Source organism: Paracoccus sp. 22332 (assembly GCF_052045125.1).
In the GTDB taxonomy this organism is placed as follows: Bacteria; Pseudomonadota; Alphaproteobacteria; order Rhodobacterales; family Rhodobacteraceae; genus Paracoccus; species Paracoccus haematequi_A.
In genome coordinates this window covers 138,321-228,001 of the sequence record NZ_JBQEOI010000006.1, presented here as the reverse complement: position 1 = coordinate 228,001, position 89,681 = coordinate 138,321, and the positions used below count along the sequence as shown (strand labels likewise).

Annotated in this window: 77 protein-coding genes, 2 tRNA genes, 2 pseudogenes and 1 riboswitch; of the genes and pseudogenes, 35 read left to right on the top strand and 46 right to left on the bottom strand. The window is 66.8% G+C overall.

Annotation, left to right across the window (positions count from 1 at the left end; genetic code table 11):
- A partial coding sequence (gene acs / locus ACTJI6_RS09810) for an acetate--CoA ligase (RefSeq protein WP_440798663.1) occupies positions 1-1,954 on the bottom strand: 1,954 nt, incomplete at its 3' end.
- A 226-nt stretch (positions 1,955-2,180) separates the two neighbouring features.
- Here acs and ACTJI6_RS09805 point away from each other — a divergent pair.
- Positions 2,181-2,657: a HugZ family protein gene (locus ACTJI6_RS09805; protein ID WP_440800208.1), complete on the top strand. Its 477-nt coding sequence runs from the start codon at positions 2,181-2,183 to the stop codon at positions 2,655-2,657.
- Positions 2,658-2,693: 36 nt separating this feature from the next.
- On the opposite strand, the gene ACTJI6_RS09800 is transcribed toward ACTJI6_RS09805, so the two are convergent.
- From ACTJI6_RS09800 to queA, 4 genes are all read right to left on the bottom strand, one after another.
- Positions 2,694-4,988 (bottom strand): glycosyl hydrolase family 28-related protein, encoded by a 2,295-nt coding sequence (locus ACTJI6_RS09800; RefSeq protein ID WP_440800206.1) that lies wholly within the window; start codon positions 4,986-4,988, stop codon positions 2,694-2,696.
- Positions 4,989-5,098: 110 nt separating this feature from the next.
- The gene (lpdA, locus tag ACTJI6_RS09795) at positions 5,099-6,490 is read right to left on the bottom strand and encodes a dihydrolipoyl dehydrogenase (protein WP_440800204.1); all 1,392 of its coding nucleotides are present in this window, start codon (positions 6,488-6,490) and stop codon (positions 5,099-5,101) included.
- Positions 6,491-6,557: 67 nt separating this feature from the next.
- Entirely contained in the window at positions 6,558-7,796 is a 1,239-nt protein-coding gene (locus ACTJI6_RS09790; RefSeq protein ID WP_126155504.1) for an MFS transporter, read from the bottom strand.
- A gap of 76 nt (positions 7,797-7,872) precedes the next feature.
- Positions 7,873-8,919, bottom strand: a complete 1,047-nt coding sequence (gene queA, locus ACTJI6_RS09785) for a tRNA preQ1(34) S-adenosylmethionine ribosyltransferase-isomerase QueA (protein ID WP_440800202.1) — start codon at positions 8,917-8,919, stop codon at positions 7,873-7,875.
- A gap of 114 nt (positions 8,920-9,033) precedes the next feature.
- Here queA and ACTJI6_RS09780 point away from each other — a divergent pair, with 114 nt between their 5' ends.
- Together ACTJI6_RS09780 and bfr are read left to right on the top strand one after the other, a co-directional pair.
- A complete protein-coding gene (locus ACTJI6_RS09780; RefSeq protein ID WP_126155502.1) occupies positions 9,034-9,327 on the top strand; it encodes a (2Fe-2S)-binding protein in 294 nt (97 codons plus the stop codon).
- Entirely contained in the window at positions 9,275-9,760 is a 486-nt protein-coding gene (gene bfr / locus ACTJI6_RS09775; RefSeq protein WP_126155501.1) for a bacterioferritin, read from the top strand. The genes ACTJI6_RS09780 and bfr overlap by 53 nt, the downstream gene beginning before the upstream one ends.
- A gap of 31 nt (positions 9,761-9,791) precedes the next feature.
- Here bfr and ACTJI6_RS09770 read toward each other — a convergent pair whose 3' ends face one another.
- Positions 9,792-10,355, bottom strand: coding sequence for a hypothetical protein (locus ACTJI6_RS09770; protein ID WP_440800199.1), 564 nt, complete (start codon positions 10,353-10,355; stop codon positions 9,792-9,794).
- Positions 10,356-10,527: 172 nt separating this feature from the next.
- Positions 10,528-11,202, bottom strand: coding sequence for an HAD hydrolase-like protein (locus ACTJI6_RS09765; protein ID WP_440800197.1), 675 nt, complete (start codon positions 11,200-11,202; stop codon positions 10,528-10,530).
- Positions 11,203-11,319: 117 nt separating this feature from the next.
- Here ACTJI6_RS09765 and glmU point away from each other — a divergent pair, with 117 nt between their 5' ends.
- Positions 11,320-12,663, top strand: a complete 1,344-nt coding sequence (gene glmU / locus ACTJI6_RS09760) for a bifunctional UDP-N-acetylglucosamine diphosphorylase/glucosamine-1-phosphate N-acetyltransferase GlmU (protein ID WP_440800195.1) — start codon at positions 11,320-11,322, stop codon at positions 12,661-12,663.
- Positions 12,663-14,480 carry a glutamine--fructose-6-phosphate transaminase (isomerizing) gene (gene glmS, locus ACTJI6_RS09755; RefSeq protein WP_440800193.1) on the top strand — a complete coding sequence of 606 codons (1,818 nt, stop codon included), beginning with the start codon at positions 12,663-12,665 and terminating at the stop codon, positions 14,478-14,480. The genes glmU and glmS overlap by 1 nt, the downstream gene beginning before the upstream one ends.
- A gap of 37 nt (positions 14,481-14,517) precedes the next feature.
- On the opposite strand, the gene ACTJI6_RS09750 is transcribed toward glmS, so the two are convergent.
- From ACTJI6_RS09750 to ACTJI6_RS09740, 3 genes are all read right to left on the bottom strand, one after another.
- Positions 14,518-14,991: a 6,7-dimethyl-8-ribityllumazine synthase gene (locus ACTJI6_RS09750; protein WP_126155496.1), complete on the bottom strand. Its 474-nt coding sequence runs from the start codon at positions 14,989-14,991 to the stop codon at positions 14,518-14,520.
- Positions 14,992-15,067: 76 nt separating this feature from the next.
- Positions 15,068-15,199, bottom strand: a riboswitch (FMN riboswitch).
- A 43-nt stretch (positions 15,200-15,242) separates the two neighbouring features.
- Positions 15,243-18,194 (bottom strand): PAS domain-containing protein, encoded by a 2,952-nt coding sequence (locus ACTJI6_RS09745; RefSeq protein WP_440800191.1) that lies wholly within the window; start codon positions 18,192-18,194, stop codon positions 15,243-15,245.
- Positions 18,195-18,331: 137 nt separating this feature from the next.
- A complete protein-coding gene (locus ACTJI6_RS09740) occupies positions 18,332-18,994 on the bottom strand; it encodes a calcium-binding protein (protein ID WP_440800189.1) in 663 nt (220 codons plus the stop codon).
- Positions 18,995-19,138: 144 nt separating this feature from the next.
- On the opposite strand from ACTJI6_RS09740, the gene ACTJI6_RS09735 reads away from it, so the two are divergent.
- The 4 genes from ACTJI6_RS09735 to ACTJI6_RS09720 are packed head-to-tail and all read left to right on the top strand — an operon-like array spanning position 19,139 to position 23,156.
- Positions 19,139-19,450: a PepSY domain-containing protein gene (locus ACTJI6_RS09735; protein ID WP_440800187.1), complete on the top strand. Its 312-nt coding sequence runs from the start codon at positions 19,139-19,141 to the stop codon at positions 19,448-19,450.
- Entirely contained in the window at positions 19,450-20,112 is a 663-nt protein-coding gene (locus ACTJI6_RS09730) for a response regulator transcription factor (RefSeq protein ID WP_440800185.1), read from the top strand. The genes ACTJI6_RS09735 and ACTJI6_RS09730 overlap by 1 nt, the downstream gene beginning before the upstream one ends.
- On the top strand, positions 20,112-21,467 hold the full coding sequence (locus tag ACTJI6_RS09725; RefSeq protein ID WP_440800183.1) for a sensor histidine kinase: 1,356 nt from the start codon (positions 20,112-20,114) through the stop codon (positions 21,465-21,467). Before ACTJI6_RS09730 ends, ACTJI6_RS09725 begins: the two co-directional genes overlap by 1 nt.
- Before the next feature lie 24 nt (positions 21,468-21,491).
- Positions 21,492-23,156, top strand: a complete 1,665-nt coding sequence (locus ACTJI6_RS09720) for a thiamine pyrophosphate-dependent enzyme (RefSeq protein WP_440800181.1) — start codon at positions 21,492-21,494, stop codon at positions 23,154-23,156.
- A gap of 101 nt (positions 23,157-23,257) precedes the next feature.
- On the opposite strand, the gene ACTJI6_RS09715 is transcribed toward ACTJI6_RS09720, so the two are convergent.
- The 4 genes from ACTJI6_RS09715 to ACTJI6_RS09700 are packed head-to-tail and all read right to left on the bottom strand — an operon-like array spanning position 23,258 to position 25,755.
- A complete protein-coding gene (locus ACTJI6_RS09715) occupies positions 23,258-24,097 on the bottom strand; it encodes an ATP-binding protein (protein WP_440800179.1) in 840 nt (279 codons plus the stop codon).
- Positions 24,097-24,948 carry a twin-arginine translocase subunit TatC gene (gene tatC, locus ACTJI6_RS09710; RefSeq protein WP_126155488.1) on the bottom strand — a complete coding sequence of 284 codons (852 nt, stop codon included), beginning with the start codon at positions 24,946-24,948 and terminating at the stop codon, positions 24,097-24,099. The genes ACTJI6_RS09715 and tatC overlap by 1 nt, the downstream gene beginning before the upstream one ends.
- Positions 24,949-25,464 carry a Sec-independent protein translocase protein TatB gene (gene tatB, locus ACTJI6_RS09705; RefSeq protein ID WP_126155487.1) on the bottom strand — a complete coding sequence of 172 codons (516 nt, stop codon included), beginning with the start codon at positions 25,462-25,464 and terminating at the stop codon, positions 24,949-24,951.
- A 27-nt stretch (positions 25,465-25,491) separates the two neighbouring features.
- A complete protein-coding gene (locus ACTJI6_RS09700) occupies positions 25,492-25,755 on the bottom strand; it encodes a twin-arginine translocase TatA/TatE family subunit (protein ID WP_126155486.1) in 264 nt (87 codons plus the stop codon).
- Positions 25,756-25,959: 204 nt separating this feature from the next.
- Between ACTJI6_RS09700 and ACTJI6_RS09695 the strand changes: the two genes are divergently transcribed.
- Together ACTJI6_RS09695 and ACTJI6_RS09690 are read left to right on the top strand one after the other, a co-directional pair.
- Positions 25,960-26,577, top strand: a complete 618-nt coding sequence (locus ACTJI6_RS09695) for a MarC family protein (RefSeq protein WP_440800176.1) — start codon at positions 25,960-25,962, stop codon at positions 26,575-26,577.
- Positions 26,577-27,146, top strand: coding sequence for a retropepsin-like aspartic protease family protein (locus ACTJI6_RS09690; protein WP_440800174.1), 570 nt, complete (start codon positions 26,577-26,579; stop codon positions 27,144-27,146). The genes ACTJI6_RS09695 and ACTJI6_RS09690 overlap by 1 nt, the downstream gene beginning before the upstream one ends.
- Here the strand turns inward: ACTJI6_RS09690 and ACTJI6_RS09685 are convergent.
- On the bottom strand, positions 27,143-28,561 hold the full coding sequence (locus ACTJI6_RS09685) for an alkaline phosphatase D family protein (protein ID WP_440800172.1): 1,419 nt from the start codon (positions 28,559-28,561) through the stop codon (positions 27,143-27,145). The genes ACTJI6_RS09690 and ACTJI6_RS09685 overlap by 4 nt on opposite strands.
- 70 nt (positions 28,562-28,631) lie before the next feature.
- The gene (locus tag ACTJI6_RS09680; RefSeq protein ID WP_440800170.1) at positions 28,632-29,882 is read right to left on the bottom strand and encodes an AGE family epimerase/isomerase; all 1,251 of its coding nucleotides are present in this window, start codon (positions 29,880-29,882) and stop codon (positions 28,632-28,634) included.
- A gap of 251 nt (positions 29,883-30,133) precedes the next feature.
- Here ACTJI6_RS09680 and ACTJI6_RS09675 point away from each other — a divergent pair, with 251 nt between their 5' ends.
- Complete coding sequence (locus ACTJI6_RS09675; protein ID WP_440800168.1) at positions 30,134-31,135, top strand: TerC family protein; 1,002 nt, start codon at positions 30,134-30,136, stop codon at positions 31,133-31,135.
- A 137-nt stretch (positions 31,136-31,272) separates the two neighbouring features.
- A complete protein-coding gene (locus ACTJI6_RS09670; RefSeq protein ID WP_440800166.1) occupies positions 31,273-32,544 on the top strand; it encodes a hemolysin family protein in 1,272 nt (423 codons plus the stop codon).
- 5 nt (positions 32,545-32,549) lie between these two features.
- On the opposite strand, the gene ACTJI6_RS09665 is transcribed toward ACTJI6_RS09670, so the two are convergent.
- Entirely contained in the window at positions 32,550-33,836 is a 1,287-nt protein-coding gene (locus tag ACTJI6_RS09665; protein WP_440800164.1) for a solute carrier family 23 protein, read from the bottom strand.
- 156 nt (positions 33,837-33,992) lie between these two features.
- Here ACTJI6_RS09665 and ACTJI6_RS09660 point away from each other — a divergent pair.
- The 4 genes and pseudogenes from ACTJI6_RS09660 to ACTJI6_RS09645 form a co-directional block, all read left to right on the top strand.
- Positions 33,993-34,106, top strand: a pseudogene (locus ACTJI6_RS09660) (IS481 family transposase); the annotation flags it as partial.
- Positions 34,107-34,196: 90 nt separating this feature from the next.
- On the top strand, positions 34,197-34,436 hold the full coding sequence (locus tag ACTJI6_RS09655; protein ID WP_440800224.1) for a site-specific integrase: 240 nt from the start codon (positions 34,197-34,199) through the stop codon (positions 34,434-34,436).
- 89 nt (positions 34,437-34,525) lie between these two features.
- Positions 34,526-34,594 (top strand) — tRNA-Gly (locus tag ACTJI6_RS09650).
- 163 nt (positions 34,595-34,757) lie between these two features.
- Entirely contained in the window at positions 34,758-35,402 is a 645-nt protein-coding gene (locus ACTJI6_RS09645) for an MYXO-CTERM sorting domain-containing protein (RefSeq protein ID WP_440800162.1), read from the top strand.
- A gap of 37 nt (positions 35,403-35,439) precedes the next feature.
- On the opposite strand, the gene ACTJI6_RS09640 is transcribed toward ACTJI6_RS09645, so the two are convergent.
- Both ACTJI6_RS09640 and ACTJI6_RS09635 read right to left on the bottom strand, forming a co-directional pair.
- Positions 35,440-36,183 (bottom strand): MipA/OmpV family protein, encoded by a 744-nt coding sequence (locus ACTJI6_RS09640; RefSeq protein WP_440800160.1) that lies wholly within the window; start codon positions 36,181-36,183, stop codon positions 35,440-35,442.
- Between the two features lie 124 nt (positions 36,184-36,307).
- Positions 36,308-38,155 (bottom strand): ABC-F family ATP-binding cassette domain-containing protein, encoded by a 1,848-nt coding sequence (locus ACTJI6_RS09635; RefSeq protein ID WP_440800158.1) that lies wholly within the window; start codon positions 38,153-38,155, stop codon positions 36,308-36,310.
- A gap of 105 nt (positions 38,156-38,260) precedes the next feature.
- Here ACTJI6_RS09635 and ACTJI6_RS09630 point away from each other — a divergent pair, with 105 nt between their 5' ends.
- Positions 38,261-39,478 carry a GTP-binding protein gene (locus tag ACTJI6_RS09630; RefSeq protein WP_440800156.1) on the top strand — a complete coding sequence of 406 codons (1,218 nt, stop codon included), beginning with the start codon at positions 38,261-38,263 and terminating at the stop codon, positions 39,476-39,478.
- Positions 39,475-39,744: a DUF6525 family protein gene (locus ACTJI6_RS09625; RefSeq protein ID WP_440800154.1), complete on the top strand. Its 270-nt coding sequence runs from the start codon at positions 39,475-39,477 to the stop codon at positions 39,742-39,744. Before ACTJI6_RS09630 ends, ACTJI6_RS09625 begins: the two co-directional genes overlap by 4 nt.
- A gap of 47 nt (positions 39,745-39,791) precedes the next feature.
- Here the strand turns inward: ACTJI6_RS09625 and fba are convergent, their stop codons facing one another.
- The 5 genes from fba to ACTJI6_RS09600 are packed head-to-tail and all read right to left on the bottom strand — an operon-like array spanning position 39,792 to position 43,819.
- Positions 39,792-40,826, bottom strand: coding sequence for a class II fructose-bisphosphate aldolase (gene fba, locus ACTJI6_RS09620; RefSeq protein WP_440800152.1), 1,035 nt, complete (start codon positions 40,824-40,826; stop codon positions 39,792-39,794).
- Positions 40,827-40,833: 7 nt separating this feature from the next.
- Positions 40,834-41,814 carry a class 1 fructose-bisphosphatase gene (locus ACTJI6_RS09615; RefSeq protein WP_440800150.1) on the bottom strand — a complete coding sequence of 327 codons (981 nt, stop codon included), beginning with the start codon at positions 41,812-41,814 and terminating at the stop codon, positions 40,834-40,836.
- 1 nt (position 41,815) lies between these two features.
- Positions 41,816-42,277: a D-erythrulose-4-phosphate isomerase gene (derI, locus tag ACTJI6_RS09610; protein WP_440800148.1), complete on the bottom strand. Its 462-nt coding sequence runs from the start codon at positions 42,275-42,277 to the stop codon at positions 41,816-41,818.
- Positions 42,274-43,041, bottom strand: coding sequence for a triose-phosphate isomerase (locus ACTJI6_RS09605; RefSeq protein WP_440800146.1), 768 nt, complete (start codon positions 43,039-43,041; stop codon positions 42,274-42,276). The genes derI and ACTJI6_RS09605 overlap by 4 nt, the downstream gene beginning before the upstream one ends.
- Before the next feature lie 13 nt (positions 43,042-43,054).
- Positions 43,055-43,819, bottom strand: a complete 765-nt coding sequence (locus ACTJI6_RS09600; RefSeq protein ID WP_440800144.1) for a DeoR/GlpR family DNA-binding transcription regulator — start codon at positions 43,817-43,819, stop codon at positions 43,055-43,057.
- Positions 43,820-43,962: 143 nt separating this feature from the next.
- Between ACTJI6_RS09600 and tkt the strand changes: the two genes are divergently transcribed.
- Positions 43,963-45,993, top strand: coding sequence for a transketolase (tkt, locus tag ACTJI6_RS09595; RefSeq protein ID WP_440800142.1), 2,031 nt, complete (start codon positions 43,963-43,965; stop codon positions 45,991-45,993).
- 149 nt (positions 45,994-46,142) lie between these two features.
- On the opposite strand, the gene ACTJI6_RS09590 is transcribed toward tkt, so the two are convergent.
- The 5 genes from ACTJI6_RS09590 to ACTJI6_RS09570 are packed head-to-tail and all read right to left on the bottom strand — an operon-like array spanning position 46,143 to position 52,260.
- The gene (locus tag ACTJI6_RS09590; RefSeq protein WP_440800140.1) at positions 46,143-47,084 is read right to left on the bottom strand and encodes a sugar-binding transcriptional regulator; all 942 of its coding nucleotides are present in this window, start codon (positions 47,082-47,084) and stop codon (positions 46,143-46,145) included.
- Positions 47,084-48,229, bottom strand: coding sequence for an iron-containing alcohol dehydrogenase (locus tag ACTJI6_RS09585; RefSeq protein WP_440800138.1), 1,146 nt, complete (start codon positions 48,227-48,229; stop codon positions 47,084-47,086). Before ACTJI6_RS09585 ends, ACTJI6_RS09590 begins: the two co-directional genes overlap by 1 nt.
- Complete coding sequence (locus ACTJI6_RS09580) at positions 48,229-49,161, bottom strand: sugar phosphate isomerase/epimerase family protein (RefSeq protein WP_440800136.1); 933 nt, start codon at positions 49,159-49,161, stop codon at positions 48,229-48,231. The genes ACTJI6_RS09585 and ACTJI6_RS09580 overlap by 1 nt, the downstream gene beginning before the upstream one ends.
- Before the next feature lie 5 nt (positions 49,162-49,166).
- Positions 49,167-50,696 (bottom strand): glycerol-3-phosphate dehydrogenase, encoded by a 1,530-nt coding sequence (locus tag ACTJI6_RS09575; RefSeq protein WP_440800134.1) that lies wholly within the window; start codon positions 50,694-50,696, stop codon positions 49,167-49,169.
- Between the two features lies 1 nt (position 50,697).
- Complete coding sequence (locus tag ACTJI6_RS09570) at positions 50,698-52,260, bottom strand: FGGY-family carbohydrate kinase (protein ID WP_440800132.1); 1,563 nt, start codon at positions 52,258-52,260, stop codon at positions 50,698-50,700.
- 369 nt (positions 52,261-52,629) lie between these two features.
- Between ACTJI6_RS09570 and ACTJI6_RS09565 the strand changes: the two genes are divergently transcribed.
- From ACTJI6_RS09565 to ACTJI6_RS09550, 4 genes are all read left to right on the top strand, one after another.
- Positions 52,630-53,289 carry a DUF2291 family protein gene (locus ACTJI6_RS09565; RefSeq protein ID WP_440800130.1) on the top strand — a complete coding sequence of 220 codons (660 nt, stop codon included), beginning with the start codon at positions 52,630-52,632 and terminating at the stop codon, positions 53,287-53,289.
- Positions 53,286-54,818: a sugar ABC transporter ATP-binding protein gene (locus ACTJI6_RS09560; RefSeq protein ID WP_440800128.1), complete on the top strand. Its 1,533-nt coding sequence runs from the start codon at positions 53,286-53,288 to the stop codon at positions 54,816-54,818. Before ACTJI6_RS09565 ends, ACTJI6_RS09560 begins: the two co-directional genes overlap by 4 nt.
- A gap of 25 nt (positions 54,819-54,843) precedes the next feature.
- Positions 54,844-55,875 carry an ABC transporter permease gene (locus ACTJI6_RS09555; RefSeq protein ID WP_440800126.1) on the top strand — a complete coding sequence of 344 codons (1,032 nt, stop codon included), beginning with the start codon at positions 54,844-54,846 and terminating at the stop codon, positions 55,873-55,875.
- An 88-nt stretch (positions 55,876-55,963) separates the two neighbouring features.
- Positions 55,964-56,911, top strand: coding sequence for a D-ribose ABC transporter substrate-binding protein (locus tag ACTJI6_RS09550; protein WP_440800124.1), 948 nt, complete (start codon positions 55,964-55,966; stop codon positions 56,909-56,911).
- A gap of 199 nt (positions 56,912-57,110) precedes the next feature.
- On the opposite strand, the gene trxB is transcribed toward ACTJI6_RS09550, so the two are convergent.
- A complete protein-coding gene (gene trxB, locus ACTJI6_RS09545; RefSeq protein WP_440800122.1) occupies positions 57,111-58,106 on the bottom strand; it encodes a thioredoxin-disulfide reductase in 996 nt (331 codons plus the stop codon).
- Positions 58,107-58,251: 145 nt separating this feature from the next.
- On the opposite strand from trxB, the gene ACTJI6_RS09540 reads away from it, so the two are divergent.
- On the top strand, positions 58,252-58,752 hold the full coding sequence (locus tag ACTJI6_RS09540; RefSeq protein ID WP_126155460.1) for an Lrp/AsnC family transcriptional regulator: 501 nt from the start codon (positions 58,252-58,254) through the stop codon (positions 58,750-58,752).
- Between the two features lie 126 nt (positions 58,753-58,878).
- Here ACTJI6_RS09540 and ACTJI6_RS09535 read toward each other — a convergent pair.
- The 3 genes and pseudogenes from ACTJI6_RS09535 to ACTJI6_RS09525 form a co-directional block, all read right to left on the bottom strand.
- Positions 58,879-59,805, bottom strand: a pseudogene (locus ACTJI6_RS09535) (IS5 family transposase).
- 112 nt (positions 59,806-59,917) lie between these two features.
- Positions 59,918-59,992 (bottom strand) — tRNA-Asn (locus tag ACTJI6_RS09530).
- 59 nt (positions 59,993-60,051) lie between these two features.
- Positions 60,052-60,912 carry an MBL fold metallo-hydrolase gene (locus ACTJI6_RS09525; protein WP_440800119.1) on the bottom strand — a complete coding sequence of 287 codons (861 nt, stop codon included), beginning with the start codon at positions 60,910-60,912 and terminating at the stop codon, positions 60,052-60,054.
- A 34-nt stretch (positions 60,913-60,946) separates the two neighbouring features.
- On the opposite strand from ACTJI6_RS09525, the gene ACTJI6_RS09520 reads away from it, so the two are divergent.
- The 3 genes from ACTJI6_RS09520 (at position 60,947) to ACTJI6_RS09510 (ending at position 65,343) form a co-directional block, all read left to right on the top strand.
- Positions 60,947-62,293, top strand: coding sequence for an ATP-binding protein (locus tag ACTJI6_RS09520; protein WP_440800117.1), 1,347 nt, complete (start codon positions 60,947-60,949; stop codon positions 62,291-62,293).
- Between the two features lie 145 nt (positions 62,294-62,438).
- Positions 62,439-64,859, top strand: a complete 2,421-nt coding sequence (gene lon, locus ACTJI6_RS09515) for an endopeptidase La (RefSeq protein ID WP_440800115.1) — start codon at positions 62,439-62,441, stop codon at positions 64,857-64,859.
- An 85-nt stretch (positions 64,860-64,944) separates the two neighbouring features.
- Positions 64,945-65,343: a DUF2147 domain-containing protein gene (locus ACTJI6_RS09510; protein ID WP_440800113.1), complete on the top strand. Its 399-nt coding sequence runs from the start codon at positions 64,945-64,947 to the stop codon at positions 65,341-65,343.
- A gap of 20 nt (positions 65,344-65,363) precedes the next feature.
- Here ACTJI6_RS09510 and ACTJI6_RS09505 read toward each other — a convergent pair whose 3' ends face one another.
- Positions 65,364-66,248: a LysR family transcriptional regulator gene (locus ACTJI6_RS09505; protein ID WP_440800111.1), complete on the bottom strand. Its 885-nt coding sequence runs from the start codon at positions 66,246-66,248 to the stop codon at positions 65,364-65,366.
- A 120-nt stretch (positions 66,249-66,368) separates the two neighbouring features.
- Here ACTJI6_RS09505 and ACTJI6_RS09500 point away from each other — a divergent pair, with 120 nt between their 5' ends.
- The 5 genes from ACTJI6_RS09500 to ACTJI6_RS09480 all read left to right on the top strand — a co-directional run bounded on the left by ACTJI6_RS09500 (position 66,369) and on the right by ACTJI6_RS09480 (position 73,471).
- Positions 66,369-67,442, top strand: coding sequence for a 4-oxalomesaconate tautomerase (locus ACTJI6_RS09500; RefSeq protein ID WP_440800109.1), 1,074 nt, complete (start codon positions 66,369-66,371; stop codon positions 67,440-67,442).
- A 61-nt stretch (positions 67,443-67,503) separates the two neighbouring features.
- A complete protein-coding gene (locus ACTJI6_RS09495; protein ID WP_440800107.1) occupies positions 67,504-68,475 on the top strand; it encodes a Bug family tripartite tricarboxylate transporter substrate binding protein in 972 nt (323 codons plus the stop codon).
- Between the two features lie 3 nt (positions 68,476-68,478).
- Positions 68,479-69,039: a tripartite tricarboxylate transporter TctB family protein gene (locus tag ACTJI6_RS09490; protein WP_126154879.1), complete on the top strand. Its 561-nt coding sequence runs from the start codon at positions 68,479-68,481 to the stop codon at positions 69,037-69,039.
- 1 nt (position 69,040) lies between these two features.
- Positions 69,041-70,546 (top strand): tripartite tricarboxylate transporter permease, encoded by a 1,506-nt coding sequence (locus ACTJI6_RS09485; RefSeq protein ID WP_126154878.1) that lies wholly within the window; start codon positions 69,041-69,043, stop codon positions 70,544-70,546.
- Between the two features lie 303 nt (positions 70,547-70,849).
- Positions 70,850-73,471: an ATP-binding protein gene (locus tag ACTJI6_RS09480; protein ID WP_440800104.1), complete on the top strand. Its 2,622-nt coding sequence runs from the start codon at positions 70,850-70,852 to the stop codon at positions 73,469-73,471.
- 54 nt (positions 73,472-73,525) lie between these two features.
- Here the strand turns inward: ACTJI6_RS09480 and ACTJI6_RS09475 are convergent, their stop codons facing one another.
- The 11 genes from ACTJI6_RS09475 to coaBC form a co-directional block, all read right to left on the bottom strand.
- Positions 73,526-74,299 carry a hypothetical protein gene (locus tag ACTJI6_RS09475; protein ID WP_440800102.1) on the bottom strand — a complete coding sequence of 258 codons (774 nt, stop codon included), beginning with the start codon at positions 74,297-74,299 and terminating at the stop codon, positions 73,526-73,528.
- Between the two features lie 127 nt (positions 74,300-74,426).
- On the bottom strand, positions 74,427-76,613 hold the full coding sequence (uvrB, locus tag ACTJI6_RS09470; RefSeq protein ID WP_440800100.1) for an excinuclease ABC subunit UvrB: 2,187 nt from the start codon (positions 76,611-76,613) through the stop codon (positions 74,427-74,429).
- A 141-nt stretch (positions 76,614-76,754) separates the two neighbouring features.
- The gene (locus ACTJI6_RS09465; protein WP_440800098.1) at positions 76,755-77,969 is read right to left on the bottom strand and encodes an NAD(P)/FAD-dependent oxidoreductase; all 1,215 of its coding nucleotides are present in this window, start codon (positions 77,967-77,969) and stop codon (positions 76,755-76,757) included.
- A gap of 101 nt (positions 77,970-78,070) precedes the next feature.
- Complete coding sequence (locus ACTJI6_RS09460) at positions 78,071-79,282, bottom strand: cysteine desulfurase (protein WP_440800096.1); 1,212 nt, start codon at positions 79,280-79,282, stop codon at positions 78,071-78,073.
- Positions 79,279-79,872 (bottom strand): YIP1 family protein, encoded by a 594-nt coding sequence (locus tag ACTJI6_RS09455; RefSeq protein WP_440800094.1) that lies wholly within the window; start codon positions 79,870-79,872, stop codon positions 79,279-79,281. The genes ACTJI6_RS09460 and ACTJI6_RS09455 overlap by 4 nt, the downstream gene beginning before the upstream one ends.
- Entirely contained in the window at positions 79,869-80,357 is a 489-nt protein-coding gene (locus ACTJI6_RS09450; protein ID WP_440800092.1) for a hypothetical protein, read from the bottom strand. The genes ACTJI6_RS09455 and ACTJI6_RS09450 overlap by 4 nt, the downstream gene beginning before the upstream one ends.
- A complete protein-coding gene (locus ACTJI6_RS09445) occupies positions 80,354-81,694 on the bottom strand; it encodes a SufB/SufD family protein (protein ID WP_440800090.1) in 1,341 nt (446 codons plus the stop codon). Before ACTJI6_RS09445 ends, ACTJI6_RS09450 begins: the two co-directional genes overlap by 4 nt.
- Positions 81,694-82,449: a Fe-S cluster assembly ATPase SufC gene (gene sufC / locus ACTJI6_RS09440; RefSeq protein ID WP_126154870.1), complete on the bottom strand. Its 756-nt coding sequence runs from the start codon at positions 82,447-82,449 to the stop codon at positions 81,694-81,696. Before sufC ends, ACTJI6_RS09445 begins: the two co-directional genes overlap by 1 nt.
- Before the next feature lie 60 nt (positions 82,450-82,509).
- Complete coding sequence (gene sufB, locus ACTJI6_RS09435; protein ID WP_126154869.1) at positions 82,510-84,030, bottom strand: Fe-S cluster assembly protein SufB; 1,521 nt, start codon at positions 84,028-84,030, stop codon at positions 82,510-82,512.
- Positions 84,031-84,060: 30 nt separating this feature from the next.
- Positions 84,061-85,101, bottom strand: a complete 1,041-nt coding sequence (locus ACTJI6_RS09430) for a cysteine desulfurase family protein (protein ID WP_440800088.1) — start codon at positions 85,099-85,101, stop codon at positions 84,061-84,063.
- Positions 85,098-86,336 (bottom strand): bifunctional phosphopantothenoylcysteine decarboxylase/phosphopantothenate--cysteine ligase CoaBC, encoded by a 1,239-nt coding sequence (gene coaBC, locus ACTJI6_RS09425; RefSeq protein ID WP_440800222.1) that lies wholly within the window; start codon positions 86,334-86,336, stop codon positions 85,098-85,100. Before coaBC ends, ACTJI6_RS09430 begins: the two co-directional genes overlap by 4 nt.
- A 123-nt stretch (positions 86,337-86,459) precedes the next feature.
- Between coaBC and ACTJI6_RS09420 the strand changes: the two genes are divergently transcribed.
- Positions 86,460-87,974, top strand: a complete 1,515-nt coding sequence (locus ACTJI6_RS09420; RefSeq protein ID WP_440800086.1) for a YifB family Mg chelatase-like AAA ATPase — start codon at positions 86,460-86,462, stop codon at positions 87,972-87,974.
- Positions 87,975-88,049: 75 nt separating this feature from the next.
- Positions 88,050-89,447, top strand: a complete 1,398-nt coding sequence (locus ACTJI6_RS09415; RefSeq protein WP_440800084.1) for a hypothetical protein — start codon at positions 88,050-88,052, stop codon at positions 89,445-89,447.
- A gap of 16 nt (positions 89,448-89,463) precedes the next feature.
- Here ACTJI6_RS09415 and ACTJI6_RS09410 read toward each other — a convergent pair.
- Positions 89,464-89,681, bottom strand: a 218-nt coding sequence (locus ACTJI6_RS09410; protein WP_440800082.1) for a biotin/lipoyl-containing protein, incomplete at its 5' end; no start/stop codon positions are given.

Here is an 89,681-nt window from a genome sequence, read left to right as displayed (position 1 = left end):
ACCCTTTGTTCATTCTGTTTTTGATGAGGTCGTCGACGACCTCTGGTTCGGCGAGGGTGGAGATGTCGCCGAGGGTGGCGTAGTCGTTTTCGGCGATCTTGCGCAGGATCCGGCGCATGATCTTGCCCGAGCGGGTCTTGGGCATCCCAGGCGCCCATTGGATCAGGTCCGGCTTGGCGATCGGGCCGATCTCGGTGCGGACCCATTTCTCCAGCTCGGCCCGCAGCGCGTCCGAGGGCTCGACCCCGTTCATCAGCGTCACATAGGCATAGATGCCCTGCCCCTTCAGCGGATGCGGATAGCCCACCACGGCGGCCTCGGCGACCTTCTCGTGGGCGACCAGGGCCGATTCGACCTCGGCCGTGCCCATCCGGTGGCCCGACACGTTGATCACGTCGTCCACCCGGCCGGTGATCCAGTAATAGCCATCCTCGTCGCGCCGGCAGCCGTCGCCGGTGAAGTAGTAACCCGGATATTGCTGGAAATAGGCCTCTTCGAACCGCTGGTGGTCGCCCCACAGCGTGCGCATCTGGCCGGGCCAGCTGTCGGCGATGCACAAGACCCCCTCGGCCGGGTTGCCCTCTTGCACGGCGCCGGTCTGGGCGTCCAGCACCGCGGGCCTGATGCCGAAGAAGGGCAGCGTGGCGGAGCCGGGCTTGGTCGGGATGGCGCCGGGCAGCGGCGTGATCAGATGCCCGCCGGTCTCGGTCTGCCACCAGGTGTCGACGATCGGGCAGCGGCCCTTGCCGATGTTGTCGTTGTACCAGTGCCAGGCCTCGGGGTTGATCGGTTCGCCCACGGTGCCCAGGATGCGCAGGGACGACAGGTCGTGGCCCTGGATCGGATCGGTGCCCTTGGCCATCAGCGACCGGATCGCGGTCGGCGCGGTATAGAACTGCGTCACCCGGTGCTTGGCGCAGACCTCCCAGAAGCGGCCGGCGTCGGGATAGGTGGGCACCCCCTCGAACATCACCGTGGTGGCGCCGTTGGCCAGCGGGCCATAGACGATATAGCTGTGGCCCGTCACCCAGCCCACGTCGGCCGTGCACCAGAACACGTCGCCGTCCTTGTAGTCGAAGACGTATTGATGCGTCATCGCCGCATAGACCAGATAGCCGCCGGTCGTGTGCACCACCCCCTTGGGCTTGCCGGTCGACCCCGAGGTGTACAGGATGAACAGCGGATCCTCGGCCCCCATCGGCCGGGGCGGGCAGTCCGGGCTGGCCGCCTCCATCAGCGCCTTCACGTCCACGTCGCGGCCCTGGATCCAGGTGGTCTGGTCGCCGGTATGCTTGACGACCAGGCAGCGCACCCGGTCCGAGCAGTGCAGCAGCGCCGCGTCGGTGTTCGACTTCAGGTTGGTGCGCCGCCCGCCGCGCGGCGCGGTGTCGGCGGTGATGACCAGCTTGGCGCCGCAGTCGTTGATGCGGTTGGCCAGCGCATCCGGGGAAAAGCCCGCGAAGACGATCGAATGGATCGCCCCGATCCGCGCGCAGGCCAGCATCGCATAGGCGGCTTCCGGGATCATCGGCAGATAGATCACCACCCGGTCGCCGCGCATGATGCCCTGGGACAGCAGCACGTTGGCGAAGCGGTTCACCTTTTCCGACAACTGGGCATAGGTGATGTGCTGGGCGGGGGTGGCGGGATCGTCGGGCTCGAAGATGATCGCGGTCTGGTTCGCGCGGGCGGGCAGGTGGCGGTCGATGCAGTTGACCGAGGCGTTCAGCACCCCGTCCTCGAACCACCTGATCGAGACCCGGCCCAGCGTGAAGTCGGTGTTCTTGACGGTGCCGTAGGGCTGGATCCAGTCCAGCCGCAGCCCCTCGCGCCGCCAGAACGATTCGGGGTCCGCGATCGATTCGGCGTAAAGCCGCGCATAATCCCCAGCCCCCACATGCGCATCCCCGAAACCCGCCGGAACAGGATGCTTTTCAATCGCTTCAATCGTCATCAGCTTGCCTTATTCCTCACGCCCTCGCCGCTGCGTCCGGGGTCTTTCGACCCGAAGGCGGCAGGCTTGGGCACGCTCCCTCGGTCAAGTTAATCACATCACACGAAGTCTGGTAAATATTTTTATGAAAACAACCATTTAGTAAAATTATTGACGAATTATGAAGGACGTTTGTAAAGAATTCACAAGCCTTGCAAATCCCTGCATCCCGCGCCAGCCTCCGGCAATGACAAAAGATCCCATCCGCACCACCACCGACGATGCCCGCGACAAGGCGCTGCAAATGCTGGCCGCGATGCGCCATGCCGTTCTGGCGGTAAACGATGCCGCCACCGGCCATCCGCATCTTTCCAAGATCGCCTGCCAGATCGACCCGTCCGGTTCGCCCATCGCGCTGCTGTCGGGGCTGGCGGTCCACAGCCGGGCGCTTTCCGCCGATCCGCGCGCCGCGCTGCTGGTGGAAACGCAGGGCGGCAAGGGCGATCCGATGACCTGGCCCCGCCTGTCCTTGCAGGTGAAGGCCGCGATGATCGACGATGCCGCCGGTCTGCGCGCCCGCTGGCTGGAGGCGCATCCCAAGGCGGCGGCCTTCATCGACCTGCCCGATTTCCGGTTCTGGCGGCTGGCGCCTCAGTCGGGTTTCCTGAACGCAGGCTTCGGCGCGGCCTTCCGGCTGACGCCTGCGGATCTGGACATCGCATGAAAAAACCGCCGCGGCGAGGCGCGGCAGTTCGGGTCGCTACTGCGGGCGGTCCATCCGGGCATAGACGCAGACCCTGCCCCGCGCGGCCGTCGGCCAGTTCAGCCGGATCTGCCGGCGGGACGTTCCCACCTCGACCTGCGTCCAGGGCGCGGCATCGACGCGTGCGCCTGCGGCATCGGTGATCGCGGTTTCCGCAATCACCGACTGCACCGACTTGGCCCAGCCCTTGAAGGGCAGCCCCTCGATCACGGGCAGCGTCCAGGCAGTCGCGGCCGAAATCTGGTTATGCTGCACCATCAATGGGTTGGAGACGTAATTCAGAATTCCGTTGAAGGTGTTCCCCTCGAATTGCAGGTTCCGCATGTTGTTGTAGTTCAGGTCGGCGATCGAGGTATCGACCCGCTCGATCCGGTCGACTTCGCCATACAGCGCCTTGAAGACATTGCTGGTCACGGTCAGCCCATGGATGAAGTGCCCGGTGCCGTAGGGCTTGACCGTCAGCCAGGTGAACCAGGCGGCGGTATTGGAACACAGGCAGGTGTTGCCGGTGATCGTCAGCCCGCCGAAGCTGAATTCCGATCCCGTGAAATTCGGCTCGGCGCTGTGTTCGTTGGTCCACTCGATCGAGGCATTGTCGATATAGTTGCCGTTGATCGTGGTCTGCACATTCGGCTGGGTCAGCACCAGCCCCGCATAGCGCAGCCCCTCGCCCGAGCCGTCGCCCTGGAACCAGTGGTTGCCCGAGATGATGTGCCCTCCGCCATCAGCAACCATGAAATGCGCGAAGCGGACAAAGCGGTTGTCGCGGATCTTCACATCGTTGGCGTTGACGTTGATGGCGATGGTATTGCGCTGCTGGGCTGGCAGGTCGATCTCGTTCGACAGGAATTGGCAGCGGTCGATCAGCATGTCTTGGCAGCCCCGCCCGATCGAGGTGATGCCCCGATCCCTGGGCTTGGTCACATAGCAGTCGCGCAGCGCGATCATCTCGCCCTTGGGCGGCAGCATGATGCCGCTGGCGATACCCTCGCAATTCAGGTCCAGGTCGACGAAGTTCAGCCGCGACAGCTGTTCCACGCCCGAGAAATCGAACAGATAGCGATAGCGTTCGAAGCTGTAGCTGCGCGTTCCCGCCCCGCCATACAGGGGTTGCGACAGGGTCAGGGTCTTGGCCGCGACATCCTTGCCGTTCACATAGACCTCGCGCCCGACGCCGGGGCCGCTGATGCGGCTGCCGACCTCGATGGCGGCGACATTGGCGACCGCCGACAGGCGCAGCGGCTGGGCGGGATTGTAGGTCGCGGTGCTGGTCCACCGGCCGGTGTCCCATTTGGGGCCCGCCGCTGCCAGGATGCTGCCGTTGCAGATCACCCGGCGGTTGGAAAAGCCGGTCAGGCTGGGCGCCAAGGCATCCACGACCAGCGGCTCGGTCAGGTCGACGCGGCGCCCGCACAGATCCAGCGATACATGGTCGGTATAGCCGAACAGCGCCTGCAACGCCTTCTTCATGCCCAGCGTCTCGTCCCCGAAGGCATCGGCATAGGTCGGAAAATCGAAGCTTTGCAGGAACGACACGCGGGTATCGGCGGGGGTGCGGATGGTGCCCTTGAAGCGGATCGGGCTGTTGATCCCCAGGTCGCCGCTGATGAAGAACGTGCCTTCCGGCACCAGCACCCAGCCGCCCTTGGCCGCCTGGTCGGCCGCCACGAAGGCCGCGCGGTCGTTGGTGGCGTTGTCGCCCCTGGCGCCGAAATCGCGCACGTCCACCCAGTCGATCAGCGACGGGATAAAGGCCGCCGTCACGTCCTCGATCCGTATCGATTCGATGCGGAAGGCGCCGCCATTCGCGCCGACCAGATCCAGGCCGAAATGCCCATAGACCGGCGCCGTGCCCCAGGCCATGTTCACGCCCTGCCGCGACCCGACGCCGACGATGGCGCTGACCTCGATCACGTCGCCATAGGCGGTCATGGGCACGGTCGGCCCGACCTCGACCAGCCCGTCGACATGGGCGCGCGACCCGTTGCCCGCCCATCCTGCGATGCGCGCCGAACACAGCGCCCCCGCCACCGCCTTGATCCGGGCCGAAACGCGGAGATAGACCCCTGGAATCAACGGCGTCTCGCCCATGAAGCGGATGCTGGTGGTGGTCTGCTGCTTCATCACCTCGAGACAGGTGCCGAAATCCTGGTCCGCGGGCACCAGGGCGCCGTTGTCGGCCGATCCCCAGGTCGGGCTGCCGGGGGTGCCGTTCGTCATGGACCAGGCGTTCAGCCCGCCCCGGAACGCGGGCGGCATCAGCAAAAGCCCGTTGGTGATCGCGATGTTCATGACCTATCTCCTTCAGCCCGCGGCAGGCGCATGGGCGAAGGGATAGTTACGAAACGGTTAACGCGGCCTTGACGGGGCGGGCGTTGCAGCCCGGCCCCGCGCAACGGCGATCAGAAATGGATCGCCCGGCCATAGGCGTCCAGCACGGATTCGTGCATCATCTCGGACAGGGTAGGATGCGGGAACACGGTGTCCATCAGATCCTGTTCGGTCGTTTCCAGCTGGCGGCCGATGACATAGCCCTGGATCAGTTCCGTCACCTCTGCCCCGACCATGTGGGCGCCCAGCAATTCGCCGGTCTTGGCGTCGAAGACGGTCTTGATCAGCCCTTCGGGCTCGCCAAGCGCGATGGCCTTGCCGTTGCCGACGAAGGGGAAACGGCCCACCTTGATGTCGTGGCCCAGTTCCTTGGCCTTGGCCTCGGTCAACCCGACCGATGCGACCTGCGGGTGGCAATAGGTGCAGCCCGCGATGCTGCCGGGCTTGACCGGATGCGGATGCCCGCCCGCGATCAGTTCGGCCACCATCACGCCTTCATGGCTGGCCTTGTGCGCCAGCCAGGGCGCGCCCGCCACGTCGCCGATGGCATACAGCCCCTCGGTCCCGGTGCGGCAATATTCGTCGGTCACGACATGGGTGCGGTCCACCTTGACGCCCAGATCCTCGAGCCCCAGGTTTTCCACGTTGCCGACGATGCCCACGGCAGAGATCACCGTGTCGAAATCCTGCGTCTCGGTCTTGCCGGCGGATTCGATATGGGCGGTCACGATACTGCCCTTGCGGTCCAGCTTCTTGACCGTGGCCTTTTCCAGGATCTTCATGCCCTGCTTGACGAATTGCTTCTTGGCGAAGGCGCTGATTTCCGCGTCCTCGACCGGCAGCACGCGGTCCATCACCTCGACCACCGTGGTATCGGCGCCAAGCGTGTTGAAGAAGCTGGCGAATTCGATGCCGATGGCGCCCGATCCGATGACCAGCAGCTTCTTGGGCATATGCGGCGGCATCAGCGCGTGCTTATAATTCCAGACCAGCTTGCCGTCCGGCTCCAGCCCCGGCAGTTCGCGCGCCCGCGCGCCTGTCGCCAGCACGATGTTCTTGGCGGTGACCTCCTCGGTCCCCTTGTCCGTGATGACGCTGATCTTGCCGGGGGCCACCAGCCGGGCCTCGCCCATGATGGTCGTGACCTTGTTCTTCTTGAACAGGTGGCCGATGCCGCCGGTCAGCTGCTTGGCCACGCCGCGCGACCGGGCCACGACCTTGTCCAGATCGAAGCCGATGCCCTGTGCCGTCAGCCCGAAATCCTTGGCGCGGTGCATCAGATGGAACACCTCGGCGGACCGCAGCAGCGCCTTGGTGGGGATGCAGCCCCAGTTGAGACAGATGCCGCCCAGGTGCTCGCGCTCGATACAGGCGACTTTCAGGCCCAGTTGCGCGCCCCGGATCGCGGCGACATAGCCGCCCGGACCTGCGCCGATCACCACCATGTCGAAATTCTGGGCCATAGGCTCCCCCGTCTGGTCACGATAGTTCAGCGTTAAACCATTCCCGGCGGGCGGACAAGAAGGCCGCTCAGGACGGGTTCGACTGCTTCTCGTCGAGGGCGGCCTCGACCGCGATGGTGGTGGCGTTGGGGGTGATGACGGCAAAGTTGCCCTGTTCATCCGGCGTCAGCGCCCGGCGGCGCGTGGTCCGCCACCCGGCATAGACGGTCAGCATCGCCAACAGCACCGCCATATAGACCCAGAAGCCGTCCGGTCCCAGAACCTCCATCAGCCAGCCGGTGATGACCGGCCCGCCCATCGATCCGATGCCATAGATGAACAGCAGCCCGGCCGAGGCCGCCGCCATGTCCGACTGGTCCAGGTAGTCGTTGGTATAGGCCAGCAGCAGCGCATAGATCGGGTTGGCGATGCCGCCCATCAGCGCCCCCGCGATCACCAGCCCCAGCGTTCCGGGCTGGGCCGACACGACCGCGACGCCCGTCGCCGTGCCGACCGCCGCCAGGATCAGCACCAGCTTGCGCCGGTCGTAACGGTCGGAAATCCAGCCGATGGGGTATTGCAGCACCAGCCCGCCCGCATAGCTGGCCGCGACGAAGACCGAGATCTCGGCCACCGACAGCCCGATCACCGCCCCCCAGACCGAGGACATGCCCGACAGCACGGCAAACACTCCGCCCATCAGGAAGATGCCCACGCAGCCCAGCGGCGAGGCACGATAAAGCTGGCCGAAGGACATGCGCTTGATGGTCTGGAACTGCGGCGCGGGCCGGGCCGACAGCAGGATGGGCATGAAGGCGAAGGACACCAGCACGGATGCGATGATGAACAGCGTGTATCCGCCCGGATCGCTGGTGTTCAGCAGCGCCTGCGCCGCCACGATCCCCAGCAGTTGCACGATCATATAGGCCGACAGCGTCTGGCCCCGGTTTTCGTTGGTGGACCGCGCGTTCAGCCAGCTTTCCGACGTGATGTAGACGCCGCAGAAGCAGAACCCGATCACGCAGCGCAGCAGCGTCCACCAGATCCAGTTCGGCTCGACCGAATAGAGCACCAGCACCGAAGAGATCATCGACCCCAGGGCGGCGAAGACGCGAACATGGCCCACGTTCTTGATCAGGCCCGGCACCGTCAGGCTGCCCAGCAGGAAGCCCGCGAAATAGCCCGACATGACCACCGACATCTGCAAGGTCGGGATCCCCTCCAGCCCGCCGCGGATCCCCAGCAGCGTGCCCTGCATCCCGTTGCCGACCATCAGCAGCAGGATGCCCAGGAACAACGGCCATGTGGTTCGCAGCACGGAAAGCATGGATCGTCTCGAACTTGGGGAAGGAACGCCCCTTCTGTGGCCCATCCGTCGCCGGCAGGCTACCCGGAAAGCGACCCTAGGGAATCAACAGCGACGCATCGCCATAGCTGAAGAAGCGATAACCCGAATTGACCGCATGGGCATAGATTTCCCGGATCTTTTCCTGCCCCATCAAGGCCGAGACCAGCATCAGCAGCGTGGATTTCGGCAGGTGGAAATTCGTCATCAGCCCATCGGTCACCCGGAAGTGATAGCCGGGATAGATGAAGATGTCGGTCGTGCCCTGGAACGGCCGCAGGGTGCCGTCGGGTGCGGCCGCCGATTCGATCAGCCGCAGCGCCGTGGTGCCGACCGGGATCACCCGCCGCCCCTCGGCGCGGGCGCGGTTGATCGCGGCGGCGGCATCGGCGCCGACCTCGCCCCATTCGGCGTGCATCCGGTGGGTGGTCACGTCCTCGACCTTGACCGGCAGGAAGGTGCCCAAGCCGACATGCAGGGTGACATGGACGAATTCGACACCCTTCGCGGCCAGGTCGGCCAGCAGCGCGTCGTCGAAATGCAGGCTGGCGGTAGGCGCTGCGACGGCGCCCCGGCGAGCCGCCCAGACGGTCTGGTAATCCTGCCGGTCCTGGTCATCGGGCGCCCGCAGCGCGGCGATATAGGGCGGCAGCGGCATCGCGCCCACCTGCGACAGGGCCGCGTCGAAGGCATCGCCTTGCGCATCGAAGCGCAGCGTCAACTCGCCCTCGGCGATCGCGGCGACCTCGGCCGACAGGGCGTCGCCGAAGCGGATCACCTCTCCGACCCGCAGTTTGCGCAATGGCTTGGCCAGCGCGCGCCAGCCGTCGGCGGCGGGTTCCAGCAGCGTCACCTCGATCCGGGCCGTGGCCTCGCCCTGGGGGGTGGCGCGGGCGCGGGTGCCGGTCAGCCGCGCGGGGATCACCTTGGTGTCGTTCAGGACCAGCACGTCGCCCGCCCGCAGAATGCCGGGCAGATCACCGACCCGTCGGTCGGCAATCGTCCCGCCTTCCGCCAGCAGCAACCGGGCGGAACTGCGCGGGCGGGCCGGGCGCGTGGCGATCAGATCGGCGGGCAGGTCGAAATCGAAATCGGACAGCTTCATGCGCGCGCTTCTGCGTCCGCCCCGCCCGCCGGTCAAGTCCCAGGTGCCCAAGAAAAAAACTCAGCTTTACATTTCCGACAGAATCGCTATGTTTCCCTGAACAGGAGCAACGTGATGATTGTCTGCCATTGCACGCAAATCTCGGACCATGAGATCAAGGCAGCGATCGACTGGATGCGGAACGCGGATCCCCAGACGATCATCACTCCGGGAAAAATATACCACGCACTCGGTAAACGCGCCGATTGCGGTGGATGTATGCCGCTCTTTCTGGACACCATGCGTCACTGCGATAATCTGGGCGTAGCCCCGCCGATTTTGCGGGCAAAATCAGATAGCGCAAAGGACACCCACCATGAAGGGCGACGCAAAGGTTATCGAGTATCTCAACGCGGCGCTGCGGTCTGAACTGACGGCCGTCAGCCAGTACTGGCTGCATTATCGGTTGCAGGAAGACTGGGGCTTCGGCCGCATCGCCGACAAGTCGCGCGCCGAGTCCATCGAAGAGATGCATCATGCCGACCGGCTGATCCAGCGAATCATCTTCCTGGAAGGCCATCCAAACCTGCAAAAGCTGGATCCTCTGCGGATCGGGCAGAACCTGCGGGAAACGCTGGAATCCGACTTGGCTGCGGAACACGACGCCCGCACCCTGTATCTGGAAGCGCGGGAATACTGCTCCAGCGTCAACGACCAGGTGTCAAAGTCGTTGTTCGACGACCTGATCGAGGATGAGGAAGGCCATATCGACTTCCTGGAAACCCAGTTGCAGCTGTTCGACACGATCGGCGCCCAGAACTATGGCCAGCTGAACGCCAAGCCTGCCGACAAGGCCGAGTGATCGGCGCGGCCGTCCCCTGCCGGGGGCGGCCCTATCCCCGGACGCGGCGCAGCACGGCGAAGGCCAGCAGCGACGCGATCAGCATGGGGGCCGCGTCGGGCACCGGAACGGGCGCCAGCGGGGGAAGATCGGGATCCCCCGGAACTTCGATGATGGGATGGGTGGGTTTCGTCGGATCGACGGGCTTGGACGGATAGCCGGTGTCCGGCCGCGTCGAGGAAGAGTCGTCGATTCCGGGCACCGACGTATTCCCGCCGCCGGACGACCCGCCCGAGCTGCCGCTGCTGGACGACCCTCCGCTTCCGCCCCAGAAGGATGCCGTCCGGGCCACGGTGGGAGTGGCGCCCGATGCCCCCTGGTTCAGCGCCGCCATAACGGGACCGGCGGGGTCGCCCCACGTCGCATAGGGATCGACCAGCAGGTTGTAATTGGCATAGCCCGGCGGCACCTTGCCCTGCATCGGGCTGTCGTCGCCTATGACCAAGGTCATGTGGTCCCCGTATTGGTCACGCTGAACGACATGAACGGCGGGGCGAAATCCGATATTGGGAAAGAAATACAGGCACTGGTTCTCGACCGTGAAATGCGGCTGCATCGTGACACCCTAGACAACAGGTCGGCGGGCAGGGATGCAGACCGCCTGAAGCGGACCGGCTGCGGCACCGACAAACATAAACAATTGTTAACGACTCGTTAATAACTGGTCGGGTCGGTGTCGTAAATATGTCTAAAAAGTCATTAACGCGCCGCGTCCGCCCTGCGGAGGGTCAGTCCAGCCAGCGGCGCGCCAGATCCGGCAGTTCGTCGAAATGGCCGATCAGCGCATCCGGGGCCAGGCGAGAGATCGCCTCGCCCTCGGGTCCGAAGGATACCAGCGCCACCCTGACGCCCGCCGCCGCGGCGGTCTTGCGGTCGGTCTCGGTGTCGCCCACCAGGAAGGACGCGGCCAGGCTGCCCCCGGCCCGCTCGACCGCCGCGCGATAGGGACGCGGATCGGGCTTTCTGACCGGCAGCGTGTCGGCGGCGATCATGGACGCGAACCGCCCGCGCACCCCCAGGGCATCCAGCAGGGTCTCGGCCAGCGAACCGGGCTTGTTGGTGCAGACGGACAGGATATGCCCGTCGGCCTGCAAGCGGTCCAGGCACTCCTCGACCCCCGGATACAGCGTCGTATGAACCGCGATGTTCCGCCCGTAAAACTCCAGCAGGCGGGGATAATCCTCGTCCTCGGCCCCCGGCGGCAACAGCATGTCGGCGCCGATCCGGCCGTATCCGGCCCGCAGCATCGCCCGGCCGCCATGGAACGCCGTCAGCGCGTCGGCCACCGGGTCAAGGGCGACCTCGATCCCGCGCGAGGCGAAGCAGGCATTCGCCGCCGCGATCAGGTCGGCCGAGGTATCGGCCAGCGTCCCGTCCAGATCGAAGACCACCGTTCCCGCCATGCGCCTGTCCCTTTCCGCAACGATCCGACACCAAAGGTGAACGCCGGGGGCTTTCGCCCGCGCCCGGCCCCGATTAGAACGCCCGGCAAGGAATTTGAACAGCGAATGAGGGGCAGCATGGCGGACAATCCGGTGGCGATCGTGATCCTGGCGGCCGGTCAGGGCAGCCGGATGCAGTCGGACCTTCCCAAGGTGCTGCACCGGCTGGGCGGCGCGCCGCTGGTGGGCCATGCCCTGGCGGTGGCGCGGACGCTGGAACCCGAACAGGTGATCGTGGTCGCGGGCCATGGCGCCGATCAGGTGACCAAGGCCGTGGGCAAGATCGACCCCGACGCCCGGATCGTGCTGCAAGCCGAACAGCTGGGCACGGGCCATGCCGTCCGCCAGGCCCTGCCGGAACTGGAGGGCTTCGAGGGCAAGGTGATCGTCCTTTACGGCGACACCCCCTTTATCGGAGAGGATACGCTGGCCGCCCTTGCCTCGCACCCCTCGGACCTGGTTGTGCTGGGATTCGAAGCCGAGGATCCGGGCCGCTATGGCAGGCTGATCGTCTCGGGCCGCGGGCTGGAACGGATCGTCGAATACAAGGACGCCGACGCCGCGACGCGCGATATCGCCCTGTGCAATTCCGGCGTCATGGCGCTTGAGGCGTCGCTGCTGCGCCAGTTGATCGTGCGGCTGACGAACGAGAACGCCTCCGGCGAATACTATCTGACCGACCTGGTGGCGCTTGCCCGCGCGGAAGGCCGCAGCACCGATGTCGTCACCTGCGACGAATCCGAAACGCTGGGCATCAACACCCGCGCGGAACTGGCCGGCGCCGAAGCCGCCTTCCAGGACCGCGCCCGCCGTCAGGCGCTGGAAAACGGTGTGACGCTGTGCGATCCGGCGACGGTCTGGTTCGCCCTGGACACGGTGATCGGCCGCGACACGGTGATCGGCCAGAACGTCGTTTTCGGCCCCGGCGTCACGGTCGAATCGGGGGCCGAGATCCTGCCCTTCTGCCATCTGGAAGGCTGCCATATCTCGTCCGGCGCGACGGTCGGGCCGTTCGCCCGCCTGCGCCCCGGCGCGGAACTGGGCGGCGACGTGCATGTCGGCAACTTCGTGGAAATCAAGAACAGCGTGCTGGACGAGGGCGTCAAGGTCGGCCACCTGACCTATCTGGGCGACGCCCATGTGGGCGAGCGCACGAATATCGGCGCGGGCACCGTCACCTGCAATTATGACGGGGTGATGAAGCACCGCACCGACATCGGCGCGCGCGCCTTCATCGGCAGCGACACGATGCTGGTCGCGCCGGTCCGCGTGGGCGACGACGCCATGACCGGATCGGGGTCCGTCATCACCGCCGACGTGCCCGCCGGCGCCCTGGCCCTGGGCCGGGCCCGGCAAGAGAACAAGCCCGGCCTTGCCACACGCCTGATGGAAGCCCTGCGCGCGAAAAAGGAGTCCCGCTGATGTGCGGCATTATCGGCATCCTCGGATCGCACGAGGTTTCCCCACAACTGGTCGATGCGCTGCGGCGGCTGGAATATCGCGGCTATGACAGCGCGGGGGTGGCGACGGTCGATGCGTCCGGGCGGCTGGATCGGCGGCGCGCAGTGGGCAAGCTGGTGAACCTGTCCGACCGGCTGGTCCACGATCCCCTGCCCGGCCATATCGGCATCGGCCATACCCGCTGGGCCACCCACGGCGCCGCGACCGAGGTGAACGCCCATCCGCACCAGTCCGGCCCGGTGGCGGTGGTCCATAACGGCATCATCGAGAATTTCCGCGACCTGCGCGAGGAACTGTCGGCCCTGGGCATCCAGCCGCAGTCGCAGACCGACACCGAAACCGTGGCCCTGCTGACCGCGCATTACATGGACCAGGGCCTGCCCCCGGTCGAGGCCGCGCGCAAGACGCTGGCCCGGCTGCGCGGCGCCTTCGCGCTGGCCTTCCTGTTCGACGGCGAGGGCGACCTGATGGTCGCCGCGCGCAAGGGCAGCCCGCTGGCCATCGGCCATGGCGACGGAGAGATGTTCCTGGGATCGGACGCCGTGGCGCTGGCGCCCTTCACCGACCGGATCACCTATCTGGAAGACGGCGACCACGCGATCCTGACCCGCGCCGGGGTGCAGGTCTTCGATGCCGAGGGCAACCAGACCCACCGGCCCGAGGCCCGCATCGACACCGGCGCGACCGCCATCGATAAGGGGGGCTATCGCCACTTCATGGCCAAAGAGATCGCCGAACAGCCGGTGGTAATCGGCGACGTGCTGAACCATTACGTCAAGGGTGACCGGATCGTGCTGCCCGACGGGCTGGATTTCCGCGATGTCGACCGCATCAACCTGGTCGGCTGCGGCACCGCGCATCTGGCGGGCCATGTCGCGAAATACTGGTTCGAACAATTGGCGGGCCTGCCCTGCGACATCGACGTGGCGTCCGAGTTCCGCTATCGCGAACCTCCCCTGTCGCCCGGAAGCTGGTTCATCGCCGTCAGCCAGTCGGGCGAGACGGCCGATACGCTGGCCGCGCTGCACTATGCCAAGGATCACGTCGCCCGCACCGTCGGGCTGGTCAATGTCGGCACCTCGGCCATCGCGCGGGACTCGGATGTCGCCCTGCCCACCCTTGCAGGGATCGAGGTCAGCGTGGCGTCCTCGAAGGCCTTCACCTGCCAGTTGACGGTGCTGGCGATCCTGGCCCTGAAGGCCGCCCACGACCGGGGCCGCATCGACGACGCGGCGCTTGGCCGTCACCTGGCCGATTTGCGCAGCATTCCCGCGCTGATGCAGCAGGTGCTGAACCTGTCGGACGACTGCCGGGCGCTGTCGGAATGGCTGTCCCAGGCCCGCGACGTGCTGTTTCTGGGACGCGGCGCGCTGTATCCGGTGGCCTTGGAGGGCGCGCTGAAGCTCAAGGAGCTCAGCTACATCCACGCGGAAGGTTACGCATCGGGCGAGTTGAAGCATGGGCCGATCGCGCTGATCGACCGCGACGTGCCGGTGATCGTGCTGGCCCCGCATGACGCGCTGTTCGAAAAGACCGTCTCGAACATGCAGGAAGTGATGGCCCGCCACGGCCCGATCCTGCTGGTCTCGGACGAGGCGGGCCTTGCCTCGGCCAGCCACGGGGTTCAGGCAAGCCTGCGGATGCCCTCGGGCGGCGGGGTTTTCCAGCCGATCCTCTATGCGATCCCGATGCAGTATCTGGCCTATCACACGGCGGTCGCCAAGGGGACGGACGTGGACCAGCCCCGCAACCTGGCGAAATCGGTCACGGTGGAATGACCGGAAGGCGCGCGGGCCGGTCCCGCGCGCCCTGTCCTCATGCCACTTCGGCGCGGCCTTCGGCAGCGATGCGGGCGTCCAGTTCAAGCACCTGATGGACGGCATTGGCCGCCTCGGCACCCTTTTTAACGAAATGATCGCGGTAAAAGCCCGTCAGCAGTTCGGTTTCCTGATAGTTATGCGGCGTCAGCGAGACAGAAAAGCAGGGCACACCGGTTTCCAGCCCTGCGGTCATCAGGCCGTTGACCACGGCAGCGGCGACAAAATCGTGGCGATAGATGCCACCATCGACCACCAGGGCGGCAGCGACCACGGCGTCGTATGTGCCGGTCTGGGCCAGCTTCTTGGCCAGCAGCGGCATCTCGAACGCGCCCGGCACGTCATAGGCCACAACCTCGGCGCCGGGAATCAGGCGCTGCTGTTCGGCGAGGAAACCGTCATAGGCGCGATCCACGACATCGGAATGCCAGCGGGCCTTGATGAAGGCGATACGGGGGGTCTTGTGGGTCATCTTTCAGGAACCTTACGTTAGCTTGCGTATGGTCCCAGGACATCGAGCCATGACCGTGCCAAGGGGCGAACGCGGCCACGGTTCTCTTTCATCCAGACTATACTGTCGGCCCCGGAGTTTCACCGGATCTGCTGACCCCCCTGTTGCCAAGGGGCGCTCGCGGGCTGTCACCGCCGGTGGGGAATTGCACCCCGCCCTGAGAACGGATTTTGAATAACACGCCCCGACCCGTCCGCCAAGAGGCTTGGCGTTCACCCGACCTGGGACAGGGCCTGCCGGACCGCGGCGCGCAGGTCGTCCTCGCCATAGGGCTTGCACAGCAGCACGGTCTGCGGCGGGCAGGCCGCAGGCAGGGTGCTGTCGCCGGTGGCATAGACCACCGCCAGGCCGGGCCGGATGTCCACCGCCCGCTGCGCCAGGTCGTTGCCGTTCATGTCGGGCAGGCCCAGGTCGGTCAGCAGCAGATCGAAGGCCTGGCCCTCCAGGCTGGACAGCGCGGGCGCGGCCTTGCCCGCCTGGGTGACGGTATAGCCCATCTCCTCCAGCATGATGGCGGTGTCGGCGCGGATCAGGGCGTTATCCTCGACCAGCAGGATCGAGACGGGGCGGTCGCCCGCCGGATCCGCGTCCCTGCGCGGTTCGGACGCCCGTTCGGCATCAGCCGCCTGGCGGGCCTGCCGGGCGTTGGCGATGACATGGCGCAGGCGCCGCGCCAGGGTCTCGCGCGGATAGGGTTTCGACAGCAGTTCGACCCCCGGATCCAGCCTGCCGCCATGGACGATCGAGTTTTCCGTATAGCCTGAGGTGAACAGCACCCCCAGCCCCGGCAGGATCTGCTGCGCGCGCCGCGCCATGTCGCGGCTGGACAGCCCGCCGGGCATCACCACGTCGGTGAACAGCACGTCGATATGCAGCCCGCTTTCCACGACCGCCAGACCCGCCTGCGCATCCCGCGCCGTCAGCACCTCGTATCCCAGCGATTCCAGCAGATCGACCACGGTGGCGCGCACGGCCTCGTCATCCTCGACCACCAGGATGGTTTCCGTGCCGCCGACGATGGGGCCGTCGAACAGCGGGGCGTCGGTATCCTCGTCGCTGTCCGATCGCGGCAGATAGATGCGCACGGTCGTTCCTTCGTTCGGTTCGCTGTAGACGGACACATGCCCCCCCGATTGCTTGACGAAGCCATAGACCATGGACATGCCCAGGCCCGTCCCCCGCCCTTCCGGCTTGGTGGAATAGAAGGGATCGAAGATCCGCTCCAGCACCTCGGGGGTCATGCCGCAGCCGGTGTCGGTCACGGCCAGCATCACGTAATCCCCGGCCGAGACATCGCCCGCAGCCAGGGCATAGATCTCGTCCAGCCGCTTGTTCGCCATTTCGATGGTCAACTGGCCGGGGCCGTCCATCGCATCGCGGGCATTGATCGCCAGGTTCAGAAGCGCGCTTTCCAGTTGCGCGCGGTCCACGCAGATGTTCCACAACCCCTGCGGCACGATCACCTGGACCTCGACCGCCTCGCCCAGCGACCGGCGCAGCAGGTCGTCCATCTCGGTCACAAGACGGGCGGGCTGGATCACCCGAGGCTCCAGCGGCTGACGGCGCCCGAAGGCCAGAAGCTGGCTGGCCAGCTTGGCGCCGCGCGCGACGGCCGACAGCGCGTTTTCGACCCGCTGGCTGGCCCTGGCATTGCCGTCGCAATCTTTTGCCAGCATCTGAAGACTGCCCGCGATCACCTGCAAGAGATTGTTGAAATCATGGGCCACGCCGCCGGTCAGCTGCCCCATGGATTCCATCTTCTGCGACCGATGCAGCGCCTGTTCCGTCTTGCGGTGCTGTTCGATCTCGTCCGCGACGCGGGCCTCCAGCGTCTCGTTCAGGCGGCGCAACTGATCCTCGGCCCGCTCGCGATGGGCGATCTGGCGTTGCAGATCCTCGGCCTGGGCCTGCAACTGCGCCTCGGTCAGGCGCTGTTCGGTGATGTCGGTATGAACGCCCACCCATTCGCTGATCCGGCCCGCATCGTCGCGCGTCGGCACCGCGCGGATCCTGAAGATGCGGTATTCGCCGTCCGCGCAGCGCAGCCGGTGTTCCCATTCAAAGGTCGATTGCGCCGCAAGCGCCTGCCGCCATTCCTGGATCGTGGGCGCGCGGTCGTCGGGATGGACCGCATCGGCCCAGCCATAGCCCTGATAGGCATCGAAATCCTGGCCGGTCAGCGCCGCCCAGCCGCGCTGTTCCCCCTCCATCCGACCATCGGGAGAGTTGGTCCACAAGACGCTGTGGATCGCCTCGACCGCCGCGTGGAAGCGGTTGTTGCTGTCGCGCAGCCGGTTTTCGGTCAGCTTGCGATCCTCGATGTCGATCAGGATCATGTAGACGCCGTCGATCCGGTCGTCCCGCGACCTCCGCGGCAGGCAGCGCATTTCCAGGTGGCGGGGCCGGTCGCCGGGAAGATGCACGACCGCATCGACATTCACCGTCTCGCCCAGCAGGGCGCGGTCCAGCATGTCCTGGGTCTGGGCGGCCTGCCCCGCGCCCAGGATATCCTCGATCCGCTTGCCGATCACCTGCTCATGGGTGACGCCGAACACTTCCAGATAGCACTGGTTGGCAAAGCGGAAGACCAGCGATTTGTCCAGGAAGGCCACCAGGATCGGCAGCGCGTCGGACAGGTGGTAAAGCTCGGCCCGGCTTTCGGCCAGCGCATCGCGGGCGCGCACGGTTCCGGTGATGTCCAGCACGGTGCACAGGACGCCGTCCACGCCCACGCCGGATTCGCCGTAGATGGGGGTATAGAACAGGTCGAAGATCACGTCCTCGGGCTGGCCGTTGCGGTTCAGCACCATCGGCTGCTCGCGGAAGGCCTGCACCTCGCCCCGCATTCCCCGTTCCAGAACGGCGCGGTTGAAGTCCCAGATTTCCGGCCAGATGTCGGGCACCGTGCCGCCCAAGGCGCGCGGATGATAATTGCCCGCGATCTCGATATAGCTGTCGTTATAGATCATCACATGATCCGGCCCCCACATCAGAACCTGGGGGATCGGAGAGTTGACCAGAGAGTTGACCTTGATCCGCAGATTGGCGGGCCAGTCCTGGATCGGTCCCAGGGACGTGCGCGACCAGTCGAACCGGCGCACCAGCTCTCCGCAAAGGCCGCCGCCGACAGGCCAGGACGGAAGGGGCAGGTCTGTCGTCGTCATCGCGCACCGCAAATCCAGATGTGAGGCCGGAAATTAGGCACGGATCGCGCAGGCTGCAAGCGGCGACGACCCGACAGGACGGACGGTGAACCAAAATAAATCGGGGCGGCCGGGCCGGGCCGCCCCGCAGACAGCAATCAGAAGGTGAAATCGCTCAGATCCAACTGGCTGCGCTGCATGTCGTCGATAGTGATCGTGGTGTTGCGGTCCAGCGTCAGCACCAGATCGGTGCCCTGCTGGCGGGCCGTGGCGATCACCTGGCTGACCTGGGCACGGCTGAAATCGTCCAGCTCGATCCGGTCCAGGCCGTTCTGGAAATCGACGATACGGTCGCGCCCGTCGCCGCGTTCGAATTCGAACACATCGGCGCCCGCGCCACCGTTCAGGATATCGTTGCCCGTGCCGCCTTCAAGCCGGTCGTTCCCCGCGTCGCCCCACAGAAGGTCGTTGCCGCTGCCGCCCTCCAGGTCGTCGTTGTCGGCTCCGCCTTGCAGGCGGTCGTTGCCGCGCCCGCCGTCCAGTTCGTCGCGGCCCGCGCCGCCAGACAGCGAGTCGTTGCCGTCGCCGCCGTCCAGTTCGTCATGGCCGGCCTGGCCCCACAGGCGGTCGTTGCCGCGGCCGCCCTCGATGTCGTCATTGCCGTCGCCGCCATACAGCCGGTCGTGGCCGTCGCCGCCGAAGATGTCGTCATTGCCGCGATGGCCATTGATGACGTCGTTGCCGCGCAGCCCCGCCAGCCAGTCCGACAGAGAGGTGCCGTTGATGATGTCCGCCGCGTTGGTGCCCGTCTTGCGTGCCATATGCCTGTTCCTTTTCTTCCAGGGGGCCGCGCGCCCGACGGGTGCGGCCCGGTGATGAGAATCAGGATTAACTTATGCGTGCTGACAGGCCCCTGACCGCGAATGTCAGGGTTTTGTCAGGCCCGCTCGGCTACGATCGGCGGCATGAGACACCTGCTCGCCCTTGCCCTGTCCGTGACCATCCCCGCCGCCGCTGGCGGGCAGCAGAATCCCTTGCCCGATTTCGAAGCCGCCCAGACCGCCGTCGAACGCGGCGAGATCCTGCCGCTGGCGCAGATCCTGCGGCAGCTGGACAGCGAACATCCCGGCACCGTGGTCGAGGTCGAGCTTGAATATGAAGACGGAATCCGTGTCTATGAGGTCGAACTGATCACCCCGGAGGGCCTTCTGATCGAGGTCGACATCGACGCCGCCACCGGCGAGATCCTGAAGATCGAGGAGGAATACGACGACTGATGCGCGCCCTTGTGGTCGAGGATGACCGTCGTATCGCCGCCGACCTGGCCCGCGCGCTTGAATCCGCAGGGTTCCGGGTCGAGCATGTCGAGGACGGCGAAACCGCCTGGTTCCGCGGCGGGACCGAGAACTATGACCTGATCGTCCTGGATCTGGGCCTGCCGCGCCTGGATGGGTTGACTGTGCTGAAACGCTGGCGCGCCGAGGGCTGCGAAAGCCCGGTCCTGATCCTGACCGCGCGCGGCGCCTGGACCGAACGGGTCGAGGGCATCGACGCGGGCGCCGACGATTACCTGCCCAAGCCCTTTCGGATGGAGGAGCTGATCGCCCGCGCCCGCGCCCTGGTGCGGCGGTCGGGGGGGCGGGCGGCCTCGGTCCAGCAGGTGGGCGACGTGTCGGTGGATCTGAATCGCATGTCGGTCGCTGTGGCGGGCGTGCCGGTGGCTGTCACCCCGCTGGAATACCGGCTGCTGTCCTATCTGACGCTGCACCGCGACCGCACCGTGCCGCCCTCGGAACTGCTGGAACACCTGTATGGCGACGACGACTCGCGCGACGCCAACGCATTGGAGGCCGTGATCGCCCGGCTGCGCCGCAAGATCGGGCCGGGGGTGATCCATACCCGGCGCGGTTTCGGCTATGACCTGGGTGCCGCGGGCTGATGCGGCGGTCGCTGCGGCTGCGGCTGCTGGTCGTCGGCGCCTGCGCCATCGTGGCGACCCTGGGGGGCGCGGCGTTGGGGCTGGCCCTGCTGTTCGAACGCCATGTGGAACGGGTGGCGGTGAACGACCTGGAAGCGCGCGCCCTGACACTGGCGGGGATCGTGGAATACGACGCAGAAAGTGTGCCGCGCCTGACTGCGCCGTCGACGGACCGGCTGTATCAACAGCCATTCTCGGGCCAGTACTGGCAGGTCGCCCTGGCGGATCAGGTGCAGCGGTCGCGGTCGCTGTGGGACTATACCCTGCCGATGGACCGCCCCGCCCCCGCGCCGGGACGCAGCGACGTGCTGGATCTGCCCGGCCCGCAGGGCGAACGGCTGCTGGCGGTGGAACAAAGCCTGCTGGTCGGGCGCGGCCCCCGGCCCCTGACGATGCGCATCATCGTCGCTTCGGACAGGGCGGTGCTGACGGCGGCGCGGCGGGGTTTCCTGGGCGACCTGATGCCCTATCTCGCCTTCCTGTCCCTGCTGCTGATGGCCGGATCCTGGCTGCAAATCCGCATCGGCCTGGCCCCCCTGGCCGAGGTCGCGGACCGTGTGCGGGCCCTGAGCCAGGGGCAGCGGTCGCGCATCGGCACCGACCTGCCGGACGAGATGCTGCCCCTGTCGCGACAGTTGGACGCCCTGCTGGACGCGCGCGACGCCGAACTGCTGCGCGCGCGGCACCGGGCGGGCGATCTGGCGCATGGCTTCAAGACCCCCCTCCAGGCACTGCTGGGCGATGCCGGCACCCTGCGCCGCCGAGGAGAGCCGGAAATCGCGGGCAGCATCGAAACCGTCGTCACCGCGATGCGGCGGCTGGTCGACCGCGAACTGGCCCGCGCCCGCATCCAGTCCGACCGCCACGCGGCCGAGGCTGATCCGGCCGCCGTCCTGGCCCGGTTGGTCAAGGTGCTGAAACGCACCCCCAGGGGCGCCGGGATCGACTGGCGGACCCGCGTTGCCGACCCCACCCCGCGCGCCCGCATCGACCCCGACGACCTGACCGAGGCGCTTGGCGCGCTGCTGGAAAACGCCATGCAGCACGCGGACAGCCGGGTCGAGGCGGTCGTGGCCCGGAAGAACGGCGGCGTCGCCATCTCGATCTGCGACGACGGGCCGGGCGTGCCCGAGGACGCGCTGTCCCTTCTGCCGCAACGCGGAATGCGGCTGGACGAGACCAGCGAGGGCCAGGGCATCGGCCTGGCTATCGTGCGCGACATCGCCGACGCCGCCGGGGGACAGTTGTCGCTGACCAATACCCGCCCCGGCCTGTGCGTCGAACTGACGCTGGAAGCCGCACCGCCCCGCCGGTAAGCTGGCCCGAACACGGGGGGAGACATGACACGGAACGGCGGCGCATTGCTAGTGGATTGCCTGATGGCGCTTGGCGCGACCAAGGCCTTCGGCATACCGGGCGAAAGCTATCTGGCGGTGCTGGACGCGCTGCACGACACGCAGGGGCGGCTGGACTTCGTGCTGTGCCGCCACGAAGGCGGCGCCGCGTTCATGGCCGCAGCCTGGGGCAAGCTGACCGGGCAGCCCGGCATCTGCATGGTGACGCGCGGGCCGGGCGTCACCAACGCCGCCATCGGCATCCACACCGCGATGCAGGACAGCGCGCCGATGCTGGTGCTGGTGGGCCAGGTGGCGACCTGCATGACCGGGCGCGAGGCGTTCCAGGAAATCGACTATCCCGCCGTCTTCGGCAGCATGGCCAAATGGGCGGTCCAGATCGACCGCGCGGGCCGCATCCCGGAAATCCTGGCCCGCGCCTGGAAAACCGCGACGACCGGCCGCCCCGGCCCCGTCGTGATCGCCCTGCCCGAGGACATGCTGACCGCGACCACCGACGCGCAGCCCCTGACCGGCCCGTCCCGGATCGCCGAACCGGCCCCCCTGCCCGCCGCCCTGGACCAGACCCTTGCCCTGCTGGCCCAGGCCAGGCGCCCGCTGATCCTGACCGGAGGCTGCACCTGGACGGCCGAGGGCAAGACCGCCCTGCAACGCTTTGCCGAGGCGTCCGACATCCCCGTCCTGGCCGCCTTCCGGTTCCAGGACTGCTTCGACAACACCTCGCCGGTTTACGCGGGCGAGGCGGGCGTGGGGATGCCGCCCCATGTCCGCCGCCTGATCGCCGAATGCGACGTGCTGCTGGCCATCAACGTGCGCTTCGGGGAAATGACGACCGACGCCTATACCCTGCTGCGGGTGCCGCAGCCGGAACAGGTGCTGATCCACGCCCATGCCTCGGATGCCGAGATCGGCAAGATCTATCAGCCGCGCCTGGGCATCCAGGCGGGGCCGAACGCGCTGGCCCATGCGCTGCGGCCCGTCACGGGACCGTGGGCCGACTGGCGCAAGGCCGCGCGGTCGGGTTATTTGGCCTCGATGCAGGCGCCCGCGCAGCCGTCGCCGGTGGACATGGTCGCGGTCATGGACCACCTGCGCCAGACCCTGCCCGAGGACGCGATCCTGACCAACGGCGCGGGAAACTTCGCGGTCTGGCCCAACAAGTTCTTCGCCTTCGGTCCCAGGACGCGGTTGCTGGCGCCGCAATCCGGCGCGATGGGCTATGGCCTGCCCGCCGCCATCGCCGCGAAGATCGCCCATCCCGCGCGGACAGTGGTCTGCTTCGCGGGCGACGGCGATTTCCAGATGTCCTGCGCGGAACTGGCGACGGCCGCGCAGGCGGGCGCGCAGCCCATCGTGCTGGTTCTGAACAACGGCATCTACGGCACCATCCGCGCGCATCAGGAACGGACCTATCCCGCGCGCGTGTCAGGCACGACCATGCAGAACCCCGACTTCGTGATGCTGGCGAAAGCCTATGGCTTCCATGCCGAGCGGGTGACCGCAACCGGCGATTTCGCGGCCGCCTTCGCGCAGGCAATGGCATCGAAAACCGGCGCGCTGCTGGATCTGGACATCTCGCCCGAGGCGCTGACCCCGCGCCAAACCCTGACCCAGATGCGGGAAGCGGCCTTGGCGAAGCAGGAAGAATAGGGTCGGCGCTGCCGGTTTCCGGCCGGGGCGCCCAGCGGCCCTGGACCGGCTGGGCATGGCGGGGCGAGGGCGATGGCCCAGCCAGCCCTGCGGATCAAACCCTAGACAGCCACCCCGTGACGCCCTGCCAGATCGGTGAAGAACTGCCAGGCCACCCGGCCCGACCGTCCGCCGCGCGTCGCCTGCCATTCGATCGCCTCGGCCCGCAGGCTGTCGGCGTCGATGACCAAGCCATAAGCGTCGCAATAGGCCCGGACCATCGCCAGGTATTCGTCCTGCGAACAGGGATGGAAGCCCAGCCACAGCCCGAAGCGGTCCGACAGGGAAACCTTTTCCTCGACCGCCTCGCCGGGATGGATGGCCGTGGCGCGTTCGTTGTCGATCATGTCGCGGGGCATCAGGTGGCGGCGGTTCGAGGTCGCGTACAGGATCACGTTCGCGGGACGCCCGCTGATGCCGCCGTCCAGAACCGCCTTCAGCGACTTGTACTGCGTGTCGTCATGGCTGAAGGACAGGTCGTCCGAAAACAGCAGGAACCGCTTGTCCCTGGCCTGACCCAGGATCGCCAGCAGCCGTCCCACCGATCCCAGGTCGTCGCGGGCGATTTCCACCAGCACCAGGGGCAGGCCCTGGGCGACGGCCTCGGCATGGACGGCCTTGACCAGCGATGACTTGCCCATCCCCCGCGCGCCCCACAGCAGGGCGTTGTTCGCGCCGAAGCCGCGCGCGAATTGCAGCGTGTTGTCCAGCAGGATCTGCTTGGCCCGGTCGATGCCGATCAGCTGCACCAGATCGACGCGGGCCACGGTGGCCACGGGTTCCAGCCGGTCGGGATCGGGATTCCAGACGTAGGCATCCGCCTCGGCAAAGCTGGGCGCGGGAATGGGCGGCGGGGCAAGGCGCTCCAACGCCTCGGCGATTCGGCGCAGATCGTCGGGCATCAGGCGTCCTCGTCCCACAATCCTTGGGCGCGCAGTTCCTTTTCGCGCGTCTTTTCGATGCGCCGGACGATCTGGATCGAAATCTCGTAAAGCCCGTAGATGACCGAGAACAGCACAAGCTGGCTGCCCACATCCGGCGGCGTCAGGCAGGCCGCCAGGGTCAGGATGATGATCACCGCGTAACGGCGCGTGCTGGCCAGCGTCTCGGCCGAGACCAGCCCGGCCCGGCCCATCAGCGCCAGGGCCACGGGCAACTGGAAGGACAGCCCGAAGGCCAGGATGAAGCGCGTCGTCAGGTTCAGGTATTCGCTGACCGACCCCTGGAAGACGATCCCGGCCAGGTGGCTGTTCCCGGCCGCCGCCCCCGCGGGATCATCGGGCAGCGCCAGCGGCCCCTGCTGGAAGCCCAGGAAGAACGAGAACACCATCGGCAGGATGACGTAATAGGCGAAGGCCGCCCCCAAGCCGAACATCACCGGCGAGGCTACCAGGAACGGCAGGAAGGCCCGCTTTTCGCTGCGATACAGGCCGGGCGCGATGAAGCGCCACAACTGATAGCCGATCACCGGAAAGGCCAGGATGAAGCCGCCGAAGAACGAGATGCGGATGGCGACGGTAAAGCCTTCCTGCAATTTCAGCAGGATCAGCCCGCATTCCTGGCCGCGATCTTCCAGCGCGGCGCAGATCGGCCGGGTCAGGAAGTTGTAGATCGGATTCCAGACCAGATAGCACAGGATCATCGCCACCACGAAGGCCAGGGCCGACCAGACCAGGCGGGTGCGCAGTTCCTTGAGATGCTCGATCAGCGGGGCCGAGCTGTCATCCAGCTCATCGAGGTTTTGCGATGACACTTAATGGTCCTTCATGTCCGAACGGCGGACACCGGCAATGCGGCGCGGGCTGTCGTTCGCCGCAGCCATCGGGGCCGGGATCGGGGCGGCGGCGGGTTCGTTCGCGGCCTGCAAGGCGGCAGGCACCGGCGGCGCGTCCATGGGGCGTGTATCGGCAGGTGGCGTGTCGACCGGCGCGGCGGGCGCCGCCGGGTCGGGCGTGGCGCGGGTCGATTTGTCCAGGCTGGCCTTGGGATCCCATTGCTCGAACCGGGTCGCGGCGCGGTCCAGGGCGTCAAGGCCCAGCGATTTTTTCGAGGTCAGGTTCTTCAAGTCCCTGATATCCTTGGTCACGTCATTGATGCCGCTGCCCTTGGCGGCATCCTCCATCGCGCTTGTGAATTCGCGCGCCATGGACCGCGCCCGCGCCGTGATCCGGCCCAGCGTGTGAAACAGCTTCGGCAAATCCTCGGGACCGATGACGATCAGCGCGACGACACCGATCAGCAGCAGTTCGCTCCACCCGACATCAAGCATTCTGGAACCCCTGTCCCGGTCGCGGGATCAGACGCGGGGTTCGTTTTGCGGGGTGACGTCGCGCGCCTCGGCGCCGGGCACGGGCTGGACGGGGGTGGTGGGCTGGACGGGCTTGTCCAGGGCGGCGTTGCGTTCGGCGTTCGTTTCGGCGTTGCCGTCGTTGATGCCCTTCTTGAAGGCGGTGATGCCCTTGCCGAATTCGCCCATCAGCGAGGATACCTTTCCGCGGCCGAACAGGACCAGGACCACGATGGCGATGACGAGCAGTGCCATGGGGGACGGTGCGTGCATTGCAGTTCTCCAGTTCCAGGGTCAGGCCAGTGACCTGGGATAAAACCAATCTGCGGAATATAGGGTCTTAGCCTCCGCAGCGAAACCCCAACTGCCATGATTCGGGGCGCTCGTCATTAATCTGCGACAAACTGACGGTATTTTGAAAGCCCTGCCCCCGGCCGCCCGGCTTGGCAGGGCCGGGCGTGCGGGCCATAAGACGGAATGGACCTGTCGCTGTATGTCACCGCCTTCGTCACGCTGTTCGTGGTGATCGACCCGATCGGTCTGGCGCCGGTGTTCATCGCCCTGACGCCCGGCATGGGCGCCGCGCAGCGCCGCCGCATCGGCTTTCGCGCCCTGGCCATCGCCGCCGTCCTGATGATGATCTTCGGCTTCGCGGGCGAATCGATCCTGGGGGCCATCGGCATCTCGATTTCCGCCTTCCGCATCGCCGGGGGGCTGCTGCTGTTCCTGACCGCGCTGGACATGCTGTTCGAACGCCGGACCGAACGGCGCGAGAACCAGGGAGAGGCCGATCCGCTGCATCACGACCCGTCGGTCTTTCCGCTGGCGATGCCGCTGCTGGCGGGTCCGGGAGCGCTGGCCTCGATGATCCTGCTGATGGGGGAATCGCCCGGCATCGGACACATGGTCATGGTGAATGCGGTGATGCTGTCGGTGCTGGCCATCGCCATGGCGCTGTTCGTGATCGCCACGCCGCTGGCCCATGCCTTGGGGCGCACCGGGGTGATGGTGGTGACGCGCCTGCTGGGGATGCTGCTGGCGGCGCTGTCGGTGCAGTTCGTGATCGACGGGCTGAAGGGATCGGGGTTGTTCTGATGACCGGGGACGACACCATGCAGCTTGTCTATTATGGCCTGCTTCTGCTGGTGATCGGCGGCGCGATGATCTTCGAACTGGCGGGACGCGGCGGGCAGGTGCTGCGCCAGATCATGCTGTGGGCGGTGATCTTCGCGGGCGCGACGCTGGCCGCGAACTGGTATCTGGACGGCAACGCCCCGCGCCAGCAGGTGCTGGAAGGGGGCCGGATCGAGATCCCGGTGGGCCGCGACGGCCATTTCCACCTGACCGCCCTTGTCAACGGACAGGAGGTGCGCTTCATGGTCGATACCGGCGCGTCATCCATCGCGCTTGGCCCGGCGGATGCGCGGCGCGTGGGGCTGGATCCCGACGGGCTGGCCTATGTCGGCACGGCGATGACCGCGAACGGAAGGGTCCAGACCGCCCCGGTCACCATCAAGGAAATCGCCATCGGCGACATTGTGGACCGCAATGTCCGCGCCTGGGTGATCGGCGCCGATCTGGACGGATCGCTGCTGGGCATGTCCTATCTGCGCACCTTCGCCCGCGTCAGCTTCGAGGGCGACCTGCTGGTCCTGGAACGCTAGTCCAGCGCCAGCGGCGGCGTCAGGCCGCTGTTCTCAAGATGCCAGACCGCCTGCCATCGCCCGTCCCGGCGATCCAGCGTCAGAAAATTGCGTTCGGCGACATAGCGGTGCTTCTGGCCCGGCAGGGGTCGGATCGCGATGGGATGCCCCCGCAAGGGCGCATCGCCAAGCCCCGCGAACAGCCCAAGCGCGCGGGCATAGGCACCGGGCGGGGCGCGATGCGAGATGCCGGAGGCGACAAGCTGGTGGATCTTCGTGTCCTCCGGTCCCATCTCGGCCCGCGTGGCCAGGTGGATTTCGCCTGACAGGACCGTGACCGGGGCCGCCTGCCGCATCCGCAGGATCTGGCCCAGCATCCGCCGCCATTCGTCGCGATGGGCGTGGCTTTGCCATTGGTCGCGCAGGTCGTCCTCGTAATGCTGCATCCGGGGGATCACCATCATCAGCGATTCCAGCAGCGACAGGCGCGGCCCCAACAGCGGGACGCTGGACACCATGAAGACGTGATCGCCCGAGGGCCGCAGCGATTCGACCGCCGCCCAGCCCGCATCGCCCATCACCCGGCGGCGGTGGCGTTCCGACCGCAGGTCCGGGGCGAACAGCGTCACCCCCGGCAGGTCGCGCCGCCAGCCCAGATTGCTGCCGGTGGGGTCCATGAACAGCGCCGGCACGTCAGCATCCGTCGCGCCGTGCTGGAACAGCAGATACATGCGCCGCGCCACCGAAAACAGCGCCTGCCCCACCGCCGAGGCCGTGCGGCTTTCGGGCAGCGACCCCCACCCGTCGCAAATGTCGTGATCGTCCCAGACCGACAGAGAGGGCAGGCTGGCGAACAGGCCGGCGCATCCTTCCGCCGCCAGCACCATCAGGTAACGCTGGACGAATTTCGCCTCGAGGTGACGGGTCAGATCCTTCAGATCCGCAGGGGCGGGGTGGTCGGGAACCCGGTCGGGCCAGCCCTCGGACAGGGGGTGGCCGTGGGTCGCCTCGTCCGCATAGATCTGGTCGCCGCCTTGCAGCAGCAGGGCGAAGGGCGCGCGGGCGTGATCCTGGGCCAGCCGCGCCCACATCCGGTTGCGCTCGGACCCGTCGCGGTCCAGATCGCCGTTCTCCTCTCCGTTGCAGGACACGAAGGCGATGCGGATGTCGGCGTCCAGACAGGTCTCCACCGGATGATCGCGCCCGTCCAGGCTGTATCCGGCCTCGCCCGCAGCCAGGACGAAATCGTGCCGCCAGACCGACAGCCCCGCCACCTGCGCCAGCAGCAACGGCGCGACCGCCCCGGCCAAGGTGGTCAGCGCGCCCGGCGGAGGCGCCGCCTCGGGCCGGACCGAAATCGCCGCCAGGCGCATGCCATCGCCATCGCAGCCCCGGAAATGCAGGATCGGACCCGCGAAACCGTCATTCTGAACCATCGGTTCGTGTTGTCCCTGCCTGTACGTTCGAGGTCTTAGATAGGCGCTTGTGTCGGAAATGCACCCCGGATCAGGCTTTCAGCGGCACGGTTTGCGCCAAGGCGGCGGAAAGGCGCGACAGGCCGGGCGCCAGCGGGAACAGATCGGCCTGCAAGGCGTGATAGATATCGGGCTTGCCCTGGAACTGCCCCGCGGCAACGGGTCCGCCCGATTCGGGGAACCAGCCGCCCCGGTCGTGGTCGATCAGGGCGTCGTCCGCAAAGCGCCATAACCGGCGATACCAGTCCTCGTCCTCGGGGCATGGGTCCAGCTTGATCAGGGCGGCAAGCGCGCCGATCGCCTCGGTCACGGGCCACCAGTATCGGTCGGGGCGCGCCACCGTGCCATCCGCGCCCAGCGTATAGGCCAGCCCGCCCTGTCCCATCCAGGCGTCGGACAGCGCCGTTTCGACCAGCAGCCGGGCCTGCCGGGGCGCGTCCGGGTCGGGCCGCCCCGCCAGATCCCAATATTGCAGAAGCAGACGCGCCATCTCGAACGAATGGCCTGGGGTGGTGCCCGCCGGGCGGAACATCGGATTGCCCTCATACCCCGGATCGGGGCGCCAGTCGGCATCGTAATGTTCCGGGATGCGCCAGCCATGCGCCGCCGCCTGGCCCGCGATGAAGAACTTCAGGATGCCGCCCGCGCGGCGCAGGTATTCGCTGTCGCCCGTCGCCTCATGCGCGGCCAGCAGCGCCTCGACCCCGTGCATGTTGGCGTTCATGCCGCGATAGGTGGAAAACGGCTGCCAGTCGCGGGTGAATTCGTCGCGGAACAGCCCCGCATCGGCGTCCCAGAAGCGATCCTCCAGCACCTGCGCGATGTCGTCCAGCAGCCGGTCGGCATCGGGATGGCCCGCCAGCTTGGCGGTCGAGGCCGCCAGCAGCACGAAGACATGGCCGTAAGCCAGCTTGGTGCCGTCCGCCACCGCCCCCTCCGCCACTGCCCCCTCCGACAGCGCCCAGACATAGCCGCCGTGACGGCCGTCGCGATGCCCGCGCCACAGCGCCGCCATCCCCCGGTCGACGATGCCCGCCCGGTCGGGCCGTCCCGCCAGTTGGCCCAAGCCATAGGAATGGACCAGCCGCGTCGTCGCATGCAGTTCCTGGAGGCCCCCCGGCAGGGGGCGGCCCGCGTTGTCCAGCGGGACCAGCCCGCCCTTCGGCCCGGCGCTTGCGTCGAAGAAATCCAGCGACCGGCGCGCGTCGTCGGCCAGATAGGCCCGGTGCGCCGAATCGTGCAGCCAGGGTCGACGATCCCTGCCAAGCCACGCCTGTTCCACCTTTGATCCCCCTTGCACCGGCGCATATCTGCGCAAAAGTTTTCAGTTGCGACAGCGACTTGCAAGGAATTTCGTGGTCGGCCCCTTGCAATCCGCGCCGGGCTGCGCCACCTGTTTCCCCAGCGGAACCGGGCCCCTCTGGCGACAGCAATGTCGTGATGTCGGAACCGCATCGAGCGTGCCTCGATGCAAGTGGCCCTGTCCCGGCGAAGCCCCTGGCATCGAAGCACTACAGCAACGATGAGGGCAAGATGGAAATTCTGTTACTTCTGGTCATGGGCAAGCCGCTGTGGATGTGGCTGCTGTTCCTGACCCTGGTCGTGGCGCTTCTGGCGTTCGACCTTGGCGTGCTTCACAAGGACAATCACGAAATCGGCGTCGCGGAAAGCCTGCGCATGTCGGCGATGTATATCGTCCTGGGCCTGGGCTTTTCGGGCTTCGTCTATTGGCAGATGGGGACCGAGGCGACCGCCCAGTACCTGACCGCCTTCGTGGTCGAAAAGACCTTGGCGATGGACAATATCTTCGTCATCGCTCTGATCTTCGGCTTTTTCGCCGTGCCCCGCGAATACCAGCACCGGGTGCTGTTCTGGGGCATCCTGGGGGTGATCGTGCTGCGCGGCATCATGATCGGCTTGGGCGCGACCATCGTCGAGAACTATCACTGGGTGCTGTATCTGTTCGCGCTGTTTCTGGTGTTCACCGGCATCAAGATGCTGTTCGCCAAGGAAGGCGACCACGACCTGCACGACAACAAGCTGGTGCAGTTCATGCGCCGCCGCTTCCACGTCACCGACGATTTCCATGGCGACAGGTTCATCGTGAAGCTGCCCGATTCCCGCACGGGCAAGCTGGTCCGCCATGCCACCCCCCTGCTGCTGGCCCTGGTGATGATCGAGATCGCCGATCTGGTCTTTGCCGTGGATTCGGTCCCGGCGGTGTTCACGATCACGACCGATCCCTATCTGGTCTATACCTCGAACATCTTCGCGATCCTCGGCCTGAGGGCGCTGTATTTCGCCCTGGCCGCGATCCTGCACCGCTTCAGCTATCTGAAATACGCGCTGTCGCTGCTGCTGGTGTTCATCGGGTCCAAGATCTTCATCGCCGACCTGATGGGCTGGGAAAAGTTCCCGCCGACCTGGTCGCTGGGCATCACCTTCGCGATCCTGGGCGCCGGCATCCTGTTTTCGCTGTGGAAAACCAACGGCAACAAGCCCCAGCCGCTGACCTCGCACAACACGGGAAAATAAGCAAAAATCCCTTGGCAAGGCGCCCGCGACGGCGCCTTGCCTGCCGATTCCGGCCCGCAGGCGGCCTTCATGCCTTTGCACCGGCGCGCGCTTCGTGCAGATTGCGGAAAGCCTGACTTGTTGGACAAAGTGAACCGATGCTTCTGGAAATTCTCATCGTCCTGCTGTTGACGATGTTCAACGGCGTCCTTGCCATGTCGGAACTGGCGATCGTTTCGGCCCGCCCGGCGCGGCTGAAGGTGATGGCCGCCGAAGGCAGCCGGGGCGCCGACATTGCCTTGGACCTGGGGGCCGAACCCGGCCGCTTCCTCTCCAGCGTGCAGATCGGCATCACCCTGGTCGGCGTGCTGTCGGGCGCCTTTTCCGGCGCCACCCTGGGGTCGAGGCTGTCGGCGGCGCTGATCGACAGCGGGTTGTCGCCAGCCCTGGCCCAGGCCTTGGGCGTCGGCGGCGTGGTCGTTCTGATCACCTATCTGTCGCTGATCATCGGCGAACTGGTGCCCAAGCAGATCGCCCTGCGTTCGCCCGAAGGGGTCGCCAGCCGGATCGCGCCGCTGATCCTGTTCATCTCGCGCATCGCGGCGCCGATCGTCTGGATCCTGGACAAGTCGGGCAACGTCGTCCTGCGGCTACTGGGGCAATCGGGCGAATCCGAACGCGGCATCTCGGACGAGGAGATCCGCGTCATGCTGTCCGAGGCCCGCACCGCGGGCGTCATCGAACCCGCCGAGACCGAGATGATCGCAGGCGTCATGCGCATCGCCGACCGATCCGCCCGCGGCCTGATGACGCCGCGCCACGAGGTCGAGACGGTCGATGTCGGCGACCCGGCGGCGGATGTCTTGCAGAAGTTCCGCGACAGCCGCCGGTCGCGCCTGCTGGTGCGCGACGGGTCGGACAACGACATCATCGGCGTCATCACCCTGCGCGACCTGCTGTCCGAGGACGTGACCGACCTGCGCCCCCTGGTGCAAGAGGTGCCGGTGATCCGCGAGGGCCTGCCCGCGCTGAACGTGATCGAGGAATTGAAGGCCAGCCCGGCGCATATGCTGCTGGTCTATGACGAATACGGCCATTTCGAAGGCGTCGTCACCGCGATGGACCTGCTGGAGGCCATCGCGGGCGATTTCCCGGAACCCGGCGACGACGAGCCCAAGGCCGTCCAGCGGGACGATGGCAGCTGGCTGGTCGCGGGCTGGATGCCTGCCGACGAATTCGCGGAGATGATCGGCATCTCGCTGCCCGAGGACCGCGACTATCAATCGGTCGCCGGGCTGGTGCTGGACCGCGCGGGCGTGCTGCCCGACATCGGCGCGCGCATCGCCGTGTCCGGCTGGCAGATCGAGGTCGTGGACCTGGACGGCCGACGGATCGACAAGCTGCTGGTCACGCAGCTTGCCGAGAGCTGAGGCAGTCAGGCCGCGCGCCGGTCGCGGCCGATCCCCAGAAGCTGATACAGGACCAGGGCGGCCAGGGTCGATGTGCCGATCCCGCCCAGGGCGAAGCCGCCGATATTCACCGTGAAATCGCCCGCCCCCAGGATCAGCGCGACCCCCACCGTGAACAGGTTCCTCGGGTCGGAAAAATCCACCCGGTTGTCCACCCAGATCCGCGCCATGGCCGAGGCGATCAGTCCGAAGACCGACACCGCCAGCCCCGCCAGCGCCGGGGCGGGAATGGTTTGCAGGATCGCGCCGAACTTGGGCGACAGGCCCAGCAGGATCGCGATCCCGGCCGCCAGCGGGAAGATCAGCGTCGAATAGACGCGGGTCATCGCCATGACGCCGATATTCTCGGCATAGGTGGTGACGCCGGTGCCGCCCCCTGCCCCGGCGATCATCGTGGCAAGCCCGTCGCCCAGGAAGCCGCGACCGATATAGCGATCCATGTTCTGCCCGGTGATGGCGCCAAGCGCCTTGATGTGGCCCAGATTCTCGGCCACCAGCACGACCGCGACGGGGGCGATCATGCTGATCGCGGTCCAGTCGAATTGCGGGGCGGTGAAGTTGGGGATGCCGAACCAGGGCGCGGCGCCCACGCGAGCGAAGTCGATCCCCGGCACGATGCCCGCGCCGTTGCCCAGCAGCAGAACCAGCCCGTAGCCGAAGGCCAGGGCGATCAGCACCGCCACTCGCTTCGTCGCCCGCCCGCCATAGGCCGACACCATTGCCATGCACAGCACCGTCGCCAGGGCGATGGCCAGATGCGCCATGCTGCCCTTCAACTGACCCACGGCCACGGGCGCCAGGTTCAGTCCGATGGCAACCCCGATGGCTCCGGTCACGGCGGGCGGCATCAGCCGCTCGACCCAGCCAGACCCGATGGCCATCACCACCAACCCGATCAGCGCATAGACCAGCCCCGCCGCGATGATCCCGCCCAGGGCCACGCCGATATTCGGGTTGGCGCCGCCACCTGCGAACCCGGTCGCGGCCATCACCACCGCGATGAAGGCGAAGGACGACCCCAGATAGCTGGGCACCCGCCCGCCGGTGATGACGAAGAACAGCAGCGTGCCGATGCCGGAAAAGAACACCGCCACATTGGGATCGAACCCCATGATCAGCGGCGCCAGGATCGTGGAACCCGACATGGCCAGCAGATGCTGGAAGCTCATCGGGACGGCGGCGGCCCAGGGCAGTTTTTCGTCGGGAAGGACCGTCGTGCCGGTGGCGGGGCGCCAGTGGGGGAAATAGCCCATCGTCTTCTCTTTCGGGATCGTGATTCTGGCGGCAGGCTTAACCGATCCGCGCGCCCGCACCAATCGCCCGCGATTCGGGACCGCCCCGCATGTCGCGATCTGTTTGATCCCGTGGTTTGATGGTGCGATCCTTTCTCGGGAATGGAAGGAAGCGTCATGGGCCAAGTGTGTCACGGAAGCGCCACGACCCCGCAGGCTGTCCGGGCAGCAATACGGCGATCGCAAGCTTCGCTCGCGACTCTGAGCCGGGAACTCGGCATCACTCCAAGACGGTCGCGACTGGGTGAAAGACCAGTGGCAGGCCAGTTCGAGCAGGCGGCGGTTGTTGAACAAGTCTACCCATTCGAGCGTAAGAGGCACATGAACACCGTGACCGTCGCGGGAAAGGCCCTCCCCTCACCCGCATCCATCCGGCGGTCGGCAGCCTATGGGAAGACTTCTGCTCGGCCCTCGCCGAGGCCGAGCTCCAGGACTTTCGTTTTTCACAACCTCCGGCACTCGCTCGCTCCCCGCATGCTGCGTCGGTCGCAGAACTTGAAGTTCGTTTCCCGGCTGGCGGGACACTCGTCGGTTGAGACGACGATGCGCTACGCCATGTAATGGACCGGGATCTAAAGGACGCCTTGGCAGACTACCGCCTGACCCGTACCCATCGCCCCAGAATGGGGCCAAATATGATGCTTTTCCTCGACGATAGCTGGGAAAAGCGGGTAAACGTGTCAGCTTCCCAAGCTGAATACGAGGGTTCGATTCCCTTACCCCTGATCCTGCTGACTGCTGTTGCCTCCCACGGCGGCGCGTCGTCATGCTGCGCGTGGTGGGACGACCTGTCCATTCGGACAGCTAGAAGAATTTAACGATTCGTTTACATTTATTAATGGCGGTCGGTGTTTTCGGCCGTCAGTAATGAGGACTTTGTTTATGACGTACGGACCCATGGTCGCCGCGTTTTTCGCGGTGTTTTCTGCCGTGCCTGTCTTTGCCGCCACAGTGACCGAATTGGCCGGTCCACCGGTCGAAGGTCTGGCGATTTCCCTGAAAACCGAAGATTTCTCGCGCGTCGGCAATTGCGGCGGCGGCGGGTCGGTCGTGAACGACGGTTGTTCAGTCGTCATGAAAAGCGATCCCGCCGCGACGGATGCCTATGGCCGGTACGAGCCGTCCAGCCTGGCCTGGGTCGACAGCCAGGATATCGACGATCTGAAATGGACCGCGACAGCGCCGGTGGCCTTCACCTCGCTGACATTCGCGCTGACCGATGCCCATGATCAGGCCAGAAGCCATTTCGAGATGTTCTTCAACGACGGCGGCATCTGGAAACAGATCTGGGACATCCCGACGCGGATGGCGAACGGCAATATCTTCTGGTTGACGGTCGACTTCGGCAAGGCCGTGACGGAAGCCGAATTCCGCTTCACCACCAAGACCGGCAACGGCTATGACGGCTATGGCATTTCTTCGGTTTCGGTGAACCCCGCCCCTGTCCCCGTGCCGCCTGCCGCGCTGCTGCTGGTCAGCGGCGCCGGGCTTCTGGCCGGGCTGCGGCGGCGGCGCAAGGCGACCTGACCGCCCTGATCGGATCCGGTCGGGCCTTGCGGTCGGATCAGAAGCCGAACGAGAATTTCCGCACGATGCCCAGCTTCAGCGCGGGCTGGTATTCGTCCTGCACGACCGGCGAATCCGCCGCGTCGCCGATCAGCTTGCCGTATTCGACCTCGCCCAGAAGGGCGACGTTCTCGGTCAGGGAATAGCGCGCCTCGAAGCTGATCGTGGCCTTGTTGAAGCCGCCGCCGATGTCATAGGCGGGGCGGCCGGGAATCGCCTCGGCGGCGTTCACGCCGAAATAGGTGTCGTTGTAATCGCCGTTGCCATAGCCCAGCGACAGGCCCGACCACAGCGACAGGCGATCCGACAGGTCGGTGCGGTACTTGGCGCCGATTTCCCCGGTCAGGCCTTCGTGCCCGTCGAAACCGCGGCGCACCGAACCGAAGGTCGTCCAGGGACCGGCGCCATAGCTGACGCGCAGGCCCAGTTCATAGGCGGCATCGATATCGGCCATGCCCGCCAGGTCGGCATTGTCCGCCGCCTCGCGTTCGCCCACCATGTTGAAGGACGGCGAGATCGCGAAGCCCTCGCGCAGGTCGCTGCCCGGCTGAGTGAAGCCCGCGTTGCGCCAGATCAGCCACGGCCCTGCCTCGGCATCGTCGGATCCTGGATAATCCGGCCCGACATCCACGCCGACCCCCAGATCGACCGAAAACTCGCGGCCGGCAAAGCCGAAATCCTGCGCCAGGGCACCCGTGGCAGCGGATGCGGCAAGAACGGCCAGGGCCAGCGTCATCTTCATGGTCGGATCCTTCAGGGGGTCGGCGGAATGTAAATGCTTCCTAGGGTCGAATCGCGCCTTTGTACAAGGCGGGCCGCGCCCTTCCTTGACCTTCGTTCAGGGGGCGGCGCATTTGGGCAACAGCCTAGCCGCGCTCCGCCCCTTCCAGGTTCTCAAGGACGGTCATCCAGATCTCCTCGGCCCGCGCCATGGCCTGCACCGCCTCGGCGCGCTTGGCGGTCCAGCGTTTGGCTTCGTAGGGGTCGTTGTACAGCGCCGGATCGGCCAGCTTCACGTCCAGCTTGGCCAGCATCTCGGTCAGTTTCTGGACCCGCTCCTCGGCCCGGCGCGCCTCGGCGCGCAGACCCAGGATCTCGTCGCGGGGCGCGCGCTTCGGGGCGGCTTTCGGCTTTTCCTCGACCTGCTTCGGCTCGTCCCCGCCCAGCAGGAAGCGCCGGTAATCGTCCAGGTCGCCCTCATAGGGCGCCACCGCGCCGTCGCGCACCAGCCACAGCCGGTCGGCCACCAGGCCCAGCAGGTGCATGTCGTGGCTGACAAGCACCACCGCGCCGGTATAGTCGTTCAGCGCCTCGGTCAGCGCCTCGCGGGATTCGATGTCCAGGTGGTTGGTCGGCTCGTCCAGGATCAGCAGATGCGGGGCGTCGATGGTGGCAATCAGCAGCGACAGCCGCGCCTTCTGGCCACCGGACAATTGCCCGACCTTGGTTTCCGCCTGCGCCTCCATCAGGCCAAAGCCCGCAAGGCGCGCGCGCAACCGGGGTGGCGCCTCGGCCGGGCGCAGGCGCCTGACATGGGCCAGAGGCGTCTCGTTCAGGTCCAGTTCATCGACCTGATGCTGGGCGAAGTATCCGATGCGCAGCTTCGAGGACCGGGTGACCTTGCCCTCCATCGCGGACAGGCGTTCGGCCAGCAGCTTGGACAGCGTGGATTTCCCCTGCCCGTTCCGGCCCAGCAGCGCGATCCGGTCGTCCTGGTCGATCCGCAGCGTCAGCTTGCGCAGCACCGCGCGGCCGTCATAGCCGACGCTGACCCCCTCCATCGCGACAATCGGCGGCGACAGTTCCTCGGGCTGCGGGAATCCGAAACGGTGGAACTTGGCCTCCTCGGGGGCGGTGATCAGCTCCATCTTGGCCAGCATCTTGACGCGGGCCTGGGCCTGGCGGGCCTTGGTGGCCTTGGCGCCGAAACGGTCCACGAAGCTTTGCAGATGCGCGCGCCGGGCCTGCTGCTTCTTCGCCTCGGCCGCCTGCAACGCGCGGCGTTCCGCGCGCATCCGGGCGAAGTCGTCATAGCCGCCAGTATACAGCGTCAGCTTGCGGTTTTCCAGATGCAGGATATGGCCCACCGCGCGGTTCAGCAAGTCGCGGTCGTGGCTGATGATGATGACGGTATGGGGATAGCGCGCAAGATAGGTTTCCAGCCACAGCGCGCCTTCCAGGTCCAGGTAATTCGTGGGTTCGTCCAGAAGCAGCAGGTCGGGCTGCGCGAACAGCACCCCCGCCAGCGCCACCCGCATCCGCCAGCCGCCGGAAAAATCGGCGGTGGGCCGCGCCTGGTCGGCGGTGGAAAAGCCCAGGCCATCGAGGATGGACGCCGCCCGCGCCTCGGCCGACCAGGCGTCGATATCGGCCAGCCGGGTCTGGATCTCGGCGATGCGATGCGCGTCGGTGGCAACGTGGCTTTCCGCCAGCAGCGCCGCGCGCTCGGTATCTGCGGCCAGCACCGTATCCAGAACCGAGGTATCGGTCGCCGCAGATTCCTGCGCGACGCCTCCGATCCGCGCACGGGACGGCAGGCTGATGTCGCCGCCATCCAGGCTGAGTTCCCCCCGGATCAGCCGGAACAGCGTGGTCTTGCCCGCTCCGTTCGGGCCGACAAGGCCGACCTTGTGGCCTTCGGGAATGGTAGCCGAGGCGCCTTCGAACAAAGGGCGGCCCTGGATGGAATAAGAGATCTCGTCGATGCGTAGCATGGGTGGGGGATGAAGGACGGGAGGGGGCGCGTCAAGGGGCGTCCGGAGTCTTGCCATATGTTATGTTATATTATATCTTTTATGCCGTCATTTGGAGGCTTATCGATGCAAGACGACACCCGCCTGCCTGTCACGGTCCTGTCCGGCTTTCTGGGCGCCGGAAAAACCACGCTGTTGAATAATGTCCTGAACAATCGAAGCGGGATCCGCGTCGCCGTCATCGTGAACGACATGTCCGAGGTGAACATCGACGCGGATCTGGTCCGGGCCGAGGGTGGAATGACCCGCACGGACGAGACCCTTGTCGAAATGTCGAACGGCTGCATCTGCTGCACCCTGCGCGAGGATCTGCTGGTCGAGGTTCGCAAGCTGGCCGAGACCGGGCGCTTCGACCACCTGCTGATCGAATCCACCGGCATCTCGGAACCTCTGCCGGTCGCAACCACCTTCGAATTCGCCGATGCGGACGGGAACAGCCTCTCGGACGTGGCGCGGCTTGACACGATGGTCACCGTTGTCGATGCGGTGAACCTGCTGTCGGACTTCCCGGGCCATGACTTTCTGTCGGACCGCGGCGAGGTCATGGGCGAGACCGACGAGCGCAGGCTGGTCGATCTACTGACCGACCAGATCGAATTCGCCGATGTGGTGGTGCTGAACAAGGTCGGCGACGCAGGGCGCGACCGCACGGATGCCGCGCGCCGCATCATCCGCGCGCTGAACGCCGATGCCCGTATCATCGAGACCGACCATGGCCGCGTCGCGCCGGGCGACATCCTGAACACGGGGCTGTTCGACTTCGACCGCGCCCACAGCCATCCGCAATGGGCGAAGGAACTTTACGGCTTCGCCGACCACGTTCCCGAGACAGAGGAATACGGCATCAGATCCTTTGTCTATCGCGCCCGCCAGCCCTTCGATCCCCGCAAGATCCATGAATTGCTGAACGGACCGCTGCCCGGCGTGATCCGGGCCAAGGGCCATTTCTGGATCGCCACGCGACCCGACTGGGTGGCCGAATTTTCGCTGGCGGGGGCGCTGTCCAGCGTCCGGCCGCTGGGTCAGTGGTGGGCTTCGGTGCCCCGCGACCGCTGGCCGGATCACGGTCAGGCCCGCGATTATCTGGCGCAGCATTGGTCCGAGCCATGGGGCGACCGCCGGCAGGAACTGGTTTTCATCGGCACCGGCATGGACGAGGACCGGCTGCGGCTGCGCCTGGATGCCTGCCTGCTGGGCGAGGAATGGGGCGACGATCCCGCGCGATGGCCGACCATGGCTGACCCTTTCCCCGGCTGGCGGCGCGCGGACGGGATGGCGGCATGACGCGCGACCGCCTGGCCTGCGGCAATCTGGGGGCGACGGTGCGAAGGCCGCGGCGCCGCACCACGGATCCGATGGCGGCGTTCGACGCCCTGCCCGGCCCACTGCGGCGCTGGCTGGCGCAGGCGGCGCTGCCGTGGTCGCCCGCCTCGTGCCGCAGGCTTTGGGCGCAGGCCATCGCGCGCGGTGCCTCGCCCGCCGATGCCCTGGCCCATCTGGATCGCGCCCAGACCAAGGCATTGCAACGCGAAAGGCATATCCCTGAATGAAAACGGCCACCCCTCCGGGTGGCCGCAATCGCATCCAAAGGGCGGAATCAATACCGCGAGGCCATCACCGACAGCGGCAGCGGCACGATCTTGTCGGCATTGCCTGCCGTCCCGAACGCCTCGAAGCGGTCCTTGCAGACCTGCGACATCATCTGCATCGCGGGTTTCAGGTATTTGCGCGGGTCGAACTCGGACGGTTCCTCGGCAAAGACCTTGCGGATCGCGGCGGTCATGGCCAGGCGGTTGTCGGTGTCGATGTTGACCTTGCGGACGCCGTGCTTGATGCCGCGCTGAATCTCCTCGACCGGGACGCCCCAGGTCGGCTTGATGTCGCCGCCATAGCTGTTGATGATCTGTTGCAGATCCTCGGGGACCGAGCTTGATCCGTGCATCACCAGATGGGTGTTGGGCAGGCGGGTGTGGATTTCCTCGATCACGTGCATCGCCAGGATGTCGCCGTCGGGCTTGCGCGAGAACTTGTAGGCGCCGTGCGAGGTGCCCATGGCGATCGCCAGCGCGTCCACGTTCGTGTCGTTGACGAAGCGCACAGCCTCGTCCGGGTCGGTCAGAAGCTGGTCGTGGCCCAGCTGCTCGGTCGCGCCGTGGCCGTCCTCTTGGTCGCCCATGCCGGTTTCAAGCGAACCCAACACGCCAAGCTCGCCCTCGACCGAGACGCCGCAGGCATGGGCCATCTCGACCACCTTGGCGGTCACGTCGCGGTTGTAGTCGTAATCGGCGGGCGTCTTGCCGTCGGCCTTCAGGCTGCCGTCCATCATCACGGAGGTGAACCCGTTCTGGATCGCGGTGGCGCAGGTCGCCAAGCCGTTGCCGTGGTCCAGGTGCATGCACAGCGGGATGTCCGGGAAGGCCTTGGCGAAGCCCTGGATCAGACCGGCCAGAACCAGGTCGTTGGCATAGGCGCGCGCGCCCCGGCTGGCCTGCAGGATGACGGGCGATTTCGTGGCCTGGGCGGCCGTCATGATCGCCAGGCCCTGCTCCATGTTGTTGATGTTGAAGGCGGGGACAGCGTAGCCGTTCTCGGCCGCGTGGTCGAGAAGCTGGCGCAGGGTAATCATAGCCATGAAATCGTCATCCTTTGCTTGGCCCGGCAAGATAGCCGAGGATCGTCTCGACCTCGTCCTTAGCGCCGAATATCAGGGGCGTCATGTCGTGTACCGCTAACGGTTTGCGATAACGGATCGGTTGGGCGCCGTCGGACGCCAGCCCGCCCGCCTGTTCGACCAGAAAGGCGATGGGCATCGCCTCATAGACCAGCCGCAGCCGCCCGTTCTCATACCCCGGACGCCGGTCGGCGGGGTACAGGAACGCCCCGCCGTTCAGCAGGATGCGGTGCAATTCGCCCACTGCGGCCGCCAGCCAGCGCATGTTGTAGTTCTTGCCCAGCGGCCCGTCCTTGCCCGCCCGCAGATCGGCGACCCAGGCTTGCAGGCCTGCGTCCCAGTGGCGTTCGTTGGACGCATTATAGGCGATGGTCGAAGCGGCGGGCTTCAGCGTCACGTTCTCGCGCACCATGCGGAATTCGCCCGCCTCGGCGTCCCAACCGGCGATATGGGTGCCGTCGCCAAGCGACCAGCCGAAGTCCATCGAATGCCCGAACGAGGCATAGCCGGCCGCGACGACCGCTTCGCCCGTGCGCAGGAAGCCCTGGGGCGCGGCGGGCAGGATGCTGAACAGCATCCCCAAAGGCGCACCGATGCCGATGCTGCCCGATCCGTCGATGGGATCCATCGCCACGTCCCAGGCACCGTCGGGGTTCAGCAGGATCACCGCCTCGGCTTCCTCGGACAGGACCTGGCGGACGCCCGCCTCGCGCAGAACCGCGATCATGTGGTGATGCGCGCCGACATCCAGCGCCTTCTGCCGGTCGCCGCTGTCGTTGACGCCGACGATCTCGGTCGGATCGCCGTGCAGCCGCCCGGCGGCAAGGCGCTCCATCAGCGGGGCCTGGGCGCGGGCGATGGCGTGGACGATGGCGGCGGGGCCGTCCCCCGTCAGCACATCGGACAGCAGGCGGCCCGTGGGTGGGCCGTCATTGGGCAGTTTCAGCATCTTACGCCTTGTTGTACTTGGCATCGACCGCGTTGATGGCATCGACATTGCTTGCCGACTTGCCTGCCTTGTCGAAGTTCTGCGTTTCCGCCAGCCAGGCGTCGGCGATGGCCTTGGCCAGTTCCGGGCCGATCACGCGGGCGCCCATGGTGATGATCTGGGCGTCGTTCGACAGGGCCGCGCGGGTGGCGGAATAGGTGTCGTGGGTCAGCGCGGCGCGGATGCCCGGCACCTTGTTGGCCGCGATGCAGACGCCGATGCCGGTGCCGCAGACCAGGATGGCGCGGTCATAGGTGCCGTCCATCACCTGCGATGCCACCCGGTCGGACAGGTTGGCATAGAAGGCGTCCGGGCCTTCGTCGGTGCGGCTGATCTCGGCCACCTGATGCTTGTCCTTCAGGTGGTCGGCCAGCACCTTGGCCAGACCTTCACCCGCGCTGTCGCCTGCAATTGCCAGTTTCATGTCTTGTCTCCGATGGTTGCGGCGCAGCGCGCCAGGATGTCGAGATAGCCGTCCACGGTCCAGGCCGACCGGCCGATGAACAGCCCGTCGATATGCGGGCATTGGATCAGTTCTTCGCAGTTCCCCGGATTGACCGAGCCGCCGTAAAGGCAGGGCACCTTGCGGCCCAGCACGTTCTGCGCGACCGCGATGATTTCCGCCTGCCGCGCGTCGGCATAGTCCGAAGTCGCGGGGATGCCGTTCACGCCGATGGCCCAGACAGGTTCATAGGCCAGCAGGATCGTCGCATCGCTGCCCGCCACGCGGGACAGCGCGGCGCGCACCTGGCTTTCCAGCACGTCCTGGGCGCGGCCTTCCTCACGCTCGGCCAGGGTCTCGCCGATGCAGATCAGCGGGATCAGCCCGTGGCGGACGGCGGCCTCGGTTTTCAGGCCCACGGTCTCGTCCGTCTCGCCGAAATGCTCGCGGCGTTCGCTGTGGCCCAGTTCCACGATGTCGAGGTTGCAGTCGCGCAGCATCACCGGAGAGATCTCGCCCGTCCAGGCGCCCTCATCCGCCCAGTGCATGTTCTGCGCGCCGACCTTGACGCTGGTGTCCGCCAGCCAGTCCTTGACCTGCCGCACGGCGGTGAAGGGGGGGATCACGAAACGCTGGATGCGGGGGTCGCGGTCCCGGTCCGCCGCTGCCAGCCCCTCGGCAAAGACGCGCGCCTGATCCAGCGTCTTGTTCATCTTCCAGCTTGTGCCGATCCAGAAATCGCTCATGTCAGTCCCCCGTTCAATCTCGTGCAATAGTCAGCCGCAGCCCGGCGCGGTCGATCGCGGCGCGATCGTCCGGCGCGGGGGCGGCATCGGTGATGATGGCGTCGAAATCGGTCAGATCCGCCAGCGCGTGCAGGGCGGATCGGCCGAAGCGGGTATGGTTGACCAGCAGCACGGACCGGTCGGCGGCGGCGATCATGGCGCGCTTGGCGCGCACGGCGTCGTCGTCCATGTGGAACGCCCGCAGCCCTGCCACGGCGGGGGTGGAAATGAAGGCCAGGTCGGCGCGCAGCCGCGCCAGCGCATCCTCGGTCACCACCCCGAAGAAGCCGTTGAACTTGGCGCTATAGGCGCCGCCAAGCGCGATCAGCGTCACGCGCGGGGCATCCTTCAGCCGGTCGATCACGGCGGCGTTGTTGGTGATGACGGTAAGCGGCGCCTTGTCGACCAAGTTGGCCCCCAACAGCGCGGCCATGGATCCGTCATTGACCATCACCGTCATGCCGGGTTCGACCAGATCCAGCGCGGCTCGGGCCATGCGGGCCTTGGCGTCGCTGTCCTGCAAGGCGCGGATGCGGAAGTCGGATTCGAACTGCGTGCCCGCCTCGATGGTGGCACCGCCCCGCACCTTGCGCAGCAGGCCCGCCTGCTCCAGATCGTCCAGGTCGCGGTGGATGGTCATGCGCGACACGGCGAAACGGTCGGCCAGATCGTCCAGATCGACGGCCCGCGCCCCGACCAGCAGATCCATGATCGCCTGCCTGCGTTCCTCGCGCTTCACCTGATCCTCCTGGGTTGGGGGCTTTGTAACACTTGTTGCGAAAATCGCAACATGATTTTTGTGACATTGTGACGGCATTTTGTGATTATTGTTGTGGTGGCGGGCCGTCCGGGGTATTCAGCCCCAAACCGTCGGAGGACCACATGCCCCTAGATTCGCCCAAAGACCCCAAGATCGCCGCCAAGGCCGACCTGGACCCGCAGAACTTCGCGCTGGCTAACTGCATCCGCGCGCTGTCCATCGACGCGGTGAACGCGGCGAATTCGGGCCATCCCGGCGCGCCGATGGGCATGGCGGACGCGGCCACCGTGCTGTTCCGCAACCACCTGAAATTCGACGCCAAGAACCCCGACTGGCCGGATCGCGACCGCTTCGTGCTGTCGAACGGCCATGCCTCGATGCTGCTCTACAGCCTGCTGCACCTGACGGGGTACGAGGACATGACGCTGGAGCAGGTGAAGAACTTCCGCCAGTGGGGATCGATTACGGCGGGCCACCCGGAATACGGCCATGCCAAGGGGATCGAGACGACGACCGGCCCGCTGGGCCAGGGCATCGCCACCGCCGTCGGCATGGCGCTGGCGGAACGCCGCCTGGCCGCCGAATTCGGCGACGATCTGGTCGATCATCACACCTATGTCTTCACCGGCGACGGCTGCCTGCAAGAGGGCATCGGGCAAGAGGCGATCAGCCTTGCGGGCCACCTGGGCCTGGGCAAGCTGATCGTGCTGTATGACGACAACTCGATCACCATCGACGGGCCGACCTCGATCAGCTTCTCCGAGGACGTGCCCGCCCGGTTCGAGGCCTGCGGCTGGCATGTGCAATCCTGCGACGGCCATGACGGCAAGGCCCTGGATGCCGCGATTGCGGCGGCCAAGGCCGAGACCGGCAAGCCCTCGCTGATCGCCATGAAGACGGTGATCGGCTTCGGGTCGCCCAACAAGGCCGGCAGCTATGCGGTCCACGGATCGCCGCTGGGCCGCGACGAGGCCGCGCTGACCCGCGAGGCAATCGGCTGGCCTCATGATCCCTTCGTGATCCCGGACGATCTGCTGTCGGAATGGCGCCGGATCGGCACCCGCGGCGCCACCGACCGCGAGGCCTGGGAAGCGCGGCTGAAAGATCGCAGCGCCGATGTCCGTGCCGAGTTCGAACGCCGCCTGTCGGGCACCCTGCCCGAGGCTTACGATTCGGCCCTGAAGGCCGCGCGCGATGCCCTGTTCGCGGATCCCAAGAAGGCCGCGACCCGCAAGGCCAGCCAGATGGCGCTGGAACCCCTGACCGCCGCCCTGCCCGAGATGATCGGCGGTTCCGCCGACCTGACCGGATCGAACCTGACCCGCGTGAAGGCCGTGGACAGCCAGTATACGCGCGAGGCGCCGGGCCGTTACATCGGCTATGGCGTGCGCGAATTCGGCATGGCGGCGGCCATGAACGGCATCAACCTGCATGGCGGCTTCATCGCCTATGGCGGGACGTTCCTGGTGTTTTCGGACTATGCCCGCAACGCGATCCGCCTGGCGGCGCTGATGGGCGTGGGCACGATCTTCGTGATGACCCATGACAGCATCGGGTTGGGCGAGGATGGCCCGACCCACCAGCCGATCGAGCATCTGGCATCGCTGCGCGCCATCCCCAACCTGACGGTGCTGCGCCCGGCGGATACGGTCGAGACGCTGGAAGCCTGGGACATCGCCATCCGCAACCGCAACGTGCCGTCGCTGCTGGCGCTGTCGCGCCAGGACGTGCCGCAACTGCGGCTGGAGGCGGGCGACGAGAACCTGACCGCCAAGGGCGCCTATGTGATCCGCCAGTTCGGAGAGGGCCGCGACGTGACCCTAATCGCGACCGGGACCGAGGTGCAGCTTGCGGTGCAGGCGGGCGAGGCGCTGCACGCCCAGGGGCTGAACGTCGCCGTGGTGTCGATGCCCAGCTGGGAGCTGTTCGACGCCCAGCCCGAGGCCTATCGCAAGGCCACCTTGGGCGACGCGCCGCGCATCGCGGTCGAGGCCGCAGGCAAGTTCGGCTGGACCCGCTATGTCGCCTCCGAGGATGACGTGATCGGCATGACCGGCTTTGGCGCATCCGCCCCCATCGACCGGCTGTATCAGGAGTTCGGGATCACCACGGACGCCATCGTCGCGCGGGCCAAGGCCTTGACGGGGAAATGAACCGACGACCCGAGTCGTGAAGGACGGCCCGCCTTGCGCGGGCCGTTTTCGTTGCGCCCAAGGCGGGGGGCTGTCTGCCCCCCGGTTGCGGCGAGGCCGCAACGCCCACCGAGGGTATTTTTTCAAAGAAGAAGGAGAGGGCGCGCGGGTCAGCCGACCAGGGCTTCCGCTGTCGCCTCGTCCGTGATCAGCCCGCGCAGCCGTCCGCTGCGCAGCGCGGCCCGGATCGCCTGAACCTTGTCGGCGCCGCCCGCGATCACAACGGTGCGGCTGTCGTCGGGGCCGTCCAGCGAAGCCGACAGTGTGCGCGCCGACAGCATGGTTTCCAGCACCCGCCCGTCGGCATCGAAGAAATGGCCCATCATCTCGCCCACGCCGCCGCCCGCGCGGATTTCGTCGATCTCTCGCGGCTCGATCATGCCCGAGGCGACAAGCTGGGCGCCGGGATCGACGGTGCCCATGCCCACGACCTTCAGCCCGGCGCCATTCGCCAGATCGAAGATCTCGGCCACGCCCGGCTGGGCCAGCAGCACCGCGCGGTCGGATTCGGAATTGGCGAAGAAGGGCACCGGCAGGACATAGGCCTGCGCGCCGGTCTTTTCGGCCAGCCGGTGCATCACGTCATGACGGTTGGCCGAATAATGCCGCGTCAGCCCGCCCAGCAGCGACACGAAATGCGTCCCGTTGGCATCGAAGCGCGGCAGTTGTTCCACCGCCGCCGCCAGGGTGCGGCCGTGGCCCAGGCCGATGACGCGATGTTCGCCGCTTTCGATCTGGCGGCGCAGGAAGCTGGCCCCGGCCAGACCCAGGGCGCGGAAGGGCGCCCCGTCCTCACCCAGATCGGGCGCGACCTCGCAGAATTCGAGGCCGTATTGCTGGCACAGGCGGTCCTCCAGCAGGGCGCATTCGACGATCTCGCCATCGACGCTGACCTTCACGACGCCGTCCGCCACCGCGCGGGCGATCAGGCGATGGGCCTTGACGCCGGTCACGCCCAGCCGTTTGGCGACCGCCGCCTGGGTCAGCCCGCCCGCGTAATGCAGCCAGGCCGCGCGGATCGCCAGGCTTTGTTCGGGATCGCCGCGCGCCATCAGCCCGCATCCTCCATGATCCGGCGCAGGTCGCCGGGGGTCAGGGCCGCGGGATTGGCCTTCATCGAAGAGGAGGTCGCGGCGGCTTCGGCGGCTGCCGCCTGCGCCTCGGGGCCGATGCCCAAGGCAGACAGGGCGGGCAGTCCCGCGCGGTGGGACCAGTCGGCCAGGGCGCGGGCGGCCTCGGGCACCGATGCGAAAGGGGTGTCGAAGGCGGCGCCGATCCAGCGGGCGACCTGATCCAGCCGGTCGACGGCGGCAGGGTCGGTCGCGGCGCAGCGGTTGGCCATCAGCACGGGCGGCAGCAGCGCCCCGCAGATCGCCCCATGCGGCGCGCCGGTCAACCCGCCCAGCGGCCCGGCCAGGCCGTGAACCGCGCCAAGGCCCGCATTGGCCAGGGCCAATCCGCCCGCCAGCGACACCCAGGCCATGTCGTCGCGGGCATGCGCATCCTCGGCCTCCATCAGCCGCCGCAGCGCCGCCAGCCCGCGCGGGATCGCGTCGCGGCAGATCGCATCGGTCAGGGGGTTGGCGCGGGTGCAGGTGAACGGCTCGATCACCTGGGTGATGGCGTCCAGCCCCGAGGCCAGCGTCACCGCGCGGGGACAGCCATCGGTCAGAACGGGGTCGACGATGGCCAGGCGCGGCAGCATCCGGGCGTCGCGCAGGCTGACCTTGCGGCGGTGTTCCGGCACGCCGATCACGGCGTTGCGCGTGACCTCGGCCCCGGTGCCTGCCGTGGTGGGGATGGCGACAAAGGGCAAGGGCGGGTGGTCCAGCGGCAGGCCCTGGCCCACGACCTCCAGATGATCCAGCATCGGGCGGGTGGCGGGGATCAGCGCGGCGACGGCCTTGCCCGTGTCGATCGCCGCGCCGCCGCCAAGCGCCACAACCACCTGCGCGCCCCGCCCCGCCGCGATGCCGTCGCCGATTAGATCCATGTCCGGTTCGCGCGGCACGGCGAAGCGAGCGACACGGCATCCCTGCCCCGCCAGAGCCTCGGCCAGCCATGCGGCGCGCGCGCCGTCGCGGCCATGGACCAGCAGCACCTGCCGCCCCATCGCCGCGATGCGCGGGGCGGCATGATCCGCCTGCCCCCTGCCGAACAGGATCTGGGTGGCGGTGGCGAAGGCAAAGGGCTGCATCACACCCTCAGATCCCCGGCGCCGCTGTCGATATGCGGCGCCCAGAAGGCCACGCTTTCGGCGATCTGGGCGATCACCTGGCGGTCGTTCGGTTCGCGTTCCTTGAAGGACAGCTCCAGGCAGATTTCGTTGTTCACGGCGCCGCCTTCGGCCAGGGCCGCCAGCAGCGGTTCGGGCTGGACCCGGCCCCTGGCGTTGTATTCGGCGGTGAAGGGGCGGTGGCCCGATTTGTCCATCATCGACTGCTTGATGTGGATGATGGGCGAGACACGCGGCACCGCCCGCGCCCAGGCATAGGGGTCGGTGTCGTCGGGGTTGGGGCTGGTCACGTCGCCGTGGTCGATATCGGCCATCATCCACATCGGCACGGCCATGTCTGCCGCTGTCAGCCGGTCCTGCAAGTCCATGCAGGCGGCGATGGTTTCGCCGAACTCGCGCCCGACGCTCATCGGTTCCCAGAAGACATAGGACAGCCCGGCGGCCTTGGCGTGGTCCGCGACCTCGGCCCAAGCGTCGATGGCGGTCTGGATCAGCGATTCGCGCCGCGCGGGGTCGTCGTAGTCGCGATAGGTGAAGATCGCGAACTGCGTGCCCACGCTGCTGCCGCCCAGGTCGCCGATGATGTCGGAGAAGGTCTTGAACCAGTCCACATAGTATCGCCGCACGTCGCGGTCGGGATGGCCGAAATGGTTCAGCCGCCCGTACGGCCCGGTCATGCCGCTGGTCACGCGGACGCCGGTCCGGTCCAGGGCCGCGCCCATCCGGCGCGTCAGGCGGCGGATCACCGGGGCGGGCCAGGACGGGTTGATGAATTCGTGGGTCAGTTGCAGGTCGCGGATGCGCAGGTCGCGCGCCACGGTGTCGATCAGGTCGTCCGGGTCGGCGAAGCGGTTGACCAGCGGGTTGGTGTTCAGCGAAAGGGTCAGGGACATGGCGGTCACGCGGCCCGGTTCAGGTCGGCGGCCAGGCCGGATCCGGCGAACCAGTCGGCAAAGGCGTCGCGTTCGGCCTGCGTCAGGTGCAGGTAATGCTTGGTGCGCCGCAGCAGGATGTCGTCGGCCGTCTGCGCCCATTCCTTCGCGACCAGATAGCGGACCTCGGCCTCGTACAGGGTGCCGCCGAAGTGACGGCCCAGCCCGTCGATCCCCATCGCGCCCGCGATCACGTCCTTGGTCCGCGCGCCATAGAGGCGGGCGTAGTGCAGCACCAGCGGGCGCGGCATCCAGGGGTTCAGTTCGCGCTGCAATTCCACGAAGGATTCGAAATCGGCATTGGCGATCTCTCCGCCCGGCAGGGGGGCCTCGCCCGTCCAGTCCGGTCCCATCCTGGGGAAGATGCCGCGCAGGCGGTGCATCCCGCGTTCGGCCAGTTCGCGGAAGGTGGTGATCTTGCCGCCGAAGATGTTCAGCAGCGGCGCGCCGCCTGTCTGGTCCAGGTCGAAGACGTAATCCCGCGTGACGGCCGAGGGGTTGCCCTTGCCGTCGTCGAACAGCGGCCGCACGCCCGAGAAGGAATGCAGCACGTCCTCGCGCCGCAGCTTTTCCTTGAAATAGCGGTTCACGGCGGCCAGCAGATAGGCGATCTCGTCCTCGCCCGCCGCCACGTCCTCGGCCCGGCCCTCATAGGCCACGTCGGTGGTGCCGATCAGCGCCAGGTCGCCTTCATAGGGATTGATGAAGATCACCCGCTTGTCGTGGTTCTGGACCAGATAGGCGTTCGCCCCCGCCCACCATTTCGGCACGATGATATGGCTGCCCTTGACCAGACGGACGTTGCGGCTGGAATTGGACCCGGCGACGTTGTTGATCACGTCGCTGACCCACGGCCCCGCGCAGTTCACGACGCAGCGGGCGCGGAAGCTGCGGATCTCTCCGGTCGCCTCGTCGCGGGTCTGGACGGTCCAGGCGCCGTTCTCGCGGCGGGCCGAGATGCAGGGGGTGCGGGTCAGGACGGTCGCGCCCTTCTCCGCAGCGCCCAGGGCGTTCAGGATCACCAGGCGGGAATCGTCCACCCAGCAGTCGCTGTATTCGAATCCCTTGTGATACTGGTTCAGCAGCGGCGCGCCCTCGGGGTCGCGGCGCAAATCCAGCGTGCGGGTGCCGGGCAGCTTCTTGCGCCCGCCCAGATTGTCATAGAGAAACAGCCCCAGCCGGACCAGCCAGGCGGGACGGTCCTGCGGCGAATGCGGCAGCACGAAGCGCATCGGCCAGATGATGTGCGGCGCGGCGTTCAGCAGAATCTCGCGTTCGATCAGCGCCTCGCGGACTAGGCGGAATTCGTAATATTCCAGATAGCGCAGCCCCCCGTGGACCAGCTTGCCCGACCGGGACGAGGTGCCCTGTGCCAGGTCGTCCTTTTCGCACAGCACGACCTTCAGGCCCCGGCCCGCCGCATCGCGCGCGATGCCCGCGCCGTTGATGCCGCCGCCGATGACGAACAGGTCGATCATGTCGGTGTCATGGCTCATCTCAGTGTCCTTTCAGGGATCGGGCCGCGGCCAGCGCGTCCCAGGCGGGCGGCAAGGCCCGGCGCGACGCGGTGAAGGCAGGAAACAGCGCATCATAGGCGGCGACAAGGGCGGGATCGGGGGTTTCGGGTTCCCCCAGCAGCGGCGTGACCCATTCGGCGATGCAGGCGTCCATGTCGGGATAGGCGCCGATGGCGACGGCGGCCATCATCGCGGCACCCGCGGCGCCGGCCTCGTCGCGATCCGACACGCGAACGGGCGCGTTCAGGCTGGCCGACAGGATCCCGCGCAACCCGCGAGACCGCGCCGCGCCGCCGGTCAGGCGCAGTTCGGACGGCAGCGGACCCATGGCGGCATAGCAGTCGCGCATGGCCATGCCCAACCCCTCGGCCACGGCGCGGATCAGGTCGGGATAGCGGTGGCCCGCCGACAGGCCGACGAATCCGGCGCGGGCATCGGCATTGACGAACGGCCCGCGTTCCCCGGCCTCCGAGATATAAGGGTGATAGACGATCTGGCCGGGGCGGGCCTGCGCCAGCCAGCCCTCGATATGGGCGACCAGATCGCGATGGGTGACGGCATGGCCCATGTCCGACAGCAGCCCCGCCGCCAGCCCCAGCACCCAGTCCAGGTTCAGCGTCGCCGCCATGTTGGTCTGCACCTGCGTGACAATCCCAGGGATCGGCAGGCAGATCACATAGCCGGTGCCCTGGTCGTTCAGATGCACGTTCTCGGCGCGGACGGCGCGCAGATGGACGCCGGTGGATCCCACGGTCGAACAGGCCACGTCGCCCGCCGCGCCGCCATAGACACCCGCGCCAAGTGCCGTCATCACCATGTCCACATAGCCCAAGGCGACCGGCGTGCCCGCCAGAAGCCCGGTCTGGCGCGCGGCGTCAGGCGTCAGCGGATGGGTGACCTGGCTGCCGTCGATGATCGGCGGCAGCAGGTTGCGGCGGTGGGTCAGGCCAAGCGCGGCGATCACCGAATCGTCATACTGGCGGGTGCGGAAATTGCCGAAGGTGAAGCTGGCCTCGGACGGATCGGTGGCGCGCACGCCCGTCAGGTTCAGATACAGCCAGTCCTTGCAGTGCAGCGCGACCTCGGCCCGGTCCAGCAGGTCGGTCTGGGCATCCATATGCGCCATCTGCGCGCCCTGCTGGCAGGTGTTCAGCCCCGTGCCCGTGGCCTCGAACCGAGCGCGATCGGCGGGTCCGCCCGCCAGCCGCGCCACCGTCGGGGCGGCGCGCGCGTCCAGCCACAGCCAGGCATCGGACACCGGCCCGCCCTTGCCCACAAGCCACGTCCCGTCGCCCTGCGCCGTCACCGACAGCGCCGCCGTGCGGCCCGCCAGCCCGTCCACCTTGGCGCCCAACCCGCGCAGGGCGGCGGCGCAATCGTCCCAGGTCTGGGACAGCGACTGCGTGGCCGATCCGTCCATCCCCGAATGATAGCGGTTCGGCACCGAGGCCGCCGCGACCTGCCGACCCGCCAGGTCGAAGGCCACCGCCTTGATGACCGAGGTTCCGGCATCGACGCCGATCAGGATGTCACGACCGGCCATGGACAAAGCCCCTGCCAGCCGGGCCGAATGCGTCGGCGTTCATTCCAATTCCTCCTGCGCAGGTCCATCGCAGGACCACGCCCCGTCCGAAATCCATACACGAAAGGACAGGGATCGGGAATGCATTTTTTTGCAGACACCGAAATTATTTTCAGTTAGGGTGTGCATCAGGGCACGGGCATCATGAGGAGGCGCCACTGCCTGGCCTGTCCATCGCGGTCCGGGAATCGCAGGCAGCGCCGCAGGGAAAGCAGGGGGGAGAATCGGACATGCATCACTCGATCCGTGAATGCCCGGCGCCGCGCCGGGGTTCCGCGCGGTCCCGGTTCCGCGCCCGCTGATCCGCATCTTTGGCCCAAGGGATCATCCATGACGCAGACCATCACCTCTCCCGCGCCCAAGGCCCCCGCATCCTCGCGGCGCGGCCTGCTGATCGGCATTGCGGCTGCCGTTCTGCTGGTCGGCGGCATCGCGCTTGATACCACCGTGGTCCATATCGGATCCGAATCGGACGTGCGAGCGCAGGCCTTTTCCGCCGATACCTACGGCCAGACCGAGTTTCCGCGCATCCAGGCCTTCGTGACGGAAAAGGCGGTGGACGCCGCGACGCTGGCGCCCGAGGTTCTGGCCGACAAGGACGCGGCCGCCGCGAAATACGGCACCGCCTCGTCCACCGGGGCGATCCTGTTCGTGACCCTGACCGGCGTCGCGGGCGAGCCTCGATCGGGCGTCTATCCGGTGGCGGTCGAGGGCGTCCCCCCGGACATCACGGTCCGCGTCCAGACCGGCCCGGCGATCAACGGCACCGACCTGCGCGACGCGCCGGGCGATATCGCCTTCGGCAATTTCAAGAACCAGATCGAATACCAGGACGCCGGATCGGGCATCAACCGCGCCATGAAGGCTGCCGTTCTGGACGGGATCGACACGGCGAACCTGACCGGCAAGACCGTGACCGTCACCGGCGCCTTCCGCCTGATCAACCCCAAGAACTGGATGATCACCCCGGTGGAGCTGTCGGTCCAATGAGCGCGCAGATCCAAGGCGCCCCCGACGCGGCCGAGGTCGTGCTGGCCGCCCGCAACGTCGCCAAGTCATACGGCAACGTCCACGCGCTGAAGGGCGTGAACTTCGACATCCATCGCGGCCAGGTCACGACGCTGTTCGGAGAAAACGGCGCGGGCAAGTCCACGCTGATGAAGATCCTGTCGGGCGTGATCCGGCCCACCAGCGGCCAGATCATCCTGGACGGCCAGCCGGTCAGCTTTGCCAGCGCCAACGAGGCGCGCGACCGGGGCATTTCCATCATCCACCAGGAACTGTCCCTGGCCCCGAACCTGTCGGTGCGCGACAACATCTTCATGGGCCGCGAAATCCACGGCCCGATGGGCGTCGATTTCGCCGAGGAGGAACGCCAGGTCCGGCTGCTGATGGAGGAACTGGAGGAAGAGATCGACCCCCTCACCCCGGTCGAGGAATTGCGCCTGGGCCAGCAGCAGATCGTGGAAATCGCCCGCGCCCTGTCGGTGGACAGCCGCATCCTGATCATGGACGAACCCACAAGCGCGCTGTCGGCATCCGAGGTCGAGGTGCTGTTCAAGGTGATCCGCGACCTGACCGCCAAGGGGGTCAGCATCGTGTATATCTCGCACCACCTGGAAGAGGCGCTGACCATCACCGACCACGCCGTGGTGCTGCGCGACGGCACCATGACCGCCTATGCGCCGCGCGCCGAAATCGACCTGGACTGGATCGTGCGCAACATGGTGGGCGAGAATTACGACCTGGGCAGCCCGCCCGACAGCGCCGGGCAGGGCGTCGCCCTGTCGATCCGGGGCCTGTCGGTGCCGGACGCGACCGGCAAGGATCTGGTCCGCGATCTGTCGCTGGACGTGCGCGCCGGGGAAATCGTCTGCATCTATGGGTTGATGGGCGCCGGGCGCACCGAGCTGCTGGAAACCTGCGCCGGACGGCTGCGCGCCAGCGCCGGAGAGATCGTGCTGGAGGGCCAGGAGATCAGCCACCTGTCGATCGCCGAACGCATCGCCCGCGGCCTGGCCCTGGTCCCCGAGGACCGGCAGCGCGACGGGTTGGTCCAGACGATGAGCGTCGGCCAGAACCTGTCCCTGGCATCCATCCGCGACTTCACGCGCGGGCTGTTCACCAACAGGCGGGCGGAACGCAAACTGATCGAGGACAGCATCCGCAGCGTCACCGTCAAGACGGCGGGCGGCGCTGCGCCCATCGGGTCGCTGTCGGGGGGCAACCAGCAGAAGGTGGTGATCGGCAAGATGCTGGCCACGAAACCCCGCGTGATCCTGCTGGACGAACCTTCGCGCGGCATCGACATCGGCGCCAAGGCCGAGGTCTTCCGCCTGCTGGCCGAGGGCGCGCGCCAGGGGCTTGCGGTGATCTATTCCACCTCCGAGGTCGGCGAATGCCTGTCCGTCGCCCATCGGATCGTGGTCATGCACAAGGGCCGGATCTCGGCCGAATTCGATTCCACCGTCACCAAGGAAAAGATCATGGCCGCCTCGGGCGAGTCCGTGGCTGCCTGACGGATCATGTGAGGGAGGAAACCTGATGTCCGCCACGACCGCCGCCGCCAAGCCCGACGGCTTCAGCCTGGGCCGCCTGCTGCTGGAAGGCCGCGCCTTCTTCGCGCTGATCGCCATCATCGCGGTGTTTTCGTTCCTGTCGCCGAACTATTTCACGGTCAGCAATTTCCTGATCATGTCGTCGCAGGTCGCCATTTATGGCATCCTGTCCATCGGGATGCTGCTGGTGATCCTGAACGGCGGCATCGACCTGTCGGTCGGATCCATCCTGGCGCTGTGCGGCGTCGTGGCGGGCGCGATGATGCAGGGCGTCACGCTGGAATGGGCCGGGGTGATCCTTTACCCGCCGGTCTGGGCCGTGGTGGTGCTGACCGTTGCCGTGGGCGCACTGGTCGGCGCGCTGAACGGGGTGCTGGTCGCCTTCTTCAAGGTGCCGCCCTTCGTGGCCACCCTGGGCGTCATGTATGTGGCGCGCGGCGTCGCGCTGCTGATGACGAACGGGCTGACCTACAACAATCTGCGGGGCTCCGAGGCGCTTGGCAACACCGGCTTCAACTGGCTGGGCTTCAACCGGCTGTGGGGCATCCCCATCAGCGTGATCGTGCTGGCGGTGGTGGCGATCCTGGCCGGGCTGATGCTGTCGCGGTCGGCCTTCGGGCGGTGGCTTTACGCCTCGGGCGGGAACGAACGCGCGGCGGAACTGTCGGGCGTGCCGGTGCGGCTGGTCAAGATCACCGTCTATACCGTCTCGGGCGCGCTGGCGGCGGTGGCGGGGCTGGTGCTGGCCTCGCAGCTGACCTCGGCCGGGCCGACGGCGGGGACCACCTATGAGCTGACCGCCATTGCGGCGGTGGTGATCGGCGGCGCGGCCCTGACCGGCGGGCGCGGCGGCGTGCGCGGCACCATGCTGGGGGCCTTCGTGATCGGCTTCCTGTCGGCGGGCCTGGTGATCATCGGCGTCAGTTCATACTGGCAGACGGTGTTCACCGGCGCGGTGATCGTGCTGGCGGTGCTGATGAACTCGATCCAGTACGGGCGCGGCGGACGCAAGTCCTGACGACCATTCCTTTCCGTCCGGGCCAGGGGGCCTGGGCGGCCCATCCCTGCTTCAAGGCAGTCAACCAACCCAAAGGGAGAGAGAAACCATGTTCAAACTGACCCGCCGCGCGCTGCTTGCCGCCGCCGCCTCGCTGCCGCTGATGGCTGCCGCGGCCCAGGCCGAGGGGCTGATCACCATCATCGTCAACGACCCCGCGAACCCCTATTGGTTCACCGAGGGCGAGGTCGCCAAGAAGACCGCCGAGGAACTGGGCTATACCGCCAACGTCGCCGCCCACCGGGGCGACACCAATACCGAAAGCACCCTGGTCGACACCGCGATCACCAACAAGTCGGTGGCGCTGATCATGGATCCGGCCAATGCCGACGGGTCAGTGGGCGCGGTGCAGAAGGCCGTCGACGCGGGCATCCCGGTGATCCTGATCAATGCCGAGATCAACCAGGAAGGCCTGGCCAAGGCGCAGCTGGTGTCGAACAACGCCCAGGGCGCGGCCCTTGGCGCGCAGGCCTGGGTCGGGGCGGTGGGCGATGCCGGCAACTATGTCGAACTGTTCGGCGCGCCGTCCGACAACAACGCCCAGACACGCTCGAACGGGTTCGAGACCGTGCTGACCCAGTATCCCGACCTGGTGAAGGTCGGGCAAGAGGTCGCCAACTGGGACCGCACTCAGGGCTATCAGAAGATGCAGTCGCTGCTGCAAGCCAATCCCGACATCATCGGCGTGATCTCGGGCAACGATGAAATGGCGCTCGGCGCGATCGCCGCGCTGAAAGAGGCGGGCAAGCTGGACCAGGTCAAGGTCGGCGGCTTCGACGGATCTCCCGACGCGGTCGAGGCAGTGAAGGCCGGAGAGATGCAGTATACCGTGCTGCAACCCGTCGCGGTTTTCGCCGAGGAAGCCGTGCGCCAGGCCGACAACTTCATCAAGACCGGCTCGACCGGTGTGGACACCGAAAAGCAGTTGTTCGACTGCGTGCTGGTGAATGCCGACAACGTGGACCAGATCACGGCGCCGTTCACGTTGACGCAGTAAAACGCATTCCGCGCATGACAGGAAAAGCCGGGGCAACGACCCCGGCTTTTTTGTGTCTGGCACAACGGGACCAGAGGTCCGGCAGGTGAATGTCCAGTGGACATTCGCCCGGACCAATTGCTCAAAGCCGGAAGACGAAGGCAAGAAGGGGGTGCCACCAAGCCGAACAGTCGTGATCCGGCCAGTCGATAGGCCCCGCCTACCCCGCGACCGCTTCGGGCAGTTCCCCATGCTCCGGATCGGGTTCGCCCGCCGCGTCGTGTTCGGCCAGCCAATGTTCGGCATCCAGCGCCGCCATGCAGCCCATGCCCGCGCTTGTCACCGCCTGGCGATAGATGTGGTCGGTCAGGTCGCCCGCCGCGAAGACGCCGGGGATCGAGGTGCGGGTGCTGCCCGGTTCCACCTTCACATAGCCGCCGTTGTGCAGGTCCAGCTGGCCGCGCACCAGGTCGCTGGCGGGCGCATGGCCGATGGCCACGAAGATGCCGTCCGCCGGAACCGTGCGCGTGCTGCCGTCCTGGGTCGAGGTCAGGACCGCGCCCGTCACGCCCAGCGGCGTATCCACCCCCTGAACCTCGGTCAGTTCGTGGTCCCAGATCACCTCGACCTTGGGGTTTTTGAACAGGCGCTGTTGCAGGATCTTCTCGGCCCGCAGGCTGTCACGGCGGTGGACCAGCGTCACCTTGCTGGCGAACTTGGTCAGGAACAGCGCTTCCTCGACGGCGGTGTTTCCGCCGCCGATCACCAGTACTTCGCGGTTGCGATAGAAGAAGCCGTCGCAGGTGGCGCAGGCGGACACGCCGAAGCCCTTGAATTTCTCCTCGGACGGTAGGCCCAGCCAGCGGGCCTGCGCGCCGGTCGCCAGGATCACCGCATCCGCCGTGACCACGCGCCCGCTGTCGCAGGTGGCGGTGAAGGGCCGCCGTTGCAGGTCCAGCGAGGTCACCATGTCCACGACGATCTCGGCCCCCATGGCGCGGGCGTGTTCCTCCATCTTGACCATCAGCTCGGGGCCCTGGATCTCGGTCTCGCCGGGCCAGTTCTCGACCTCGGTGGTGATGGTCAGCTGGCCGCCGGGCTGCATCCCCTGGATCAGCATCGGCTTAAGCATGGCCCGCGCGGCATAGACGGCGGCGGTATAGCCCGCCGGGCCAGAGCCGATGATCAGAAGTTTCACATGCGTCGTATCGGTCATCTTGCGTCCCATCCGGTGTTTGTGCATGAGGTAGTCCTTCCCATCCGACTCTGCAACGCAGGACGCGCTCGGAAAGAATGTTGCGGGCGCGATGCCCGCATTGTAGTTTCTGGCAACGCCAAGAACCCGATCAAGAAAGAACAGCATGGCCGGCGCGAAACTGGACGACATCGACCGCAAGATCCTGGCCGAATTGCAGGCCGACGGCCGAATGACCAATGTCGAGCTTGCCCGCCGTGTCGGCATCTCGGCCCCGCCCTGCCTGCGCCGGGTCCGGGCGCTGGAGGAGACGGGCTTCATCCGCGGATACCACGCCGACATCGACGCGCGCGAACTGGGGTTCGAAGTGCAGGTCTTCGCCATGGTCCGCCTTGCCAGCCAGTCCGAACGCGACCTCTCGGCCTTCGAGGCGCTTGTGCAGAACTGGCCGCTGGTCCGCGAATGCCACATGCTGAACGGAGAGATCGACTTCATCCTGAAATGCGTCTCGCCGGATTTATCGACCTTCCAGCGGTTCCTGACGCAATCGCTGACGGCGGCGCCGAACGTCGCCAGCGTCAAGACCTCGCTGGTGATCCGGGCGGCGAAGGATCAGCCGGGGGTGCCCTTCGAGGTGGTCGAGGAACGGGTAAGGGAGGCGGGGTGAGAACGTGCGTGCAAGCACGCGCTTTACGCCTGCTAATATTAATTTAACCATTTGATTTTTTTAATTTATGATGGCTTTGTTGCGCTATTCGGGATGAGGTCGGAAGTGTCCCTTTCCCGTCTATCTTCAGCGCATACGGACGGTCTCGGGCGTCCCGAGTGATGTAAAGCGGTTCATGAGTGCGATGCGGATCCGAACCTCCGCATCCTGCCTGTCGAAGTCTCTGGCCATGATACGCTCGCCCAGGAGCTCGAGGCATCTCATCTTGGCCGCGACGCGACTTTGTCGGTGATATCCGGACCTTTCTTCCCGTTGGCCCGCCCGAACCGCTTGCAGGCACGTAGCGCTTCGTTTCGCGCCTGCAGGCCGGGATCGTGGCCCTTCCAGACCCTGGCATTCCGTCGCGGCGGTATGATGGCATGGCCCCTCGATCCGCGATGGCGGTGTGACATCCTTTGGTGTCATGGATGCCGTCGGCGGTAACGCTGCCGATCCGCTCTTGCAGCGGGACCTGCGCCAGCAGGTCCGGCAGAACGGGCGCCTCACCGATGCGGTTGCCCGTCATCTCCACCGCGCGAACTTCAAGGGTTTCGGCATCGATACCGATGTGGATCTTGCGCCATGGCCTGCGGCGGCTGGCTCCGTGCTTGCGCACCTGCCACTCACCCTCACCAGAGAACTTGATACCCGTGCCGTCCACTCGCAAGTGCAACGGTCCGGATGATGCACGATACGGGATCTGAACATTCGCGTGCTTCTGCCTGCGGCAAAGCGTCGTGTAATCCGGCACCTGCCAGTGAGCCCGGGCAGGCTCAGCAGGCTCTCCACGAACCTCGTCGTTTGCCGTAGCGGCAGCCCGAACAGCACCGTGATCGAGAGGCAGAACGGAATGGCCGCCGCCGAGAACCTCTCAGGATGGCCAGGCCTGCCCTTCAGCGCCACGAACCACGACATCTTAGGGTCAAACCACACGATCAGCGAGCCACGCCGCTTCGGTGCCTGACTGTAACTGGATCAGTTCGTCGTGCGAAATAGCGGGTCAGGCCTGCTCATGCCGTCAATCTAACCCGCCGACGCACAGACATGAATCCGACAACCGAGGGATAGCGCAACAAAGCCCCCGAAGGGTGGAATTACGCAACAAATCTCGTAGCTTGGAAAGTTTTGGCTCCGGCGGTAGGGATCGAACCTACGACCAATTGATTAACAGTCAACTGCTCTACCGCTGAGCTACGCCGGAACACGGGGGCCGTATAGCAATGCCATCGGGGGCCGTCCAGTGGGCGGAAGAGGATTTTTTCACAAAGACATGAATCTTGTTCCGGGGCCAAGCGGATCAAGCGCGGCGACCGCGCCCAGGTCGGTCAGGGCCAGCAGATGGGCCAGGACATTGCGGGCGGCGGCGGGCAGCAGGACCGGGGCCACGTCATAGATGCGGCCCGCCAGCATCGCCGCGTCGGCGGGGCCGTCGCGCAATGCCGTCAGGATCTGGCCGCTGCGTTGGCGGCGGTGGGCGGCAAGTTCGGTCAAGCGGGTCAGCGGATCCTCGATGGTGTCGCCATGGGCGGGCAGCAGGCGGCGGGGGCGCATCTGCGCCAGGCGGTCCAGGGATCGCAGGTAATCCGCCAGATCCCCGTCAGGCGGCGAGATGATGGTCGAGGACCAGCCCATCACCAGATCGCCGCAAAAGATCCGGTCGCCCCACAGCAGGCTGAGATGGCCGCCGGAATGGCCGGGGGTGTGCAGGGCGGTCAGATCCCACCCTTCGCCCTGGATGACCTGCCCGTCATGCAGGGTGAGGTCGGGGGCGAAGCGAAGATCCAGTCCCTCGCCCCCGCCGACGCCTTCGTCCGCCAGCCGCCGCATCATCGGTGAGCGTCCTGACAGCGCGTCTCCGAAGGCCAGGACGGGCGCCCCGGTCATCTTCGACAGCGTTCGCGCGCCCGCGCTGTGGTCCAGATGCGCGTGGGTCACCAGGATATGGCTGATCCGCCCTTGCCCCGCCTCGACGATCGCCGCCAGGTGGCCGGGATCGTCGGGACCGGGGTCGATCACCGCGACATCCCGTTCGCCCAGCAGAAAGGTCGTCGTGCCCGGTCCCGTCAGGGGCGAGGGGTTCGGGGCCAGGATGCGCAGGGGGTCTTTCGTTCGTCCGTCCATGCCATTAGCCTTAGCACGACGAAAAAGGATTGCCATGGCAAACCAGGCGGACGGCGGCTGGATGAAGGGGGTTCTGCCGCGCGGGCTTTACGGGCGCGCGGCGCTGATCCTGTTCCTGCCGGTGGTGGTGGTCACGCTGGTGGTCAGCGTCATGTTCCTGCAACGCCATTTCGAAGGCGTGACCCGGCAGATGAGCAGCAGCATGGCGCGCGAACTGGCCTTTGTCGCCGCGCGCATCGACCAGGCGGGCGGCCGGCCTGCGGCGGGCCAGGACATCGCGGCCCCCCTGGGGGTGACCATCGGGGCCCCCGCGGGTCCAGGCCAGGGCGACCGGCGCCTGTTCTATGACTTCTCGGGGCGTGTGGTGATCGAGGTTCTGCGCGAGGCCTTGGGCGACATCGCCGCCATCGATCTGGCCAGCGACGACAAGCGGGTGATCGTCACGGTGGACGGCGCGGCCGGTCCCTATACGCTGGCCTTCGACCGCAGTCGGGTCAGCGCCTCGAACCCGCATCAGCTGCTGGTGCTGATGGTCTTCACCTCGCTGCTGATGACCGGGATCGCCACGGTGTTCCTGCGCAACCAACTGCGCCCGATCCGCCGCCTGGCCGAGGCGGCCGAGGAATACGGCAAGGGCCGGATGGTGCCCTATCGCCCGTCGGGCGCGTCCGAGGTGCGCAGCGCGGGCACCGCCTTCCTGGACATGCGTAACCGGCTGGAACGCCAGAACGAACAGCGCAAGCTGATGATGTCGGGGATCAGCCACGACCTGCGCACCCCCCTGACGCGGCTGCGGCTGGGCCTGTCGATGATGTCGCCCGACCTTCCCCCCGAGGACGAGGATCTGCGCGCGATGGAGGCCGACATCGCCGAGATGAACCGCATGGTCGACGCTTTCCTGGACTATGCGCGGGACGAGGCGCAGGACAGCCCGCCCCAACCCACATCGGTGGCCGACTTCCTGGACGGCATCGTCGCCGACGCGCAGCGGGCGGGCCAGCGGGTCGCGTTGCGCAGCCTGGAGGGAGATGCGGGCGGGCGGGCGACGTTCCGGCCCGACATGCTGCGGCGCGCCCTGGAAAACCTGCTGGGCAATGCCGCGCGCCATGGCACACGCGCCGAACTGGACGCCGCCCTGGGTCCGCGCAGCCTGCGCATCGGGGTCGAGGACAACGGCCCCGGCATCCCCGACGACAGCCTGGATACGGCGATGCGGCCCTTCACCCGTCTGGATCCGGCGCGGGGGCGCAACAGCGGCGGCGGCGCGGGGCTTGGCCTGGCCATCGCAGCGGACGTGGCCCGCGCCCATGGCGGGCAACTGCGGCTGGGGCGCGGGCAGCGGCTGGGCGGGCTGCGTGCGGAAATCGTCATTCCGCGATAGGTTGTGGCGGCGCTGCGCGGGCGGGAAATATGCGGTATTCTTCGCATGATATTGAACGTCGCATGACACCCCCCTAGATTGATGCGGTGCAGGGGCCGTGCGCCGCCATGACGGGGCCACGGCTTCGGGCAGAAAGGAACGCATAATGAACGAATTCGCATCTTCGACCTATCCGGTGCTGCCGCTGCGCGACATCGTGGTCTTTCCCCACATGATCGTTCCGCTGTTCGTGGGTCGCGAAAAATCGGTGCGTGCGCTGGAAGCGGTCATGGAATCGGACAGCCCGATCCTGCTTGCCGCCCAGAAGGACGCCTCGGTCGACGAACCCGAGGAGGACGGCATCTTCCGCGCCGGCGTTCTGGCCAACGTGCTGCAACTGCTGAAGCTGCCCGACGGCACCGTCAAGGTGTTGGTCGAGGGGCGTGAGCGGGTGCAGATCACCGAGTTCGTGCCGAACGACGATCACTTCGCGGCCACCGCCATCGTGCTGGCCGAAACGCCGGGCGACCAGGCCACCGTGACCGCCCTGGTCCGCAACGTGGCCGAGGAGTTCGAGCGTTACGTCAAGGTCCGCAAGAACATCCCCGAGGAAGTCGTGACCGCGGTGGCCGAGGCCAAGGAACCCGGCAAGCTGGCCGACCTTGTGGCGGGCCACATGGGCATCGCCCTGGACAAGAAACAGGATCTGCTGGACACGCTGGACGTGGCCGAGCGGCTGGAGAAGGTCTATTCGCTGATGCAGGGCGAGATGTCCGTGCTTCAGGTCGAGAAGAAGATCAAGTCGCGCGTCAAGACCCAGATGGAGAAGACGCAGCGCGAATATTATCTGAATGAGCAGATGAAGGCCATTCAGAAGGAACTGGGCGACGGCGAGGACGGCCAGAACGAGATCGCCGAGCTTGAGGAAAAGATCGCCAAGACCAAGTTCAGCAAGGAGGCCCGCGACAAGGCCGAGGCCGAACTGAAAAAGCTGAAGTCGATGTCGCCGATGTCGGCCGAGGCCACGGTCAGCCGCAACTATCTGGACTGGCTGCTGTCGCTGCCCTGGGGCGTGAAGTCGCGCACCCGCAAGGATCTGGTCGCGGCCGAAAAGATCCTGGACGCCGATCACTATGGCTTGGAAAAGGTCAAGGAACGGATCGTCGAGTATCTGGCCGTGCAGACCCGCAGCCAGAAGCTGAAAGGCCCGATCCTGTGCCTCGTCGGCCCTCCGGGCGTCGGCAAGACCTCGCTGGGCCGGTCGGTCGCCAAGGCCACGGGCCGCGAATTCATCCGCATCTCGCTGGGCGGTGTGCGCGATGAGAGCGAGATCCGGGGCCACCGGCGGACCTATATCGGCTCGATGCCCGGCAAGATCATCCAGGCGCTGAAAAAGGCCAAGACCACCAACCCGCTGATCCTGCTGGATGAAATCGACAAGATGGGCCAGGATTTCCGCGGCGACCCGGCCTCGGCGATGCTCGAGGTTCTGGATCCCGAACAGAACGCGACCTTCGTGGACCACTATCTTGAGGTGGAATACGACCTGTCCAACGTGATGTTCGTGACCACGGCCAACAGCTACAACATGCCTGGCCCGCTGCTGGACCGGATGGAGATCATCAGCCTGTCCGGCTATACCGAGGACGAAAAGCGCGAGATCGCGCGCCAGCACCTGCTGCCCAAGCAGATCAAGGCGAACGGCCTTCGCAAGGGCGAGTTCGAGGTGACGGACGAGGCGTTGACCCATGTGATCCGCTATTACACGCGGGAGGCCGGGGTGCGGTCGCTGGAACGCGAGATCGCCAAGCTGGCGCGCAAGGCCGTGACCGAGATCCTCAAGGGTCAGGTCAAGTCCGTGACGGTCGATGCCGCCAAGGCCGAGGAATACCTGGGCGTGCGGCGCCACCGTTACGGCCTGGCCGAGAAAGAGGATCAGGTCGGCGTGGTGACGGGCCTGGCCTGGACCTCGGTCGGGGGCGATCTGTTGCAGATCGAGGCGCTGCGCCTGCCGGGCAAGGGGCGGATGAAGACGACCGGGAAACTGGGCGACGTGATGAAGGAATCGATCGACGCGGCCTCCAGCTTCGTGCGGTCCATCAGCCCGGAAATCGGGGTGAAGCCGCCGGAATTCGACAAGCGCGACATCCACGTCCACGTTCCCGAAGGCGCCACGCCCAAGGACGGGCCGTCCGCGGGCATCGCCATGGTTACCTCGGTCGTGTCGGTCATGACCGGCATCCCGGTCCGCAAGGACGTGGCGATGACGGGCGAGGTGACGTTGCGCGGCAACGTGCTGGCCATCGGCGGGTTGAAGGAAAAGCTGCTGGCGGCGTTGCGCGGGGGCATCAAGACGGTGCTGATCCCCGCCGATAACGAAAAGGATCTGGCCGAGATCCCGGACAACGTGAAGACCGGCCTGACCATCATCCCGGTCAGCAACGTCCGCGAGGTTCTGAAGCACGCCCTGGTGCGGATGCCGGAACCCGTCGAATGGGACGAGGCGGCCGAGGAAGCGGCCGAGGCCGCCCGCCGGGTCGCCGCCCCGCGAGACGACCGCACCGGCGGCAGCGCCGTCGCCCATTGAGGCCTCAGGCAGGGCCGGTTCGCACCGGCCCTGTTTTTTCATGCGGATCAGATACATCGCTGAACCGCGCCATCAGGGTCGCGCCATGAAATCTGCCATTGTCCCGGTTCTGGCTGCCCTGCTGTCCTTCGCCCTGCCCGCTTGGGCCGCCGATCCGCTGACAGGCGTCTGGCAAACCCAGCCCGGCAAGGACGGCGGTTTCGGCCATGTCCGGATCGCGCCTTGCGGCGGCGGGTTGTGCGGCACGGTCATCCGCACCTTCGATGCCGCAGGCCAGGAGGTCGCGGCAGGTGATCTGGGGGCTGCCATCCTGTCCGGTGTGCTGCCCACGGGCAGCGGCGGCTATGGCAAGGGCCGCATCATCAATCCCGAAACCGGCCGCAGCTATACCGCGCGCCTCACCTTGCGCGGCGACCGGCTGGAGGTAGGCGGCTGCATCATGATGATCTGCCGCAACGCCGGGACATGGCAGCGGGTGGAATAGCCGCTGTTGATTCGTGACGGCTAGGACCGCCCCCATTCGTTCACCAGCATGTCGCGGAAGCGGATGGCGGATGGCGAGAGTTTCGCGCCCCGGCGTTCGACCAGGCCGATCGACCGGCTGACCACCGGCTTTTCCAGCCGAACGGTGGCGATCAGCGGATGTTCGCGCTGTGGCGTCGCCATCTGCGGAAGGACCGATACGCCCAGCCCCGCCTCGACCAGGCCCAGCGAGGTGGACAGGTGGTTGACCTCGTAGAACCAGTTCAGGTCCAATTGCTGGTTGGCCGCCGCAAGGGCCTGGTCCAGCACGGCGCGGTTGCCCGATTTCTTCGACACGCCGATCAGCGGATGACCCTCAAGCGCCGTCCAGGGCAGCGCCTTGGCGGTTGCGAAGGGGTTATCGCGGCGGCAGGCCAGCACGAAGGGATCCTCCAGAAGCGGCGTGAAGATCAGGTCGTCGCGGGTCGCCCCGGTGATGTTGATGCCGAATTCGACCTCTCCGTTGGCCACCGCGTCCAGCCCCTCGTTCGCGGACAGGTCCATGATGCGGAAGCGGATGCCGGGAAAGCGGCTGTTGAACGCCTCGATCACGCGGGGCAGGAAATAGAACGCCGCCGTCGGGACCGAGGCCAGCGTCACCTGCGCGCGGTGCCGCCCGCGCAGGTCAGAGATCGACAGGATCGATTCCTCGAATTCATCGACAAGCCGCCGGACCAGGGGCATCAACTCGCGCCCGATCTGGGTGGGGGCGACGCGCCGGGTGGTGCGTTCGATCAACTGCGCGCCGACAGCCTCTTCGAAGGCCTTGATCCGGCGCGACAGGGCGGGCGTGGACAGGTTCAGGTGCCGCGCGGCCTCGTTGAACGAGGACAGTTCAAGCACCGCCAGAAAGGCGCGAAGGTCCAAGAATTCGAAATTGTTCCGCATTGCGCAACAATAGACGAATTCTTTGCAATTCACAACACAGTCCCGATAGCGCATTCCGGGTCTCCAAGGCGGCAGGAGGTGCCGCAGAGGAGAATCATCGTGGACGATCAGATCCGCATCCCTTGCGTCATGATGCGCGGCGGTACCTCGAAGGGGCCGTTCTTCCTGCAACGCGACCTGCCCACGGACCCCCGGCAGCGCGACGCCCTGCTGGTCGAGATCATGGGATCGGGCCATCCGTTGCAGATCGACGGCATCGGCGGCGGCAACACGCTGTCGTCCAAGGTCGCCATCGTCGGGCCGTCCACGCGGGACGGGGCGGATGTCGATTACCTGTTCGCCCAGGTCAATGTTCTTGACCGGGTGGTGGATACCGGCCCGAACTGTGGCAACATGCTGTCCGCCGTGGGCGCTTTCGCCATCGAACAGGGGCTGGTCCCGGCGGAAAGCGGCGAAACCCGCGTCAAGGTTCATAACGTGAACACCGGCAAGATCATCGAGGCCCGCATCCAGACCCCCGGCGGCGAATTGCGTTATCAGGGCGATGCCTCGATCGACGGGGTGCCGGGCACCGCCGCGCCGGTCTATCTGGCCTTCCTGGAGGCCATCGGCGCCAAGACCGGGCGGCTGCTGCCGTCGGGAACACCGCAGGAAATCATCGAGGGCGTCCCGGTCTCGCTGATCGACGGGGCCACCCCGGTGGTGATCGCGCGGGCCGAGACCTTCGGTTTGACGGGATCGGAAAGCGCGGCCCGGCTGGACGGGGACGCGGCCTTCCTGGCCCGGCTGGAAGCGGTCCGCATCGAGGCCGGGCGGCGCATGGGACTGGGCGATGTCGGCGGATCGGTGCTGCCCAAGCCCGTCCTGATCGGCGCGCCCGCGCAGGGCGGCACGCTGGCGGTGCGGTATTTCACGCCCCATGCCTGCCATACGTCCCTGGCGACGACCGGCGCGGTGTCGGTCGCCATCGCCGCCACCCTGCCCGACAGCATCGTCGGGGCGGCGCTGCCGGAACTGCAATTTCCCGCCGACCTGACCTTTGAACACCCGACCGGACGGATGGATGTCCGCGTCGAGATCGATCTGGCCGCCGGGGGCACGCCTATCGTCTTCGTCACCCGGACCTGCCGCCGCCTGTTCGAGGGCGCTGCCCTGGTCCGCCGCCGCAACTGACCCTATTCCGGGCGCCGAGGAACCGCCCGGACCGTTTGAACCCCAAGGGAGGACTATAACAATGTTCAGCTTTACCCGCCGCGTCATGCTGGGCGTCACGGCCGCCAGCCTCGCGCTGTCCGCGCTGCCCGCCGCCGCGCAGGACTATCCGTCCAAGCCCGTCACCATCGTCGTATCCTATGCGGCCGGCGGCGGCACCGACGCCATCGCCCGCGTCTTCGCCGCCCGGCTGGAAGAAGCCCTGGGCGGCCGCGTCATCGTCGAGAACCGCCCCGGCGCCGCCGCCAACATGGGCACCGACGTGGTCGCCAAGTCCCAGCCCGACGGCTACACGCTGCTGATCGGCAACCAGGGGCCGATGGTCGTCAACCCGCATATCTTCAAGCTGCGCAACGACCCGGCGGAAACGCTGGATCCCATCGCCATGATCGCCGACGCGCAACTGGTGGTCGTCGCCGGTCCCAGCCTTGAAGTCAATTCGATGCAGGAATTGCTGGAAAAGGCCAAGGCGGGCGAACTGGTCTACGGTTCGGCGGGCAATGCCTCGGCCAGCCATGTGGCCACGCTGCTGCTGGGCCAGATGGCCGGTGTGAAGCTGAAGCATGTTCCCTACAAGGGCGCGGGTCCGGCGATCAACGACCTGCTGGGCGGCCATGTCGACTTCATGGTGACGACGGTTCCCTCGGTGATCGGGCTGGTGCAGGACGGCACGCTGAAGGCCCTGGCCGTGACCGGCAAAGAGCGTTTCTCCGGGCTGCCGGACGTGCCGACGGTCGCCGAATCGGCGCTGCCGGACTACAACGCCTCGGCTTGGTATGGCCTGCTGGGGCCGACCGGCCTGCCGCAGGACGTGCGCGACAAGCTGGCCGCCGCCACGGCGGAAACGCTGTCCGACCCGGCCTTCATCGAAAGCCTGCAAAAGGATGGCGGCGTCCCGTCGCATCTGGTCGGCCAAGACTTCGCGGACTTCATGGCGGCCGAGCGCGCCCGCTGGGGCGATGTCGTCAAGGCCGCCGACATCAAGGTGGAATAAGCCATGAGCCAGGATACCGCCGAGGTGATCCAGGTCGATGTCCCGCCGGGGCATCCGACCTCGCCGGCCCCGCCGCCGTCCAATCCGTGGCTCGGCCGCGAAAGGATCGCGGGTCTTAGCCTTGTGGCCTTTGGACTGTTCGCCCTCTATGCCGGTGCCGACCTGCCCTTCCGCAGCGAATCCGGCGTCGGGTCCGGGATGCTGCCTCGCGCGCTGTCGATCATCCTGATCGTGCTGGGCGCGGTGCAGTTGGCCGTGACCTGGAAGGACCGGCCCGAATCCACCGGCCGCTGGCCGATTCGCGACATGCTGCCGGTGCTGATCGGGGTATTCCTGTTCGCCATCACCATCCGCGGCCACCATTTCGGATCGTTCGAGGTGCCGACCCTGGGCATGGCCGTCGCCACGCCGCTGGCGGTGATCCTGTCGGGCCTTGCCGCCAAGGATGTCCGCCTGGGCGAGCTGGTGATCTTCGCCGCGATCCTGACCGCAGTCTGCATCGGGCTGTTCCGTTACGCGCTGGGGCTGTCTCTGCCTGTCGCGCCCTGGCTGATCGGATACTGACATGATGGCCATGTTCGAACATCTGGGTCTGGGCCTGTCGGTCGCGGCGACCCTGCAAAACATCTTCTTCTGCTTTCTGGGCTGCCTGATCGGCACCCTGGTGGGCGTGCTGCCGGGCGTGGGTCCGGTGGCGACCATCTCGATCCTGCTGCCGGTGACGCTGTCGCTGGACCCGACCGGCGCGCTGATCATGCTGGCCGGCATCTATTACGGCGCGCAATACGGCGGCTCGACCACCGCCATCCTGGTCAACATCCCCGGCGAGGCGACGGCGGTCGTCACCGCCATCGACGGGCACGAGATGGCCAAGAAGGGCCAGGCCGGGCTGGCCCTGGGTCTGGCCGCGATCGGATCCTTCATCGCGGGCACCATCGCCACCATCGTGATCGCCGCGCTGGCGATGCCGATGACCAGGCTGGGGCTGCTGTTCGGGCCTGCGGAATACTTCTCGCTGATGATCATGGGCCTGGTCCTGGCGGTGGTCCTGGCGCATGGCTCGCTGGTCAAGGCCTTGGCGATGATCGTCGCGGGGGTGCTGTTGTCCTGCGTCGGCGCCGACATGGAAACCGGGCGCGAGCGCATGACCTTCGACATCTACATGCTGACCGACGGGATCGAATTCGTCGTGCTGGCCATGGGCGTCTTCGGCTTCGGCGAGATCTTCAAGAACCTCGCCGACCCCGAAAAGCGCGACGTGATGCGCGGCAAGATCGGCCGCCTGCTGCCGACCCTTACCGAACTGCGCCAGAACCTGGGCGCGATCCTGCGCGGCACCGGCCTGGGCTCGGTCCTGGGGGTTCTGCCGGGCAACGGCGCGATTCTGGCCCCTTTCGCCAGCTATGCGCTGGAAAAGCGCATCTCGGACCGGCCGCAGGATTTCGGCACCGGCGTGCCGCAAGCGGTGGCAGGCCCGGAATCGGCCAACAACTCGGGCGCGCAGACCAGCTTCATCCCGCTGCTGACGCTGGGCATTCCGCCCAATGCGGTGATGGCGCTGATGGTCGGCGCGATGATGATCCAGGGCATCGTCCCCGGCCCGCAGGTGATCCAGAACAGCCCCGACCTGTTCTGGGGCCTGGTCGCCTCGATGTGGATCGGCAACCTGATGCTGGTCATCATCAACCTGCCGCTGATCGGGGTCTGGGTGAAGCTGCTGAAGGTGCCTTACCGCCTGCTGTTCCCGGCCATCGTCGCCTTCTGCTGCATCGGCCTGTTCTCGATCTCGAACGACGGCGCACAGGTCATCATGGCGGGCATCATGGGGCTGGTGGGCTTCGCGCTCTACAAGCTGCATTTCGAACCGGCGCCGCTGGCCCTGGGCTTCGTGCTGGGCCGCCTGCTGGAAGAAAAGCTGCGCCAGGCGCTGATCATCTCGGACGGCAGCATGACGACCTTCGTCACCTCGCCGCTGTCGCTGGGCCTGTTGCTGGTCGGCGCCGCAGCCCTGGTGATCGCCGTCCTGCCCTCGATCCGAAAATCCCGAGACGAGATCTTCGTCGAGGACTGATCCCTGGAACGCGGCCTTCGGGCCGCGTTCGTCCTTCATCCGTCCCCTCCATCCTGGACCCTGCACGACGCCGCATCAGGCTCCCTTCAACCTTGCCGCCCCACCATCAGCTATGACGAACTGGCGAAAAGCTGGCAGTAACGGCCTGCAAGGGGGGAACCCGGACCTTCGGGTTCCCACCGCCGTCCCGGCCAGGGGAATGACAGGGACTTGCGGCGGACCGACCAAGCGCGAATATTGCCGCCATGCGGCAGCCCCTCGAACCGGGCGATTCTGCCAGCAGGCGCGCGATTGGAAGAACGGATGAATGTCGAACAGCCTTCGGGCGACTGGCTGCCTGCCCGCATCAGCAGTGTGGCGCGCGACATCGCGGCGCGCGACTGGTCGGACAGCCCGTTGGGGCCGCTGGCGGGCTGGCCCGCCGATCTGCGGGCGATCCTGGCCACCATGCTGGCCTGCCCCACGCCCATGTATCTGGCCTGGGGACCGCAGCTGATCTCGTTCTATAACGATGCCTATGTGCCGATCCTGGGCTATCGGGCCGATGGTGCGGTGGGCCGGCCCTTTCGCGATCTGTGGGCCAGCATCTGGGACGACATCCTGCCGCTGGTCGAAGGCTGCCTGCGCGGGGAAAGCCAGCAGGTCGTGGACATGCGGCTGGATCTCAGCCGCCGGGGCCTGCCCGAGGAAAGCTACTGGACCTTCACCTATTCGCCCGCCTTCGACGCCCGAGGACGCATCGCCGGGCTGCTCTGCGTCACCGGGGAAACCACCGACCGGATCCTAGCCGAACGCGCGCGGGCCGAAGCGGACGAACGGCTGGACCTGGCCATGTCGTCGGGCAACAGCGTCGGCACCTGGGACTGGGACGTGATCGCCAACCGCGTCACCGCCGACAGCCGCTTTGCCCGCCTTTACGGGGTCGATCCCGCCCTGGCCGTCCAGGGCGCCGCAATCGAGGACTTCTTCGGCGGCATCCATCCCGATGACCGCCACCGCGTCGAGACCGAGATCGCCGAGGCGCTGCGCAGCGTCGGCACCTTCGCGTCGGAATACCGGCTGCTGCGCCAGGACGGCTCGGTCTCGTGGGTCTCGGCCCAAGGGCGCTGCATTCCCGGACCGGACGGGCGCTGCGCCCGCCTGCCCGGCGTCAGCTATGACATCACCCCCCTGAAAGAGGCCGAACTGCAACTGCGCGCCGCGAAAGAGGAACGCGAATTCGTCCTGGACCAGATCGCCCGGCAGCGGATGCAGACCGATCCGCAGGAGATCCTGCGCGCCTCGTCCGAGGCTCTGGGCAAGCGGCTGGGCGTGAACCGCGTCGGCTTCTACCGGCTGACCGGGCCGCAGAGCATCTGCCATCAGGCGTCCTGGACGGACGGCACCCTGCCCCCGCTGGAAGGACACCAGGCCACCGATCACTATGGCAGCCATGCCGACCGCGAACGCCGGGCAGGCCGTTCTCTGGTCTTCGGCGACAGCCGCGTCGATGCGGATGGCGGCCTGCTGCCCTATGCCCGCGAAGGCGTTCTGGCGGGGATTTGCGTGCCGCTGCTGACGGACGGCAAATGGGCGGCGGGGATCTATCTTCACCAGGCTGCGGTGCGCGTCTGGACCGGGTCCGAGATCGCCCTGGCCACGGAAATCGTCCAGCAAACCTGGCTTGCCATCGATCGGGCCGAGGCGCTGCAAAGCCTCAATCGCCGGGTCGAGGAACAAGAGGCCGCGCTGGCCCATCGAGAGATCGTCCTGCGCGAGGAATTCGAACGGCGCGAAGCCGCCGAACGCCAGCTGCGCCAGTTGCAGAAGATGGAGGCCGTGGGTCAGTTGACGGGCGGCATCGCGCATGACTTCAACAACATGCTGGCCATCGTCATCAGCGGCCTGAACCTGACGCAGCGCCAGCTTGCGCGCGGGAATGCCGATGTCGGCCCCTTTATCGAGGGCGCCCTGGACGGGGCCAACCGCGCCGCCGCGCTGACCCAACGCCTGCTGGCCTTTTCGCGCCAGCAGCCGCTGGAACCGGCGGTGGTCGATGCCAACGCCCTGCTGGCCGGGCTGTCGGACATGCTGTCGCGGTCGCTGGGCGAAACAGTCGTGCTGGAAACCGGGCTGCAACCGGCGCTGTGGACCACGCGCGTCGATCCCAACCAACTGGAAAACGCCATCATCAACCTGGCCGTGAACGCCCGCGACGCCATGCCGGACGGGGGACAGGTCGCGCTGGAAACTGCCAATATCCGCTTGGACGCCAGTGCGGCGCGCGACCTGGGGGCCGAACCGGGGGCCTATGTGCGGATCCGGGTCCGCGACACCGGCAGCGGCATGACGCCCGAGGTTCTGGCCAAGGCCTTCGATCCGTTCTTCACCACCAAGCCCACCGGGCGCGGCACCGGCCTGGGGCTGAGCCAGGTCTACGGCTTCATCCGCCAATCGGGCGGCCATGTCTCGATCCGTTCGCAGGTCGGCCAGGGCACCTCGGTCGACCTGTATCTGCCGCGCTGCCTGGACCAGGAGAACCAGGTGTCGGGCGATCAGGCGGACGACGTGCCGACCGGACGCCCCGACCAGGTGATCCTGGTGGTCGAGGACGAGGAACGCGTTCGCGCCTTCACCGTCGCCGCGCTGCGCGACCTGGGCTATACCGTGCTGGAGGCGGCGTCGGGCTCGGCGGCGCTGGACATCCTGGCGCGGCGCGACGACATCGCGCTGCTGTTCACGGATGTGGTGATGCCGCAGATGACCGGACCGCAGCTGATCGAACAGGCCCGCCGGATCCGGGGCGATCTGAAGGTCGTGTTCACCAGCGGTTATACGGGCGAATCCTCGGAAACCGACGAACGGATCAGGGCGGGCGGCAACTTCCTGGCCAAACCCTTCAGCTTCGACCAACTGGCGCGCAAGATCGGCGCGATGCTGGCCTGAACGGCGCGGGCCGCAGCGGGGTTGCCGCGGCCCGTGGTTCCTTGTGACAGGCGGTCAGGCCAGGGCCTTGCCGCGCCGCCTGGCCCTGCCCAGCAGCACAAGCCCACCCGCCAACAGCACCCCGGCGGGCGGGACCGGAACGGGCGCGGGTTCGGCGCCGGATTCCGTATAGAAGCTCTGCCCATAGGCGATCCCCAGGCCGTGCCCCGCGAAAGACAGCGGATTCGTCGCAAGCCCGGTCGTCACGTCCACCTCATAGATCGAGGTGCCGGCCACGCCATACAGCCTGCCCCCAGGCGCCGTCGCCAGCCCGAAGACATCGCTGACGCCGAACGAACCAACGGCCGCGGTGCCGCCCGGATTGCCCAGATCGATCTTGACCAATTGGTTCGCGCTGGATGCGAGATAGAAATCGCTTCCCACGAAAGCCAGATCGCCGCCCGAATAGAACCCGATGGAGCCGAGCGAGCTTCCCACCCCGGTCATCGTGTTCAGGGTATAGATATTGGTCGTTGCATTCCCAGCCCCGTACAGCGTGCCGTCAGCGCCGAACACAAGGGCGTTTCCGCTGCTGATCCCATGGGCGCCGATCAGGGTGCTGACCCCGGAGCCGGGATCGATACGGTAGAGGCTCGTAAAGCTCATCCCGTAAAGGTTGCCCGTCGGATCGAAGGCAATATCGGTCATCACCACGCCCATGTCGCCGATGACGGACACCGCGCCGGTCGTCGTATCGACCGTGCCCAGCATGCCGTTCGAATCGTGCACATGCATCGTGGCGGACAGTGCAGGAGTCGCTGCCATCGCAAGAAAGAAGGCAGTCGTCATTCGCTTGATGTCCATCTGCGGAACCCCCGGTATCGTTAAACCAAAGCAAACCGACCAGTCTGCTTTGGCACCGTAACACGGACGCCGATTCGCACGAAGTCGTGAAGGGAAGCAGCCGGTTCCGGCCCTAGCGCCGCCGCTTGGACCGCTTGTTGCCGCCGCGTTGTCCCGCCCTGCCCGCCGTGGACCGGCCCGAGGCCTTGACGGCATCCTCGGCCGCCTCCTCGATCACCGACTGACGCGCCAGCGGATCGTCCGCCACGGCCAGTTCCACGGCTTCCAGGCGCTTCACCTCGTCGCGGATCCGCGCGGCTTCCTCGAATTCCAGGTTCTCGGCGGCCTTGCGCATCTGCGCGCGCAGGGCGTCCAGATGGGCGGCCAGGTTGGCGCCGACCATCGGCTTGTCGATCTTCGCCGTCACGCGCGACTGGTCGGTATCGCCCTGCCACAGGCCCGCCAGCACATCCTCGACGTTCTTGCGGACGGTTTGGGGGGTGATGCCGTGGGCCTCGTTATAGGCCATCTGCTTGGCACGGCGGCGTTCGGTTTCCGCCATCGCGCGTTCCATGCTGCCGGTGATGCGGTCGGCATACATGATGACGCGCCCGTCGGCGTTGCGTGCTGCGCGGCCGATGGTCTGGATCAGCGAGGTTTCGCTGCGCAGGAAGCCTTCCTTGTCGGCATCCAGGATCGCCACCAGACCGCATTCCGGAATGTCCAGCCCCTCGCGCAGCAGGTTGATGCCCACCAGCACGTCGAAGGCGCCCAGGCGCAGGTCGCGCAGGATCTCGATCCGCTCGATCGTGTCGATGTCGCTGTGCATGTAGCGGATACGGATGCCCTGTTCGTGGAAATATTCGGTCAGATCCTCGGCCATGCGCTTGGTCAAGGTCGTGACCAGCGTGCGCAGCCCCGCCGCGCTGACCTTGCGGATCTCGTCCAGCAGGTCGTCCACCTGCATTTCCACGGGGCGGATCTCGATCTGCGGGTCCAGAAGGCCGGTCGGGCGGATAACCTGCTCGGTGAAGACGCCGCCGGTCTGGTCCAGCTCCCATTGCGCGGGGGTGGCGCTGACAAAGACCGATTGCGGGCGCATCGCGTCCCATTCCTCGAACTTCAGCGGGCGGTTGTCCATGCAGCTGGGCAGGCGGAAGCCGTGTTCGGCCAGCGTGAACTTGCGCCGGAAGTCACCGCGATACATGCCGCCGATCTGCGGCACCGAGACATGCGATTCGTCGGCAAAGACGATGGCGTTGTCGGGGATGAACTCGAACAGCGTGGGGGGCGGTTCGCCCGGCGCGCGCCCGGTCAGATAGCGGGAATAGTTCTCGATGCCGTTGCAGACGCCGGTGGCCTCCAGCATCTCCAGATCGAAATTGGTGCGCTGTTCCAGCCGCTGGGCTTCCAGCAGCTTGCCTTCGTCCACCAACTGCTTCAGCCGCCCCTGCAATTCCGCCTTGATGCCCTTGATCGCCTGCTGCAGCGTAGGGCGCGGGGTGACATAGTGGCTGTTCGCATAGATGCGGATCTGGCGGAAATTGTCGGTCTTCTGCCCGGTCAGCGGATCGAATTCGGTGATCGCCTCAAGCTCGTTGCCGAAGAAATCGAAACGCCAGGCGCGGTCTTCCAGGTGGGCGGGCCAGACCTCGACCACGTCGCCGCGCACCCGGAAGCCGCCGCGCTGGAAGGCCGCGTCCAGGCGGCGGTATTGCTGGGCGACAAGCTGGGACAGGAATTCCCGCTGGTCATAGCTGTCGCCCACCACCATGTCCTGCGTCATCGCCGAATAGGTCTCGACCGAGCCGATGCCGTAGATGCAGGAGACCGAAGCGACGATAATCACGTCGTCGCGTTCCAGAAGCGCCCGCGTGGCCGAGTGGCGCATCCGGTCGATGGCCTCGTTGATCTGGCTTTCCTTCTCGATATAGGTGTCGCTGCGCGGCACATAGGCCTCGGGCTGGTAATAGTCGTAGTAGCTGACGAAATATTCGACCGCGTTGTCGGGAAAGAAGCCCTTGAATTCGCCGTAAAGCTGGGCGGCCAGCGTCTTGTTCGGCGCCAAGATGATGGCGGGGCGCTGCGTCGCCTCGATCACCTTGGCCATGGTGAAGGTCTTGCCGGTGCCGGTCGCGCCCAGCAGCACCTGGTCACGCTCGCCCGCTTGTACGCCACCGGTCAGTTCGGCGATGGCGGTGGGCTGGTCGCCCGCAGGCTGGAATTCGCTTTTCATCACGAAGCGCCGCCCGCCTTCCAGCTTGGGGCGGGTGACTTCGGCGAATCGCATGGTCGGGGCGTTGGTGTTGTTGTGACCCATCGGGCGTCCTTTTCGGCAGAACCCAAAGGTGTGGTCGCCACGGCAGAAGTCAACCGGGGCTGCTGACGGAAAGCGGCAGCAGGGGGCGCTCGCCCCCCTCTTGGCCTGCGGCCAATTCACCCCCGAGGATAGGCAAAGGGCCTAGCGCTTGAACCGTGCGGGTTGCAACTCTGCCCATCCCTGTTTGCCGTCGATTTCGTCGGCGATGATCTCGGCTGTGACCGGACCCAGAGTAAAACCCTGATGGCCGTGGCCGAAATGCGCCCAGAGGTTCGGCTGGTCGGGGACGCGGCCGATCACCGGCAGCATGTCGGGGATGCAGGGGCGGCGGCCGGTCCAGGGCTCGGCCTCGACCGGGGCGCCGATGTCGAACAGTTCCCGCGCGGCCTTTTCGCCGTGCTTCAGTTGCGGAGGGGTCAGGCGCGGGTGGCTGGTCAGTTCGGCGGCGGTGGCGATGCGCAGACCGCGACGCATGGGCGACAGCACCACCGAATTGCCGAAATCGGCAATCGGGTGATTGGGCGGTGTCTCCATGTGGTAGTGGCGGTGATAGCCGCGCTTGAACACCATCGGCACGGTCAGGCCGAAGCGTTGCAGCAGCATCGGCGACCAGGGGCCGAGCGCCACGACGGCATGTTCGCCAGTATGCTCGTCCACCTGCCAGCCGTTGCCCACGCGATGCAGGTCGCCCGCGTCGGCGTTGACGATCCGCCCCCCCTGGCGTTCGAACAGCGCCGCATAGGCCGCGACCAGCCCGCCGGGATCGGAACAGGTCCAGGCGTCGGCCCAATGGGTCGCGCCCTCCACCTCGATCTTGATGGCCGGTTCCAGGGCGCGCAGGGCCTTGCCGTCCATCAGCTTGGCCTCGACTCCGAATTCATCCATGAACCGCTTGGCGGTGACGCGGGCCTTTTCCATGCGCGCGGGCGTCCGGTGCACCTCGATATAGCCGTGGCGGCGGATGATGTTGTCGGCGCCCGCAGCGGCGACCAGCGGCGCGTGGCGGTCGGTCGACTGGCGGATCAGCTTGCCCCAGGTCAACGTTGCACGGCGATGGCCCGCAGGCAGCGAGTTCAGCGCATAAGTCCAGACGGCGTTGAGTTGCGACAGCAGCCCGCCGACGTTCCATTTCACGTCATAGCCCCGGCCAAGCGCGATCTGGATCAGCGCACCGGGCGCCAGGGGCATGGCATAGGGCTCGACCGCCTCGGTCTGGATCAGACCGGCATTGCCATAGCTGGTTTCCCGCCCCGGCACGCCGCGTTCGACGATGGTCACCTGATGGCCGCGCGCCTGCAAGGCCAGTCCGGTCGTGACGCCGACCATGCCCGCACCCAGAACCAGAATCTCTGCCATGTCCTTCCCCTGACCAAGTTTGGATCAGGGATGCAGATATCGGTCGAATCGGGCAAGGATTATCGCACGATCTTCGGCGACCTTTCAAAACTTTGCAAGATTCAGGCGAAAAGCTCTCGGCAGAAGCTCAATCCTTCGACCAAAGCGTCCACTTCCTGCCTGGCATTGTACATCGCGAAAGAGGCGCGGGCGCTTGCGGTGATTCCAAAGAACTCCATCAGCGGCATGGCGCAATGGCTGCCCGCCCGCACGGCAATGCCGCGCTTGTCGAGGATGGTGGACAGGTCATGCGCATGGGCGCCCTGCATGGTCATCGAGAAGATCGCGCCCTTGTCCGGCGCGTCGCCCTGGATCTGCAGCCAGTTCAGGCTGCGCAGCCGGTCGCGGGCGTAGTCGCGCAGGGTGCGTTCATGGGCGGCGATATTTTCCATACCCAGATCCATGAGGTATTCCAGCGCCGCGCCCAAGCCGATCTGGTTGACGATGCCGGGGGTTCCCGCCTCGAACCGCAGGGGCGGGTCGGCATAGTCGATGGCGTCGCGGGTGACCGTGCGGATCATGTCGCCGCCGCCCAGAAAGGGGCGCATCTCGGCCTGGCGTGCACGGCGGATCCACATCGCGCCCGACCCCGAGGGACCATACAGCTTGTGCCCGGTGATGCAGTAGAAATCGACGCCAAGCGCCGCCAGATCGACCGGCATATGGACAGCCGCCTGGCTGCCATCGGCCAGCACCGGCACATCGGTGCCCCGCGCGATGGCGCCCACATCGACGATGGTTCCGGTGACGTTCGACATATGCGTGACCGCGATCAGTTTCGTACGCGGCCCCACGGCGGCCAGCACCTTATCAGCCGGCAGGCTGCCGTCTGCTTCGGGTTCGACCCACTTCAGCACCACCCCCTGGCGTTCACGCAGGAAATGCCAGGGCACGATATTGGCGTGGTGTTCCAGCACCGACAGCACGATCTCGTCCCCGGGCTGGAACCGGGGCGCGGCCCAACCATAGCTGACCAGGTTGATGCCTTCGGTGGATCCGCTGGTGAAGATCACCTCGTCTTCATGCGGGGCGTTCAGGAAACGGGCGATGATGGCGCGGACGCGTTCGTAATTGTCGGTCGCGAGGTTCGACAGGAAATGCAGGCCGCGATGGACATTGGCATATTCGCCCTCATAGGCGCGGGTGATCGCCTCGATCACCTGGCGCGGCTTCTGGGCGCTGGCGCCGCTGTCCAGATAGACCAGCGGGCGGTTGTTCACCTGCCGCGACAGGATCGGGAAATCGGCGCGGACACGATCGACATCAAAGCTCATTGCGCTATCTCCGGCAGGATACCCAGGGCGGCCGCGATCAGCGACAGGATGAAGCCCGCCACGAAGGCGGTGCCGATCAGGCCCAAAGCGACCTTCGCGCTGTTGCGGAACCCGTGCAGCGCCTTGGTGAACTGCACCGTCAGCCACAGGAACAACGCGATGGCAGCCAGGCCCAGCAGGCCCGCCACGCCGGGCAGGACCAAGGACAGGACCAGTTGGACGACCTGGATCAGCAGCAGCAGAACCTCGATCCAGACGGTCAGCAGCAGCGCGTCCTCGAACCGGCCGTGGCCGCCGAACAGGCGGCCGACGCCCGACATCAGCCCGGCCGCCAAGACGATGGCGACAAGCTGCATGGCGGCCAGCGCCATGGGCTGACGGCTGAGCATCACGACCTGCGTCCCCTGAGGGTCCGCGCCGCCAACCAGCATGGCGGCAAGCGAGGCCAGCAACGCGGAAACGGACACCGCCGCGATCAGCGCCATCCAGCGGGCCTGGACCGGCCAGCCCTGCGCCATCAGCGCATGGGCCGCTGCCTGCGGATCGCGGAAGGACAAACCGACCAGGGCCTTGAAGTCGTCGAAACTCATGCTTTCCTCGCCAGCGCCGAAAGGCCGGCGCCCCAGATCATCAGAAAACCAAGGCCGCAGGCGGCGCGGACCAGGGTCAGGCCCGGTCCCTGCCCCACCAGCCCCGCGACCAGACCGGCCAGCAGCATCGCGGGCGCGACGGCCAGCAGCGCCCAGAACAGGGCAAGGCGCGAATCTTCGGGCGTCAGCCGCCACGGGCTGAGCCGCGACAGGGCCGCGACCAGCCCGGCCAGGGCATAGGCCAGGATCGGCATCATGAACATCACCGCCAGCAACGCGCCGCCCATCCGTGCCTGGAACGGGACCGAGGGGTCGATCTGCGCCAGCCGCGCATTGGCGGGGGCCTGCGCGATCAGGAAGATCAGCATCGCCGCCATCAGCACCGCCAGCTTGACCCGTTCCGGCATGTCGGAAAGGCCCCGCACCACCCGGCGCGGGGCCACCCAGCTTTGCAGCATGCGGGGGACGATGCCCCCCCTGCTCATTGCGTGGCGTGAAGGGTCAGCCATGCTTCCAGCCGGTCGTTGATCTCGGCCCGCAGATCCTCGTCCTCGATCTCCTCAAGCGCGTCGGCCAGGAAGGACAGCACCAGGAACACGATGGCCCGCCCGTACGGCACCCCGCGAGAGCGGAGATAGAACAGCGCCTCCTCATCAATCGCGCCGGTGGTCGATCCATGCGAGCATTTCACGTCGTCCGCGTAGATTTCCAGTTCCGGCTTGGCCAGGAACTGGCTGCGTTCATCCAGCAGCAGCGCCTGGCTGATCTGATATCCGTCGGTCTTCTGGGCGCCGGGCTTGACCAGGATCTTGCCCTGAAACACGCCCTCGGCACCGTTCTTCAGCACCTTCTTGAAGACCTGGCGGCTTTCGCAGCGTTCTGCGCCATGGGTGATGAACACGGTGTCGTCGTGATGGAACGCCCCGACATTGCCGTCGCCCAGCACGGCGGCGGCGATATGGGCCACCGCGTCGTCGCCCGCGATGTCGATCACCGCCTCGTGCCGCATCAGCGTGCCGTTGACCGACAGGCAGAAGCTTTTCAGCAGCGCGCCCTCGGCCACGCGCACGAACAGATGCGACAGGCCCAGCTTCTGGTGCCCCGCGCGCTTGGCGGTGATGTGGTGCAGCCGGGCGCCGGGGCGCAGGTCGGCCTCGATCACGCCATTGGACCGCGCGCCGACCATGCCGGTTTCCAGGAAGGTCAGCTCGGCGCCCTCCTCGACCCGGATGACGTGGTGCCAGACGACATCCGCATCCTCGGACGCGCGGCGGTGGACGACATGGACCGGGCGAGCGGGCGACGATGTGACGCGGATCAGCACACCGTCCGCTGCCGCGGCCGTGTTCAGCGCGGCGAAGGGACGGCGCACCGGGGTCTGGCCCGCCGTTTCAAGCCTGCCATACAGATCGGCCGCCCAATGGTCCTGCCGGGTGTCGGCATCGGCCAGAGTGTCGATCTGGATCCCCTCAAGCGCCAGATCGTCCGAAGCGGCGGCGTCGAAGCGCCCGTCCACGAAAACCAGCTTCAGCCGGTCGCGGTCACCGAACAGCGGCGAATCCGCCTCTTTGTCCAGCAGCGGGATGGGCTGGGGGACCGGCGCATTGAAGGCGCGCGGATCGGTATAGCGCCAGTATTCGTCGCGCGGACCGGGCAAGCCCATCTCGCGCAACCGCGCCAGCGCGTCCCGGCGCGCCGCCGCCGTGAAGCCACCCTGCGGCAGGGTCAGCGCCGCCAGCCGCGCGTCAAGCGCATTGGCGGGCTTGGGCGATCCCTCGACGGTCGGGGTCTGGTCCTTGGTCCTGACTGCCGCGTCCGCCATCAGCGGGCCTCCGCCAGCAGATCGCCATAGCCTTCTTCCTCGACTTGCAAGGCCAGTTCGGGACCGCCCGATTTGACGATCCGGCCATCGGCCATGATATGCACGACATCGGGCTGAATGTGGTTCAGCAGGCGCTGATAATGCGTGATGACCAGGAAGCTGCGGTCGGGGCCGCGCAGCGCGTTCACCCCGTCCGACACCAGCCGCATCGCATCCACGTCCAGACCCGAATCGGTCTCGTCCATGATGCACATACGGGGTTCCAGCATGGCCATTTGCAGGATCTCGTTGCGCTTCTTTTCCCCGCCCGAGAAGCCCACGTTGACCGGGCGCTTCAGCATGTCGGGGCTGATCTGCAATTCGGCGGCCTTGGCGCGTACGATCTTCAGGAACTCGCCCGAGGACAGTTCGGCTTCGCCGCGCGCCTTGCGCTGCGCGTTCACGGCGGTGCGCAGGAAGGTCATGTTGCCGACGCCGGGGATCTCGACCGGATATTGGAAGGCCAGGAACAGGCCGGCGGCGGCGCGTTCCTCGGGTTCCATGTCCAGCAGGCTTTCGCCGTCCAGCGTCGCGGACCCTTCGGTCACCTCATAGCCGTCGCGGCCCGACAGGACATAGGACAGCGTGGATTTGCCGGACCCGTTCGGCCCCATGATCGCATGAACCTGACCGGCGGGAACCTCCAGCGACAGACCCTTCAGGATCTGCTTGTCCTCTTCCTCAAGTTTCACATGCAAGTTGTCGATTTTCAGCATCTTTTCCTCATCGGATGGTGGCGGCGGTGCCTGCGGCACCATCATCATGTTCCTGCGGCCTCAGCCGACCGAGCCTTCCAGCGAAATGGCGACCAGCGACTGCGCCTCCATGGCGAATTCCATCGGCAGGGCCTGCAAGACCTCGCGGCAGAAGCCGTTAACGACCAGGGCCACGGCCTCTTCCTCGTCCATGCCGCGCTGGCGGCAATAGAACAGCTGGTCGTCATCGACCTTGCTGGTCGTCGCCTCGTGCTCCACGCGGCTGGAGGTGTTCTTCACCTCGATATAGGGCACGGTATGCGCCCCGCATTTGTCGCCGATCAGCAGGCTGTCGCATTGGGTATAGTTGCGGCTGTTGGTCGCGCGCGGGTGCATCGACACAAGCCCGCGATAGGTGTTCTGCGCCTGGCCCGCCGAAATCCCTTTGGAAACAATGCGAGATCGGGTGTTCTTACCAAGATGGATCATCTTGGTCCCGGTATCCGCCTGCTGGAAGTTGTTGGCGATGGCGATCGAATAGAACTCGCCCTGCGACTCGTCGCCGCGCAGGATGCAGGACGGGTATTTCCAGGTGATCGCCGACCCGGTTTCCACCTGCGTCCACATCACCTTGGCCCGCGCCTCGCGGCAGTCGGCGCGCTTGGTGACGAAGTTGTAGATGCCGCCCCGGCCTTCCTCATCGCCGGGGAACCAGTTCTGGACGGTCGAATACTTGACCTCGGCGTCTTGCAGGATGACGATTTCCACGACCGCCGCATGAAGCTGGTTCGTGTCGCGCTTGGGTGCCGTGCAGCCTTCGAGATAGCTGACATAAGACCCTTGATCCGCAATGATAAGGGTGCGTTCGAACTGCCCGGTGTTTTCCGCGTTGATGCGGAAATAGGTGGACAGCTCCATCGGGCAGCGCACCCCCTTCGGAACATAGACGAAGGATCCGTCCGAAAACACCGCGCTGTTCAGAGTCGCGAAATAGTTGTCGGACTGCGGCACCACCGACCCCAGGTATTTCTTCACCAGTTCGGGATGCTCGCGGATCGCCTCGCTGATCGAACAGAAGATCACGCCCGCCTTGGCAAGCTCGTCCTTGAAGGTCGTGCCCACCGACACGCTGTCGAACACCGCATCGACCGCCACGCGGCGGCCTTCGGCCGGGGCCTCGTCGGCGCCCTCGACCCCCGCCAGGATCATCTGTTCCTTCAGGGGGATGCCCAGCTTTTCATAGGTCGCCAGCAGCTTGGGATCCACCTCGTCCAACGACTTGGGCTTCACCTCCATGCTTTTCGGGCGGGCATAGTAATACTGGTCCTGATAGTCGATCTGGGGATAGTTCAGCATCGCCCATTTCGGTTCGGTCATGGTCAGCCAGCGGCGATACGCCTCGAGCCGCCATTCCGTCATCCATTCCGGTTCGCCGTTCTTCTGCGAGATCAGGCGGACGATATCCTCGGACAGCCCCTTGGGGGCATATTCCATCTCGATCTCGGTGTCCCAGCCATATTTATAGCTGCCCATGTTCTGCACGGTCTCGACCGTTTCACGGTCGACGCCCTCGCGCACCTCAAGATCGGTGATCTCGTTCATCCTTTGTCCTTCCATTGGCCGGGGGGTCACCTAGCCATTCCTGTCGCGCCAGCGTGAATACGCGCTTTCCCACGCTTCCGCAAATCGGTTCACCTGATCGTCGCCCACAGCCGGGCTTATGGATATCCGAATTGCCGATTGCGCGGCCTTGTCGTCGAAACCCATGGCCTGCAAGACGCCGCTGGCCCGGACCTTGCCCGAGGAACAGGCCGACCCCGCCGAAATCGCAAAGCCCGCCAGATCCATCTGCATGACCTGGGTTTCACCCTTCCAGCCCGATGTAAGAAGGCAGGTCGTGTTCGGCAAGCGTTTCGCGCCCTTTCCGGCAATCATTGCGCCGGGCGCCGCCGCCAGCAGCCGATCCTCCAACGCGTCGCGGCGTTCGGCGACCTGATCCCATAGCCCGGCGTCCAGTTCGCGCTGCGCGGCGGCGGCGGCGGCGGCGAATCCCAGGATGCCGATCAGGTTCTCGGTCCCGCCACGCCGGCCCTGTTCCTGCCCGCCGCCCCGGATCAGTGCGGGAATATCGGTGCCGCGCTTCACGATCAGGGCGCCGATGCCCTTCGGCCCCCCCAGCTTGTGCGCGCTGACAAAGCCCGCCGTGACGCCCAGCCAGTTGAAAGCAAAGGGCACCTTGCCGAAGGCCTGGGTCAGGTCGCTGGAGGCCAGCCCCTGGGGCAAGTCCTGGATCACGCCGGTTTCGTTATTGGCCAGTTGCAGGCTGGCATTCGCCGGATCGGGCACAATGACGATCCCGTTCCCGTCCACCGCCAGATCCTGATCGCACCAGACCTTGACGGCGCTGTGTTCGACCGGCGCGCAATGGATCCCCCGGCCCGCCAGCACCATCGCCGCAGCCTCGGTCGTGCCCGAGGTGAAGATCACGTCCGCGCCTTCGGCCCCCAAGGCAGCGGCGACCTGTTCGCGGGCGCGTTCCATCGCCATCTTCGCCGCCCGCCCCTCGGTATGGACCGAGGACGGATTGCCGACGATCTCCATCCCCTCGCGCATCGCGGCCTTCGCCTCGGGGCGCAGAGGAGTGGTGGCGTTCCAGTCCAGATAGGTTCTCATCCGATCACCCCGGCGATCTTCTGGGCCAGCTTTCGGGCCACGGCGTCCTTGGCCATGCGCGGCCATTCCTCGGGGCCGTCCTCGGTGATGACGGTGACGGCGTTTTCCGCGCCGCCCATGATGCCGGTGCCTTCGCTGACATCGTTGGCGACGATCCAGTCGCAGCCCTTGCGCAGCCGCTTGTCGGTGGCATGGGCCACCACGTCGTTGGTTTCAGCCGCGAAGCCCACCACCAGCCGGGGACGCCGTGCGCCCGCCTGGCTGACCCAGGCCAGGATGTCCGGGTTTTCGGTCATTTCCAGCGACGGAGGCTTGCCCGACCCGTCCTTCTTCATCTTCTTCGCCCAGGAATTCTTGATCCGCCAGTCGGCCACCGCCGCCGCCATCACCGCCGCATCGGCGGGCAGCGCGGCCTCGACGGCATCGCGCATCTGCCGGGCGGTCTGGACACGGATCACCGTCACGCCCTCGGGCGGGGCGATCTCGGCCGGTCCGGTGACGAAACTGACCCGCGCACCCATGTCGCGCAACGCGGCGGCGATCGCCGTCCCCTGCGCGCCCGAGGATCGGTTGGCGATGTATCGCACCGGGTCGATGGGTTCATGCGTGGGGCCCGACGTGACGATCACATGCCGCCCCGACAGCGCGCCCGACCGCACCTGCGATTCCGGCAGCAGCTTCAGGGGCGCGGGCGGGGCCAGTTCCTCGCGGATCGCGGCAACGATGGCCTCGGGTTCGGACATGCGGCCGGTGCCGAATTCGCCGCAGGCCATGTCGCCGTCCTCGGGTCCGACGAACAGGATGCCGTCGTCGCGCAGGGTGCGCAGGTTCCGCTGCGTCGCCGGATGGTGCCACATCCGCACGTTCATCGCGGGCGCGACCAGAACCCGCTTGTCGGTCGCCAGCAGCAGGGTCGAGGCCAGGTCGTCCGCCAGCCCATGCGCCATCTTGGCCAGCAGGTCGGCTGTCGCGGGCGCCACCACCACCAGATCGGCATTGCGCGACAGCTGGATATGGCCGATCTCGGCTTCGGAGGCGATGTCCCACAGGCCCGCCTGCGCGGCCTCTCCGGCCAGGACGGATACGGTCATCGCCGTGGTGAACTGCGCGCCTGCCTGCGTCAGGACCGGGGTGACGGCCGCGCCTTCGGCCCGCAGCAACCGGATCAGTTGCGGCGCCTTCATGGCCGCGATGCCGCCGCCGATGACCAACAGGATGCGCTTGCCGTTCATCATGTCCCCCTTGGCGTTCCGCGTCAGACACATAGCCATCCCGCACCCCCCTCGCAAGCAATCGCGTCCGTTAACCTTTCCTTAAACCGGGCCCGTTAACCATTGGCGGGATTGAAGGGGGTTTCCATGGTCGCCATCGCCTATTCGGTCGCCTTCGAGGGGATCGAGGCGCGGCTGGTCGAGGTTCAGTGTTCCGTCGCGGCGGGCCTGCCGGGCTTCGCCATCGTCGGCCTGCCCGACAAGGCCGTGTCCGAGGCGCGCGAACGCGTCAAGGCTGCCTTCGGGTCGCTGTCCATCGCCATGCCGAACCGGCGGCTGACCGTGAACCTGTCGCCCGCCGACATGCCCAAGGAAGGCTCTCATTTCGACCTGCCCATCGCGCTTGCGATCCTGGCCGCGCTCGAGATCATCCCGTCCGAGGAACTGTCCCGCTGCGTGGCCCTGGGCGAACTGGCGCTTGACGGGCGGCTGGTCGGTGTCGCGGGCGCCCTGCCCGCCGCCATGGCCGCGGCCGAGGATGACCGCGCCCTGATCTGCCCCCGCGCCTGCGGCCCGGAAGCCGCCTGGGTCGATGCCGTCCCGGTGCTGGCCCCCGCCACGCTGCGCGAGGTGATCGACCACCTGACCGACCGCGCGCCCATCGCCCGCGCCCAGCCCGGCATGATCGACGGCACCGTCACCGGCGGCTGCCTGTCCGAGGTGAAGGGCCAGGAACGCGCCAAGCGCGCGCTGGAGATCGCGGCGGCAGGCCGTCACCATCTGCTGATGGTCGGCCCGCCCGGCGCGGGCAAGTCGATGCTGGCCGCCCGCCTGCCCGGCCTGATGCCGCCTCTGGGCGCGGCCGAGGCGTTGGAGACATCCATGATCCATTCGCTCGCGGGCACGCTGGACGATGGCGGCATTTCCCGCCGCGCGCCCTTCCGCGAACCGCATCATACGGCATCGATGGCGGCCATCGTCGGCGGCGGGCGCGGCGCCAAGCCGGGCGAGATCAGCCTGGCCCATAACGGCGTCCTGTTCATGGACGAGTTTCCCGAATTTCCCCGGCAGGTGCTGGAAACCCTGCGCCAGCCCATCGAGACGGGCGAGGTCGTGGTGGCCCGCGCCAATGCCCATATCCGCTATCCCTGCCGCTTCCTGCTGATCGCCGCCGCGAACCCCTGCCGCTGCGGCTATCTGGCCGATGCAAGCCGCGCCTGTTCGCGCGCGCCGACCTGCGGGTCTGACTATATGGGCAAGATCTCGGGTCCGCTGATGGACCGATTCGACCTGCGGCTGGAGGTTCCGGCGGTCAGCTTCATGGACCTGGAACTGCCCTCGGGCGGCGATACCTCGGTCCAGATCGCGGCGCGGGTGGCGGCGGCGCGCGACGTGCAGGCGGCGCGGTTCCACGACCACCCCCAGGTGCGCGTGAATGCCGAGGCCTCGGGCAGCCTGCTGGATCGGATCGCCGCACCGGACGAGGAAGGCCGGGCGCTGATCCTGAAGGCCTCGGAAAGGCTGGGCCTGACCGCGCGCGGCTATCACCGCATCCTGCGCACCGCGCGCACCATCGCCGACCTGGCCGGGTCCGCCAGCGTGCGCGCGCCGCATCTGGCCGAGGCGATCAGCTATCGCCTGCCCTTCGTGGCGGGCGGCTAAGTGGCGGCGGCTGACGAATTGCACATCGTGCAAGGCGGATCTATGGCAGAGCGACCCTGACCACGGATCCATGCCATGCCCCCCAAAAGCGCCCAGATCGGGGGCATCCTGACCGTTTGCGGCTTGCTGGCGACGATCCCGCATCAATACGGCGCCGGGCAAGGCTTCGCCATCCTTGCCGCCATGCTGCTGGTCGGCGCTCTGGCGCTGTTTTCGATGACAGCCCCGCTCTCCCGGCTGGCCTTTGTCGCTGTGGGCGTTGTCCTGATCCTCTGGGCCGCCGCCACCCGCGCCGACTGGCAGGACGCGACCCTGACCGCCCTGACACGAGGCGGCTTCATCATCGCGCTGTTCACCGCCCTGTCGGCGCTGCGCAGCGCGGCCATCGGATCGCAGGCGATCCTGGACTGCGGGCGCTTCCTCGCCCGCCAGCCGCCCGGCCGCCGCTATCTGGCGCTGACGGTCGGCGGGCATCTGTTCGGGCTGATCCTGCTGTATGGCTCCATCTCCCTGCTCGGATCGCTGGCGGCCGAGAGCACCGCGCGGGAAGGAAACGAGGAGCTGCGCCGCCACCGCCTGCGGCGGATGCTGGTGGCGGTCCAGCGGGGTTTCGCCTCGACCTTGTGCTGGTCCCCGATGGGGCTGTCGATCGCCGTGGCGATGACGGTCGTCCCTGGCGCATCCTGGCCGAACGCCGTCGCCTTCTGCCTGGTCAGTTCCGCGTTGATGATCGGCATCGGCTGGCTGCTGGACACGGTGTTCAAGCCGCACCTGTCCGCCCCGCCCCCGCCGCGCGCGGTGGAAACCGACAACTGGCTGCTGCGCCTGCGTCCGCTGCTGATGCTGCTGGGCATCGTCGTGGGGGGTGTCTTCGGGCTGCATCTGGCGACGGGCGTCGCCGTGACCGGCGCTGTCATGACCGTGGTGCCGCTGATCGCGATGGCCTGGATCCTGGCCCTGCCGCCGCTGCCCGGCGGACGCATCGCCACCTTGGGCGCGCGGATCGGCCAGTTCGCCACCCGAGAGATGGCAGGTTATCGCGGCGAGGTCATCCTGCTGTTCATGGCGGGCTTCATCGGCAGCCTGGGAAGCTGGCTTCTGGTGCCGATCATGCAGGCGCATGGACCGGACCTGTCGGCCGTCCCGCCGCTGCTGATCCTGGCGGCCCTGGTCTGGGTCATCCCGCTGACCGGGCAGATCGGCATGAACCCGATCCTGGCCGTGTCGCTGCTGGTGCCCCTTTTGCCCACGTCCGCGGCGCTTGGCATCCACCCGACCGCCATGGTCCTGGCGATCACCGGCGGCTGGGCGATCAGCGGCAACACCTCGCCCTTCACGGCCTCGGTGCTGCTGGTCGGCAAGCTGGGCGGGGTCGAGGCGCGCCATGCCGGGATGCGCTGGAACGGGCTTTACGCCCTGACCACGGGCACGGCGCTGACCCTGTGGGTGCTGATCGCCGCGACCCTGCTGTAAGGGCCGCGGCGGCGCGTCACTCGACTTCGACCAGCAGGTCTTTCGCGTCGATCTGTTCGCCTGGTCGGACGTGAACGGCTTTCACCACTCCATCGCGGTCGGCGTGGAGGCCGGTTTCCATCTTCATGGCCTCGATGGTCAGCAGCAGGTCGCCCTGGCGGACCTTCGCCCCCGCCGTGGCCGCGACCGAGGCCACAACGCCCGGCATCGGCGCGCCGACATGGCCCGCGTTCG

Coding starts and splice junctions, on each gene's coding strand:
- ACTJI6_RS09740 (WP_440800189.1), bottom strand. CDS start 18,994: ATGGCACGCAAGACGGGCACCAACGCGGCGGACATCATCAACGGCACC.
- ACTJI6_RS09685 (WP_440800172.1), bottom strand. CDS start 28,561: ATGGTTCAGAATGACGGTTTCGCGGGTCCGATCCTGCATTTCCGGGGC.
- tkt (WP_440800142.1), top strand. CDS start 43,963: ATGCCCCTAGATTCGCCCAAAGACCCCAAGATCGCCGCCAAGGCCGAC.
- ACTJI6_RS09765 (WP_440800197.1), bottom strand. CDS start 11,202: ATGGCGGGAACGGTGGTCTTCGATCTGGACGGGACGCTGGCCGATACC.
- ACTJI6_RS09665 (WP_440800164.1), bottom strand. CDS start 33,836: ATGGGCTATTTCCCCCACTGGCGCCCCGCCACCGGCACGACGGTCCTT.
- lpdA (WP_440800204.1), bottom strand. CDS start 6,490: ATGGCCCAGAATTTCGACATGGTGGTGATCGGCGCAGGTCCGGGCGGC.
- glmS (WP_440800193.1), top strand. CDS start 12,663: ATGTGCGGCATTATCGGCATCCTCGGATCGCACGAGGTTTCCCCACAA.
- ACTJI6_RS09445 (WP_440800090.1), bottom strand. CDS start 81,694: ATGGCGGACGCGGCAGTCAGGACCAAGGACCAGACCCCGACCGTCGAG.
- ACTJI6_RS09570 (WP_440800132.1), bottom strand. CDS start 52,260: ATGGCCGGTCGTGACATCCTGATCGGCGTCGATGCCGGAACCTCGGTC.
- ACTJI6_RS09455 (WP_440800094.1), bottom strand. CDS start 79,872: ATGAGTTTCGACGACTTCAAGGCCCTGGTCGGTTTGTCCTTCCGCGAT.
- queA (WP_440800202.1), bottom strand. CDS start 8,919: ATGAAGCTGTCCGATTTCGATTTCGACCTGCCCGCCGATCTGATCGCC.
- ACTJI6_RS09560 (WP_440800128.1), top strand. CDS start 53,286: ATGAGCGCGCAGATCCAAGGCGCCCCCGACGCGGCCGAGGTCGTGCTG.
- ACTJI6_RS09480 (WP_440800104.1), top strand. CDS start 70,850: ATGAATGTCGAACAGCCTTCGGGCGACTGGCTGCCTGCCCGCATCAGC.
- sufB (WP_126154869.1), bottom strand. CDS start 84,030: ATGAACGAGATCACCGATCTTGAGGTGCGCGAGGGCGTCGACCGTGAA.
- ACTJI6_RS09725 (WP_440800183.1), top strand. CDS start 20,112: ATGCGGCGGTCGCTGCGGCTGCGGCTGCTGGTCGTCGGCGCCTGCGCC.
- ACTJI6_RS09605 (WP_440800146.1), bottom strand. CDS start 43,041: ATGAGCGATTTCTGGATCGGCACAAGCTGGAAGATGAACAAGACGCTG.
- coaBC (WP_440800222.1), bottom strand. CDS start 86,336: ATGATGAACGGCAAGCGCATCCTGTTGGTCATCGGCGGCGGCATCGCG.
- ACTJI6_RS09635 (WP_440800158.1), bottom strand. CDS start 38,155: ATGCTACGCATCGACGAGATCTCTTATTCCATCCAGGGCCGCCCTTTG.
- ACTJI6_RS09770 (WP_440800199.1), bottom strand. CDS start 10,355: ATGCAGCCGCATTTCACGGTCGAGAACCAGTGCCTGTATTTCTTTCCC.
- ACTJI6_RS09790 (WP_126155504.1), bottom strand. CDS start 7,796: ATGCTTTCCGTGCTGCGAACCACATGGCCGTTGTTCCTGGGCATCCTG.
- ACTJI6_RS09730 (WP_440800185.1), top strand. CDS start 19,450: ATGCGCGCCCTTGTGGTCGAGGATGACCGTCGTATCGCCGCCGACCTG.
- ACTJI6_RS09420 (WP_440800086.1), top strand. CDS start 86,460: ATGGTCGCCATCGCCTATTCGGTCGCCTTCGAGGGGATCGAGGCGCGG.
- ACTJI6_RS09415 (WP_440800084.1), top strand. CDS start 88,050: ATGCCCCCCAAAAGCGCCCAGATCGGGGGCATCCTGACCGTTTGCGGC.
- uvrB (WP_440800100.1), bottom strand. CDS start 76,613: ATGGGTCACAACAACACCAACGCCCCGACCATGCGATTCGCCGAAGTC.
- ACTJI6_RS09465 (WP_440800098.1), bottom strand. CDS start 77,969: ATGGCAGAGATTCTGGTTCTGGGTGCGGGCATGGTCGGCGTCACGACC.
- trxB (WP_440800122.1), bottom strand. CDS start 58,106: ATGACCGATACGACGCATGTGAAACTTCTGATCATCGGCTCTGGCCCG.
- ACTJI6_RS09495 (WP_440800107.1), top strand. CDS start 67,504: ATGTTCAGCTTTACCCGCCGCGTCATGCTGGGCGTCACGGCCGCCAGC.
- ACTJI6_RS09490 (WP_126154879.1), top strand. CDS start 68,479: ATGAGCCAGGATACCGCCGAGGTGATCCAGGTCGATGTCCCGCCGGGG.
- ACTJI6_RS09430 (WP_440800088.1), bottom strand. CDS start 85,101: ATGAGAACCTATCTGGACTGGAACGCCACCACTCCTCTGCGCCCCGAG.
- ACTJI6_RS09460 (WP_440800096.1), bottom strand. CDS start 79,282: ATGAGCTTTGATGTCGATCGTGTCCGCGCCGATTTCCCGATCCTGTCG.
- derI (WP_440800148.1), bottom strand. CDS start 42,277: ATGAAACTGGCAATTGCAGGCGACAGCGCGGGTGAAGGTCTGGCCAAG.
- ACTJI6_RS09475 (WP_440800102.1), bottom strand. CDS start 74,299: ATGACGACTGCCTTCTTTCTTGCGATGGCAGCGACTCCTGCACTGTCC.
- ACTJI6_RS09590 (WP_440800140.1), bottom strand. CDS start 47,084: ATGGCGCGCGGCGATCCCGAACAAAGCCTGGCGATCCGCGCGGCCTGG.
- ACTJI6_RS09675 (WP_440800168.1), top strand. CDS start 30,134: ATGGAAATTCTGTTACTTCTGGTCATGGGCAAGCCGCTGTGGATGTGG.
- ACTJI6_RS09805 (WP_440800208.1), top strand. CDS start 2,181: ATGACAAAAGATCCCATCCGCACCACCACCGACGATGCCCGCGACAAG.
- ACTJI6_RS09735 (WP_440800187.1), top strand. CDS start 19,139: ATGAGACACCTGCTCGCCCTTGCCCTGTCCGTGACCATCCCCGCCGCC.
- ACTJI6_RS09655 (WP_440800224.1), top strand. CDS start 34,197: ATGAACACCGTGACCGTCGCGGGAAAGGCCCTCCCCTCACCCGCATCC.
- ACTJI6_RS09720 (WP_440800181.1), top strand. CDS start 21,492: ATGACACGGAACGGCGGCGCATTGCTAGTGGATTGCCTGATGGCGCTT.
- ACTJI6_RS09690 (WP_440800174.1), top strand. CDS start 26,577: ATGACCGGGGACGACACCATGCAGCTTGTCTATTATGGCCTGCTTCTG.
- ACTJI6_RS09695 (WP_440800176.1), top strand. CDS start 25,960: ATGGACCTGTCGCTGTATGTCACCGCCTTCGTCACGCTGTTCGTGGTG.
- ACTJI6_RS09615 (WP_440800150.1), bottom strand. CDS start 41,814: ATGCTGAAACTGCCCAATGACGGCCCACCCACGGGCCGCCTGCTGTCC.
- ACTJI6_RS09485 (WP_126154878.1), top strand. CDS start 69,041: ATGATGGCCATGTTCGAACATCTGGGTCTGGGCCTGTCGGTCGCGGCG.
- ACTJI6_RS09575 (WP_440800134.1), bottom strand. CDS start 50,696: ATGAGCCATGACACCGACATGATCGACCTGTTCGTCATCGGCGGCGGC.
- ACTJI6_RS09625 (WP_440800154.1), top strand. CDS start 39,475: ATGACGCGCGACCGCCTGGCCTGCGGCAATCTGGGGGCGACGGTGCGA.
- ACTJI6_RS09565 (WP_440800130.1), top strand. CDS start 52,630: ATGACGCAGACCATCACCTCTCCCGCGCCCAAGGCCCCCGCATCCTCG.
- ACTJI6_RS09550 (WP_440800124.1), top strand. CDS start 55,964: ATGTTCAAACTGACCCGCCGCGCGCTGCTTGCCGCCGCCGCCTCGCTG.
- ACTJI6_RS09670 (WP_440800166.1), top strand. CDS start 31,273: ATGCTTCTGGAAATTCTCATCGTCCTGCTGTTGACGATGTTCAACGGC.
- ACTJI6_RS09780 (WP_126155502.1), top strand. CDS start 9,034: ATGATTGTCTGCCATTGCACGCAAATCTCGGACCATGAGATCAAGGCA.
- ACTJI6_RS09750 (WP_126155496.1), bottom strand. CDS start 14,991: ATGACCCACAAGACCCCCCGTATCGCCTTCATCAAGGCCCGCTGGCAT.
- ACTJI6_RS09715 (WP_440800179.1), bottom strand. CDS start 24,097: ATGCCCGACGATCTGCGCCGAATCGCCGAGGCGTTGGAGCGCCTTGCC.
- ACTJI6_RS09585 (WP_440800138.1), bottom strand. CDS start 48,229: ATGCAGCCCTTTGCCTTCGCCACCGCCACCCAGATCCTGTTCGGCAGG.
- ACTJI6_RS09800 (WP_440800206.1), bottom strand. CDS start 4,988: ATGAACATCGCGATCACCAACGGGCTTTTGCTGATGCCGCCCGCGTTC.
- fba (WP_440800152.1), bottom strand. CDS start 40,826: ATGGCTATGATTACCCTGCGCCAGCTTCTCGACCACGCGGCCGAGAAC.
- ACTJI6_RS09630 (WP_440800156.1), top strand. CDS start 38,261: ATGCAAGACGACACCCGCCTGCCTGTCACGGTCCTGTCCGGCTTTCTG.
- ACTJI6_RS09745 (WP_440800191.1), bottom strand. CDS start 18,194: ATGACGACGACAGACCTGCCCCTTCCGTCCTGGCCTGTCGGCGGCGGC.
- ACTJI6_RS09450 (WP_440800092.1), bottom strand. CDS start 80,357: ATGAGCAGGGGGGGCATCGTCCCCCGCATGCTGCAAAGCTGGGTGGCC.
- tatB (WP_126155487.1), bottom strand. CDS start 25,464: ATGCTTGATGTCGGGTGGAGCGAACTGCTGCTGATCGGTGTCGTCGCG.
- ACTJI6_RS09520 (WP_440800117.1), top strand. CDS start 60,947: ATGGCAAACCAGGCGGACGGCGGCTGGATGAAGGGGGTTCTGCCGCGC.
- ACTJI6_RS09580 (WP_440800136.1), bottom strand. CDS start 49,161: ATGTCCCTGACCCTTTCGCTGAACACCAACCCGCTGGTCAACCGCTTC.
- ACTJI6_RS09525 (WP_440800119.1), bottom strand. CDS start 60,912: ATGGACGGACGAACGAAAGACCCCCTGCGCATCCTGGCCCCGAACCCC.
- ACTJI6_RS09555 (WP_440800126.1), top strand. CDS start 54,844: ATGTCCGCCACGACCGCCGCCGCCAAGCCCGACGGCTTCAGCCTGGGC.
- bfr (WP_126155501.1), top strand. CDS start 9,275: ATGAAGGGCGACGCAAAGGTTATCGAGTATCTCAACGCGGCGCTGCGG.
- ACTJI6_RS09640 (WP_440800160.1), bottom strand. CDS start 36,183: ATGAAGATGACGCTGGCCCTGGCCGTTCTTGCCGCATCCGCTGCCACG.
- ACTJI6_RS09645 (WP_440800162.1), top strand. CDS start 34,758: ATGACGTACGGACCCATGGTCGCCGCGTTTTTCGCGGTGTTTTCTGCC.
- sufC (WP_126154870.1), bottom strand. CDS start 82,449: ATGCTGAAAATCGACAACTTGCATGTGAAACTTGAGGAAGAGGACAAG.
- ACTJI6_RS09510 (WP_440800113.1), top strand. CDS start 64,945: ATGAAATCTGCCATTGTCCCGGTTCTGGCTGCCCTGCTGTCCTTCGCC.
- ACTJI6_RS09700 (WP_126155486.1), bottom strand. CDS start 25,755: ATGCACGCACCGTCCCCCATGGCACTGCTCGTCATCGCCATCGTGGTC.
- lon (WP_440800115.1), top strand. CDS start 62,439: ATGAACGAATTCGCATCTTCGACCTATCCGGTGCTGCCGCTGCGCGAC.
- ACTJI6_RS09540 (WP_126155460.1), top strand. CDS start 58,252: ATGGCCGGCGCGAAACTGGACGACATCGACCGCAAGATCCTGGCCGAA.
- glmU (WP_440800195.1), top strand. CDS start 11,320: ATGGCGGACAATCCGGTGGCGATCGTGATCCTGGCGGCCGGTCAGGGC.